Origin of the sequence: Flavobacterium defluvii (assembly GCF_900129555.1) — a bacterium.
GTDB lineage: Bacteria > Bacteroidota > Bacteroidia > Flavobacteriales > Flavobacteriaceae > Flavobacterium > Flavobacterium defluvii.
Genome location: NZ_FQWC01000003.1, coordinates 461,372 through 576,714 on the forward strand (window position 1 = coordinate 461,372; position 115,343 = coordinate 576,714).

The 115,343-nt window shown below is 33.6% G+C and carries 108 protein-coding genes and 2 tRNA genes (2 of these 110 running past the window's edge); 59 read left to right on the forward strand and 51 right to left on the reverse strand.

All coding sequences use genetic code 11. From position 1 onward, the window contains the following. From kbl to BUC29_RS09540, 3 genes are all read left to right on the forward strand, one after another. A protein-coding gene (gene kbl / locus BUC29_RS09530) for a glycine C-acetyltransferase (protein ID WP_073415647.1) crosses the window boundary here: on the forward strand, window positions 1-451 show its 3' end. Its footprint begins 743 nt before the window's first position; only the last 451 of its 1,194 coding nucleotides appear in the window; the start codon falls outside the window, past its left edge; the stop codon is at window positions 449-451. A 113-nt stretch (window positions 452-564) separates the two neighbouring features. Beyond that, window positions 565-2,031, forward strand: a complete 1,467-nt coding sequence (locus tag BUC29_RS09535) for an OmpA family protein (RefSeq protein ID WP_073415649.1) — start codon at window positions 565-567, stop codon at window positions 2,029-2,031. A 65-nt stretch (window positions 2,032-2,096) separates the two neighbouring features. After that, window positions 2,097-4,859: a PD-(D/E)XK nuclease family protein gene (locus BUC29_RS09540; protein ID WP_073415651.1), complete on the forward strand. Its 2,763-nt coding sequence runs from the start codon at window positions 2,097-2,099 to the stop codon at window positions 4,857-4,859. Between the two features lie 416 nt (window positions 4,860-5,275). Here the strand turns inward: BUC29_RS09540 and BUC29_RS21515 are convergent, their stop codons facing one another. Beyond that, window positions 5,276-5,419 carry a hypothetical protein gene (locus tag BUC29_RS21515; RefSeq protein WP_167369530.1) on the reverse strand — a complete coding sequence of 48 codons (144 nt, stop codon included), beginning with the start codon at window positions 5,417-5,419 and terminating at the stop codon, window positions 5,276-5,278. Window positions 5,420-5,702: 283 nt separating this feature from the next. Between BUC29_RS21515 and BUC29_RS09545 the strand changes: the two genes are divergently transcribed. Both BUC29_RS09545 and BUC29_RS09550 read left to right on the forward strand, forming a co-directional pair. Then, window positions 5,703-6,023, forward strand: coding sequence for a roadblock/LC7 domain-containing protein (locus BUC29_RS09545; RefSeq protein ID WP_073415653.1), 321 nt, complete (start codon window positions 5,703-5,705; stop codon window positions 6,021-6,023). Window positions 6,024-6,049: 26 nt separating this feature from the next. Then, window positions 6,050-6,424, forward strand: a complete 375-nt coding sequence (locus tag BUC29_RS09550; RefSeq protein WP_073415656.1) for a hypothetical protein — start codon at window positions 6,050-6,052, stop codon at window positions 6,422-6,424. An 80-nt stretch (window positions 6,425-6,504) separates the two neighbouring features. Here BUC29_RS09550 and BUC29_RS09555 read toward each other — a convergent pair whose 3' ends face one another. Both BUC29_RS09555 and BUC29_RS09560 read right to left on the reverse strand, forming a co-directional pair. Then, window positions 6,505-7,281, reverse strand: a complete 777-nt coding sequence (locus tag BUC29_RS09555) for an alpha/beta fold hydrolase (protein WP_073415658.1) — start codon at window positions 7,279-7,281, stop codon at window positions 6,505-6,507. Between the two features lie 185 nt (window positions 7,282-7,466). Continuing rightward, entirely contained in the window at window positions 7,467-8,759 is a 1,293-nt protein-coding gene (locus tag BUC29_RS09560; RefSeq protein ID WP_073415660.1) for an aminopeptidase P family protein, read from the reverse strand. 219 nt (window positions 8,760-8,978) lie between these two features. Between BUC29_RS09560 and BUC29_RS09565 the strand changes: the two genes are divergently transcribed. Beyond that, complete coding sequence (locus tag BUC29_RS09565; RefSeq protein WP_073415662.1) at window positions 8,979-9,275, forward strand: hypothetical protein; 297 nt, start codon at window positions 8,979-8,981, stop codon at window positions 9,273-9,275. A gap of 114 nt (window positions 9,276-9,389) precedes the next feature. Then, window positions 9,390-9,719 carry a GNAT family N-acetyltransferase gene (locus tag BUC29_RS09570; RefSeq protein WP_244160809.1) on the forward strand — a complete coding sequence of 110 codons (330 nt, stop codon included), beginning with the start codon at window positions 9,390-9,392 and terminating at the stop codon, window positions 9,717-9,719. A gap of 286 nt (window positions 9,720-10,005) precedes the next feature. On the opposite strand, the gene BUC29_RS09575 is transcribed toward BUC29_RS09570, so the two are convergent. Next, a complete protein-coding gene (locus BUC29_RS09575; RefSeq protein WP_073415666.1) occupies window positions 10,006-11,367 on the reverse strand; it encodes a hydroxymethylglutaryl-CoA synthase family protein in 1,362 nt (453 codons plus the stop codon). Between the two features lie 322 nt (window positions 11,368-11,689). On the opposite strand from BUC29_RS09575, the gene BUC29_RS09580 reads away from it, so the two are divergent. From BUC29_RS09580 to BUC29_RS09595, 4 genes are all read left to right on the forward strand, one after another. After that, on the forward strand, window positions 11,690-12,355 hold the full coding sequence (locus tag BUC29_RS09580; RefSeq protein ID WP_073415668.1) for a succinate dehydrogenase cytochrome b subunit: 666 nt from the start codon (window positions 11,690-11,692) through the stop codon (window positions 12,353-12,355). An 11-nt stretch (window positions 12,356-12,366) separates the two neighbouring features. After that, the gene (locus tag BUC29_RS09585; RefSeq protein ID WP_073415670.1) at window positions 12,367-14,367 is read left to right on the forward strand and encodes a fumarate reductase/succinate dehydrogenase flavoprotein subunit; all 2,001 of its coding nucleotides are present in this window, start codon (window positions 12,367-12,369) and stop codon (window positions 14,365-14,367) included. 94 nt (window positions 14,368-14,461) lie between these two features. Next, window positions 14,462-15,208, forward strand: coding sequence for a succinate dehydrogenase/fumarate reductase iron-sulfur subunit (locus BUC29_RS09590; RefSeq protein WP_073415673.1), 747 nt, complete (start codon window positions 14,462-14,464; stop codon window positions 15,206-15,208). Window positions 15,209-15,373: 165 nt separating this feature from the next. After that, the gene (locus tag BUC29_RS09595) at window positions 15,374-15,772 is read left to right on the forward strand and encodes a hypothetical protein (RefSeq protein ID WP_073415675.1); all 399 of its coding nucleotides are present in this window, start codon (window positions 15,374-15,376) and stop codon (window positions 15,770-15,772) included. A 2-nt stretch (window positions 15,773-15,774) separates the two neighbouring features. On the opposite strand, the gene BUC29_RS09600 is transcribed toward BUC29_RS09595, so the two are convergent. Then, window positions 15,775-18,078 (reverse strand): family 20 glycosylhydrolase, encoded by a 2,304-nt coding sequence (locus tag BUC29_RS09600; protein ID WP_073415677.1) that lies wholly within the window; start codon window positions 18,076-18,078, stop codon window positions 15,775-15,777. A gap of 186 nt (window positions 18,079-18,264) precedes the next feature. Between BUC29_RS09600 and BUC29_RS09605 the strand changes: the two genes are divergently transcribed. Beyond that, window positions 18,265-19,041 (forward strand): DeoR/GlpR family DNA-binding transcription regulator, encoded by a 777-nt coding sequence (locus BUC29_RS09605; protein WP_073415679.1) that lies wholly within the window; start codon window positions 18,265-18,267, stop codon window positions 19,039-19,041. On the opposite strand, the gene BUC29_RS09610 is transcribed toward BUC29_RS09605, so the two are convergent. The 8 genes from BUC29_RS09610 to BUC29_RS09645 all read right to left on the reverse strand — a co-directional run bounded on the left by BUC29_RS09610 (window position 19,038) and on the right by BUC29_RS09645 (window position 30,017). Next, window positions 19,038-20,108 carry a dipeptidase gene (locus BUC29_RS09610; protein ID WP_073415681.1) on the reverse strand — a complete coding sequence of 357 codons (1,071 nt, stop codon included), beginning with the start codon at window positions 20,106-20,108 and terminating at the stop codon, window positions 19,038-19,040. The two genes, BUC29_RS09605 and BUC29_RS09610, sit on opposite strands and share 4 nt — an antisense overlap. 18 nt (window positions 20,109-20,126) lie before the next feature. After that, window positions 20,127-21,242 carry a D-TA family PLP-dependent enzyme gene (locus BUC29_RS09615; RefSeq protein WP_073415683.1) on the reverse strand — a complete coding sequence of 372 codons (1,116 nt, stop codon included), beginning with the start codon at window positions 21,240-21,242 and terminating at the stop codon, window positions 20,127-20,129. A 3-nt stretch (window positions 21,243-21,245) separates the two neighbouring features. Continuing rightward, entirely contained in the window at window positions 21,246-21,893 is a 648-nt protein-coding gene (locus BUC29_RS09620; protein WP_073415685.1) for a bifunctional 4-hydroxy-2-oxoglutarate aldolase/2-dehydro-3-deoxy-phosphogluconate aldolase, read from the reverse strand. Between the two features lie 6 nt (window positions 21,894-21,899). After that, the gene (locus BUC29_RS09625; protein WP_073416012.1) at window positions 21,900-22,931 is read right to left on the reverse strand and encodes a sugar kinase; all 1,032 of its coding nucleotides are present in this window, start codon (window positions 22,929-22,931) and stop codon (window positions 21,900-21,902) included. Between the two features lie 168 nt (window positions 22,932-23,099). After that, window positions 23,100-23,567 (reverse strand): RidA family protein, encoded by a 468-nt coding sequence (locus BUC29_RS09630; protein ID WP_073415687.1) that lies wholly within the window; start codon window positions 23,565-23,567, stop codon window positions 23,100-23,102. A 4-nt stretch (window positions 23,568-23,571) separates the two neighbouring features. Further along, window positions 23,572-24,891: a GntP family permease gene (locus tag BUC29_RS09635; protein WP_073415689.1), complete on the reverse strand. Its 1,320-nt coding sequence runs from the start codon at window positions 24,889-24,891 to the stop codon at window positions 23,572-23,574. A gap of 405 nt (window positions 24,892-25,296) precedes the next feature. Next, a complete protein-coding gene (locus BUC29_RS09640) occupies window positions 25,297-26,826 on the reverse strand; it encodes a SusD/RagB family nutrient-binding outer membrane lipoprotein (RefSeq protein ID WP_073415691.1) in 1,530 nt (509 codons plus the stop codon). A gap of 35 nt (window positions 26,827-26,861) precedes the next feature. Next, window positions 26,862-30,017, reverse strand: a complete 3,156-nt coding sequence (locus BUC29_RS09645) for a SusC/RagA family TonB-linked outer membrane protein (RefSeq protein ID WP_073415693.1) — start codon at window positions 30,015-30,017, stop codon at window positions 26,862-26,864. A 236-nt stretch (window positions 30,018-30,253) separates the two neighbouring features. Here BUC29_RS09645 and BUC29_RS09650 point away from each other — a divergent pair, with 236 nt between their 5' ends. Next, window positions 30,254-31,021: a nitrilase family protein gene (locus BUC29_RS09650; protein WP_073415695.1), complete on the forward strand. Its 768-nt coding sequence runs from the start codon at window positions 30,254-30,256 to the stop codon at window positions 31,019-31,021. Here the strand turns inward: BUC29_RS09650 and BUC29_RS09655 are convergent. Beyond that, window positions 31,018-32,706, reverse strand: coding sequence for an Ig-like domain-containing domain (locus BUC29_RS09655; RefSeq protein WP_073415698.1), 1,689 nt, complete (start codon window positions 32,704-32,706; stop codon window positions 31,018-31,020). The two genes, BUC29_RS09650 and BUC29_RS09655, sit on opposite strands and share 4 nt — an antisense overlap. A gap of 188 nt (window positions 32,707-32,894) precedes the next feature. Between BUC29_RS09655 and BUC29_RS09660 the strand changes: the two genes are divergently transcribed. The 5 genes from BUC29_RS09660 (at window position 32,895) to BUC29_RS09680 (ending at window position 37,393) form a co-directional block, all read left to right on the forward strand. Further along, entirely contained in the window at window positions 32,895-33,881 is a 987-nt protein-coding gene (locus tag BUC29_RS09660; protein ID WP_244160811.1) for a hypothetical protein, read from the forward strand. Further along, entirely contained in the window at window positions 33,841-36,198 is a 2,358-nt protein-coding gene (locus BUC29_RS09665) for a hypothetical protein (RefSeq protein WP_073415700.1), read from the forward strand. The genes BUC29_RS09660 and BUC29_RS09665 overlap by 41 nt, the downstream gene beginning before the upstream one ends. Before the next feature lie 10 nt (window positions 36,199-36,208). Further along, window positions 36,209-36,613 (forward strand): methylmalonyl-CoA epimerase, encoded by a 405-nt coding sequence (gene mce, locus BUC29_RS09670; protein ID WP_073415702.1) that lies wholly within the window; start codon window positions 36,209-36,211, stop codon window positions 36,611-36,613. A gap of 147 nt (window positions 36,614-36,760) precedes the next feature. Continuing rightward, window positions 36,761-36,834 (forward strand) — tRNA-Ile (locus BUC29_RS09675). 118 nt (window positions 36,835-36,952) lie between these two features. Beyond that, window positions 36,953-37,393, forward strand: a complete 441-nt coding sequence (locus BUC29_RS09680; RefSeq protein ID WP_073416017.1) for a very short patch repair endonuclease — start codon at window positions 36,953-36,955, stop codon at window positions 37,391-37,393. Here BUC29_RS09680 and dcm read toward each other — a convergent pair. Beyond that, window positions 37,390-38,385 carry a DNA (cytosine-5-)-methyltransferase gene (gene dcm, locus BUC29_RS09685; protein WP_073415704.1) on the reverse strand — a complete coding sequence of 332 codons (996 nt, stop codon included), beginning with the start codon at window positions 38,383-38,385 and terminating at the stop codon, window positions 37,390-37,392. The two genes, BUC29_RS09680 and dcm, sit on opposite strands and share 4 nt — an antisense overlap. 558 nt (window positions 38,386-38,943) lie before the next feature. Between dcm and BUC29_RS21340 the strand changes: the two genes are divergently transcribed. Beyond that, window positions 38,944-39,180 carry a hypothetical protein gene (locus BUC29_RS21340; protein ID WP_139260458.1) on the forward strand — a complete coding sequence of 79 codons (237 nt, stop codon included), beginning with the start codon at window positions 38,944-38,946 and terminating at the stop codon, window positions 39,178-39,180. Window positions 39,181-39,212: 32 nt separating this feature from the next. Here the strand turns inward: BUC29_RS21340 and BUC29_RS09690 are convergent, their stop codons facing one another. Further along, window positions 39,213-39,803: a riboflavin synthase gene (locus BUC29_RS09690; RefSeq protein ID WP_073415706.1), complete on the reverse strand. Its 591-nt coding sequence runs from the start codon at window positions 39,801-39,803 to the stop codon at window positions 39,213-39,215. Window positions 39,804-39,860: 57 nt separating this feature from the next. Between BUC29_RS09690 and pdxA the strand changes: the two genes are divergently transcribed. The 12 genes from pdxA (at window position 39,861) to BUC29_RS09750 (ending at window position 48,423) form a co-directional block, all read left to right on the forward strand. Next, entirely contained in the window at window positions 39,861-40,910 is a 1,050-nt protein-coding gene (pdxA, locus tag BUC29_RS09695; RefSeq protein WP_073415708.1) for a 4-hydroxythreonine-4-phosphate dehydrogenase PdxA, read from the forward strand. A 105-nt stretch (window positions 40,911-41,015) separates the two neighbouring features. Next, complete coding sequence (locus tag BUC29_RS09700) at window positions 41,016-41,558, forward strand: YceD family protein (RefSeq protein WP_073415710.1); 543 nt, start codon at window positions 41,016-41,018, stop codon at window positions 41,556-41,558. Window positions 41,559-41,567: 9 nt separating this feature from the next. After that, on the forward strand, window positions 41,568-41,762 hold the full coding sequence (gene rpmF / locus BUC29_RS09705; RefSeq protein WP_008465217.1) for a 50S ribosomal protein L32: 195 nt from the start codon (window positions 41,568-41,570) through the stop codon (window positions 41,760-41,762). Window positions 41,763-41,934: 172 nt separating this feature from the next. Next, on the forward strand, window positions 41,935-42,933 hold the full coding sequence (locus BUC29_RS09710; RefSeq protein ID WP_073415712.1) for a beta-ketoacyl-ACP synthase III: 999 nt from the start codon (window positions 41,935-41,937) through the stop codon (window positions 42,931-42,933). Between the two features lie 23 nt (window positions 42,934-42,956). Next, window positions 42,957-43,445 carry an acetyl-CoA carboxylase biotin carboxyl carrier protein gene (gene accB, locus BUC29_RS09715; protein WP_073415714.1) on the forward strand — a complete coding sequence of 163 codons (489 nt, stop codon included), beginning with the start codon at window positions 42,957-42,959 and terminating at the stop codon, window positions 43,443-43,445. Between the two features lie 108 nt (window positions 43,446-43,553). Then, a complete protein-coding gene (accC, locus tag BUC29_RS09720; RefSeq protein WP_073415716.1) occupies window positions 43,554-44,903 on the forward strand; it encodes an acetyl-CoA carboxylase biotin carboxylase subunit in 1,350 nt (449 codons plus the stop codon). Window positions 44,904-45,329: 426 nt separating this feature from the next. Continuing rightward, window positions 45,330-45,626: a hypothetical protein gene (locus BUC29_RS09725; protein ID WP_073415718.1), complete on the forward strand. Its 297-nt coding sequence runs from the start codon at window positions 45,330-45,332 to the stop codon at window positions 45,624-45,626. Between the two features lie 70 nt (window positions 45,627-45,696). Beyond that, entirely contained in the window at window positions 45,697-45,996 is a 300-nt protein-coding gene (locus tag BUC29_RS09730; protein ID WP_073415720.1) for a hypothetical protein, read from the forward strand. Between the two features lie 29 nt (window positions 45,997-46,025). Further along, window positions 46,026-46,313, forward strand: coding sequence for a hypothetical protein (locus tag BUC29_RS09735; RefSeq protein WP_073415722.1), 288 nt, complete (start codon window positions 46,026-46,028; stop codon window positions 46,311-46,313). Between the two features lie 19 nt (window positions 46,314-46,332). After that, window positions 46,333-46,629: a hypothetical protein gene (locus tag BUC29_RS09740; RefSeq protein WP_073415724.1), complete on the forward strand. Its 297-nt coding sequence runs from the start codon at window positions 46,333-46,335 to the stop codon at window positions 46,627-46,629. A 15-nt stretch (window positions 46,630-46,644) separates the two neighbouring features. Beyond that, window positions 46,645-46,941 (forward strand): PepSY-like domain-containing protein, encoded by a 297-nt coding sequence (locus BUC29_RS09745; RefSeq protein WP_073415726.1) that lies wholly within the window; start codon window positions 46,645-46,647, stop codon window positions 46,939-46,941. A 129-nt stretch (window positions 46,942-47,070) separates the two neighbouring features. Further along, window positions 47,071-48,423, forward strand: a complete 1,353-nt coding sequence (locus BUC29_RS09750) for a sigma-54-dependent transcriptional regulator (protein WP_073415729.1) — start codon at window positions 47,071-47,073, stop codon at window positions 48,421-48,423. Here the strand turns inward: BUC29_RS09750 and BUC29_RS09755 are convergent. Together BUC29_RS09755 and BUC29_RS09760 are read right to left on the reverse strand one after the other, a co-directional pair. Then, window positions 48,420-50,861 (reverse strand): sensor histidine kinase, encoded by a 2,442-nt coding sequence (locus tag BUC29_RS09755; protein WP_073415731.1) that lies wholly within the window; start codon window positions 50,859-50,861, stop codon window positions 48,420-48,422. The genes BUC29_RS09750 and BUC29_RS09755 overlap by 4 nt on opposite strands. Window positions 50,862-51,041: 180 nt before the next feature. After that, window positions 51,042-52,943: a S9 family peptidase gene (locus tag BUC29_RS09760; protein WP_073415733.1), complete on the reverse strand. Its 1,902-nt coding sequence runs from the start codon at window positions 52,941-52,943 to the stop codon at window positions 51,042-51,044. A gap of 213 nt (window positions 52,944-53,156) precedes the next feature. Between BUC29_RS09760 and BUC29_RS09765 the strand changes: the two genes are divergently transcribed. From BUC29_RS09765 to BUC29_RS09775, 3 genes are read left to right on the forward strand one after another with little or no spacing between them, the layout of a single operon-like run. After that, the gene (locus tag BUC29_RS09765; RefSeq protein ID WP_073415735.1) at window positions 53,157-54,269 is read left to right on the forward strand and encodes an NAD(P)/FAD-dependent oxidoreductase; all 1,113 of its coding nucleotides are present in this window, start codon (window positions 53,157-53,159) and stop codon (window positions 54,267-54,269) included. Beyond that, window positions 54,269-55,048 carry a monofunctional biosynthetic peptidoglycan transglycosylase gene (mtgA, locus tag BUC29_RS09770; RefSeq protein WP_073415737.1) on the forward strand — a complete coding sequence of 260 codons (780 nt, stop codon included), beginning with the start codon at window positions 54,269-54,271 and terminating at the stop codon, window positions 55,046-55,048. The genes BUC29_RS09765 and mtgA overlap by 1 nt, the downstream gene beginning before the upstream one ends. Further along, entirely contained in the window at window positions 55,038-55,994 is a 957-nt protein-coding gene (locus BUC29_RS09775) for a lipid A deacylase LpxR family protein (RefSeq protein ID WP_073415739.1), read from the forward strand. Before mtgA ends, BUC29_RS09775 begins: the two co-directional genes overlap by 11 nt. Window positions 55,995-56,309: 315 nt before the next feature. Here BUC29_RS09775 and BUC29_RS09780 read toward each other — a convergent pair whose 3' ends face one another. Further along, window positions 56,310-57,011 carry a DUF2185 domain-containing protein gene (locus BUC29_RS09780; RefSeq protein ID WP_073415742.1) on the reverse strand — a complete coding sequence of 234 codons (702 nt, stop codon included), beginning with the start codon at window positions 57,009-57,011 and terminating at the stop codon, window positions 56,310-56,312. Between the two features lie 115 nt (window positions 57,012-57,126). After that, on the reverse strand, window positions 57,127-57,696 hold the full coding sequence (locus BUC29_RS09785) for a hypothetical protein (RefSeq protein WP_073415745.1): 570 nt from the start codon (window positions 57,694-57,696) through the stop codon (window positions 57,127-57,129). 98 nt (window positions 57,697-57,794) lie between these two features. Between BUC29_RS09785 and BUC29_RS21520 the strand changes: the two genes are divergently transcribed. After that, the gene (locus BUC29_RS21520) at window positions 57,795-57,971 is read left to right on the forward strand and encodes a hypothetical protein (RefSeq protein WP_167369532.1); all 177 of its coding nucleotides are present in this window, start codon (window positions 57,795-57,797) and stop codon (window positions 57,969-57,971) included. Window positions 57,972-58,054: 83 nt separating this feature from the next. Here BUC29_RS21520 and BUC29_RS09795 read toward each other — a convergent pair whose 3' ends face one another. Beyond that, window positions 58,055-58,471, reverse strand: coding sequence for a hypothetical protein (locus BUC29_RS09795; RefSeq protein ID WP_139260460.1), 417 nt, complete (start codon window positions 58,469-58,471; stop codon window positions 58,055-58,057). A 227-nt stretch (window positions 58,472-58,698) separates the two neighbouring features. Then, window positions 58,699-58,772, reverse strand: a tRNA-Ala gene (locus tag BUC29_RS09800). A gap of 188 nt (window positions 58,773-58,960) precedes the next feature. Between BUC29_RS09800 and BUC29_RS09805 the strand changes: the two genes are divergently transcribed. The 4 genes from BUC29_RS09805 to BUC29_RS09815 all read left to right on the forward strand — a co-directional run bounded on the left by BUC29_RS09805 (window position 58,961) and on the right by BUC29_RS09815 (window position 61,341). Beyond that, entirely contained in the window at window positions 58,961-59,725 is a 765-nt protein-coding gene (locus BUC29_RS09805) for an enoyl-CoA hydratase/isomerase family protein (RefSeq protein WP_073415751.1), read from the forward strand. 101 nt (window positions 59,726-59,826) lie between these two features. Continuing rightward, window positions 59,827-60,003: a hypothetical protein gene (locus tag BUC29_RS21525; RefSeq protein WP_167369533.1), complete on the forward strand. Its 177-nt coding sequence runs from the start codon at window positions 59,827-59,829 to the stop codon at window positions 60,001-60,003. 32 nt (window positions 60,004-60,035) lie between these two features. Next, a complete protein-coding gene (locus tag BUC29_RS09810) occupies window positions 60,036-60,488 on the forward strand; it encodes a 6-pyruvoyl trahydropterin synthase family protein (RefSeq protein WP_073415753.1) in 453 nt (150 codons plus the stop codon). Window positions 60,489-60,597: 109 nt separating this feature from the next. After that, the gene (locus BUC29_RS09815) at window positions 60,598-61,341 is read left to right on the forward strand and encodes a UDP-2,3-diacylglucosamine diphosphatase (protein ID WP_073415755.1); all 744 of its coding nucleotides are present in this window, start codon (window positions 60,598-60,600) and stop codon (window positions 61,339-61,341) included. Here BUC29_RS09815 and BUC29_RS09820 read toward each other — a convergent pair whose 3' ends face one another. The 8 genes from BUC29_RS09820 to BUC29_RS09855 form a co-directional block, all read right to left on the reverse strand. Then, entirely contained in the window at window positions 61,342-62,553 is a 1,212-nt protein-coding gene (locus BUC29_RS09820; protein WP_073415757.1) for a cytochrome c3 family protein, read from the reverse strand. It abuts the gene before it with no gap. Between the two features lie 80 nt (window positions 62,554-62,633). Next, window positions 62,634-62,990 carry a hypothetical protein gene (locus BUC29_RS09825; protein ID WP_073415760.1) on the reverse strand — a complete coding sequence of 119 codons (357 nt, stop codon included), beginning with the start codon at window positions 62,988-62,990 and terminating at the stop codon, window positions 62,634-62,636. A 165-nt stretch (window positions 62,991-63,155) separates the two neighbouring features. Next, window positions 63,156-64,070 (reverse strand): alpha/beta fold hydrolase, encoded by a 915-nt coding sequence (locus tag BUC29_RS09830; RefSeq protein WP_073415762.1) that lies wholly within the window; start codon window positions 64,068-64,070, stop codon window positions 63,156-63,158. Further along, on the reverse strand, window positions 64,070-65,353 hold the full coding sequence (locus BUC29_RS09835; RefSeq protein ID WP_073415765.1) for an MFS transporter: 1,284 nt from the start codon (window positions 65,351-65,353) through the stop codon (window positions 64,070-64,072). Before BUC29_RS09835 ends, BUC29_RS09830 begins: the two co-directional genes overlap by 1 nt. Continuing rightward, complete coding sequence (gene recJ / locus BUC29_RS09840; RefSeq protein ID WP_073415767.1) at window positions 65,340-67,043, reverse strand: single-stranded-DNA-specific exonuclease RecJ; 1,704 nt, start codon at window positions 67,041-67,043, stop codon at window positions 65,340-65,342. The genes BUC29_RS09835 and recJ overlap by 14 nt, the downstream gene beginning before the upstream one ends. Window positions 67,044-67,378: 335 nt before the next feature. Continuing rightward, window positions 67,379-67,723, reverse strand: a complete 345-nt coding sequence (locus BUC29_RS09845) for a HopJ type III effector protein (protein WP_073415769.1) — start codon at window positions 67,721-67,723, stop codon at window positions 67,379-67,381. A 117-nt stretch (window positions 67,724-67,840) separates the two neighbouring features. Continuing rightward, the gene (gene rsmI, locus BUC29_RS09850; protein WP_073415771.1) at window positions 67,841-68,563 is read right to left on the reverse strand and encodes a 16S rRNA (cytidine(1402)-2'-O)-methyltransferase; all 723 of its coding nucleotides are present in this window, start codon (window positions 68,561-68,563) and stop codon (window positions 67,841-67,843) included. A gap of 115 nt (window positions 68,564-68,678) precedes the next feature. Then, complete coding sequence (locus BUC29_RS09855) at window positions 68,679-69,671, reverse strand: hypothetical protein (protein ID WP_073415773.1); 993 nt, start codon at window positions 69,669-69,671, stop codon at window positions 68,679-68,681. Between the two features lie 245 nt (window positions 69,672-69,916). Here BUC29_RS09855 and BUC29_RS09860 point away from each other — a divergent pair, with 245 nt between their 5' ends. Further along, window positions 69,917-70,507, forward strand: coding sequence for a thymidine kinase (locus tag BUC29_RS09860; RefSeq protein WP_073416020.1), 591 nt, complete (start codon window positions 69,917-69,919; stop codon window positions 70,505-70,507). 35 nt (window positions 70,508-70,542) lie between these two features. After that, complete coding sequence (locus BUC29_RS09865) at window positions 70,543-70,962, forward strand: hypothetical protein (RefSeq protein WP_073415775.1); 420 nt, start codon at window positions 70,543-70,545, stop codon at window positions 70,960-70,962. Between the two features lie 276 nt (window positions 70,963-71,238). Here BUC29_RS09865 and rpoN read toward each other — a convergent pair whose 3' ends face one another. The 5 genes from rpoN to BUC29_RS09890 form a co-directional block, all read right to left on the reverse strand. Further along, window positions 71,239-72,699: an RNA polymerase factor sigma-54 gene (rpoN, locus tag BUC29_RS09870; protein WP_073415777.1), complete on the reverse strand. Its 1,461-nt coding sequence runs from the start codon at window positions 72,697-72,699 to the stop codon at window positions 71,239-71,241. Window positions 72,700-72,836: 137 nt separating this feature from the next. Then, window positions 72,837-74,282 (reverse strand): asparagine--tRNA ligase, encoded by a 1,446-nt coding sequence (gene asnS / locus BUC29_RS09875; RefSeq protein ID WP_073416022.1) that lies wholly within the window; start codon window positions 74,280-74,282, stop codon window positions 72,837-72,839. A 126-nt stretch (window positions 74,283-74,408) separates the two neighbouring features. Beyond that, window positions 74,409-74,729, reverse strand: coding sequence for a hypothetical protein (locus BUC29_RS09880; protein ID WP_139260462.1), 321 nt, complete (start codon window positions 74,727-74,729; stop codon window positions 74,409-74,411). Window positions 74,730-74,773: 44 nt separating this feature from the next. Continuing rightward, window positions 74,774-75,295, reverse strand: a complete 522-nt coding sequence (locus BUC29_RS09885) for a hypothetical protein (RefSeq protein ID WP_073415782.1) — start codon at window positions 75,293-75,295, stop codon at window positions 74,774-74,776. 44 nt (window positions 75,296-75,339) lie between these two features. Next, window positions 75,340-77,706, reverse strand: a complete 2,367-nt coding sequence (locus BUC29_RS09890) for an efflux RND transporter permease subunit (protein WP_073415784.1) — start codon at window positions 77,704-77,706, stop codon at window positions 75,340-75,342. 181 nt (window positions 77,707-77,887) lie between these two features. On the opposite strand from BUC29_RS09890, the gene BUC29_RS09895 reads away from it, so the two are divergent. The 4 genes from BUC29_RS09895 (at window position 77,888) to BUC29_RS09910 (ending at window position 82,342) form a co-directional block, all read left to right on the forward strand. Then, window positions 77,888-78,217 (forward strand): DMT family transporter, encoded by a 330-nt coding sequence (locus BUC29_RS09895; protein ID WP_073415786.1) that lies wholly within the window; start codon window positions 77,888-77,890, stop codon window positions 78,215-78,217. 102 nt (window positions 78,218-78,319) lie between these two features. Next, the gene (locus BUC29_RS09900) at window positions 78,320-79,081 is read left to right on the forward strand and encodes a sensor histidine kinase (protein ID WP_073415788.1); all 762 of its coding nucleotides are present in this window, start codon (window positions 78,320-78,322) and stop codon (window positions 79,079-79,081) included. Beyond that, window positions 79,044-79,763, forward strand: coding sequence for a LytR/AlgR family response regulator transcription factor (locus tag BUC29_RS09905; protein ID WP_073415790.1), 720 nt, complete (start codon window positions 79,044-79,046; stop codon window positions 79,761-79,763). The genes BUC29_RS09900 and BUC29_RS09905 overlap by 38 nt, the downstream gene beginning before the upstream one ends. A 308-nt stretch (window positions 79,764-80,071) precedes the next feature. Next, window positions 80,072-82,342, forward strand: a complete 2,271-nt coding sequence (locus BUC29_RS09910) for a cation:proton antiporter (protein ID WP_073415793.1) — start codon at window positions 80,072-80,074, stop codon at window positions 82,340-82,342. A 374-nt stretch (window positions 82,343-82,716) separates the two neighbouring features. Here BUC29_RS09910 and BUC29_RS09915 read toward each other — a convergent pair whose 3' ends face one another. The 3 genes from BUC29_RS09915 to pyrH form a co-directional block, all read right to left on the reverse strand. After that, window positions 82,717-85,212 carry a DUF5686 family protein gene (locus BUC29_RS09915; protein WP_073415795.1) on the reverse strand — a complete coding sequence of 832 codons (2,496 nt, stop codon included), beginning with the start codon at window positions 85,210-85,212 and terminating at the stop codon, window positions 82,717-82,719. 119 nt (window positions 85,213-85,331) lie between these two features. Then, the gene (gene frr, locus BUC29_RS09920; protein WP_073415798.1) at window positions 85,332-85,895 is read right to left on the reverse strand and encodes a ribosome recycling factor; all 564 of its coding nucleotides are present in this window, start codon (window positions 85,893-85,895) and stop codon (window positions 85,332-85,334) included. Window positions 85,896-86,044: 149 nt separating this feature from the next. Then, on the reverse strand, window positions 86,045-86,752 hold the full coding sequence (gene pyrH / locus BUC29_RS09925) for a UMP kinase (protein ID WP_073416024.1): 708 nt from the start codon (window positions 86,750-86,752) through the stop codon (window positions 86,045-86,047). A 191-nt stretch (window positions 86,753-86,943) separates the two neighbouring features. On the opposite strand from pyrH, the gene BUC29_RS09930 reads away from it, so the two are divergent. Further along, window positions 86,944-87,561 carry a thioredoxin family protein gene (locus BUC29_RS09930; protein WP_073415801.1) on the forward strand — a complete coding sequence of 206 codons (618 nt, stop codon included), beginning with the start codon at window positions 86,944-86,946 and terminating at the stop codon, window positions 87,559-87,561. A gap of 368 nt (window positions 87,562-87,929) precedes the next feature. Here the strand turns inward: BUC29_RS09930 and truB are convergent, their stop codons facing one another. The 4 genes from truB to BUC29_RS09950 all read right to left on the reverse strand — a co-directional run bounded on the left by truB (window position 87,930) and on the right by BUC29_RS09950 (window position 90,723). After that, window positions 87,930-88,622, reverse strand: a complete 693-nt coding sequence (gene truB / locus BUC29_RS09935) for a tRNA pseudouridine(55) synthase TruB (RefSeq protein ID WP_073415803.1) — start codon at window positions 88,620-88,622, stop codon at window positions 87,930-87,932. Next, complete coding sequence (locus BUC29_RS09940; protein WP_073415805.1) at window positions 88,622-89,419, reverse strand: undecaprenyl-diphosphate phosphatase; 798 nt, start codon at window positions 89,417-89,419, stop codon at window positions 88,622-88,624. The genes truB and BUC29_RS09940 overlap by 1 nt, the downstream gene beginning before the upstream one ends. An 87-nt stretch (window positions 89,420-89,506) precedes the next feature. Further along, window positions 89,507-89,764, reverse strand: a complete 258-nt coding sequence (locus BUC29_RS09945; protein WP_073415814.1) for a DUF3098 domain-containing protein — start codon at window positions 89,762-89,764, stop codon at window positions 89,507-89,509. A gap of 83 nt (window positions 89,765-89,847) precedes the next feature. Further along, the gene (locus BUC29_RS09950) at window positions 89,848-90,723 is read right to left on the reverse strand and encodes a cell division protein FtsX (protein ID WP_073415815.1); all 876 of its coding nucleotides are present in this window, start codon (window positions 90,721-90,723) and stop codon (window positions 89,848-89,850) included. A 342-nt stretch (window positions 90,724-91,065) separates the two neighbouring features. Here BUC29_RS09950 and BUC29_RS09955 point away from each other — a divergent pair, with 342 nt between their 5' ends. From BUC29_RS09955 to BUC29_RS09970, 4 genes are all read left to right on the forward strand, one after another. Further along, window positions 91,066-94,110, forward strand: coding sequence for a leucine--tRNA ligase (locus BUC29_RS09955; protein ID WP_073415816.1), 3,045 nt, complete (start codon window positions 91,066-91,068; stop codon window positions 94,108-94,110). Window positions 94,111-94,537: 427 nt separating this feature from the next. Next, window positions 94,538-95,386: an alpha/beta fold hydrolase gene (locus BUC29_RS09960; protein ID WP_073415817.1), complete on the forward strand. Its 849-nt coding sequence runs from the start codon at window positions 94,538-94,540 to the stop codon at window positions 95,384-95,386. Window position 95,387: 1 nt separating this feature from the next. Then, on the forward strand, window positions 95,388-95,861 hold the full coding sequence (locus BUC29_RS09965) for an RNA polymerase sigma factor (RefSeq protein ID WP_073415818.1): 474 nt from the start codon (window positions 95,388-95,390) through the stop codon (window positions 95,859-95,861). Next, window positions 95,848-96,444, forward strand: a complete 597-nt coding sequence (locus tag BUC29_RS09970; RefSeq protein ID WP_084538617.1) for a hypothetical protein — start codon at window positions 95,848-95,850, stop codon at window positions 96,442-96,444. Before BUC29_RS09965 ends, BUC29_RS09970 begins: the two co-directional genes overlap by 14 nt. Window positions 96,445-96,526: 82 nt before the next feature. Here BUC29_RS09970 and BUC29_RS09975 read toward each other — a convergent pair whose 3' ends face one another. Continuing rightward, on the reverse strand, window positions 96,527-96,922 hold the full coding sequence (locus BUC29_RS09975; RefSeq protein WP_073415819.1) for a hypothetical protein: 396 nt from the start codon (window positions 96,920-96,922) through the stop codon (window positions 96,527-96,529). A 168-nt stretch (window positions 96,923-97,090) separates the two neighbouring features. Here BUC29_RS09975 and BUC29_RS09980 point away from each other — a divergent pair, with 168 nt between their 5' ends. From BUC29_RS09980 to BUC29_RS09990, 3 genes are all read left to right on the forward strand, one after another. After that, window positions 97,091-99,106: a tetratricopeptide repeat-containing sensor histidine kinase gene (locus BUC29_RS09980; protein WP_073415820.1), complete on the forward strand. Its 2,016-nt coding sequence runs from the start codon at window positions 97,091-97,093 to the stop codon at window positions 99,104-99,106. Next, complete coding sequence (locus BUC29_RS09985) at window positions 99,096-99,731, forward strand: response regulator (protein WP_073415821.1); 636 nt, start codon at window positions 99,096-99,098, stop codon at window positions 99,729-99,731. The genes BUC29_RS09980 and BUC29_RS09985 overlap by 11 nt, the downstream gene beginning before the upstream one ends. Window positions 99,732-99,832: 101 nt before the next feature. Further along, the gene (locus BUC29_RS09990) at window positions 99,833-100,519 is read left to right on the forward strand and encodes a zinc metallopeptidase (RefSeq protein WP_073415822.1); all 687 of its coding nucleotides are present in this window, start codon (window positions 99,833-99,835) and stop codon (window positions 100,517-100,519) included. Window positions 100,520-100,750: 231 nt separating this feature from the next. Here BUC29_RS09990 and BUC29_RS09995 read toward each other — a convergent pair whose 3' ends face one another. The 3 genes from BUC29_RS09995 to BUC29_RS10005 all read right to left on the reverse strand — a co-directional run bounded on the left by BUC29_RS09995 (window position 100,751) and on the right by BUC29_RS10005 (window position 102,884). After that, window positions 100,751-101,221, reverse strand: a complete 471-nt coding sequence (locus BUC29_RS09995; protein WP_012022648.1) for an Lrp/AsnC family transcriptional regulator — start codon at window positions 101,219-101,221, stop codon at window positions 100,751-100,753. 230 nt (window positions 101,222-101,451) lie between these two features. Next, a complete protein-coding gene (locus BUC29_RS10000; protein ID WP_071635369.1) occupies window positions 101,452-102,201 on the reverse strand; it encodes a uroporphyrinogen-III synthase in 750 nt (249 codons plus the stop codon). Window positions 102,202-102,215: 14 nt separating this feature from the next. Next, window positions 102,216-102,884: a DUF4271 domain-containing protein gene (locus BUC29_RS10005; RefSeq protein WP_073415823.1), complete on the reverse strand. Its 669-nt coding sequence runs from the start codon at window positions 102,882-102,884 to the stop codon at window positions 102,216-102,218. A 106-nt stretch (window positions 102,885-102,990) separates the two neighbouring features. Between BUC29_RS10005 and BUC29_RS10010 the strand changes: the two genes are divergently transcribed. The 3 genes from BUC29_RS10010 to BUC29_RS10020 are packed head-to-tail and all read left to right on the forward strand — an operon-like array spanning window position 102,991 to window position 105,538. Beyond that, a complete protein-coding gene (locus tag BUC29_RS10010) occupies window positions 102,991-103,716 on the forward strand; it encodes a polyprenol monophosphomannose synthase (protein WP_073415824.1) in 726 nt (241 codons plus the stop codon). A gap of 10 nt (window positions 103,717-103,726) precedes the next feature. Further along, window positions 103,727-105,067, forward strand: coding sequence for a dihydroorotase (locus BUC29_RS10015; protein ID WP_073415825.1), 1,341 nt, complete (start codon window positions 103,727-103,729; stop codon window positions 105,065-105,067). Between the two features lie 9 nt (window positions 105,068-105,076). Beyond that, window positions 105,077-105,538 (forward strand): DUF4296 domain-containing protein, encoded by a 462-nt coding sequence (locus BUC29_RS10020; protein WP_073415826.1) that lies wholly within the window; start codon window positions 105,077-105,079, stop codon window positions 105,536-105,538. A 3-nt stretch (window positions 105,539-105,541) separates the two neighbouring features. Here the strand turns inward: BUC29_RS10020 and BUC29_RS10025 are convergent, their stop codons facing one another. Next, the gene (locus tag BUC29_RS10025) at window positions 105,542-106,543 is read right to left on the reverse strand and encodes an NAD-dependent epimerase/dehydratase family protein (RefSeq protein ID WP_073415827.1); all 1,002 of its coding nucleotides are present in this window, start codon (window positions 106,541-106,543) and stop codon (window positions 105,542-105,544) included. A gap of 186 nt (window positions 106,544-106,729) precedes the next feature. Here BUC29_RS10025 and tyrS point away from each other — a divergent pair, with 186 nt between their 5' ends. Beyond that, window positions 106,730-108,025 (forward strand): tyrosine--tRNA ligase, encoded by a 1,296-nt coding sequence (gene tyrS, locus BUC29_RS10030; protein WP_073415828.1) that lies wholly within the window; start codon window positions 106,730-106,732, stop codon window positions 108,023-108,025. A gap of 68 nt (window positions 108,026-108,093) precedes the next feature. Here the strand turns inward: tyrS and BUC29_RS10035 are convergent, their stop codons facing one another. From BUC29_RS10035 to BUC29_RS10050, 4 genes are all read right to left on the reverse strand, one after another. Next, a complete protein-coding gene (locus BUC29_RS10035; protein ID WP_073415829.1) occupies window positions 108,094-109,074 on the reverse strand; it encodes a LuxE/PaaK family acyltransferase in 981 nt (326 codons plus the stop codon). Between the two features lie 138 nt (window positions 109,075-109,212). Then, window positions 109,213-109,551 (reverse strand): T9SS type A sorting domain-containing protein, encoded by a 339-nt coding sequence (locus tag BUC29_RS10040; protein WP_073416028.1) that lies wholly within the window; start codon window positions 109,549-109,551, stop codon window positions 109,213-109,215. A gap of 105 nt (window positions 109,552-109,656) precedes the next feature. Further along, entirely contained in the window at window positions 109,657-110,844 is a 1,188-nt protein-coding gene (locus BUC29_RS10045) for a hypothetical protein (protein ID WP_073415830.1), read from the reverse strand. Between the two features lie 201 nt (window positions 110,845-111,045). Beyond that, the gene (locus tag BUC29_RS10050; protein ID WP_084538618.1) at window positions 111,046-113,853 is read right to left on the reverse strand and encodes a TonB-dependent receptor; all 2,808 of its coding nucleotides are present in this window, start codon (window positions 113,851-113,853) and stop codon (window positions 111,046-111,048) included. A gap of 233 nt (window positions 113,854-114,086) precedes the next feature. Between BUC29_RS10050 and BUC29_RS10055 the strand changes: the two genes are divergently transcribed. Both BUC29_RS10055 and BUC29_RS10060 read left to right on the forward strand, forming a co-directional pair. Next, window positions 114,087-114,770, forward strand: a complete 684-nt coding sequence (locus tag BUC29_RS10055; protein ID WP_012022635.1) for a response regulator transcription factor — start codon at window positions 114,087-114,089, stop codon at window positions 114,768-114,770. A 205-nt stretch (window positions 114,771-114,975) separates the two neighbouring features. Then, a protein-coding gene (locus BUC29_RS10060) for a sensor histidine kinase (RefSeq protein ID WP_073415832.1) crosses the window boundary here: on the forward strand, window positions 114,976-115,343 show its start. The gene runs 718 nt beyond the window's last position; only the first 368 of its 1,086 coding nucleotides appear in the window; the start codon lies at window positions 114,976-114,978; the stop codon falls past the right edge of the window.

A 115,343-nucleotide genomic window follows, 5' to 3' on the forward strand; every position in this document is an offset into this window, starting at 1 on the left:
AGCAATGGGTGGTTACACAACAGCTAAAAAAGAAATTATTGAGATTTTACGTCAGCGATCAAGACCATATTTGTTTTCAAATTCATTAGCGCCGTCCATTGTAGGGGCATCTATAAAGGTTTTTGAGTTGTTAGAGAGAGACACAACGCTTAGGGATAAGTTAGAATGGAATACTAATTACTTTAAGGAAGGAATGAAAAAAGCCGGCTTTGATATAATTGACGGTGATTCTGCAATTGTGCCCGTAATGCTTTATGATGCAAAATTATCGCAGACAATGGCAAACGAACTTTTAAAACATGGTATATATGTGATTGGATTTTTCTTTCCTGTAGTCCCAAAAGACAAAGCAAGAATCAGAGTACAGCTTTCCGCTGCACATACTAAGGAACATTTAGACAAAGCTATAGAAGCATTTATATTAACAGGTAAAATGTTAAAAGTTATATAATTACCACATTGGAGTAATTTTTGTAGGTTTTTTTTAACATTTGATTTTGTATTTAAAAAATTTGGTGTTACTTTTGCTTGTAATTAACTAAATTGTAATTAAAAAAATTAAGTATGAAACATCTTAACAAACTTTTAGTTGCTGTGATGATGGCGATGGGTTTAAGTTCTCACGCGCAAGACAGTAACAATCCATGGGCGATCTCTTTTGGGGTTAATGCTGTGGATACAAGGACTAGTGCAAGTCCAGATCATGTTGACTTTTTCCCTGCACACTTTTCTCAGCCATTTGATGTAAAAGGTAACTGGAATATTCTTCCTTCTTTATCTTACATTGGTGTGTCTAGATATGTTGGTAGTGGTTTCTCTGTAGGTTTACAAGGATCTGTGAACAAAATCGACAAATATGTTGTTTTTGATCCAACTAATCCAGCTCACGATGCAAGAGGTCTAGTTGTTTACAATCCTGGTGATTTAATGTACTACGGAATTGATGCTACTATCAAATACAGCTTCCAGGAATTAATCAAATCTAAAGTGATTGATCCTTCGTTATCTGTTGGTGGAGGTTATACTTTCTTCGGAGATAGCAGCTATGGAACTGTTAACCCAGGTGCTGGTTTAACTTTCTGGTTTACTGACGCTATTGGTCTTGAGTTAGCTACAAGATACAAATGGTCTGTGAGCGGAGATAGAGAAGATGCTGCTGGTGTTCCAGACGCTCCATCTCACTTCCAACACACTGCTGGTCTTGTATTCAAATTTGGTGGAAAAGACACTGACGGTGACGGTATCTACGATAAAGATGATGCTTGTCCAGATGTTGCAGGTTTAAAACAATTCAACGGATGTCCTGATACTGACGGTGACGGAATCGTTGACGCTTCTGATGCTTGTCCAAATGAATTTGGTTTAGCTGCATTAAACGGATGTCCAGATAGAGATGGTGACGGTGTTGCTGATAAAGATGACGCTTGTCCTGATACTGCTGGTTTAGCTGCTTTAAAAGGTTGTCCTGATACTGACGGAGACGGAATCGCTGATAAAGATGATAAATGTCCTACAGTTGCAGGTCCAAAAGAAAATGGTGGTTGTCCTTTCTTAGACGCTGATAAAGATGGTGTTTTAGATAAAGATGATGACTGTCCTACAGTTGCTGGTCCAGCTAGTAACAGAGGATGTCCTGAAGTATCTTCTCAAGCTTTAGAAGATCTTAAAGTTCAAGCTAGAGCAATCTACTTCAACTCAGGAAAAGCTACTTTCAAAACTGGTGACAAAGAAACTCCAGCTAGATTAGATGCTATTAAAGAAATCCTTAAAAACTATCCAAACGCGAAATTCAGCATTGAAGGACACACAGATAACACAGGTTCTGCTAAAATCAACCAAAAATTATCTGAGGACAGAGCTAAAGCTGTATTAGATGCATTAGTTCAAAGAGGTGTTAACCCAGAGAACTTAGAAGCTAAAGGATTTGGATCTTCTCAACCAGTTGCTAGTAACAAAACTGCTGCAGGTAAAGCACAAAACAGAAGAACTGAAATTAAACACGTAGGTTCTAAATACCAAGGTAAACTATAATTTACTTTAGTAAATAAATACAGAAAAGCCATTCTTAATTGAATGGCTTTTTTTATTTTTATAAAATGATAAATACTTCTTTTCTAGAAAAAATTGCAGCTGTTGTAATTCAGGAATACTCAGACAAACTTGCTGAAACTACTATTGTTTTACCAAACAAAAGAGCTAAAGTTTTTTTAATCGAAGCGCTTAAAAAACAAACTTCTAAAACGATACTTTCTCCGGAAATTATTAGTATTGAAGATTTTGTTCAGGACGTTGCTTCAATACGATCTGTAGATTCAATTGAGTTGCTGTTTGAGTTTTATGAAGTTTATTTATCGGTTACAGAAAAACAGCATCAGCAGTCTTTTGAGCTTTTTGCTAATTGGGCAAAAACACTTCTGCAGGACTTTAACGAAATTGATCGTTATCTGTTAGATCCTAATCATGTTTTGTCTTATTTAAAAGATATTGAAGATATTAAGAAATGGGGAATAGAAGTCGAAAATAAAACCAAACTTCTGGAAAATTATATCGACTTTTGGAAGCTTCTTCCATTATACTATGATTCGCTTTATAATCATCTCTTAAATAAATCTATCGGTTATCAAGGTTTGATTTACAGAGAAGCAGTAAATAATCTAGATCATTTTTCAAATACTATTTCGAATCGCAAATTTATTTTTGCTGGTTTTAATGCTTTGAATGCTGCAGAAGAAAAGATTGTGCAGCATCTTTTGGCTCTGGATCAGGCAAAGATTTATTGGGATGTCGATCAAACATTTTTAAATGACCCTTTTCACGATGCAGGACTTTTTGTGCGCCGCTTTAAAGAGAGCTGGAAACATTATAAATTTCATCCTTTTGAATGGATTGTAGATGATTTTTCTCAAACCAAAAACATCAAAGTAATTGGAACTCCAAAAACTATAGGACAGGCTAAAATAGCGGGAAGCATTATTGAGGATTTGATAAATGAAAACCCGATGGTTTCTCTTGATAAAACAGCAATAGTTCTGGGTGAAGAAAACTTATTAATTCCGGTTTTATATTCACTTCCTTCGTCGGTTGGAGCTTTGAATATTACCATGGGATATTCGGGAAAAAATAATCCATCACAAATATTGGTGGCCAAATTTTTTAAAATGCATACCAATGCATTATCGCGAACAGGCGGCAGTTATGTTTTTTATTATAAAGATGTCCTGGATATTTTGACACATCCATTGGTTGAACCGTATGCAAAAACAAATCATATTGTTCGGGTGATCAAAGAAAATAATTATACTTTTATTACACTAAATAAGATTTTAGAACTTAATCAAAATCCTTCTGAATTGTTTTCTTTATTATTTCAAAAATGGGAAAATGGTTCAATTGCTGTTCTTGAAAATATTTCAGCAATCTTACTTCTTATAAAACAGAATTTTAATAATGATAATGAAGAAGAAAAAATAGCCAAAACTTTTGTCTATGCCGTTTTTAAAGTGATTAATAAACTCATTAATTATTATTCGCAGCATACGCATATAGATAACATCGATACACTTCATGCAATTTATAAGCAGATAATTGATGTTGCCGAGGTCTCTTTTGAAGGTGAACCGCTGCGTGGACTTCAAATTATGGGAGTCCTGGAAAGCCGTGTTCTCGATTTTGATACCGTGATTGTAACTTCTATGAATGAAGGGAAGTTTCCGGCAGGAAAATCTCAAAATTCATTTATTCCTTATGATGTAAAAAAAGAATTAGGTCTGCCTACTTTTAAAGAAAAAGATGCTATTTATACCTATCATTTTTACCATTTACTGCAAAGAGCAAAAAACATTTATTTGATTTATAATACAGAAAATGACGGATTGGACGCCGGCGAAAGGAGCCGTTTTATAACGCAGCTTGAAGTTGAGAAAAAATCGAAACATAATCTTACTTTTGATATCTATAATCCAGTTTTACCAACAACAGCTTATCAGCCAATGGTTATTCCAAAATCTGAAGCAGTTATGGAACGTTTGAGAGAAATTGCTTCTACGGGTTTTTCTCCTTCGGCTTTAACAAGTTATATTCGAAATCCTATTGAATTTTATTTCCAAAAAATTCTTCGCATTCGTGAAGTAGAAGAAGTCGAGGAAAATATTGCTTTAAATACGCTTGGAACGATTATTCACGAAACATTAAAAGCGTTGTACGAACCTTTTATTGGCAAATTTATTTCAGAATCGGATCTAGAAAATTGTTTCAAATTATTAGATAACGAAGTTTTGAAACAATTTAAACTGGTTTACAAAGAAGGTGAAATTAAAAAGGGTCGTAATCTTCTGGCTTTTGAAGTTGCAAAACGCAATGTTTCAAATTTCTTAAAAATTGAATTAGAATCAATTAGTAATGGAGATGCGATTCAGATTCTAGCTTTAGAACAAACTTTTGAACGAAATCTTGTTCATCCGGGTCTCCCGTTTCCGGTTTTAATTAAAGGAAATGTGGATAGAATTGAACTTCGCAACGGAAAAATAAGAATCATCGATTATAAGACCGGAAAAGTCGAAAAAACAAACGTTATACTTAAATCCTGGGATGGATTAACTCAGGAGCTTAAAAATGATAAAATTATTCAGGTTTTGGCTTATGCTTTTATGTTTGAAGAAAATGCAGGAAATGTTCCAATAGAAGTTGGAATTATTTCTTTTAAAAACTTAAAATCAGGATTTTTGCCTTTTGGATTTAGAGAAGATAAAGATCTGGATATAACGGTTAGCAGAGCAACTTTAAATAATTATTTAGAAGAAATTGTTTTGCTTTTGAAAGAGATTTTTGATAGCAATATTCCTTTTGAGGAAAAAGTTTAGTAGCGTTGAAATTGATTTACCTAATAGTTCTGCCGTTCCTCAGATGATCAAATTTTCTCGCGCTAAACAAAACCAGTACCTTTTTAAAGATTTATAATTTTATTCTGATAATTTTAAATCAGAACCAAAAATGGAGATTTTGAAGAAAGTTCTCTTATTTAAAATTAAAAATTATGTTTAGAGGTTTTTTAAAATTGATTGGGTTTTATGAACAATTTCCAATAGCAATTATCAGCAGACTAAATTGGCAGAAAAAAACCGAATACAAAATATAGAAAGCCAAATTAGTTTTCTATTTATAAAAATGTAATCCTTTTTAAAATTAATAAAAATTTGATGAGAAGCTAAAACTCACTAATAAAGGAAAAAGCTGCGAGTATTATTGAATAATTACCGCAGCTTTTTGTAAGTAGTTTTTAACTAAATATTTTTTTGAAGAAGCCTTTCTTTTCAGATTCTTGTGAGTTCGGATTGTTTACTGGTCCGTTTTCAAAACGAAATCTTCTAAACTTCATCAGTTTTACATTTAAATCAAAGCGTAATTCGTCTACTGTTTTCATCTGAATAATTTTTTCCAAATTTACTAAAAACTTCTATTAAACTGATTATCTGTGCATAGCAAAACTATGTTTTAAATTTTATGGATAAAAATGTTTCTTTTTTGAATAATTCCCATTTTTCTATTAAATATTTTTGAAGATTTTCTTTTAAAAATTGACTTAAATTATACTATAAATAAAAGTGAGTCAGATAGTTGTGTGTCTATGTTTTTTTAACAAGTGTTTATCGAACAATTCTCCTTATTAAAAATAACTTTGAATTTCTTAAATAATTGACAGTATTATGATCGACTTAAATACATTGGTTGAAGAGACAGGAGCAGAGTCTGGAATTAGTTTTAATATAGATGGAATTTTATTAGAATCTGTAAACTTAGAATATGATGGAAATGTGGCCGCAATGATTGGGATGATTTTAAAAATGTGTTTAGAAATGTCCGAAGATGTTAATAATGGCGACTTAAAACAAGTCATGATTAAAAATAATGATGGTATTGTAGTTGCAAATAAAAGCCAGGATGATAATTGTGTAGCATTGCTTTCTAAAGACATTAGTAAAATGGGGCTTTTACTTCGAAAAATGGATACTGTTTTTAGCAACTAATTTTAAACCAAATATTATATATACACATGTCAGATTTTTTACAAAATTTTCAAAATGATTTAAAAGAAAATGTTAGCGGATTTATAGCAGTTTCAGTAACTGAGGTTGAGACAGGAATGTCTTACTGCTCACTTTCTGTTCGACCAGATTTTGATCCGGAATTAGCATCTGCTTATAATTTAGAAGTTGTAAAAGCAAAAATAAACGCCATTAAAGCTTTAGGATTAGATCAAAAAATAAACGATATATTAATTACATTGACGGATCAAATACATATTATAGATGTTTCTGAAGACGGCCAGTATTTTATTTACTTAGCTGTTGATGCTAAAAAAGCAAATCTTGGATTAACAAGAGCTACTTTAGGGAAATTTAAGAAAGATATTATTTCAAAACTATAACTTTTGCCCCCAAAATGAAGAAAAGGCTGTTTCGTATTGTGCGAAATGGCCTTTTCTGCTTTTATAAAGTTATTTGTTTATTAGTTGAAGAAGTCTAATAAAACAGGTTTTAATTCTTCTTTGTTTTCGATGTGACTCATATGTCCGTCTTCAAACGTAACCAATTCTGCTGTTGTATCTTCTATTTGAGTGAGATTTTCTTCGTAATTTAAAACAGGATCTTTTTTTCCAAGAATCAATAACACCGGAAATCTGTTTTCCTGCAAAAGCCATTCACGGTCTTTGCGTATTTTCATTCCTTCCAGCGAAGCAACAATTCCCTGTAAAGGCGTTTTTAGAGCTTCTTCTTTTACTTTTTCAATCTCGTCGACTAAACGTATTCTGTTGTTTTCGCTGAATAAATTTGCAATCGAAAGGCTTACAAAATTCACATAGTTTTGTTTTACAGCTTTTATGGCACGTGTTCTGTTTAGCTTTTTTTCGGCGCTGTCTTCTTTTGAAGTAGAATTTAATAAAACCAATTTTTTGATTTTGGTTGGATATAATTCGGCGAAAGCCAAAGCAACATAACCGCCCATTGAATGTCCGAGAATAATAGCTTTTCCAATTTTTAAATTTTCCAAAACTTCATTTACTGCATTGGCATTATCTTCCATTTCGTGTACATAACCCAAGCAATCAGTTTCTCCGTGGCCTAATAAATCGATTGTAATAACGCGGTATTTTTTTGAAAACAATTCAACATATTCTGCCCACATTTTTTTGTTTTCTAGAAAGCCGTGAAGCAGTACAATTGTGTTTCCTTCTCCAGAATCAGTAAAAGATATTTTGGTATTTTTATATAGGATATTTTTCAAAACATTTTTTTTAAAGTATAAAACGCAAAGATAAAAAAGCTAAAGCCATATAAGAAATATAAGTTCGTTTCAGTTAAAAATAGTAAGCAATTGAGTTCAAATTAGTTAATCTAAACGGTTAAAAAAAAAGACGATTTCTATTCAAAGAAACCGTCTTTTATCTATAATCTTGATTCTAATTTCTGTTAAGAATTCATCAAACTCTCAATTTCGTCAGCTTCAACCGGAATATTGCGCATTAAATTAAAAGGTTCTCCTTTTTCCTGAACCACAACGTTATCTTCTAAACGAATTCCGAATTTTTCTGCCGGAATGTAAATTCCCGGTTCAACCGTGAATACCATATTTGGTTTCATTGGTTCGTGAAGCAATCCGTAATCGTGCGTGTCAAGTCCCATGTGGTGAGAAGTTCCGTGCATGAAATATTTTTTATAAGCTGGCCATTCAGGATTTTCGTTCTGAACATCGGCTTTGTCAATTAAGCCTAAACCAAGCAGCTCAGAAGTCATGATTTTACCCACTTCAACATGATATTGTTTCCAAAGAGTTCCCGGTGTAAGCATTTTTGTAGCTTCATTTTTAACTCTCAAAACAGCATTGTAAACCGCTTTTTGACGATCAGAAAAACGTCCCGAAACTGGAATTGTTCTCGTCATATCACTAGAATAGTTTGCATATTCTGCCGCAACGTCTAATAATAATAAATCTCCGGCTTTACATTGCTGGTTGTTTTCGATATAATGTAAAACATTTGCATTGTTTCCAGAAGCGATAATTGGCGTGTAAGCAAAACCTTTAGAACGGTTACGGATGAATTCATGAGCCAATTCGGCTTCAACTTCATATTCGGTAACATTTGGTTTTACGAATCCTAATAATCTGCGGAAACCTTTTTCTGTTATATCACAAGCGTGCTGAATCAAATCGATTTCTTCGCTTTCTTTTACAGAACGCAATCTTTGTAAAATCGGGTTGCTTTTTGCAACGTTGTGAGCCGGATAACGCTCTTTCCACCATTTTACAAAACGAGCTTCACGAGTTTCTGTTTCTACAGTTGCGCGGTAATGTTCGTTGGTGTTGATATACATTGTATCGGCATACGTCATCATTTCGTTCAAAACTTTATGAAAATCCTGTAACCAATAAACTGTTCTAATTCCCGAAACCTGAAAAGCACGTTCTTTAGTCAGTTTTTCACCTTCCCAAACTGCGATGTGGTCGTTGGTTTCTCTCAAAAAAAGAATTTCTCTTTGACTTTCGTAAGGCGCATCTGGAAACAAAAGCAAAACGCTTTCTTCCTGATCTACACCACTCAGATAAAAAATATCTCTATGTTGTGCAAATGGCAAAGTACTGTCGGCACTAATTGGATAAATGTCATTTGAGTTGAATACTGCAACAGAATTTGGTTTCATTTCAGCCATGAACTTTCTGCGGTTTTTTACAAAAAGAGCGCTGTTTATTTGATGATATTTCATAATTATTTCGTTTTTGAACTTCGAATTTCAAAATTACGTTTTTTCAGTAAACAGCACGAAATTGATTTCTTAAAGTTTTATTATTTGTTTTGGTTCTAATTGTGATGCGTTTGTTTAACCACAATGAACGCAAAGATTGAAAAATCTTAGTATTTCATAATCTCTATAGTATTATTTTAATTCTTATTTTCGATTAGAAAAACATTAAAACAAAAATGAATGTCAAAATATAAATGGACAATTAATCTGAGTATTACAACTCCAATGATTTTAATCGCATCTATAATTATTTCGGGTGGAGGTCACGGATTTGGAGATCAATTGATTGTTTTATTCCCGTGGGCATCAGTTTTTTTACAGTTTGAAATTGAGTTTCTTTTTTATTTTTTCGCTCTAATACAATTCCCTATTTATGGACTTTTGTACGATAAAGCTTTTAATAAAACTAAAACATTATTAATGATCTCAATAATTCATCTTTTAATAGCGGGATTGATTTTGTTTCTAAAACATTGATAAAATTATGAGCTCAAACATCAAAATAAGAAAATCCAAAATCAAGACTTAGACTTTGTTTACAAAGCAATCTGCGAACTGGAAAATGAAGTTTTAAATTTTGAAGTTTTCGAAATGATATTCAATGAAAATATTTCAAACCCCAAAAATCTTTATCTGATTGCCGAAAACGAAACAGAAGGTTTAGGATTTATTAGTTTTCATACTCAAAATCTTCTGCATCATTGCGGATTGGTTGGTGAAATTCAGGAATTTTTTATTCATCAAAAATATCGCGGTCAAGGTGTTGGAAGATTATTAATAAATGAGATTTTAGATTTTGCTGAGAAAAATAATTTAAAAAGCATCGAAATAACCACAAATAAAAAAAGAGTAGAAAATGTGGTGATTTATGAAAATCTTGGTTTTACTTTGAGTCATAATAAGTTTACGATTTATAAATAAGGTACATTCAATAGGCCCCAGTTTCAACTGGGGGTAAATATTTGCAACAGTTAATCGGCTTTAGCCAAAATGAGGATTTATGCTAAAGCCATTTTAGCGAAGATCTTTTTTATACCTCCAGCTAAAGCTGGAGGCAATTCATCTAAGTTGTGATCTTTGCCAAAGGTTTTAAGCAATCTTGTCATTTCGATTAAGAATCTGTATAAAACAAAAAAACCGAAGCAAATCGCTTCGGTTTTTTTAGTTGGAATTTGGTCCCGATAGCTATCGGGAGGAATTTAAAAAATTAGTCCACCCATTTATAATATCTCGCTCCAATTAAAACAGGAATTTCTTTTTCAATTCGATCTAAAACCCATTCATTTTTTGGAGTTCTCACGCTTTGTTTTTGTTCTTTTTTATGAAGACTTTCATAAGTATTAAAATCAATTTCTACGCTTTCTGCTAAATTTTCAAAAAGTTTTACATTTTCTAAAGCCGATTTCCATTCTGGCTGAATTGTTCCTTCAAAAACCTTAGACTTCGATCCGCTTCCGTAAGCTAAGAAACCGAATTTAGTTCCGGCAACTTCTTTGTTTGTATCATAGAACTGAGCCAAAGTCGACAACAATCCCATGAAAATAGAACCTGTATAAAGATTCCCTATTAAAGAAGAAGCCAATTCTGCAGGTTGTAGTTTCTCGGTTACAAAACTTCTGTAATCATCAGATTTTGTAACTTCTTTAATTTTTGTCTGATAATCTGCAGGCGCGATATCATCAGCAATAATTTTTTCGGCACTGTCTAAAGCGTAGATTTCAGACAACATTCTTCTTCCCTGGAAAGAATATGGTAAATGCATTATGATACTATGCCAGGTTTTGTATAAAGTTTCAGTAGTGTTTTTTAATTTTTTGAATGAAAAGTAAGCATTGCGCGTACGGTCCATATAACATTGATTCGAATATTGACCGTCAAAAACTGGTTGGTCTTTGTGTATTTCGATTTCGGCTTCTAAATTGTCAAACCAGGAATCGTTGTTGGTGTTTTTTGTGATTTCTTCTTTAGAGATAGTTCTGTACGGTTTAAAAAAGTCAAAAACGCCTTTTGTGCTGGTTGCCCAATTTTCATCAAAAGCAATAATTTTTGGGTTTGCAGCAATTAACATGGCAACAGCGCCAGCACCCTGCGTATATTCTCCGCCAGAGTTCAAATCATATTTTGCAAAATCTGAAGTAACTACGATTGCTTTTTTGGTTGGGTTCAGTTTTACGAAATCTAAACAGTTCTGCAAAGCGTCAACACCGCCAATACAAGCGAAAGTAAAATCTACAACATCACATTCTGCTAATGCATCTTCGCCAAATTTCTGCTCCATCAAACTAATTAAATAAGAGGCAATTGGTTTCGAGCTATCAATACCGCTTTCAGTACCAACATAAATTCTGCTGATTTCTTTTAAATCAATTTTATTCTCAATGATAAGTTTGGTTAGAGCATTTGCTCCAAAAACAACGGCGTCCTGATGAACATCCGGGAAAGTCATTTTTAGTAATCCAAGACCTTTTTCTAATTTTTCTGGTTCAATATTTCTGGCGATTGCCAAAGTTTTTATGGGTAAATGTATGTTTGCTACATCAAAAGATATAGCATCAATTCCTGTTTTCATTCTGATATTTTTTGAAGCCGATAAAGGTAAAACTATGCTGTTAGAATCAGATTGTTTTTAGTCATTAATATTTGTGTTTTAATCACTTTTGAGGAAAATAAATTAAAAAGCTGAAAAAAATATCAATTTGCTAATTTTAATAAAATGTAATTATCTGTTAAAGCGGTTTTTAAAAAAGATGAATTTTCTTATTTTTTTATATTTTGCAAAATCTGTTAACAATGCTCTTTAAAACCATTATAAATAACGACGAAATCCTTGTAGTTCTTTGTTAATTGCGTTATTTTTGTCTAATTTTTTAAAACAAACTACTTAAACACTTATGGCACAATCTGCACTATTGAATGCTTCCATCTTAAAGAAAGTAGCTATGGCTCTTTCGGGAATATTCTTAATCACGTTTTTAGCGCTGCATGTTTCCTTAAACTTTATTTCTATTTTAAGTGAAGACGTTTTCAACGAGGCTTCTCACTTTATGGGATACAATCCGCTGATACAATATGTAATGCAGCCAATTTTGGCATTCGGGGTAATTTTCCATTTCGTAATGGGATTTGTACTTACTGCCCAAAACAGCGCAGCAAGACCAATTGCATATGCTAAATACAACGGAGCTGCAAACGCTTCCTGGAGTTCTAGAAATATGATTATTTCTGGATTGGTTATTTTGGCTTTCTTAGGATTGCATTTTTATGATTTCTGGTTTCCTGAGGTTAGCTATAAATATATAGCTGGTACAGCACCAGATGCTACAAGGTATTATGGTGAGTTAGTTCACAAATTTCACGACCCAATTCGCACAGCATTATACTGTGTGTCTTTTATCCTTCTAGGATTTCACTTATGGCATGGGTTCGCATCTTCTCTTCAATCAGTGGGGATGTACAACAAATATTCTAGATTTTTAGCGAAAGTAGGTTACTGGTTTGCAGTTGTAGTTCCAGGGCTTTTCGTAATTATCGCATTATTTCATCATTTCAATAATTAATATCAATTATAATGGCATTAGATTCAAAAATTCCAAACGGTCCTATAGCGGACAAATGGACAAATTATAAAGATCATATTAATTTAGTAAACCCTGCTAACAAACGTAATCTTGATATTATCGTAGTTGGTACAGGTTTGGCCGGAGGTTCGGCTGCGGCTACTTTGGCTGAGTTAGGATATAACGTAAAAGCATTTTGTTTTCAGGATTCTCCTCGTCGCGCGCACTCTATTGCTGCGCAGGGAGGTATCAATGCAGCAAAAAATTATAAAGGAGACGGTGACTCAGTTTACAGATTATTCTACGATACTGTAAAAGGAGGTGACTACCGTGCACGTGAAGCAAACGTTCACCGTTTAGCTGAAGTTTCTGCTAATATCATTGACCAGTGTGTGGCTCAAGGAGTGCCATTGGCTCGTGAATACGGAGGACTTTTAGATAACCGTTCTTTTGGAGGAACTTTGGTTTCCCGTACATTCTACGCACAAGGACAAACAGGACAACAATTATTGTTAGGAGCTTATTCTGCAATGAACCGTCAGATTGGTCGTGGAAAAATTAAAATGTACAACCGTCACGAAATGCTTGACATTGTAATCGTTGACGGAAAAGCGAGAGGTATTATTGCTCGTAACTTAATCACCGGAGAAATAGAAAGACATTCTGCTCACGCGGTAGTAATTGGTTCTGGAGGATACGGAAACGTATTTTTCCTTTCAACGAATGCTATGGGGAGTAATGCAACAGCAGCTTGGAAAATTCATAAAAAAGGAGCGTTTTTCGCAAATCCTTGTTATACACAAATTCACCCAACATGTATTCCGGTTTCTGGAGATCACCAGTCAAAATTGACTTTGATGTCTGAATCTTTACGTAATGATGGCCGTATTTGGGTGCCGAAAAAATTAGAAGATGCACAGGCAATTCGTGAAGGAAAGAAAAAAGCAAATGACTTATCCGAAGACGAAAGAGATTACTTCTTAGAGAGAAGATATCCTGCTTTTGGTAACTTAGTTCCTCGTGACGTTGCATCTCGTGCTGCTAAAGAAAGATGTGATGCTGGTTTTGGAGTTAACAAAACGGGTGAAGCAGTTTACTTAGATTTTGCAGCGGCTATTAAACGTTACGGAACCGAAGAAGCTTATGTAAAAGGTTTAGATGCTAATGATACTGCATTAGTAACTAAATTAGGAACAGCAATTGTAAAAAGTAAATACGGAAACTTATTCCAAATGTACTTGAAAATTGTTGACGAAGATCCTTATGTAACCCCAATGATGATTTACCCGGCAGTTCACTACACAATGGGTGGAACTTGGGTTGATTATAACTTGATGACTACAATTCCTGGATGTTTCTCAATTGGAGAATCTAACTTCTCTGACCACGGTGCAAACAGACTTGGAGCTTCTGCTTTGATGCAAGGTTTAGCTGATGGATATTTCGTATTACCATACACTATCGGAGATTATTTAGCTCCGGATATTAAAATGGGACCAATTTCTACAGATTTACCAGAATTCGTTGAAGCTGAGAAAGCAGTTGTAGATCAAATCAATAAATTCATCAACAATAATGGTAAACATTCTGTAGATTATTTCCACAAAAAACTTGGAAAAATCATGTGGAATAAAGTAGGTATGGCGCGTAATGCTAAAGGTTTAACTGAGGCTATCGAGGAAATTGCTGCTTTACGTGAAGAGTTTTATAGAGATGTAAAAGTTCCAGGAGGTGCTTACGAATTTAATCAGGAATTGGAAAAAGCGACTCGTGTTGCCGATTTCTTAGAATTAGGAGAGTTGTTCGCCAAAGATGCTTTACACCGTAATGAATCTTGTGGAGGTCACTTCCGTGAGGAATACCAAACAGAAGAAGGAGAAGCACTTCGTGACGACGAAAACTTTGCATACGTTGCCGCTTGGGAATACAAAGGAAAACCAAGTGATGCAGTGTTACACAAAGAGCCGCTTAATTACGAAAACATTAAATTAGTTCAAAGAAGTTATAAATAGTAATTAGTCAAAAGACAAAAGTCTTAAAGTCAAAAGACAAAATGTGTCAAACGACTTTCGACTTTGAACTTTATGACTTTCAAACTAAAAAGGTATGAAACTTACATTAAAAATATGGCGTCAGAAAAACGCCCAAGATAAAGGAGGGATTGTAGAATATCCTATCGATGGAATCGAACCAGACATGTCTTTCCTTGAAATGTTAGACGTTCTTAACGAAGGTTTAATCAACAAAGGAGAAGAGCCTGTAGCATTTGACCATGATTGTCGTGAAGGAATCTGCGGAATGTGTTCCTTATTCATCAACGGTGAAGCGCACGGACCAGACCGAGGTGTTACAACTTGCCAATTGCACATGCGTATGTTTAAAGATGGTGATACAATTTTTATCGAGCCATTTAGAGCAAAAGCTTTCCCTGTAATTAAAGATTTAGTTGTTGACAGAAGTTCTTTTGACAGAATCCAGCATGCTGGTGGATTTATCTCAGTAAATACTTCAGGAAACACAATTGACGCTAATACTATTCCAATTCCAAAGGAAGATGCTGATAAATCATTTGATGCTGCTGCTTGTATTGGTTGCGGAGCTTGTGTTGCAACTTGTAAAAACTCTTCAGCAATGTTATTCGTTTCTGCAAAAGTTTCTCAATATGCTTTATTACCACAAGGTAAAGTTGAAGCAACGGATCGTGTATTAAACATGGTTCACCAAATGGATTTAGAAGGTTTCGGTAACTGTACCAATACAGGAGCTTGTGAAATCGAATGTCCAAAAGGAATTTCGCTTGAAAATATCGCACGTATGAACCGTGAATATTTAGCAGCAAGCTTGAAAGGTTAATCCAAAAACAATTTAGTATATTTCAAGAAACCGCATTCATTAATTTGGATGCGGTTTTTTTATTATGATCGTGGAGCTGTTTAATTTCATTAGAAATGATGATGCAGACTAAAATCAATCAGGATATATTTGATTCTGATAATAGATTTTAAAAACATAAGCAAAATGTTTACGATAAATATACCTTCTTTTACTAATGATAATTATCTGTATTATCAATTAATGTTTACTTGTATTTTGTTCTTACTATTGTTTTTTATTAGCGGTTTTTCGGAATCATTTGTAATTAAATACGGTTCTTATGTGTTTGCCGCAAATATTATTTTAAGGTTCCTGATCTCCTTTTTTACAAATCAGTATTGGCAGTTTGTATTGCATTGGTTTTTACTGTCAATAGCACAATTTATTTTCTGGGCAGTTTTGATCATTATCTGTGGGAAATATGGAAAACCTCATAACGGAGACGGCTGGATCATACTTTTACTGCCGGGTTATTTTCTTCCATTGTTAATATTCATTTCTGTATTAGTAAAAATTATTAAAATAGCAATCAGTAAATTTTAATGTTATTCATAAAATAACTGCGATTCGCTGATTTCTTGTTTTTCTTTTCCTTCCTGCTGAATAAAACAAGTTAAAGTAGTGCCTCCAATCTGATCAAAATAACTGATGTTGAGTTTATGAAATCCTTTTTCGAGTTTAACAACTCCATAAGCTTCATTAAGCCAATGAATGCCGTCATTATTCATAACAAGTTCATTATCTATAAAAAGCTTCGATCCGTCGTCTGAAAGCGTCGAAATTGTATAATTTGCTGTTTCTGGGATAAAGATGTATCCGTCAAATTTTAAACCGATATAACGCTCTAATTTTGTTTTCCATTTTTCACTGCTTATTTTGCCTTCAAAAATGCCTGAATTAACTGGTTTTGCCAATTCCAAATCCTGAACCTGCTGAAATAATGTTCCTGTATAATAATTGAATTTTAAACCTTTTTTGGTTGGTTTTACTGCTAATGCTGGTTTTAAATCCGGATTTCGAACCAATATTTTACTGATTGAACTTTTTCTACCGCTTGGACTAATTTGAACCGTTTTTATAATTCTGAATTCGCCTTTTGGAATATGTATCGTTACAGGTTTTGTGTAAAGTTCAGCCGTTTCATCTGGATTGTAACCATCAATTGTATAAAAAATCTGCCCATTTTTAATCGTTGGTTTTAAGTCTAAAATATATTTTGAAAAAATTAAAGCTGTTTCTTCTGAACCAAAAGGAATTGGAACTTTATACATTCTTTTTTGCGCTTCCAATTTCTCTAAATGATGCGGAATCTGATTTAAAATAAAACCATTGTAATTTTTATTCTGAGGTTCTGTCCACGCAATTTCTGCCAAAGCAAAAACTCTCGGGTAAATCATGTAATTTAATTTCGCCGGACTTGTCAAATATTCCGACCAAAGATTGGACTGCACGCCCATAATATATTTTTGCTCGTCAACCGTTAAACTGTCAACAGGAGTTGGATTATAATTGTATATTTTTTCAACTGTTGTTAATCGCCCAATTGTTAAAGGTTCCTGAGGAGAATAGCCTTGGTTGTAATCCAGATACAGAACTTGTTCCGGGTTCATGATTACAAAATGCTTTTGTCTTGCCGCGCTGATTCCGCCAGATTCACCTCGCCAAGACATTACCGCTGCATTTGGCGCTAATCCGCCTTCGAGCATTTCATCCCAGCCCAGAATTTGTCTTCCGTTTGCGTTTAGGAATTTTTCGATTCTTGTTGTTAAGTAACTTTGTAATTCATGTTCGTTTTTTAAGCTTAAGTCTTTAATGCGTTTTTGGCAGTTTGGACATTCTTTCCATCTTGCTTTTGGACATTCGTCTCCGCCAATATGAATATATTTACTCGGAAACAATGCCATAACTTCGGTTAGAACATCTTCTAAAAAAGTAAAAGTTTCTTCTTTTCCGGCGCAAAAAATATCTTCAAAAACACCCCAGGATTCTACCACTTTATAATTTCGATCCGGAAAGCAAGATAAATTTGGGTAAGCCGTTACCGCCGCCGTTGCATGACCAGGCATTTCGATTTCGGGAATAATATTTACGTAATGGTCTTCGGCAAATTTTACAACGTCCTTAATTTCTTCCTGAGTATAAAAACCGCCGTATGGATTTCCGTCAAAAAAATACGGGAATCTTTCAAATTTATTACCCACTAAAGTCTGTGCTCTTTTCGAACCAACTTCGGTAAGTTTCGGATACTTTTTTATTTCAATTCTCCAGCCCTGATCGTCGGTTAAATGCCAATGGAAATTATTTAATTTATAATAAGACATTTGTGCAATAAAATCTTTTATAACATCAACCGAGAAAAAATGACGGCAAACATCGAGATGAAGCCCGCGGTAGTTGTATCTGGGCTGATCTTCAATAGTAACACAAGGTAATTTTATTTCCTGATTTTTAGGTTGATTGGGCAAAAGCTGCAATAAACTCTGAACAGCATAAAATAATCCTTCTTCACTTCCGGTAACGGTTATTTTTTTAGAAGAAATATTGATTTTATACCCTTCTTTTTTTGAAGTTGCAGACGGTTTTTCAGCAATAAATAAAACTTCAATATTGCTTTTTTTATTCGATGTATTTGAGTTTACAGCCGACTCAAAAATCTGCGCTGTTTTTAATTCTTTTGCGCTGTATTTATTTTTATCAAATACAACTTTAATTTTTCCGCTTATGCGAATACTGTCTCTGTTTGTTTTATAAAAATTGGGAGCGGGAATAATCGAAATATTACCAGAAGTATTTTGCGCATTTGTAAAAGAGAAACAGAAAATCAAAAAGAAAAATATACTTTTTTGCATGGTTACTTTTTTGTTTTGTTAAACAAATTTAAGATTTGTAAATTAGTTTGCATTTTTTTTGCAAAAGGTATTTAAATGTAAATCGCTTTAAAATAGTGTGATTAACTTTTTAATTACGTTGTGTTATAATTTGTTTCGCAAGAATATTGCATTAATTGTTTACATTTGTTCAAAAAAAGAATTCGCATGAATAATGATAACGAAGTGGTTAACTACACTAAAGAAGAACGTAAAAATCTTATTTTAAAAGAGATCAACCTGCATACCCGTGTAAGTTTTGAAACCCTTTCGGCTAAATTATTTGTTTCTGAAGATACTGTAAGACGTGATATTAACGAACTTGAATCAGAATCTTTATTGATTAAAGTAAAAGGCGGTGCGATGACAAAAGCGTATCACCATACTTCATCTAATCAAACATATGCAGGCGAATCCAAACAAATTATTGCACAAAAAACGTTAGGTCTTCTTCATGACGGAATGGTTTTACTTATTGGCGGTGGAACGACAATTCGTGAATTCATTCGTTTAATTCCTAATGATTTAAATCTGACTATTTTTACGGTTACTGTTTTATCTGCAGTTGAACTTTTGGATAAACCCAACGTAAAAATTATCATGATTGGCGGCAGCATTTCATCCTACAGCCAAATGTGTGTGAGTGGCGATGTTTATAATCAGCTGGCTAATATTAAAGTTGATTTATTAATATTGGGAACCAATGCTTTAGATATCGAAGGCGGATTCTCAGATTCTGACTGGGAAACGGTTCAGGTAAAAAAAGCAATGATTCAGGCTTCAGAAAAAACAGCGATTCTTACGATTTCTGAAAAACTGGATACGGTTCTAAAAATGAAAATTGCCAATTTATCTGAGGTTGATTACGTTGTAACGGAAGTTGATCCGAGCGACGAAAAATTACAAGCATATAAGAAGGCAGTTCCAAGTTTAGTTTTTATTTAATCCCAATTCTTCATTAAAAAGTTGATCCAGTTTTGGTGAAAGATTTTGTCTAAATCTTCATCAGAATAACCATGGTTTTTAAAAATCAGAACCAGTTTTTGTAAATCGGCAATCGTATTTAAATCATACGGAGATTGTTCTGTACCAAAAGCGCCATCCAAATCTGAACCCACACCAATATGATTCGCGTTTCCGGCCAATTGGCAAATGTGGTCCATATGTTTAAAAACCGTTTCTAAATCACAATTCATTTCTAAAGGCATCGAAATACCTCTCTGCCAATTCGGAACCAGCATCCACGCATCTAAAGCGCCTCCGATTACAGCTCCTCTCGAAATTAATGCTTTAATCATTTCATCGCTGTATTGACGATTATGATCAACGAGACTTCTGCAATTGTTATGACTTGCCCAAACGGCTCCGTTAAAATTGTCTAGTGCCTGCCAAAAAGCATCGTCGCACAAATGTGTTGCATCGAGAATGATATTCAAACGTTCCATTTCTTTTAATAAATCAATTCCGTTTTGATTCATTTTTCCAGTTGCGTCTGTTCCGTTTGCGTAACGTCCCGGTCCGTAATGTGCTGGGCCAATCGCTCGCAATCCGTAATTGTATGCTTTTTCCACATACGAAACATCAATTATAGAATCAGCGCCTTCTAAACTTAAAATATAACCAATCGGCTTTTTATCGTTTGGCGTTCCATCGTTCCATAAATCAATTTGTTTTAAAAGCGATTTTTTATCTGTAATCTGCGTTATTTCTCCGGCTTCTTCCATGGCTTTGTACCACGCCAGCTGACCTTGTGTTTGTGCCCAGGCCTGTTCAGGAGAATTCCAACCCGGAATAATGCTGTCTGGTTTTACAAATCTTGCAATTTGCGTTGCCACAACAATTCCGATATTGCCGCGTCGCAAATCAGGAAATGAAACCGTCGCACGTTCACGATCCGGTTTATCGGTCATTCCTTTTTCTAAACTTCGTAAAGTAGGAACATCATTTCTTAAATCACGATTCCATTCCATCGCATTCATGCTCAGGTCTAAATGGGCGTCTATTATAAACATATTTTTTGACTTAAATTTTTATATAGTAATTTCTCTGCTTCGGGCGGCAACTTCCCATTGATCACAAATTTGATGTCCTTTATTCACTACCTGAACAGTATCATAAAGTGCACAAGTAGGGCAGACATGATATGGAAGTGCATAAACGAGATCGCCAATTTTATATTCGTTTTTTCCTCGATTTTCTAAAATCAAATGTTCTTCAGAATGTGCAGTCGGAATTAAATTTTCATCATTTAAAATCACTAATCGTTTATCGATTGGATTTTCAGATGAAACAGCTTTGTAGCCAATATCAATACAAAGTGTTTGATTTGTTGGTTTTGAAATTATAGTTCCAACGATAACTAAAGCAGGTTTAAAATTTTGTTCCGGTAAATGAATTTGATAATTAGAATCCCAAAAAACAAAGGTTCCCGGACTGCATTCTACATTTTCTTGTGCAGCATAAAACGGAAATGTATTAGAACCTCCGGCAACAATTTTTAATTCGTAACCCAGTTTTTGTTCCAACGCTTCGATTTTTTCTTTTATTTCAGAAAATGCGCTAAGAGCCGATGCTTTTCTTTCCTCAACATTTCCTTTTAAATGACCATCATAGATATGAATTCCTTCAAAATGGATGTTTTTTAATTTAATGATTTTATCTACTAAAGCCGCCCAGTTTTCAGAAATCGAAAATCCTGTTCTGTTCATTCCAGTATTTAAATCCAGATAAATATTCAGTTTTAAACTGTTTTCTTTTGCAATTTCATTTAAGGCTTTCGCCGAATCCAGATTGTCAACAATGGTCGAAAAGTAAATATCCTGATATTTTTGAATTAGAGAAATCCATCTTTCCTTTTTAATGCCAATGGTTTGATAAGCCAAAAGAACATCTGGGATTTCATGAATCGCTGCCAGTTCAGCTTCGGCAATTGTTGCGCATTTTATTTTTTTGATATTATAAATTTTGAACAATTCCAGAACCTCGCCAATTTTATGGGTTTTAATATGAGGTCTTAATTTTTGAGTGTCGCCATTTACAGAACCAATAAGACGCTCCAGATTAAACCGGACACGATCTTCGTAAACGGCTAAAAAAGGCGTATCAATTAAGATATCAGATTTAATTTTCCACCAATTTTCTTCCATAACTTAGTTTCTTGTTTTTTCTACCACTTCAATTAAATTTTGAAAAGCCTGCAATGCCTGTTCGTAATTTAAATTCAAAAGCATTTCTTTCGAAAATAAATTAGAACCAATTCCTACGCATACAACTCCCGATTTAAACCATGATTTTAAATTGCTTTCTTCGAGCGTTACGCCTCCTGTTGGCATTATTTTTAAACTTGGAAAAGGCGCTCTGATTGCTTTTACATATCCGGGACCACCGATTTTATCAGCCGGAAAAAGTTTTACAACTTCGGCACCTAATTTATTGGCGTGTAATATTTCGTTTAACGTAGCAGCCCCGGGAATCCAGTAAATATTATTTTTAAGGCAGTAAGCTCCAATTTCGGGATCAGTATGCGGACAAACGATACAATCTGCTCCTAATTGATGATAGGTTTCGGCTTCGGCCAGACTTAAAATGGAACCAACAGCAATTTTTACATCTAAATTATTTTCTTTTCTAAAGCTTATCATTTGTGTGAAAACTTCTTTTGAATCTTCTGCACGAGCTGCAAACTCGATAATTTTTATGCCAGCATCAGCCGCGGATTGCAATACGATTTGGGCTGTTTGGATATTGATTTGGGTTACTAACGGAAGTACCCCCTGCGTTTTTAAAATGCTGTACATATTCTTTTATCTATTAATTCTATTACTTGAGCCGTTTTTTATAAAATGGCTTATTTCGTCGAGACTGCTTATAGCAAAATCTCCATGTATACTTTGTTTGATAACGCCGCAGGCCGTTGCCCATTCGATACATTCCTGACCGGATAATTGGTTGGATAATCCGTATAATAATCCAGCGTTGAAGGCATCTCCTGAACCAATTTGGTCTGTCACAATATGTATTTTGTGTTCGGTCGTTTGGTAAAAATTTCCTTCGTGAATCAATAAACCTTTGTACAAATGCGCCGGACCGTCTGATTTTCTAAAACTCATGGCAAGTGTTTTTAGAAAAGGCATTTTGTTTTTTAATAATTCGAAGGTTTTTTGAAAGCGATTTTCATCAGATTCGTTTTTATTGGTTTTAATTCCGAAATAAATTTCAATCGCATCGAGATCAGCAACAGTAATATTGCTGTATTGTAATAAATCGGGCATAATTTCAGACGGATGTTTTCCGTACTGCCATAATTTGGAACGATAATTAAAATCAGAAGAAATTGGTAGGCCTTTTTTGTGAGCGGTTAGAATCGCTTCTTTACAAGCTAAACCAGCTTCGTTTGAAACTCCGGGACTTATTCCTGACCAGTGAAAGTGTGTAACATCTTTTAAAGCTTCATCCCAGTTAATTTGATCTTTTTGAATAGTTGCAAAAGAAGAATTGCTTCGGTCATAAATAACCTGCGATTGTCTGATTTGATTTCCTGATTCAACAAAATATAAGCCCAAACGTTCTCCGCCATAAACACATTTTGAAGTATTTACTTTGTATTTCTGAAGTTCGTTTAAAGCCAATTGTGCCAAATCATTTTTAGGCAATCGACTGATATAATCGGTTTCAATTCCGAGCTGTGAAAGTAAAACACAAACATTGGCTTCGGCACCGCCCACATGAATTTTTATTTCATTAGCCTGTGTGAATCGGTTTCCATTAGCAACATTCATCCGAAGTAATAATTCTCCAAATGCTGCTATTCTTGTTTGTGAGGTAATTGTATTCATGTTTAATTTTTTTTTAGCCACGAATTCACGAAATAATTTAAGCATAATGCTTTGTAATAATTTGTGAATTCGTGGCAAATAACTTTTTTAACCACAGACTTTGGATTAAATTATTTTCCTTAACCAATTCAGATTGCTCTTTAATCTTTATCGTCTGTGGCCTATTTTTTAGAATAATTCGAAAACAGCTTCAACTTCAACAGGAATATTGTCCGGTAAAGAACCCATTCCTACGGCGCTTCTTACTCCAATTCCGTTTTCCTGTCCCCAAACTTCAGCAAACAATTCGCTGCAGCCGTTTATTACATAAGGATGTCTAAGGAAATCGCCATTGCAATTCACCATTCCAAGAACTTTAATAACTCTTTTTACTTTGTCCAGGCTTCCAAAATTGGTTACAATTGTAGAAAGCATCGTTAAGCCGACTTGTCTCGCCGCTAGTTTTCCTTCTTCGATATCCATGTCATCGCCAATTCGGCCAATGATTAAGGATTTGTCGTCTCGTACAGGACCGTGACCAGAAAGGTATAAATATTTACCATCAACTAAATAAGGTTTATAAATACCAAGAGGCTGAGGCGCCGGAGGTAAAGACAAACCAAGAGTTTCAAATTTTTCTTGAGGTAATAAATTCATGATATTAATGTATTATAGAGTTTAAAATAAAAACGAAAACAATTCCTAAAACAGATACTAAAGATTCCATGACTGTCCATGATTTGAAGGTATCTTTCAGGCTGATATTAAAATATTCTTTGAACATCCAAAAACCTGGATCGTTTACATGTGAGCACATTAAGCTTCCTGCTCCAACAGAAAGAACTAAAAGATTGGCATCGAGTCCGGTAGTTTGTAATAAAGGTAATAAAACGCTGGCTGTCATTAATCCGGCTGCGGTTGCAGAACCCACACAAACACGAATAATCGCTGCCATTATCCAGGCCAATAAATACGGATGAATGTTTATTTGGGTTAAAGCCGCCACAATACTTTCGTTTACGCCGCTTACGATCATTACTTCTTTTAAACTTCCGGCACCGCCCACAATTAAAACAATCAGAGCAACGTCTTTTATGGCAAGAGCATAGTCATCCATTATGGAAGTTATACTTCGGTTCATTCTGATTCCTAAAGTGTAGGTGCAGAATAATAAAGAAATAAGCATAATCATGCTTGGATCTCCTACTGTTTTGCAAATTTCAACCAATGTTTCATTAGTAAAAACTAAAGGCAATAATGAAGTTATGGTTAAACCAAAAACCGGAAATAAAGCCGAAAATATGCTAAGTGAAAAACTCGGAAGTTTACCTTCGTTTACAACTTCTTCGACATTTAAAATTTCATGATCTGATTCGGTTTTGATGTTTTTAAGCAAATTAGAAAATAACAAACCGGCAATAAAAATGGTAGGAATGGCAATTATAATTCCGTATACTAAAACCAATCCAATATCAGCATTTAAAATACTACTTAAAGCCATAGGAGACGGATGTGGGGGCAAAAAACCGTGTGCTACCGAAAGCGACGCCAGCATTGGGATTCCCAGGTATACTTTTGACAGTTTGAACTGATGGGCTACTGAAAAGATCAGAGGTACTAACAAAACAAATCCAACACTATAAAATAGAGGTATCCCAACAATAAATCCGGTAATCATTAATCCTAAACGTACGTATTTTTTGCCCGTCCATCCCATAACAGTTTTGGCAATAACATTGGCGGCTCCTGACGAAACGGTAAGTTTACCAATACAGGTTCCGAAAACAATAATCAGCGTGATAGATCCTAACATTTCGCCCAAACCTTTTTGAACGGTTTGTGACAAAGTGCTTATTGGCAGTCCTAAAAAAAGACCCGCTAATAAAGCTGTTAAGATAAAGGCAATAAACGGATTTATTTTAAGCCAGGCTATCTGAATGATTAAAAACGCAATGCATGCCGTAAGAATTAAAAAGCTCATTTATTTTTTATTATTAATTCCGTTGAGTAATTTTTTTTTAAACACATAGAAACATAGGTTTTTTTACTTGAATCAGGAGTTTAAAAAAGCCAGCTTTTAACACATAGTTACTATGTTTATTAATGCAAGTGAAACGCCTTTTACACATTTTTAAACTATGTTTCTATGTGTTTAAATTAATTATGTCAACGGTTATTATTTTTTATTTATCTCTAAGGATTAAAACTCTTCAATTTGTGCCGCTAGGCATTTAATATCGGTAGAAAAATAATAACCATAATATCCAGCGTGCCGTAGGTACGCAATAGTTTGTGTTTTGTTTCGTACCTACGGCACGCCAACGAATTTGAAACTAATTTTCTACCGATATTAAGTGCCTATGGCACATTTCAGTTCTCGATTCTATTATTTATCCCACCATATTCTTGTTGTAAAAGCGTCTTCGCCCTGGCGTTTAACTGCTTCTGCTAAGTTAGCTGAATTAACTGAATATTCGCTGGTTGGATATTTTAAACGTCTTGGTATTGTGCCGTTTGTAACATTTCCGGGAAAATTTACCGGAACTAAAACCGGATATCCTGTTCTTCTCCAGTTGGCATAAACTTCCTGTTCGTCTACAAATAAAGCAATATAAATCTGGGTATGAATCTGATTCATTTTTTGAGCAAAAGTTCCTGCTGCATTATATGGGTTAAGTGTTAAGTAGGCTGTAGCATCTGTAATTGCGTAAGCTGATCCGTAAATTCCCATGTTTAAGAAAGAAGCCTGAACACCTTTTTCATATAAATCTTTATCAGATGCAGCGTACCAGCCTCTTGCTGCGGCTTCGGCTAAATATAAATTAGTTTCAGCATTGCTGATTAATACAAGTGGAGCATCGTATTTAAAAACGGTACTTTGGTTTGGCTCAGAATAAGTTGCTTGTTCTGCTGGTGTTGGAGCAGTTTTAGTTCCGTTAGGAAAACCTTTTTGAACCGCAAGTGCTGTATTTTGAGTTGTTCCCTGCCAAACTCCTGCGTAAACACTAATTCTCGGATCGGCAGTTGATTGTAATAAATCGATAAATGTTTTGGCTAATTTTCCGCCTTCTACATTTTTTGTGCCATAAGAACCTGCTGTAAAATCTTGCCTTCTGGCATCAAAACCAACCGGATTTCGGTTAAAATCATTTGGCCCATCTGTATATTTCATGATCGCATTATCAGCCGAATTTAAGATTACGCCTCCCGCAATTGCTTTTGTAACCCAGGTTTGAGCCAAAGCAGCATCAACTTTTGTTAATCTTAATCCTAAACGGAGCATCAAAGAATAAGCAAACTTTTTCCATTTGACAGCATCCCCGTCATAAATAAAATCCGATTTCCCAAAGCTTGGTTTTGCCGGATCTAATGCCGTTGCTGCTTCATCCAGTTCCTTCAATAAATCTTTATAAATAAATTCCTGAGTATCGTATTTTGGAAGAAAGATTTGTGTACTGTTTGCTTTTGCTGCTTCAGAATACGGAATATCTCCATACAAATCAGTCAATTTATGGTACAAATAAGCTTTCCAGATTCGGGCAATTTGAAGTTTATTGCTTTCGTTCGGATTATTTTTTACTTCATTTATTACAATTTCAGTTTCATTTAAAGCTGTTGGATAAGCCTGATTGAAATAAGCAGAAAAATAAACTTCATTGCTTAAATATTTATCTCCCACGCCAGAAGCTTCTTTGTATGTTGCATAATGCTGTACCAATCCGCCGCATTCCAGGATATTAGTGAAAAAATAATTATTGTTTAGTCCGTCAAGCTGTGCTTTGCTGAAAATATAATTTGCAGTTGGTTTTTCAACCACATTTGGGTTCGTATTGATTTCTTCAAAACCATCGGTACAAGCTGTCATGCTTCCTAAAAAAAGCGCGCTTGTCATATATAAAAGGGTTATCTTTTTCATGTCTTTTAATTTAAAAAATTAGAAATAATGCGAGCTTAGAACTTTACATTTAAGTTTAAACCGAAACTTCTTGTTTTTGGAACTCCAAATTGTTCTACACCCTGAGCATTTCCGGCGCTAAATACAGATTCCGGATCTACGTTTGGTGTTTTCTTGTAAAGAATGAATAAGTTTCTGGCAACAAACGAAATCGAAGCGCCCTGAAGTTTTGACAATCCTTTTATTTTTTCAATTGGTAAATCGTAACCCAAAATAATTTGTCTCAGTTTGATGAAACTTGCATCATACACAAATTCAGATGAAATATTTCTTAAACCATCATAATACGTTCGAAGATTCTCAGGAGCGATAACCATATCAACCGGATTTCCGTTTGTGTCAACACCTTTAATTGGTAAACCAGTTTCACGACCTTCAAGCGTTAATTTTGTCAATCCCATTCGGGTTCCGTATAAATTTGTTCCAGAATATAAGCTTCCGCCAAATTTACCGTCGATTAAAAAGCTGAATGAAATGTTTTTGTATTTGAATTCGTTGGTAAGTCCCGCTGCCCAAGGATGAACTCCCTGACCTAATTCTTCAAGTGGTCCCTGCGCAATAGATGCAGATCCGCCGCTTACATTGTAAACCGTATTTCCGTTAGCATCTTTACGAGGTCTGTAACCTTTTATAATACTGTACGGACGGCCAACATCACTTGTTATGGTTACATATCCGTTTACAGAAGTTGCCATTGTAATTGAGTTTAACTGATCTGTAAGTGCTTCAACTTTGTTTTCGTTATAAGATCCGTTGAAACTTGCGTCCCAGGTGAATTTATCAGAATTAATGATTTTACCGCTAAGTAAAAACTCAACTCCTTTATTTCTCATTTTTCCTAAATTTAATAACGCAGTATTTGCTCCAGATGCTGTAGAAATTGTAGTTTCAACAATATCATTTGTAGTGGCACGGTTGTACCATGCAAAATCAAGATTTAAGCGATTATTAAAAAATCCTAAATCTGTTCCAACCTCGATTGTTGTAGAAGTCAACGGACTTAGAGTTGCATTTGGAACTCTTGAACTTGTTGGTCCCTGAACCTGCTGACCATTGTGTCCGCCCTGAATCATAGAATACGATTGGTTCAAAGCGTAAGGATCTGGCGTTGCGCCTCCCACTTGTGCCCAAGAACTTCTAAGTTTAGCAAACGAAACAAATTCCGGCATTTTTATAATATCTGAAAGAATTATACTTGTTCCGATTGACGGATAAAAAACCGTATTGTTGTCTTTTGAAAGGGTAGAAAACCAATCCTGACGTCCGGTTAAATTTAAAAACACAATATTTTTATAATCAAAATCAGCAGCGCCGTAAACAGAATTTGTTTTGGTTTTTCCGTAAGGATAACTATAAGTCAAAGTAGATAAATTGCTTAAAGCATAAAAATTATCCAGTACAAAATTTGAACCTTCAACTCTGGTTTCATCTCGTAAAGTGGTACGGGAGTTAACGCCAACCAAAGCATTTAAAGAGAAATCATTGTAGATGTTTTTCTTAGTATAATTTAAAATTGCCTCAGAATTTATGTTTGATAATTTCATTTTTGAACCCTGCGCATATCCAACCGGATTGTTTAAAGTTGTTTTTGGAATATATCCGAAGAAATCATAATCCGTATAATCTTGTCCAATTCTGCCTTGAAGGAATAATTCAGGAGTGAAATTAACTTTCACATTCAACATCCCGATAAAACGATTTTTAGTATCGCTGTTTTTAATTTTATTAACTACAAAATAAGGGTTTGTAGCCACCGCAACTGGGTTCCATGCTTCTTCAACTCCGTTTTCATCATAACCTGGGGCAAGATTTCGAATATCTACGGTATTGGCGATCATGTAAGTTCCCCAGTTTGGGTTGGCTTCAGCATCAGAAACAGTAACTCTATTATGTGATTTTTCTAAATTATACTGCGCCACAACATCAAATTTTAACCAATTTGTCAAGTTGACATTACTCGCAATATTGACACTTTTTCTATTAAAATCAGAATTAGGAACAACACTCTCATTATCCATGTTTGAGAACGAAAGTCGTCCTGTAGCTTTTTCATTTCCTCCTGACAAAGCCAGAGAGTTGATAAAAGTCGTTCCGGTTTCGTAGAAATTTTTAATATTATTTTTTTGAGGAACATAAGGTCTGGCAACTCCGTCAAACTGAATTACATTGCTTCCGTCCATTTTGGCACCCCAAGACCAGCGTCCTGCAGCAATAGCTTCTGCCTGAGTAGTTGGTTTTTTTCCGTTTGAACCAGAACCGTATTCATACTGCCAGTCCGGGATAATCGAAGGTGTTTCAAAAGTAAAAGATGAATTATATTCAACTCCAATTCCTTTTTGAGCGGAACCTCTTTTCGTTTGAATTAAAATAACACCATTTGCAGCATTTGCACCATAAAGTGCCGCCGCCGTTCCGCCCTTTAAAACGGTTATGGTTTTAATATCATCAGCATTAATTACAGATGTTCCGTCACCACGGTCAACATTTATTCTTGTTGATCCGGCACCGTTTCCAATTCCCGGTAAATTAAGCTGTGTATTATCAATTGGTAAATCGTTCACTACATACATTGGCTGGTTATTTCCGTTTAGTGAACCATTTCCACGAATGACAACTCGTGTCGAACCATTTGCTCCCGTTGCAGTACTGCTCACGTTTACACCGGCAATTTTTCCAACAAGAGCATTCGAAATATTGGTTTCTTTTGCTTTTGTAAATTCAGTTCCTTTAAGTTCTGTAACTGCATAAGCTACCGCTTTAGTGCTTTTTTTAACTCCAAGTGCTGTAACTAAAACTTGCTCTAAAACATTTTCAGCAGGTTTTAATCTGATGGTTAAATTTGAAGTATTAATTAAGGCAAAAGATAAAGTTTCGTAACCCATGTAGCTTACAATAATATGAACTTCATGCTCCGGAACATTTAATTTAAATCTTCCGTTCTCGTCAGATATTGTTGCGATTTTATTATTGCTTTCAGCATAAATAGTAGCTCCGGCAATTGGCATTCCGTCATCCTGACCCAATATTTGGCCTGTAATTTCAACCTGATTGCTTTGTTGTTCAAAAAGATGCTTTTTTATTGCAATCTCTTTGGCGTTTGCAGAGAAGATGATTCCTCCAATAAACACTAATGAAATAAGCTTTGTTTTCATAATAGTTTGGTTTTCATGTTTTTTTTGGTTTTTTATTGGCGAATCAAATATAGATATTTATTTTTCACTTTTGCATTTTTTTTGCAATAACTGCATTTTTTTTGCAAAAAAAATTTACAAAGTATTTTTATAATCGTAAAAAAGCTTGATTATTAAAGGTGTTATTGAGAAAAATTTGCAGAATCTGCTATTTTATGGAAAAATGAATTTTGGCTGAAAATTCGTATTTTTGAAAAATGAAAATCGCACTTATTCAATCAAATCTTATTTGGGAAAATGCTTCGGCAAACAGAAAAAATTTTGAATCGAAAATAAATCAGCTCGATTCTAATGTCAATTTGATCGTTTTGCCCGAAATGTTTTCGACGGGTTTTACTATGAATCCATCTGCAGTTGCAGAAACGATGGAAGGTGAAACACTTATATGGATGAAAGCACTCGCAAAAGAGAAAGATAGTGCGGTAACAGGAAGTGTAGTAATTACCGAAAACGGGAATTTTTATAACAGAATGTTTTTTGTTTTTCCTTCTGGAGAAGTTCAATATTACGATAAGCGTCATTTATTTACGCTAGCCGGCGAAGATAAATTTTATACAGCCGGAACAGAAAAAGTAATTGTTGATTATCTGAATTGGAAAATCTGTCTGCAGGTTTGTTATGATCTGCGTTTTCCGGTTTTTGTTCGAAATGTAGAAAATTACGATTTACTTCTGTACGTTGCCAATTGGCCAAAAGTACGCACCAACGCCTGGGACGCTTTGCTGAAAGCGCGCGCCATAGAAAATTTAAGTTATGTTGTGGGCGTAAACAGAACCGGACCTGATGCCAATAATTATGAGCATATTGGACATTCGCAAGTTGTTGATTTTTTAGGAAACTACATTCTTGAACCACAAGAAACAGAAGGTGTTTTTGTGGTTGATTTAGATAAAAATGAAATGCTCGAAACGAGAAAAAAACTGGATTTCCTGAGCGATAAAGATATTTTTGAGATTAAAATCTAGAAAGCTTTTCGCTGTTTTTCTTCTTTCTTTTTCTTTTTTGCATCTTCTTTTTTCTCTATTTCGGGACTAAACGGAATGCTTAAATCTATAGACTGATCGACATCCCAATTGGCCCTAACGTCAACTTCCTGCTGGTAATAGAAAACTTCTTCAGAATATCTTTTGTCTAAGAAACTTCCGGTATCGTACATTTTGTTTTTATTATCATCATAAATAACCCGAACCGTAAACTGAGTTGGAACCAATAAGTTGAATTCTATTTTAGTATTTCCTTCAGAATATTCGCTGGCCAATACTTCGTCGCCTTTTTTGTTTGTTATTTCAACGATGATTGGGAAACGTTTTACATTTTTTAAATTCAAAACTAAATTTCCGTAATCTGCAACTTCTTTTGTAGTCAGTTTATACGATAAAGTATCGTTTGTTTTGTCATAGAAATCAGTCAGAGCGCCCGGGAAAAACGTAAAGTTGTATTTTTCCAAAGGTTCTTTCTTAAAATCAAGATATAGTTTTTGATTAAATTCGTCATATTCTGTAGTAAAATCAACAGCTGCAGAATCTTTATTGACTAATCTAATTTTTGTTTTATCAAATTTAACCAGCGGTGTTTCGGTTTCTAAAGTAAATCTTTCTCTAAAATTAATAATTCCGTTTTGTACAGGTTTTATGCTTAAAGTGTCTTTTTTCTGGTCTTTAATTTTAATGTTAAATTTTTTGCTGTAAGTATCTCTGCTAACTTCTAGTTGCAAAGAATCTACTTTTAAAGGCTTGTACCAAACTTGCAGCGAGTCTTTTTTCGGAAACTGTGTTACAATCGATTCAAGTGTCTGCCCGTTATTTTTTAATACAATTTTTGGCGTGTTAACTTTAAAATTCTGTTTTCCTTCATAAGGAAGAAGCAGTCTGTTTCCAGATGCCTGAACTGGTTTAATTACTTTTAGCGGAAGCGTTTCCTTAAATAAATTCAACTCAAAAAGGGTGTCATTTGGTATGGTAATAAAATGTTTTATAAAACCAATTTTATCATCTTTTGGATTAAATTTGTTGTTGCTTCCTTTATCTTTTAAAGCAACTAAAAGATATTTTCCGGCTTTTAAATTCTCAAATTTAAAAGTTCTCAAACTGTCTAAAGTGTTGGTGACATAACGCGGAAATTCTTTGTAAATAACAGAATCTTTGTATTTGTCATTTGCTTCATACAGCATTACTGATACAAAATTGTCGACATATTTTGCATGTGCATCTTTTATCGATCCGCCCAGAGTCAATGAATCAATGTGAGGACCTGTAGAAAAAACATATTTAAATTGGTTTATCGCATTTCCTTCGTTGTTATCGGCAATGCTTTGTCCGAAATTAAAACTGTATGTTGTGTTTGGCTGTAAAGTATCTTTGATTTGAACTTTTATGAATTTACTAACTCCAGTTGGTGTAATCAACGGCTCATTTTTCATTGGAGGCGAAATAATAAGCTGTTTGTTGAGGTTTTTCAGTTTAATGTATTCATCAAATACAAGAATAAATTCATCTCCTTTAAAATCGGTATTGAAATTTTTAGGAGTGCTCGATACCAAAACCGGTGCCAATGTGTCTTTTAATCCGCCAGTTATGCTGCCTCTTTTGGCGCAGCTCATCATTAATAATACAAGTAAAAATGAAACGTATTTGAGTTTGCTTTTAAACATAGCGGTTTTTAAATTTGATTGCACAAAATAACAATTATATTTGCTTTAATTGAAATTTTTTGGCCATTTATTAGGATTTACAGCTTTTGCACTTTCTTCTTTTTTCCTGATTCAAATAATCAATACGTAATAATTTCTTACTTTTGGGTTCAAATGTAATTTTCCGGGTTTTGATTAAAAGTTTTTTTTTGGTTTTAATAGTTGTTCTCTTTTCTGCCTGCAGTAAAAATGACAAACCTGTAATTGCTTTTTATTATTGGAAAACCAATTTGAGGTTTTCTCAAACAGAAAAAGAAGTTTTAAAAGATAATGATGTTCGTAAACTTTACGTTCGTTATTTTGATATCGGACTTCATCCTGAAACACAATTTCCAATTCCTATAAGCCCCATTCATTTTGAAGAAAACATGCAGCAATTTCAAATTGTTCCTGTGGTTTTTATTCAGAATAAAGTAATGCTGCAGCAAAATGCCGATATCGAAGATCTGGCCAGAAAAACGATTCATTTAATTGACGAAATCAACAAGAAGAATAAAATTCATGTTTCTGAAATTCAAATCGACTGCGACTGGACATTAAATAGTAAAGACAATTATCTTCATTTTATTGAGCAGGTTAAAAAACTTTCGCAGAAAAAACTTTCGGCAACGATACGGCTTCATCAGGTAAAATATTTCAAAAGAACTAAAATTCCTAATGTAGACCATGGCGTTTTGATGTTTTATAACATGGGGACTATTGCACCAGATAGTGCAAACTCAATTTATGACAAGAAAATAGCAGCCAAATATCTTGAAAGTTTAAAAAAATATCCGCTGCATCTTGATTATGCGCTGCCAATTTATTCGTGGGCAATTCATATTAGGAATAATAAAGTTTTAGGACTTCGTTCGAAACTGAATTTTGCGGAACTCAAAAAAGATAAAAACTTCGAACAAATAACCACTATTTATTTTAAAGTAAAACAATCAAATTACAAAAATGGTGTTTATTATGAAGAAAATGATCTGCTGAAAACGGAAACAGTTTCGGCTGAAAATTTAAAAGAAATGGCTCAGGATTTAAGCGAAAATTCGACGAAAGCCCCAAAAGAAATTATATTTTACGATTTAGACGAATTCAATTTAAACAACTATGAAAAGAATATTTTTAAGCAAGTTATTTCTTGTTTCTAGTGTTACTATACTTTCGGTTTACGGAATAATTTATGCATGTGCAGGTGGAGACGACTGGGATTTTTTTGGATATAATTCAAATTTTACACCCGAAACGTTTGCTGATAAATCCTATTCTCCGTTGTTTTTGTCTGGCGATGTTTTTTATGGAATTGGATTTGATACACAGCATAATTCCCGTTTCAACGGAAATTTAAAATCAGATTGGGGAACGTATCTAAAAGGAAAAATAGATACTACAACGGTTAATTATTTTTTAATTGGAGATGAAAGACCAAGATATTATTCTGATGAAAAAAACAAGATCAGAAATAAAGAAGAAATTACAGATCTTCATGTGTATTATAAAAACAAAAAAGAAAATTCGACTTCTTTAAAATGGGGCAAAAAGATTCCGTTGAAAGATGCAAAAGTGAAAAGTTTTGTGGAATTTTTGTATTTGGCACAAAAAATAGAAACAGTTTCAATAGGCGAAGATTATTGGAGTTACGATCCGGTTGTGGCAAAAACTTTCAATGATGCCAAAATGATTCAGTCGATAGAAAACGTTTATAATACTTTATCAGATCCATTTTTGAAAAACAGATACTGGTTTTTAACCATGAAAGCTCGTTTTTATAGTAATGAAAAACAAAAAGCAATTGAGTTTTTTAATAAAACAGAAAGTTCTGTTCCTAAAAATGTATTGTATTACCGCGCGCTTTCATACGTTGCCGGAATCAATTATAAACAGAAAAAATATGCCGTTTCGAATTATTTGTATGCACAGGTTTTTGATAATTGTCCAGAATTACGGGTTGTAACGGCGTATAGTTTCAGGCCCAAAAATGAAGCCGACTGGACTAAAGCTCTTTCAATGGCTAAAAATAATAAGGAAAAAGCAGCGCTTTGGGCGGTTCATGGTTTTTATAAAGATGAAAAACAAGCGATAGAAAAAATTTACGAGTTAGATCCAAAAAGCGAACATTTGAATTATCTGGCGACAAGATTGGTAAACAAACAAGAACAGGCTATTAATAACTCATTTCAACAGAATGCGGGAGAAAACCAGCCAATGAAAAAGCAAACCGTTGCCGAAAATAAAACAGAAAATCAGCCTAAAATTGATAAAACAGCTTTTGATTTGGTGGCAAAAATTTCGGCTGCAGGAAATACAGAACGACCTTATTTATGGGATTTGTCTCTGGGTTATCTGCAGACGTTAAAAGGTGATTATACAAATGCTGATAAAAGTTTTGACAAAGCTGTAAAAACGCTTCCAAAAACTGAACTGGCAGGAATGCAGCTTCGATTGCTTCGCTTTGTAAATAATTTGAGTAAAATTGACAAACTTACAGATAAAAACGAAAAAACAATCCTGGCCGATTTAAACTGGCTCTACAATGAACTTCCAAAAACTTATAAAGGACAGGAGTTTCGCTACCAAAACGCTTCATCATGGAGCAGGAGTTATTTGTCGACTCTTTACAGAGAAAAAGGAAATCCGGTTATGAGCGAGATTTTTGGTGAATCACGATATAGTTATTGGAACGACGGAAATTCGTTTTACGATAATGAAAAGGTATTGCTGGAAATGAAATCATTTTTGGCTAAGCCAAATAAAACCGAGCTTGAGAATATTGGTGCCGGAATTTACAGTTTAAAACTAAAAGATATCAATAATTTTCAGGCGGTTCAGGCAGCTTTTAAAAATAAAATTCCGGAAGCTATTGAATTTATGAAGCAGACCGATTCTGTTCAGTATTATAAGTTTTTAGGAAATCCGTTTAATGGAAGTATAAAAGACTGTCACGACTGCGATCATGCGGCTTATCAAAAAAAGAAATATACTTTTATGGATTTTCTAACGACGATAAAAGATATGCAGGATAAACTTGAGAAAAAAGAAGATGTTTACACGAATAGTTTATTGCTTGGCAATGCCTTTTATAATATCTCGCATTTTGGAAACGGAAGAACTTTTTACGAAATCAGCATCGTAGGTTATGGGTCGAGTCCGTATTCTTTTAGAGATTCTATGAAAAAGATGATTACGGATTGCAGCGTTTCTAAAATGTATTACCAAAAAGCACTGCAGGCCGCGACAACAAAAGAACAAAAAGCAAAATGTATTTATTTGATTTCGAAATGTGAGCGAAACGAATATTACAATAATAAATATAATAACGTTAGGAACTGGTGGAGTATTGAAGATGATAAAATTAATTTTATAGCCTGGAATGGTTTTAAAACACTTCAAAAAGAATATTCAGATACGAAATATTATCAGGATGTAATTGCAGAATGTGGTTATTTTAATACATATGTTAATCAATAAATAAAATAAGATGGTAAATAAAATAGAACATATCGGGATTGCAATAAAAAACATGGATGATGCCAATATTTTGTTCGAAAAAATGCTTGGCATTCCATCTTATAAAATGGAAGCTGTAGAAAGCGAAGGTGTTCTAACTTCTTTTTTTCAGACAGGAAATAACAAGATTGAACTTTTGGCGGCGACAAACCCTGAAAGTCCGATTGCGAAATTTTTAGAGAAAAAAGGAGAAGGAATTCATCACATCGCTTTTGATGTTGAAGATATTCATGCCGAAATTTCACGTTTAAAAAATGAAGGTTTTGTGCTGATAAACGAAGCTCCAAAGAAAGGTGCCGACAATAAATTGGTGGTTTTTCTGCATCCAAAGAACACAAATGGTGTTTTGGTAGAGCTTTGTCAGGAAATAAGATAAAAAAATATTGATTCTTATGTCGAAATAAGGTGTTGAAAATCAATTCTGTTTTGAAATACGGGACATTGAAATAAAATTAAATACAAATCATGTCTTAAAATATTTGGAGTGAACGAAAAATAGTAGTAATATTGCATCCTCTAAACCGGTCCTATAGCTCAGTTGGTTAGAGCACCTGACTCATAATCAGGTGGTCCCTGGTTCGAGCCCAGGTGGGACCACATAAATAAAAGCCTTTGCAGAAATGTAGAGGCTTTTTTTGTTTTATGGTTTTTGTTCATTTTTAAAAAGAAATTAAGATTAACTTTATCTTTTAAAGACAAATTTAATCTTCATAAAATGGATAATTTAACTCCCGAACAACGGAGAAAAAACATGCAGGCTATAAAAAGCACGGCAACTACGCAAGAAGTTCGCTTAGCAAAAGCTTTGTGGGATTTAGGTTATCGCTATCGGAAAAACAATAAAAAGGTATTTGGAAAACCAGATTTGACTTTTGCAAAATATAAAATCGCCATTTTTATCGACAGTGAATTTTTTCACGGAAAAGACTGGGAAACTCAGCAATTGAGAATCAAATCCAATCGGGAATACTGGATTTCGAAAATCGAACGCAACATGAAACGTGATATTGAAGTCAACGAATATCTGATTTCAAAAAAATGGAAAGTTATTCGGTTTTGGAGTAAAGAAGTGCAGAAAGAATTGAATTCTTGCATTGAAAAAATTCAGCAAGAAATTCAGCTTTCAAAAATAAAAATAGAAGAAAAAAAGAACTAAATTTCCATTTTTACTTTCTTCTTTTCTTTTGCTTCGACTTTCTCAATTACCTTAAAAATTTCTTCGGCCAATTTTTGAATTACGGGCATGCTTACCGAATTTCCTGCTTGTTTATATAAGCTTGAATTTGAAATTTTCGGCAATAAATAATCATCTGGAAATCCCTGAAGTCTAAAACATTCTCTCGGAGTTAGTTTTCTAAATCCAAAATCGGTTGTAATGATAGGAACATTGTGTCCGCCTGTTCCCATATTGGCCGTAAGAGTAGGGCATAAGCCTGCTTTGTTTTCTCTAACATATTGTCTTCTAAATTGATAGATTCTGTTTTTGTCTATAACAGCTTCTTTCAATTTGTCGTACATATACTTGTCTTCTCCATAATAAAATTTATCAGAAACTTTTTCTGTGATAATTAAATCTTTAAGAGAGGTGGTTAGTTGTTGTTTTTCTGGAAACTGAAATTTGAATTTTTGATTGTTTATAAAGTTTTTATCAAAAGCAATCATAAAAAGTCTTTCACGATTATGTGGAGTATTTCCAAAATCTTTGGTATTTAAAATAGAACTGTCAAAAGTATAATTTCGTTTTTTTATTTCGCTTTTTATGACTTTCAGCGTATTGCCTTTGTCATGGCTTTTTAAGTTTTTGACATTTTCAAGAAATACAACTTTAGGTCTCATTTCGTCAATGAAATCAAGAATCTTAAAAAAATGATTTCCTCGGCTGTCGTCAAAACCTTTTCTGTATCCGGCAAGAGAAAATGGCTGGCATGGAAATCCTGCGGTTAAAATATCGATTTTTTCGAGAGAAGTTACATCCAGTTCCATAACATTGCCTTCAATAAGGTTGTGTTTGAAATTGTTTCTGTAAGTTACACAGGCTTTTTTATCAAGTTCGTTGGCCCATTTTAATTTAAAACCAGCTTTTTCAAAACCCAAACATATACCGCCTACGCCTGCGTACAAACTTCCAACTGTATATTTATTTTCCATTTAGTAATGCGTTTTTTAACTATAGAAAGGTTTTGATAAATTTTGGATGTAAAATTATTTGATGCAAATATATTAATTAGGTAATTTGATTGTATTTCATATTTGAAAAAGAAAGAATATCTCAAACTTCTCTTTTTTTAATTACAGTTCTTTCTGACTTATTGAATTTTAGTCAGTTTTTTTAAAAAAAATATTTTACTGTCGCTTTTCTTTGGTAAAGATGTTAAACAGTGAAAGCTTAATTAAAACAAAAAAAAATCTTTTTTTAGTAATAAATATCTGGAATACAGGGTTTAATGTGTGTTTTAGAAACTACTGAGATGCAGAAGATAAGTAGATAATTTTGTGTTTTTTACCTAAAATTTGTTATTTTTAGATCTGAATCTCTTTGTGTTTCGTATATTATTTTTGCATCACTTAATTGATTATAAAGTTGTTTTTTTGTAAAAATGGTATACTTTTGCCAAAGAATTTTCGTGTAGATAACATTTTTGTGATGTATCTCTATAAAAATATTTGCCCCTAGTATTATTTATTGAATTTCAGCACGTTTAACCTATGAAAATAATAAGGATTTTATTAGCACTTTTTTTACTTGTATCGAATGTGTCAGGTGTTATGGCCAACACGCCTCCGCCGCCAACAGCAAAAAACGCATCTGCAACTGCAGATGATGACGTACCACCTCCTCCGGGAGTACCAATAAATAATCAGTTACCATATTTAATTGGTGCGGGATTAATTTTAGGAATGACAATTATTTACCGAAATAAAATAAAAAAAGCTTCAATATAAATTGAAGCTTTTTTTATGCAGTAATTCGATAGTTATTTATTAATTGAATAAAGTCTCGAAATATATTTTCCTACAACATCAAATTCTAAATTAATTTTAGTGCCAACTTTAAAATCTTTAAAATTAGTGTTTTCAAAAGTATAAGGTATTATCGAAACACTAAATTCGTTTGTTTTAGAATTTACAACTGTAAGACTTACCCCGTTAACCGTAATCGATCCTTTTTCTATAGTAATATTATTGAGGTTTTTGTCGTATTCAAAAGTATAATTCCAGCTTCCGTTTGCTTCTTCAATTTTTGTGCATATCCCTGTTTGATCAACATGTCCCTGTACAATATGTCCGTCCAGGCGGTCGCCCAGTTTCATTCCTCTTTCAAGATTTACGATGTCATTAACTTTCCAGTCGCCAATATTGGTTTTTAAAATCGTTTCTTCGATAGCAGTAACCGTATAAAAAGAATCTTTTATAGCAACAACCGTAAGGCATATGCCGTTATGAGAAACGCTTTGGTCAATTTTTAATTCATTTGTAATAGATGATTCAACTGTAACGTGTAAGTTGTTTTTATCTTTTTGTATTTCGTGGACCCTTCCAAGGGTTTCAATAATTCCTGTAAACATTGTGGTTTTATTTTACTAAATTTGCACATCAAAATTAGTAATAAATAAGCTGAGCTCATGAATAAAAAAGCAGAAAATATAATTGTTGGAATTTCAGTTGGAGATTTAAACGGTATTGGAAGCGAAGTTATACTAAAAACATTCGAAGATTCAAGAATGTTGGAATTGTGTACACCGGTTATTTTTGCAAATGCTAAAATACTTTCTTTTGTTAAAAAAAGTTTTACTTCTACAGTACAATTTCATGGTGTAGATAAATTGGATCAGATTATTCCGGGAAAATTAAATGTGTACAACCTTTGGAGAGAAGGAGTTGATATTAATCTTGGAAAAAATGATGAAAAAATTGGCGAATATGCTATAAAATCATTTGTGGCAGCAACAAAAGCTTTAAAAGAGGGATCGATTGATGTTTTGGTTACGGCGCCAATTAATAAATATAATATTCAGTCTGAAGAATTTAAATTTCCGGGACATACCGATTATTTAGATCAGGAATTAGAAGGAAATGCTCTAATGATGATGGTTCAGGATAATTTAAGAGTAGGTTTGCTTACTGATCATGTTCCGTTAAATGAAGTTTCGTCTCATTTGACAGAAGAATTGATTACAAGAAAAATCGAAACCATAAAAAAATCTTTGATTCAGGATTTTAGTATTGTGAAACCGAAGATTGCAGTTTTAGGATTAAATCCGCATTGTGGAGACGGCGGCGTGATAGGGAAAGAAGATGATTTGATTTTAAAACCGGTTTTGAAAAAAATATTCGACAACGGAACTTTGGTTTTCGGACCATTTTCTGCCGATGGATTTTTTGGAAGCGGCCAGTATGAAAAATATGATGCTGTTGTAGCAACGTATCACGATCAGGGATTAATTCCGTTTAAGACCTTATCTTTTGGTAAAGGCGTAAATTATACCGCAGGTTTAAATAAGGTAAGAACTTCGCCAGATCATGGTACAGGTTATGATATAGCCGGAAAAGACATGGCAGATTTTAATTCGTTTAAAGAAGCTGTTTACCTTGCACTAGATATTTTTCGTTCGCGTAATCAGTATGAGGAGATTAGCGAAAAGCCTCTTAAAATAAAAGAAAAACAATTATAAACAAAAAAAGGTCAATAAGATTATTGGATTTGTAATAATTTTATATCTTTGCACCCCAATTCGGATATGTAGTTTTGTATTTGGATTGCACAAATTGATGTTGAAATGAGCAAAACAAAAGAATTTTTAATTCCTTTCGTAGGGTTAAAGCTGGGAAAACACCATTTTGAATATCAAATAGATAACACGTTCTTTAAGAACTTTGATTACGATGAGTTTCAAAGTTCAGATATTAAAGTAGATTTGGTTTTCGACAAGAAAAGCAATATGTTAGAGTTGGAATTCAAACACAAAGGAACCGTAAATGTGCCTTGTGATTTAACCGGCGAAGATTTTGATTTACCTATAAAAGGGAAAATGAAATTAATTGTTCGTTTTGGAGAAGAATTCAATGATGATAATGAAGAATTGTTGATTTTGCCGCATGGAGAGCATGAAATAGATGTAGCACAATATGTTTATGAAATGATTGCACTTTCGGTGCCTCAAAAAAGAATTCATCCCGGCGTTAAAGACGGAACATTACAAACTGAAGCTTTGACAAAACTGAATGAATTAAGTGTAAAAGAACAAAAGGAAGAGAGTAAAAAAGAAGAAGATATTGACCCGCGTTGGGAAAAATTAAAGAAACTATTAACGGATAAATAATATAGTAAAATGGCACATCCTAAGAGAAAAACCTCGAAAACAAGAAGAGATAAGAGAAGAACACATTATAAAGCTACTGTAGCTCAAATCGCTACATGTCCTATTACTGGTGAAGCACATTTATACCACAGAGCTTACTGGCACGAAGGTAAAATGTACTACAGAGGGCAAGTTGTTATCGATAAATCTGAAGCGGTTGCTTAATACGTTTTTGTAAATTATACTAGAACTCTCACATAGTGAGAGTTTTTTTTGTTGGTTATAATTTTCGTTTTTTAAGAAAATACAGGCAAATTCGTTTCAATTTTTTTTGTAATTTTCGAGTCTTTTAAAAATTTTTCAAATAATAGTATTTGAAAGGAAATAATAGAATATAATGAATACAATCACAGCCGCAATTACCGCTGTTGGAGGATACGTTCCAGACTTCGTTCTTTCAAACAAAGTGTTGGAAACAATGGTAGATACCAATGACGAATGGATTACCACTCGTACAGGAATTAAAGAAAGAAGAATTCTTAAAGATGCTGATAAAGGAACATCATACCTTGCAATAAAAGCAGCACAAGATTTAATTGCAAAAGCAAATATTGATCCGCTTGAGATCGATATGATTATAATGGCAACTGCAACACCGGATATGATGGTAGCTTCTACAGGAGTTTATGTTGCAACAGAAATTGGAGCCACAAACGCATTCGCATACGATTTGCAGGCAGCTTGTTCGAGTTTCTTATACGGAATGTCTACTGCTGCGGCTTATGTACAATCTGGAAGATACAAAAAAGTTCTTTTAATAGGTGCCGATAAAATGTCATCAATTGTAGATTATACAGACAGAGCAACTTGCATTATTTTTGGTGATGGAGCTGGAGCTGTATTGTTTGAGCCAAACTATGAAGGTTTAGGTCTGCAGGATGAATATTTAAGAAGTGATGGCGTAGGTCGCGACTTTCTTAAAATCCCGGCAGGAGGATCTTTGATCCCGCCAAGCGAAGAAACAGTAAAAAACAGACAGCATAATATTATGCAGGATGGTAAAACCGTTTTCAAATATGCTGTTACAAATATGGCAGATGCCAGCGAATTGATTTTACACAGAAACAATTTGACAAATCAGGATGTAGACTGGTTAGTACCACATCAGGCTAATAGACGTATTATTGATGCTACAGCTGGAAGATTAGAATTAGACGATTCTAAAGTATTGGTAAACATCGAAAGATATGGTAATACTACTTCTGGAACTTTACCATTAGTATTGGCAGATTTTGAAGATAAGCTTAAAAAGGGAGATAATGTTATTTTTGCTGCATTTGGTGGTGGATTCACTTGGGGATCTATCTATTTAAAATGGGCTTACGATAAGAAATAAATTAAAACTAAAAACGAATCATTATGGATTTAAAAGAAATTCAAAACCTAATCAAATTTGTAGCAAATTCGGGAGTTGCAGAAGTGAAGTTAGAAATGGATGATGTAAAAATCACTATCAGAACCACTTTAGAAACAAATGTAACAGAAGCTACTTACGTACAGCAGTTACCTGCTCAGGCTGCATTGCCACAGGCTACACCACAAGTTACAGCTCCTGTAGTTGTAAATGTACCTGCTGAAACTCAAGCTCCTGCTGCTGACAATTCTAAATATGTTACTATAAAATCTCCAATCATTGGAACATTCTATAGAAAACCATCTCCAGACAAACCAGTTTTTACAGAAGTAGGAAGCACAGTATCTAAAGGAGATGTTCTTTGCGTAATTGAAGCAATGAAATTATTCAACGAAATCGAATCAGAAGTTTCAGGTAAAATTGTAAAAATTCTTGTTGACGATATGTCTCCAGTTGAATTTGATCAGCCTTTATTCTTAGTAGATCCATCATAAATAAATTTAGATTTTAGATTTTAGATTTTAGAATGGTTCGAAAGAAAATTTTTTAATCATCTAAAATTATCTAATTATCAAATTGTCTAATTATCTAATTAAAATAAGATGTTTAAAAAAATATTAATTGCGAATAGAGGAGAAATTGCACTACGTGTAATTCGTACATGTAAGGAAATGGGAATTAAAACTGTTGCAGTTTACTCTACAGCCGACGCAGAAAGTTTACACGTTAAATTTGCTGACGAAGCGGTTTGTATTGGCCCTCCTCCAAGTAACTTATCGTATTTGAAAATGTCAAATATTATTGCAGCTGCAGAAATTACAAATGCAGATGCAATTCATCCAGGTTATGGATTTCTTTCTGAGAATGCTAAATTCTCAAAAATCTGCCAGGAGCACGGAATTAAATTTATCGGTGCAGCTCCGGAAATGATCGACCGAATGGGAGATAAAGCTACTGCAAAAGAAACAATGAAAGCTGCAGGAGTTCCTTGTGTACCAGGTTCAGACGGTTTATTAGAATCATACGAACATGCAAAAAAAGTAGCTAAGGAAATTGGCTACCCAGTAATGATGAAAGCTACTGCTGGTGGTGGTGGAAAAGGAATGCGTGCCATCTGGAAAGAAGAAGATCTTTTGAAAGCTTGGGAAAGCGCGCGTCAGGAAGCTGCTGCCGCTTTTGGAAATGACGGAATGTACATGGAAAAACTTATCGAAGAGCCACGTCATATCGAAATTCAGGTTGTTGGAGATTCTTACGGAAAGGCGTGTCACCTTTCTGAAAGAGATTGTTCTGTACAACGTCGTCACCAAAAACTTACTGAAGAAACACCTTCACCTTTCATGACTGACGAATTACGTACAAGAATGGGAGAAGCTGCTGTAAAAGCTGCTGAATTCATTAAATACGAAGGAGCAGGAACTGTAGAATTTCTTGTGGATAAACACAGAAATTTCTATTTCATGGAAATGAATACACGTATTCAGGTTGAGCACCCAATTACGGAACAGGTAATTGATTACGATTTAATTCGTGAGCAAATTATGGTTGCTGCCGGAATTCCAATTTCTGGAAAAAACTATTTACCAGAATTACATGCGATTGAAGTTCGTATTAATGCCGAGGATCCTTATAACGATTTTCGTCCTTCACCAGGAAGAATTACTACGCTTCATATGCCAGGAGGACACGGAGTTCGTTTAGATACTCACGTTTACTCAGGATACAGCATTCCGCCAAATTACGATTCTATGATTGCTAAGTTAATTACAACTGCACAATCTCGTGAAGAAGCTATCAGCAAAATGCGTAGAGCTCTTGACGAATTTGTAATTGAAGGTGTGAAAACTACAATCCCTTTCCACAGACAATTAATGGATGATCCAAAATACATTGCAGGAGATTATACAACTGCATTTATGGATACTTTCAAAATGAAACCTATTGAGGAATAATAAATACTAAAGCTGTCGATTTTTCGACAGCTTTTCTTATATCCAAATTTTAAACCCGACATGTTTTTAAAACCTGTCGGGTTTTTGTTTTATATTAAACCGGATTAATATCCGGCCCTACAATATATAGTTCGAGCCGGCTCTTCAAAGTTGTGAAGGAACATATTATATAAAGTTGGACTTCAGTCCAGTTTAAATGAATATCATTTATCTAAAACAGCTAGTATACACAATAATTGTATACTTTTTACACACTTATTCTACAAAGTATACACTTTTTTACTCTTTTTGATTTTTGGCACATTTTAAGTAATCCCTTTAAAAATAAGGGATTAATGGGTTTGTAGGTTAATATTTGTTTTTCGGCACAATAGTTTCTTTATCTAAAGTGTAAAACAAACTATTAACTATTAATATATACTCATTATGAAAAATTTATTCTTATCAGCCGCAATTGTTTTAGGAGGTTTAACATCATTTGCTTCAACTTCGCCAATAACAAATCCTATTGTAAAAGTTGTTTCTGTAGCAGATGATTACGTTGAAATTAAATTAGAAGAATTACCAGCTCCAATTACTGAGGCTTTAAAAAAAGCTTATCCTGACGCAGTAATTACTAAAGCTTACAAAAATGAAAAGTCAGAATATAAATTAGACGTTACTGTTGGCGACAAAGTAGGAAATCTTTATGCTAACGCTGACGGAACATGGATCAAAAAATAATCTTGAGTTCCCGTGAAAATTCAAATCAAGAATACCAAGATTAAATTACAAATATTAAAAAATAATTATCATGAAAAATTTATTTTTATCAGCCGCAATCGTTTTGGGAGGTTTAACATCATTTGCTTCAACTTCGCCAACAATCTCAAATACAATCGTAAAAGCAGTATCATTTCAAGATGATTATACTGAAATTAATGTGACAGAAGTTCCGGCAGCGGTAACTGATGCACTTAAAAAAGCATATCCAGACGCAGTTTTAAACAAAGCATACAAAAACAGTGCTTCTCAATATAAATTAGAAATCACTGTTGGAGACAAAGTAGGTGCTCTTTATGCTAATGCAGACGGATCCTGGATCAAAAAGTAAATAAAAACTAATCCTAAAGACTATATATTATGAAAAAGCTAATCCTATCGACAGCTATTCTTTTAGGAAGTTTGTCAATACATGCAGAAAATGTGAGCCTAACCAACTCAGTAAATTCAGTAAACTATCAGGACGATTATAAAGAAGTCGATGCCGTTCCGGCCGCGATTAAAAAATCTCTGGATGAAGCTTATCCGGGTGTAAAACTGGATAAAGCGTATGTGAATTCAAAAAAAGAATATAAAATTGAAATCACAGTTAGAGGTGAAAAATCGATTGTTTATACTGATGCTACAGGAAACATTCTAAAAAAATAACTATAAAATCTTAAGCATTATGAAAAAGTTAATCTTATCAGCAGCGATTATTTTGGGCGGACTGTCAATTCAGGCAGCAGTTCCATCACAATCAAATTCAGTAATTAAATCAGTAAACATTCAGGATGAATATACTGAAGTTGCTGTAGATGCCGTACCGGCAGGAGTAAAATCAACAGTTGAAAAATCATTTGTAGGTTCTAAACTGGAAAAAGCATGGAAAAATGCTAAAGACGAGTACAAACTTGAAATTTCAAAAGAAGGTAAAAAATATACTTTTTTTACTGATGCTTCGGGAAATATCATTAAAAAATAATTAAATCAGAGCAATATGAAAAAGTTAGCCATATCAGCAGCTATTCTTTTAGGATGCTTATCAATTCCTGCAATTGCGGAGATAACGCCAAATAAAGTAAATACAACAGTTTCTGCACAGTCAGAATATACTGAAATTAGCACAGATGTTGTTCCGGCAGCTGTAAAGACTGCTCTGCAAACAGCTTATCCAAATGCCAAACTGGTAAAAGCTTATGTTAATGATAAAAAAGAATACAAACTTGATATAGCAGTTGGTGACCAAAAGGCTACTGTGTATTCAGATGTCAATGGCAACTGGTTAAAGATATAATTAGGTGAAATTAGATTTATGTTTTTGGTGAAAAAGAGATTGCGCTATGCAATCTCTTTTTTTTTCGCATAATTTTAAGAAATTATAACTTTAATAGTATTATTTTAGCAAAAAAGTCCCTTAGAGCAAATGCCAAAGATATTAGTTATAGAAGATGATATTTCGTTTTGTAAGTTATTAGAAAAATTTTTAATAAAAAACCAATACGAAGTAAGCGTCGCATTTTCGGCTTCAGAAGCCAGATCTGCAATCAAAAATGAATCTTTCGATTTGATTTTGACAGATCTTCGTCTGCCTGATTCTGACGGAATTGTATTAATGTCTGAAATCAAAAATGCACATCCTGAAATTCCTGTAATTTTAATGACCGGATATTCGGACGTAAATACCGCTGTAAAGGCAATCAAAAACGGTGCGGCCGATTATATATCTAAGCCTTTTAATCCAGATGAGGTTTTATTAGTTATTACAAATGCACTGAAAACTTCGCAAATTGAAGAAGAACACGAAGCTCCAGTCAAACAAAAAAAGTCAGTAAAGAAAACTGCTTCGACAGAAAATGAATTCGTAAAAGGAATTTCTGTTGCTTCAAAAAAACTTTTAGATCACATTCAATTGGTGAGTCCAACCGATATGTCTGTTTTGATTATCGGCGAAAGCGGAACCGGAAAAGAAATTATTGCCAAAAGTATTCATCAGCAAAGTCAGAGAAAAAACAACAACTTTATTGCTGTCGACTGCGGGGCAATCCCAAAAGAATTGGCAGCAAGTGAATTCTTCGGACATTTAAAAGGATCTTTTACCGGAGCAATAAGCGACAAAATGGGTTATTTTGAAGCGGCAAACGGTGGAACACTTTTCCTGGATGAAATTGGAAATCTTTCTTATGAAAACCAAATTCAGCTATTGCGTGCGCTTCAGGAAAGAAAAATAAAACCTGTTGGCAGCAATAAAGAAATAAACGTCGATATACGTATTATTACTGCTACAAACGAAGATTTGCGCGAGGCAGTAAAAAACGGCGATTTTAGAGAAGATTTATACCATAGAATCAACGAATTCTCGATTCTGTCTCCATCTTTAAAAGACCGAGACGAAGATTTAATGGTTTTTGCTGATTATTTCCTCGAAAAAGCCAATCAGCAGTTAAATAAGGATGTAATAGGATTTTCTCCCGAAGTAGTTTCTATTTTTCAGAATTACAGCTGGCCGGGAAATTTACGTGAATTGCAAAACTGCGTAAAACGTGCTACACTTTTAACGCAGGGTGATTTTATTGAAAGTGATGTTTTGCCAATCGAATTTTTTCAATCTCAAAAACAAGCAGGATTCAGCGGAAGCTTTTCATTATCAGACAATGAAAAAGAAGCTATTATTCAGGCTCTAAACAGAACTCAGAATAATAAATCGGAAGCGGCTAAATTGCTTAAAATTACCAGAAAAACGCTTTATAATAAATTAAAGCAATACAATATCGATTAAACGATTTCTTGTTCTAAAGCTGTAAAAAGTTTATTTGTTTTTGCTTTAAGCGCTTCATAAATATCTTTCAAGTCGGTAATTTCAAGATTATTTTGTTCCAGTGTTTTTAATATAGTGCCAATATCCCGCGCTTCAATTTGTCTAAACATAGGAGCAATGCGATGTGCAATAGAATTTATCTCTGGAATATTTTCTTCGTTAATTGCATTTTCCAGCAATTCTAAATTCTCATTGCTGCTTATTATAAAAGCTTTCAATACATCGTTTAAAGCATTTTGATCATTTCCTAAAAACTCTTTTAAAGTTTCTAAAGTATACAATTGAGATGAAGAAACTTCTTCAGTTTCATTCATTTCAATTTGCGGAATTGTATCATTATCCAAAATATGCTGAATGGTTTCCAGTAATATTTTTGGGGAATAAGGTTTGCTTACTACTGTTGTAAAACCAACTTCGGTATAAACAGCTGCATCTAAATCTGTTCTTCCGGTTAAAGCAATAACAGGCTGATTTTTATAAATACCTTTTTTAGAATTTCGAAGATTTTTCAAAAACATAAAACCGTCCATTTCGGGCATTTGAATATCAGTAATTACAAAATCAAAATGAGTATTCTGAATAGCTTCTAATGCTTTTACTGCGCTGGTAAAAGATAAAACCTGATGCTGTTCCTGTCGCAAAACTCCGGTAGTTAAATTCAGCAGATTAATATCATCATCAATAACGATAAAAGTCTGCTTTTTGGTATTTCTTGCAATATTTCGTTTTATTTCTTCAACCGTAATTTCGCTGTGATCAAAAACCAAAGGAATTTTAATTTCGAATGTGCTTCCTTTTCCTAAAGTACTTTCGAGATTAATTCTGCCGCCCATAAACGAAATTATCTTTTGACAAATCGAAAGGCCTAAACCAGTTCCGCCATATTTCTTTTCGATATTTTCATTAGCCTGTGCAAACTCTTCAAATACTAATTTTTGATTTGCTTTTTCAATTCCAATTCCGGTGTCTTCAATCGTAATAATAAAAAAGTTTTCATTTTCAGTAACATACGAACTGATTTTGATGTGCCCTTCTTCGGTAAATTTATAAGCATTACCAATAATGTTTGTCAAAATTTGTTTCAGTCGAAACGGGTCAGCAACGATTCTCGTATTTAGTTTTTCATCAACATTAATAATTAAATTAATGTTTTTTTGTTTATAAACGGTTTGAATATTTTTGGCAGTATCTTCAATAAGTTCCGGAAGATAAAAAGGAACTTTTTCAATTGTAATTTTTCCGGCTTCAATTCGCGAAAAATCAAGTAAATCCTGAACAAGCTGCGTAATATATTCGGATGAATTTTTAATATTTTTTACAAAATAAGACTGCTTTGTATTGATGTCTGAATTTCCTAAAAGTTCAGAATAACCCACAATAGTACTCAATGGCGTTTTTAAATCGTGGCTTACCGTTGAGATTAACTGTTCGCGGCTTTTTAGTAAATTCTTGGTTTTGAAATTCGCGATTTCGAGTTGTTTTTTATACAACTGTGATTTCGAATAATCACTCACAATTAAAATCGAAAAAAAGATCGTCAATATTAAACCCGTAATGGCCGAAGCTGTTACAATTTCGTTGACTTTTTTAAGCGATTTTTCTTTTAATGAATTGTTTTTTATCGAATTGATGATAATTTCCCTTTCGATAATTCGAAGTACTTTTCGAAGCTGTTCCGAAATGGCAATTTCATTTTTCAGCAGTTTATTTTCTTCAAAATTCAGCGTTTCTTTTTTCTTTTCGGCTTTTTCTTTTACGTTGCTAAGCAGTTTTTTAGAATTGGCCAAAATCGAATCAGATGCTTTTTTGCTCAAAGTGTTTGTGCTGTCATCCGGAATGTTTGAATTTAAATAATCAACATATTTCTGCAGTACATTTCGCTGATAACTTCCCAGTTCATTGGGATTTTTGGTAAAATCCTGAAGTTCCAGTTTTCGAAGATTAAATTCCATTTTGGTAATTTCGTCAATAGCGTTATTGACCGAAACTTCGTCTTCGGCTTTATTTTTTATGGTTTTTAATTGTCTGATGTTTTCTGTTTTTTCAGACAATAAATACGTTACACTGTCCAAAAGTGTTTTTTGATATTCAGTCGTAACGATTTGTTTTAAAGTGTCAATTCTGGCTCTAAGAGAATCCGTTTCGATAAGATAGCTTTTAAAATCGCTTTCAGAATTGGTCTGAATTGTTTTTCTTGCCAAACTTTCGGTCTTGTAAACATTCGAAAACAATTTACTTACACGAAGGATTTTTGTTTTTTCCTGAGCAATTTTATCTTCAAGTTTATTATAAACCACATTTTCAGAATATAAAAACCATCCCACAGTAACTACCAAAGCAAGCAATGCAACATAGCTGAATAAAACTTTAAGTGCTGTGTAACTTTTTTTGCTTTCCATAGAGTTTGTTTGGGGTTGAGGAACTTTTCTGAATATTAGAATTTCTGCAATTTATTTAAAATTTCCATTTAACAAAAGTAAATGCAAATCAAATATTTACATCATTCAAAGGTTTTAAAAATAAAATAACCGCAGATTATATAAATAATACTGCGGTTAAGGTTATTTTAATTTTATGATTTACAGCGTTTCGTTTAGCCATTTAAAAAATTCTCCCTGCCAAACCTGAGCGTTTTGTGGTTTTAAAACCCAGTGATTTTCATCTGGAAAATACACAAAACGGCTTTTAATTCCTCTTAATTGCGCCGCCTGGAAAGCTTCTTGTCCTTGTCCGATTGGTACACGAAAATCCTTTCCACCTTGGAAAATCAAAATAGGTCTGTTCCAGTTTTGAACCAAAGTTGCAGGATTGAAAGTCGTATATGCTTTTTGAGCTACAGCGTTATCTTTTTCCCAGTAAGGTCCGCCAAAATCCCAGTTGTTAAAGAAAACTTCTTCGGTAGTTCCCAGCATAGAAACCGTATTGAAAACTCCATCATGAGCGATAAAAGTTTTGAAACGATTTTTGTGAATTCCCGCTAAATAAAATACAGAATATCCTCCGTAACTTGCACCAACGCATCCTAAACGGCTTTTGTCAACATAGCTTTCTTTTGCTACATCATCAATTGCAGAAAGGTAATCGTCCATAACTTGTCCGCCCCAGTCCTTGCTGATTTGTTCATTCCATTCAACACCGTGACCCGGCATTCCGCGACGGTTTGGTGCTACAACCACATAACCTTTTGCGGCCATTAAAGAGAAATTCCAACGGAAAGAATACGATTGTGTCAACGGACTTTGAGGTCCGCCCTGACAGAACAACAAAGTTGGATATTTTTTAGAAGCATCAAAGTTTGGAGGTAAGATTACCCAAACCAGCATCTTTTTACCATCGGTTGTTGTAACGTAACGTTTTTCGGTTTTGCTTAATGCTAAAGTTTTGTACGTTTCGGTATTGATGTTTGAAAGTTGTTTCCAGGTATTTTTCTTCAGATTGAAAGAATAAATTTCTCCAGCATGATTCATATCAGTTCTTGTAACGATGATATCATCTCCGGCAAAACCAACTAAATCATTAACGTCAAAATCTCCGTTTGTCAATTGACGAACGTTGATTGCAATTTTAGTTAATCCTGGAAAATTAACAGAGAAAAGTTGTTTTGTTCCGTCAATTGGAGCCACAAAAAATACAGTTTTTCCGTCTTTACTCCAGATAAAATTATCTACAGTTCCGTCCCAGTTTGCCGTTAAGTTTGTTTTGATTCCTTTAAACTCAACAATAATATCATTTTTATCAGACTCGTAACCGTCGCGTTTCATTTGTAACCAGGATAAATTTCCAGTTGGCGAAAACTGTGGAGCTGTGTCGTAGCCCAGATTATCTTCGGTTTTATTAGTCGTTTTTTGAGTTTCTAAATTGTACTCATAAATATTAGTATTTGTAGAAATTGCATAAGCCGTTCCTGCTTTTTTCTTGCACACATAAAAAATACTTTTGCTGTCTGGCGACCAAATATAATCTTCGTCACCGCCAAAAGGTTTTTGCGGAGAATCAAAAGTTTCACCTTTCATAATGTCGATTCCTTTTGCTCCGTCTTTGTTTTCTTTATAAAAAACGTGATTAAATTTGCCTTCGTTCCACGTATCCCAATGGCGATAGTCTAATCCATCATAAATTTGAGCATCAGATTTTGTTAGAGCCGGATAAAAATCTTTCCCTAAAACTTTATCGATTTTTACTTCTTCATTGTACACAACATATTTTCCGTCTGGCGAAATATTTTTATCTGCTAAAATCTCTTTTGTGTCTTTAATTTCAACTGCATTTCCGCCGTTTACAGGAATCGTGTAAATTTTAGAAGTCGATTTATTTTCTTCTACAGAAGGTGTCGAAACTTTAAAAACCACATTTTTTGCATCTTTAGAAATTCCAAGCGGCGTGACTCTTCCTAATTTCCATAACAATTCCGGAGACATAACATTCTGCCCGATAGCGTTTAAACTCATCATTATTAAGGTTGTTAATACTACTTTTTTCATAATCAAATATTCTATTTTTTTGTGAGCTAAAAATACAACATTTAAATCCCAATCAGTTAAATTTCAAATTCCAATTTATTGTTAAAATTCTAAATATGGTATAAAAGTTTTCCGCCACGAGTTCACGAATTATTTTTTTGATAATCTTTGAAAATAATAATTCGTGAATTCGTGGCGAATAAAAAATCATTATTTTTATAAAAAAGTCTGGAAATGGAATTTAGCTATTGGGAACTAAAAAACTGGTTCACAAATATTGATTATACAATTGTAGGCAGCGGAATCGTAGGTTTGCATACAGCTTTGCGCTTACGCGAAAGATTTCCTGCAGCCAAAATTTTGGTTCTCGAAAGAGGGATGCTGCCACAAGGCGCAAGTACAAAAAATGCCGGTTTTGCCTGTTTCGGGAGCCTTTCTGAAATTATGGATGACTTAAAAACACATTCAGAAGAAGATGTTGTGGCGCTTATCGAAAAACGCTGGAAAGGTTTGCAATTGCTTAGAAAAAGACTTGGAGATCAGGCAATAGATTTTAAACCTCACGGCGGATATGAATTATTTTTGAAAGAAGATGAATTTGGATTTAATGAATGTATTTCGAAAATGCCTTTTATAAACGAAATTCTAAAACCACTTTTTAAAGCCGAAGTTTTTTCTAAAGAAACAGACAGGTTTGGATTTGGAAATATTCAGGATTACTTAATCTTTAATCCTTTTGAAGCACAAATCGATACAGGAAATATGATGCAGGAATTATTGAAACAAGCCGTTTCGGCAGATATTTTAATTCTGAATCAGCAAGCAGTAACATCTTACTCTGATGCTGGAAATCATGTTGAAGTCGTACTAAACGATTTTAGTTTTAGAACTAATAAATTGCTTTTTGCCACAAATGGTTTTGCCAGTTCTTTGACAAATGGAGCGGTCAAACCTGCACGCGCACAAGTTTTAATTACAGAACCTATTAAAAATCTGGATATAAAAGGAACATTTCATTTAGATCGTGGTTATTATTATTTCAGAAATATTGGTGACCGAATTTTATTTGGCGGAGGCCGAAATTTAGATTTTGAAACAGAAACAACGACCGAATTTGGACAAACAGAAATTATTCAAAATAAATTGGAAGATTTACTGAAAAATGTAATTTTACCAAATCAGGATTTCCAGATCGCGCATCGTTGGAGCGGGATTATGGGAGTAGGGAATAGTAAAAATCCTGTTGTCTCTCAATTGTCTGAAAACGTGTTTTGTGGAGTACGTTTAGGCGGAATGGGAGTGGCAATAGGCAGTTTAGTCGGAACAGAATTAGCAGATTTAATATAATGGCAGCAACCAAAAAACCAGCACCAAAGAAACCAGCAGCGGCAAGTAAACCAAAAGCCAAAACGTCTTCAAAGAAATCGAATCGTTCTTTTGGAGAAAAAGTAAAATGGTTTTTAATAAAAGCTATGTTGTGGTTTTTTGGACTTTCGATAGGATCGGTTATATTTTTTAAATATGTTCCCGTGCCATTTACTCCTTTAATGGTCATTCGTGCGATTGAAAATAAAATGGACGGAAAGGAAGTTTATTTTGACCATGATTGGGAACCGATAGATAAAATTTCAATGAATTTACAAAAAGCTGTTATAGCTAGTGAAGACGGAACGTTTTTAACGCATAATGGTTTTGATTTTAAAGCACTTCAAAAAGCGTATAAAAGTAACGAGCGCGGCCGTCGAATTCGCGGTGGAAGCACCATTTCGCAGCAAACGGCAAAAAATGTCTTTTTATGGCAGGGAAAAAGTTATTTCCGTAAAGGACTCGAAGCCTATTTTACAGTTTTAATCGAAATTATCTGGGGTAAAGAACGTATTATGGAAGTTTACCTAAATAGTATCGAAATGGGTGACGGGGTTTATGGTGCTTATGCAGCAACAGAACATTGGTATAGACGTGATGCTTCGAGTTTAACCCCAATGCAGGCAGCGGGAATTGCAGCGATTTTGCCAAATCCGAGAAAATTTAAAGCCACAGGATCATCAAGCTATATTAACAGAAGAAAAGAAAGAATTGTTCGCGAGATGCGTTACGTTGGAAAAATAAATTATGATGGAAAGTAAAAAAGCTCTTTTTGCTTTTCTGATTTTGACTTCGACGTTGACTTTTGGACAAGGAAAAACGAAAGAAATAGGTTTTATAACCGACAATGATTTATATACGTCATCAAAAAATGATATGTATTACACCAACGGTTTGGAAATTTTTTATCGGTTTTTATCTAAAAATGAAAATGAAAAAATCAATAAAAAAATCACCGAATTTAGAGTTGGACAATATATTTATAATCCGAGATTTATTAATGAAGCTGCTGTTGATGTAAACGACCGCCCTTTTACGGCGTATCTTTTTGCCGAAGCCGGACGGAGCTTTTTCTATCAAAGCGAATCGGTTTTAAAGACTGATTTTCAATTGGGTTTTATGGGGCCAAATGCTTTGGGAGAAGAAACGCAGGTTGGGTTTCATAATCTTATTGGTTATAAAAAAGTTTACGGCTGGGAAAATCAGCTTCACAATGCTTTTGCCGTTCAGGCACATGTTATGTATTCGAAGAAATTATTTCCATCGAAACATAACGATTTTATAGATCTTCATTTTCAGTCTGAAGCAAATCTGGGAACTATTTTTACAGGAGTTTCAACAGGATTTTTAACCCGAATTGGTTTTAAAAGACTAACTCCAATTTACGATTCCAATCTTCATGACGCTTCGGTAAGTGCAAATGCACAGCCAAACATTAGAGAGTTTTATTTCTACGCAATGACAAGCGTCAATTATCAGTTTTATGATGCCACAATCGAAGGAAGTATGTTTAATGACACAAGTCCGATAACTTTCGATTTGGTTCCGCTTCGTTTCAATGCCGAGTTTGGTTTGAAATACAGACACAACAACTTCAATATGTCGTATTCTTTTATTTACCGCGGAAAGGAATTAGAAGGCGATGTTAATGATACAAATACTGGGTATTTTTTTGGATCGATTCGTTTGGGTTTTTTGTTGAGGTGATATTTCAAAGTTCAAAAACAATATTATACTCTAGAGAATTTAAAGTCCCTACGGGACAAATGTTGGTGTGTGTAATGTTTTCTACCGATATATAACTCCTAACGGAGTATTTTAAATTGGATATTGATAAACAGAAAACATGTACAAAATTTTACTAATATTTATCTCCCAATTTATTTTCTAAGAATTCTACGAAAAACTCCGTTAGTAGTTATATATCGGTAGAAAACATATCGCTAGAATATATATAAACCACAAAAAAATATCCCGTAGGGATTATAGATTATATTTTTTGGTTTAAGAGTTTAATTGAATTTAAGAATTACGTTTGTAATTTATATTTTTCCATGTATTTATTGCCCAATCAAAATCGGTTTTCTCATCAAAATAGAAAGCTGTTTGAAGTACTTCTTTATCAATTATAGTAAAACCAAAAATCACATTATATATTTTTTCTTCGTCATTTTCTTGTATTAGGTATCCTATTCTTGAAACTCGGTTGTCTGAAAATTCAAATTGATCCAATGTTTTAGAAAGAGTTTCATCCCGATTAGCAATATTGTATTTACATTCCTCGTAAAGTTCTTCTTTACTTTTTTCGGAATTCCATATAATTAATCTAATAGATTTGTCTCCTGTTGTGTAATATAAAGTTTCGTCTTCTTCAATTGTTCTTTCAAAGAGATTATTGATTTCAATTGTCCATTCTTCAGTTAATCGATGAGTTGTCATATAATCATCCTCCAGATCAAAATCAGTTACTTTATACCAATCAGAATCCGGTTCTTTTTTTTCATAAACAGAACCTATTCCTTTCAATAAGATATCTTTTAGAGAAGGGTCAATTTTTAAAATTGTTGAAGGATTATATATCCTGATGTTGTCAGGATTATCCGTGTATTCTTCTGATTCAAATCCTGTAAAAATTCTCCAACCGCTATCTTCAGGGCGAGTTCTTTTCTCACGATACAAAAATTGAGGTTTCATATTTTTGTCTAGAACCATTTTAGAAACCATAAGTCCGCCGATTGGAGGAAAGTCCTCAAAATTATTCTCGTTTTAAATTGATTTCTTTTTGAAAAATTTCATTTGATTATGTTTCAGAAATATATAGCTTAATTTGATAACCACATTAATCCAGATTATCCAAATCCATTTCTTTAGCCAGTTGATCCCATTTTTTATTGAGAAAATCTTTCGTGCTTTCTACGAATTTAGGATCTACATCTTTTAAAGTCTGCGCTTTTGGACTCAATATCGCTTTTCCGTCTTCAAAATAGATATAAGCATGAACGGCATTGTCGCCCCAAAAGAAAGGAAAAACAATCGCCTGGTTTTCTGTACTTTCAATCACATATTTTTCCAGGCTTATAATAAAAGCAAACATAGGAATCATTTCTGTAAAATTCTGGCTGAAAAACATCATTCCCCAATGCCATTCTTCATTCGCTTCATCATAGTCTGAAAAAGCCATTGCTTCAGGATAATCGATCCAGCCTTCTATAACCTCTTCGTTGATATCGTCATTATACGTGCGCAGCAATTCCGGAGTCAGTTCCATTTTTGAATACATTTTGCGGCTGTTCCACCAATCTTGCCAGTTTTTATTTAGTTCTGGTTCTTCAAGCGAACTGTTTAAAAACTTTTCCAGCTGCGGTTTTGTGATTTTTACTTTGCAGTATAATGAACTTAATTCAGACATGGTTTAAATTTTATGTTTTTGATTCAAATTTCTGATTATTAATGTTTTGGTAATATTAAAGATAATCAAAAATGTTATTTTTAATTAAAACTAAAACTATGGAAATAAATTGGATTGTAATAGGAATTGTAGCATTTTTCGTTATTATTTTAGTTGTAATAACTATTAAGAAAAATCAAAAAGAGAAAAAAAAGCTAATAGATTTACTAAATAATGATTTTAAAAAGGCTGAAGAAAATGAAGTTAATCCTGATGATTCGGCTAATGAGAAATAAATAAGGAATAGCCAATAAAAAAAACCGTATTGCAATTAAGTAATGCGGTTTTTTTATTATTATAAAAGTATTAAAGTATGACGTTATTTTTTTGTAAAAATTCCTTTGTATGTGCCTTTGGATTCTATTTCCGTTTCTGATATTTTGATAAAATTAAATGTTCTCCTTTCAGAAGAAGAGATTTTATATTGTAAAAAATAAGAGTTTTCTGTTTGAGTTTGGGTGATCTCAGGATCTTGTTCCTGAATAATGTAATATAATGTTTCTCCTTTAGCAGAAAGCGGATTCCCCGCTGGATCACAAATTATGTCCGATTTTGTAAATACAATTTTTTTTGTTCCAGAATCTACCCATGTTCCCAAAATCCAGGTTGGGGGAGTGATTTTATATTCTTTAGGAATAGGATAATCATTGTCTATTTTCATGCCGCTATCTGTCTCTTCAGATGAACATGAATATGTTAAAATAAGGCTGAACAATACGATTAATTTTTTCATCATTTTTTTTGTAAAAATGAGAATGTAATTTTTAGTTCACCTGCTTTAAAAGATTTAAATTTAATAGTTTAAGACATTTTTCAGAAAAACGTACTACGATTAAGTAATAACGTTTATAGTGAAGAATATCTAATTCGACCTGATGTAGATATAAAATATTGAATATGTGCTAAAAAAAAAGTACCCAAGCAGAATTATAACATCTGTTTGGGTATTTTTTAAGCTATTTGTGGAGAATACCGGATTCGAACCGGTCGCCTCTACGCTGCCAGCGTAGCGCTCTAGCCAAATGAGCTAATCCCCCTCATTTTTGTTGAGAATGCAAAATTCGATCCGTCGCCTTCCCGATTTTCATCGGGACGCTCCAGCCAAATGAGCCAATCCCCCAAAGCGTTAACAAATAAAGTCAAATAATTCTCAAAAAACAAATTTCGGAACCTATCAGATAAAATATTTTTCAAAACCGTAACTTTACAATTAAAAGTATTTTTTATGAATCTAGAAAACACAAACGGGAGTTTAGAAACTTCTTTTCAAGATACGATTGCAACAATACAGTTTGGGCATCCGGCAAGTAATTCTTTTCCGCGTATATTATTAGATCAATTAACAGCTGAAATCAATGAATTAAGCCGAAATGAAAATGTTTCGGTTATTATCTTAAAAAGCCAAGGCGAGAAAGCTTTTTGTTCCGGAGCATCTTTCGATGAACTTTTACAGGTGGAAAATGAGGAACAGGGAACAGCATTTTTCTCAGGTTTTGCACATTTGTTAAATGCAATGCGCAATTGTAATAAACTTATAATTGGCCGCGTTCAGGGAAAAGCAGTTGGAGGCGGAGTTGGTATTATTGCTGCTTGCGATTATATTTTTGCAACACCGCAAAGTGATGTAAAATTATCTGAACTCGCTATCGGAATTGGACCTTTTGTAATTGAACCTGCTGTTTCTCGAAAAATTGGTAAAACTGCAATGGCCGAAATGACTTTGGCAGCTCACGAATGGAAATCGGCAGACTGGGCTTTTCAAAAAGGACTTTTTTCAGTTTTAAGTGATGCTGAAAATTTGGATAATGATGTTCAGAATTTTGCTCAAAAATTGAGTTCATACAATCCCGAAGCTCTTTTTGAAATGAAAAAGATTATTTGGGAAAATACCGAAAACTGGGAATCACTTCTTTTTGAACGTGCTGCAATTACAGGAAAACTGGTTTTGTCTGATTTTAGCAGAAACGCGTTGAGACAATTTAAAAAATGATTTCGTGGTCTCGGTTTCGTATTGCGGACCTTTGTCAAAGTTTTAAACTTTGACAAAGGTTAGACTTTAAACTAAATCATAAGCAATAAACATAATTTAAAATGAAACTTATTTCTCTATTCCAAAAAGTTGATATTGCAGAGAAAATTAAAGAGGCTCCAGACAGCGGTTATCAAATTGGTGTTTTGATAGGATCTTTTATTCCATTTCTATTTTTAGCCGGAGTTGCTTACTGGATGTATATCAAAGCCAAAAAAAGAGATAAAAACGGTTATTAATTTGTAAATTTGCAACCTTAAATTAAAAATCGATGAGTAATATCAGAATTACAAAACAATTTAGTTTCGAAACCGGGCACGCATTGTACGGTTACGACGGAAAATGCAAAAACGTTCACGGGCACAGTTATAAATTGTCGGTAACCGTTATTGGTTCGCCAATCACTGACAGGTCTAATGTGAAATTCGGAATGGTAATTGACTTTTCTGACCTAAAAAAAATTGTAAAAGAAGAAATCGTCGATCAGTTTGATCATGCTACTGTTTTCAATCAAACAACACCGCATGTTGAATTAGCAAACGAATTAAAAAACCGTGGACATCACGTAATCTTGGTAGATTATCAGCCAACAAGTGAAAACATGGTTGTCGATTTTGCAGAAAGAATTATGGCAAGACTTCCAAAAGGAATTTCTCTTTTCTCACTAAAACTTCAGGAAACAGAATCGTCATTTGCTGAATGGTATGCAAGTGATAATTTGTAAAAAAGTTAGAGGTTAAATGTTATAAGTTAGACGTGAATGTCGAAATCAATATCATACAACTTCTAAACCTAACACATAACCCTTAACTCATAACTTTCAACCTTCATCAATGAAAAAAATATATTTTGCTTCAGATCAGCATTTTGGTGCGCCAACTCCGGAATTGAGCCTTCCGCGCGAGCAAAAATTTGTAGCCTGGCTGGATAAGGTAAAAGTAGATGCCGAAGCTATTTTTTTATTAGGTGATTTATTTGATTTTTGGTTCGAATATAAAACAGTTGTTCCGAAAGGGTTTGTGCGCGTTTTAGGAAAACTGGCAGAAATTCGCGACAGCGGAATTCCGATTTATTTCTTCGTTGGAAACCATGATTTATGGATGAATGATTATTTTGAAACCGAGTTAAATATTCCGGTTTATCATGATAATAAAGAATTTACTTTTAATGGAAAAACCTTTTTAATTGGCCACGGCGACGGAAAAGGACCAGGCGACAAAGGTTATAAAAGAATGAAAAAGGTATTTACAAATCCGTTTTCAAAATGGCTTTTTCGTTGGCTTCATCCAGATGTTGGGGTGAGTTTAGCACAATATTTATCAGTTAAAAACAAATTGATTTCCGGCGACGAAGATGTAAAGTTTTTGGGCGAAGAAAACGAATGGCTGGTTTTATACGCCAAACGTAAACTGGAAACCAAACATTATAATTATTTCATTTTCGGACACCGTCATTTACCAATGATAATTCCTGTTGGTGAAGATTCAAACTATGTAAATCTGGGCGACTGGATTGGATATTTTACGTACGGCGTTTTTGACGGCGAAACTTTTGAACTTAAAAAATTCGAATCGTAATTACTTTTTATCCATTGGATAAATACCAATTTTATGCGTTCGCAAAATATATTCTGAAAGTTGTTTACTATTTGAAAGCTGAAATTTAATTGCTCCTGATGCTCTTTTCGGCATGTGGCATTCTACACAATTATTAGCCATCAATTTTTCAGGCATTATTTTTAGTGTTTTCTCATTGTGTTTTAAACCCTGATGACAGCTCATACAGATTTTAGAATACGATGCCATATTTTTTGAAGCATTTTCATGCGGATTATGACACGTAATGCAATCCATTTTTTCGCTGTTTATAAAACATTTGCTTTGCGCCATTAAACGAAACTGATTTCCGTGAACATCAAAATTAGCAGTATCAGTAACACTTCTCGTATTTCTGTAAAAATCAGATAAATTATCTCCGGGTTTAAAATCAAAACGAGATTTCATTTTCATTCCGTCATTTCCGCCGTGGCAGAGCGCACAGGCATCCAGTTTTTGCTGTCTGTTTAGATTTTTAAAACTTGTAATGCTGTTTGCAACTTTTATATTAGGATTTTTTAAATGAAATTCAACATGTTTTTTGGCCGGACCGTGGCAACGCTCACAGTCAATTCCGTAAACAATAGTTTTTTTATCGATAATATCTTCTACTTCCATAGACAGGAAGTTTTTCTCTTCAGAGCTTTGATTTACATTTCTGCTGCTGATATTTGATGCGTGACAGGAATAACAATCCTTCACAACCATTCTGTCAAAATAAGGTTTATCAGCAGGAAATCCCGGACTTGTTGCCCAGTTGTTTATAGAACTGTAATAAGAAACAGGCAATTCGTAAGTATTGTTATCTCGCCAGTAAACAGATGTTTGGGCGTGTTTAACTCCGAAAACAATTTCAAAACGATGTGCTTCGACTTCCTTACCATTTTTATACAAAACCTGATACAAACTGTCATTGCGTTTTTCCATGACTAATTTGGTGTTTTTGTCATATATAAAAGTGTGATTTTTTTCATCAAAATCACCTAAAACATTCCCTGAAATTGCCGGAGCTGTGGCTTTAAAATGAGAACTCTGTAAAGCCATGTTATATTGAACCTGATGACATTGAATACAGCTTTCAGAACCTGCGTAATCTGTACCACGCGGATCAATATATTCATCAGATTTGCTGCTGCAGTTCGTAAAGAAAACCGCTAGAACAGCCATAGTAAAAAGAATGCCGATTTTTTTCATTGTTGTAAATATACTTTATTTTGAATACAATCAAAATATATTTCAATAATGAAAAAATGGTGTTAAAACATTAAATGTTTCTAGTTTAAACCCGATCCAAAGATATATTCATCTAATTCGATTTTAAATAAAGAACCTTCAACTAAATCCTTAATAGATTTTAATTCGGTCATAGAAACGGCTAAATCTATTGATGAACAAGGTGTTTTCAATAAAAATTTATGGCAGGAATATTTCATCTCACAATTTTCACAACACGTGTTTTCGATCATGCTGTCTTCGATTAAATCACAAAAATGATTCAATTCCGGAACAGTAAAGTAAAAACCTGTTTCTTTAAAAACCAGTTGTACCTTGTCTAAAATAATTTGATTATTTTGTTTCCAGTAAAAGGCAATTCCAAAGTTGTTGTGGTATATCTGTTCTATTTCTCTCATCGCAAATCCTTTTATTTCAACAAATATAAATATTATTTATATTAATTCTAAATAAAAAAATCATAAAAAATGAAAAAATATTGAACCATATAAGTGATATAAGATAATTTAGTTTGTCTTCAGTTTTTTATTAAATGAGCTTATATCACTTATGTGGTTAAAAAACTATTTAAGCCATTTTTTTATTTGAGACAGGAATTCAACTTGTTGATCAACAAAAAGATAATGCGAGCAATTGTCTAGGTAAGCAAAATGATCTTTACCTGTTATTTCTTTAAGTGATTTAATTTGTGCTGATGAAAAAATGCCGTCATCTTTTCCGTAAATTCCAAAAATAGGAATTCCTGACGCTTTGATTATCTTTAAAATTGGACGCGTGTCAATGTTGTTTTGTTTTTCGTTTTGATAAAAAAGCAAAGGCGCATTTTTGTTGCGAATATTGTTTTTATAGAATTCACTAGCCTCATAATCGGCATATAATTTTTTTGAAGCTTTGGTTGGTTTTGGCATTTTAAAATAACCTTCATCACTTGCCAAATCAAAACAATGTTTTCTATATCCTGCAGAATGTTTATCCAATTTTTCTACGTAATCGATTTTATTGTGCGTTTTAGAATCATAATAATGGATCTTTTTTATAGAATTTAAGATATGATCGTAAGTTTCTTGTTGAGAAAATAATGCTCCAGCCAAAACCAAAGCACTTACTTTCTCAGGATATTTATTCGTGTATAGTGTCGCAACCAAACCACCAAAACTATGACCAAGTAAAATAGCTTTCTTTAAATGGTATTTTTTATAAATGGAATTCAAATCATGAAAAGCTTCTGCATACGTAAATTTTGCATCAGGATCTGTAGATCTTCCTTCGCCGCGGCGATCGTAAGCAATAACATAAAAACCCTTATCGGCCAGATTTTGAGCTGTTGTTCCTTCGAATAAAGTTGCATTACCGCTTGGACCGCCGTGAATGAAAATTATTGTTTTATTCTTTTCGCTTCCGTAAGTCTTTATATAGAGGTTTTGTCCGTTTACGAAAAAGGAAATTACGAGAAATAAAGAAATAAAAAGTGATTTCATTACTCCTGATTATGATGATCGTCCATATCTTTTTGAAGATCTAAATTTCTAAAAGTAGGAGATATAAATCCAAAACCTAAAACAGTCAAAAGCGTAACACTTCCTCCAAAAATTACAGAAGTTACAGCACCCATTAATTTGGCAGTTGCACCGCTTTCAAAAGCACCTAATTCATTTGAAGATCCAACAAAAATTGAATTTACAGCACCAACGCGTCCGCGCATGTGATCCGGAGTTTTAAGCTGTAAAATCGTTTGGCGGATAACTACAGAAATTCCGTCAGCCAATCCGCTCAGGAATAAAGCGAAAACCGAGAGCCAGAAATAAGTAGAAAAACCAAATAGAATAATCGATAATCCAAAAACGAAAATGGCTGCCAAAAGTTTTTTTCCTGCATTTTTATATAAAGGCACATAAGCAGAAACAAGCATTGTTATAAAGGAACCAACCGCTGGAGCAGCTCTCAATATTCCGAAACCTTCAGAACCTACTTTTAAAATATCCTGAGCAAAAACAGGTAATAATGCTACTGCGCCTCCAAAAAGTACAGCAATCATGTCAAGCGATAAAGCTCCTAGAACAACTTGATTTCTAAATACAAAAGTTAGACCCTCTGTAAGACTGTCTTTTATTGATTCTCCAATCTTCGGATTTATAATAGGTTTCGCGCTGATTTGTGATAAAGCAATTAGGGAAACAATAGAAAAACCGAAAACCAGACACATTGACCAGTGAACGCCGATCCAGTTAATTGAAAATCCGGCCAGAGCAGGTCCCATAACCGCTCCAATCTGCCAGACAGAACTGCTCCAGGTTGCAGCATTTGGATATACTTTTTTTGGAATAATAAGCGATAGAAGAGAGAAAATTGTTGGTCCAAGAAAAGAACGTACCAATCCGCCAAAAAACACTAAGGCGTATATTGAATATAAAATAACATGAGAAGACCAGCCGCCAACAACTTTTGGCCACGTCAATAAAAACAAGCCAAAACTAATTAGTGAAAATCCCAGAATACATTTTACCAATAATCCTTTCTTTTCACTTTGATCTACAATATGTCCTGCAAATAAAGACATACAAACGGCAGGAACAACTTCCATTAGACCAATAATTCCCAGCGAAAGCGGATCTTTTGTTAAGCTGTAAACTTCCCATTCGATTACTATAAACTGCATAGACCATGCAAAAACCATGGCAAAACGCAATAGTAAAAATACGTTGAATTCTCTGTAACGCAACGCCTGATATGGATCAGGTTTGTTTGATTTAATTTCTTCCATTTGTTCTAATGTCTTTCAGCATAAGCTGTGTTGAAATATTTCCGTTCCATTCATTTTCGGCAATTGTATACGCCAGCTGAAACGAATTTTGATTTTGTGCTATATTTAATTTTTTTCCGAGTCCAAAGCCAATTGCGGCAATTCCGTCAGAGTTGTTTTGTTTTACAAAAAGTCTCAGATGTTCTTCGTCTGCACCCAGAGTTTTGGCATAACCAGTATCTTTTACATCCGAAGTCATAAAAACCGGAGTCATATTTTGCGGTCCAAAAGGTTCAAATTGTTTTAAAATCCGAATGAGTTTTGGTGTAATATCAGAGAAATCAATTTCAGCATCGATTTCAATTTCCGGAGTTCGCATTTCGGGCTGAATGGTTTCACGTACACATTTCTCAAAAGCTTCTTTAAAAAGGTGGTAATTCTCGGCTTTTAAAGTCATTCCGGCAGCGTACATATGTCCTCCAAATTGTTCCAAATGTTCTGAACAGGCATCGAGTGCATTATAAACATCAAAACCTTTTACAGATCGGGCAGAAGCTGCATATTTGTCGCCGCTTTTAGTAAAAACCAAAGTTGGGCGGTAATAGGTTTCAATTAATCTCGAAGCTACAATTCCGATAACGCCTTTATGCCAGTCTTCCTGAAAAACTACAGTAGAAAAACGTTCTTCTTCCTGATTTTCTAAAATCTGCTGAAAAGCTTCTTTAGTAATTTTTTTATCTAAATCTTTTCGGTCTGCATTATATTGTTCAATTTCAGATGCAAATTGCTGTGCTTGTTCAAAATCAAATTCAGTTAAAAGTTCGACAGCATGATTTCCGTGTTTGATTCTTCCGGCTGCATTAATTCTTGGAGAAATAATAAAAACAACATCAGAAATATCTAAAACTTTCTTTTTTACCTGATGAACAAGGGCTTTAATTCCCGGTCTGGGGTTGCTGTTAATAACTTTTAAACCGAAATATGCCAGAACACGATTTTCTCCCGTAATCGGAACAATATCGGCTGCAATTGCCGTAGCAACCAAATCCAGATACGGAACTAAATCTTCGATTGTTTCATTTCGATTTTGGCCCAAAGCTTGAATCAGTTTAAAACCAACTCCGCAGCCGCACAATTCGTCATATGGATAATTGCAATCTTCTCTTTTCGGATCGAGAATCGCAATAGCATCTGGAAGAATTTCGCCCGGACGGTGGTGATCGCAAACAATAAAGTCTATGTTTTTGGCTTTCGCGTAAGCGATATGATCAATCGATTTGATTCCGCAGTCAAGAGCAATAATTAAGGAAATTCCATTATCGTCAGCATAATCAATTCCTTTATATGAAATTCCGTAACCTTCGTCATAACGATCAGGAATGTAAGCAGCAATGTGTGGATAATGTGATTTTAAATAAGATGAAACCAAAGAAACCGCCGTTGTTCCGTCGACATCATAATCGCCAAAAACTAGAATATTTTCCTGATTTTCGATGGCGCGTTCAATTCTGGCAACTGCTTTATCCATATCTTTCATCAAATATGGATCATGAAGATGTTCTAATGACGGACGAAAGAAATTTTTAGCGTCTTCAAAAGTTTCAATGCCACGCTGAATCAAAAGCGTTGCTACAAAATCTTCTACATTTAATGCTTTCGCTAAATGTTTGATTTTTTCCTCAGAAGGTTTTGGTTTTAATGTCCAACGCATTTTTTAATTGTAGATTTTAGATTTTAGATTTCAGATTCGTGAAATCATTTAATCTGGTAGGTGAATTTTTTTAAAAACACATAGAATCATAGCTAATTGGAAACTTTAAAAAAGGCGTTTCACTTGCATAAATTCACATAGCTCTATGTGTTAGAAACTAGTTTCTTTCTAATTTCTTTTATTAAAAAACAAAATCTATGTTTCTATGTGTTTATTTTTTTTTCTAATCAGTCTCGATGGTCATCGAAAGTGACAGAACTATTCGGTTTTTTAACTTTGTCAAAGTTTCAAACTTTGAGAAAGTTTTTTAGAATCTAGATTTCAGCAATCTAAAATTATTTAGCTTCTAAAGCTTTTCCTTCAAACTTAATTCCGTCCCAGCCTAAGTTGATGAAATTTCTAATATTTTGGTGATTTGTTCCGTTTGGATCGCCTAAAACTTCTTCAAAATAAAAAGCTCCGAAGCAAGCTAAAGTTTCTTCTTTGCTTAAGTTTTGCAATTTCGCGAAAGAAAATAATTTACAAGAGCCGGAATTTTCTCCGGCAGCATTATGCTGTGTTCCGTTTTGAAAAGCGGTAGGCGTAAAATTGTAATTTTCTTCGATTACGGCAATCGTTTCTGGAAATGTTATTTGTGTTGGAGTTTGTTTTACTTTTTCTAAAAAGGCTTGTATACTCATGATTTATTCTTTAATTATATTTTTTGGTTCATATTGTCAGTTCGAGCGTAGTCGAGAACCAAATGTGCATCTCGACTACGCTCGATGTGACAAATGGAGTTGAACTAACATTATTTTTTATTCTTCTTCTTCGTCCTTAGAATACTTACTTTTCTTAGCTTCTTTTTCTATTGTTTTTCCAGCAACCACAACCACGATTTCGCCGCGTGGCGCTGTTTTTTCAAAATGCGCGAGAACTTCTTTTGCTGTTCCACGTACATTTTCTTCGTGTAATTTTGATAATTCTCTTGAAACGCAGACTTGTCTTTCTTCTCCAAAATACTGAATAAATTCGCTAAGAGTTTTAACGAGTTTATGTGGAGAAACGTATAAAATCATCGTTCGGGTTTCTTCGGCTAAAGCCAAAAAACGAGTCTGACGTCCTTTTTTGTCAGGCAGAAAACCTTCAAAAACAAATTTATCATTTGGAAGTCCGCTGTTTACCAATGCCGGAACAAAAGCCGTGGCACCCGGAAGACATTCTACTTCAATTTTATTTTCGACACAAGCGCGGGTCAACAAAAATCCGGGATCTGAAATTGCAGGAGTTCCCGCATCTGAAATTAAAGCGATAGTTTCGCCGGCTTTCAAACGTGCAATTAAGTTTTCGGTAGTTTTATGTTCATTATGCATATGATGGCTGTGCATGTGCGTGCCAATTTCAAAATGCTTCAATAGTTTTCCGCTTGTGCGGGTGTCTTCTGCCAAAATCAAATCGACTTCTTTCAAAACCCGAATGGCTCTGAAAGTCATGTCTTCAAGATTGCCAATTGGCGTTGGAACGATATATAATTTTGACATATTTTAGTTTAATAATTTAAACACGAATTGCACTAATTAGCACAGATTTTTGATGCTTGTAAAATTGCACGAAGCAAATGAATTAGTGTTAATTCGTGTAATTTGTGTTTGTTTTTTAAGCGAATTTCTTTTCAATAATTCCAAGAAAACGTTCTGCGTAATCGTCTTTTCCTTCCCAATTATTATAGTCCGGTTTTACCATGTTTTCAATAAAATCCTTTGCTTCTGTATAAGAATCAAAAGTCATTAACTGATTTAAAACTCTGCTGTAATCTTCAGTGCTGTTTCCGAAAAGATTTTTTGTAAAGGCAATTCTATCGTTTAAATCAATATGAAAACCTTTTGCTAATTTCTCATTTAATGAAACTGATTTTGTTTCTTTTGGAGTTTCTAAAACAGGAAAATCTAAACTTTTTTTCTCTTTTAAATCATTGTTTAAAGAAGAAACAGGCTCAAAACTATCTACTTTTACAAATTGTGTGTCAGCATAATTGATTCCGAAATCTTCAAATGCAATCGGAATTGGAGTTGCTTTTGATTCTGTTTTAGGCTCTTCTTTAACTTCTGCTTTTATTTCTGTTGTATCCAATTCAAAAGCAGGTTTAAAGTTTGGAATTGGGTTTGACTCATTTATTGTTGTAAATGAAGGTTCTTCGATATTGTTTTTTGAATCTTCAGTTTTTTCAACATTTTCAATAATTTCCGGCTGAGGAATTTCTGCAATAATTGGTTCTTCTGTTTTTTCTTCAAAAGGTATTTCAACAGTTTCCAAAACAGTTTCTTTTGGTGTTTCTGCAATTACTTCTTCAATAACAGGAGTTTCAGGAGATTCTGCAGTTTTAACTTCTTCAACTGCTGGAGTTTCGGCAATTGTTTCAGATGAAACTTCTTCTTCTTTGTTGAAAATAGTTTCGATTTCAGTGCTGATTTCGCTGTGGCTGATTGTTGGTTTTACTTCGTCGAAATTTTCATCAACAAATTTTAAAATCGCTAATTTCTCGTATAATTTCTGAGTTTCAAGATATAATTGATTGATATCGGATTTGTTTTTTAGCTTTAAAATTCGATGTGCAATGCTGATTAAATCGGCTTCCAATTTTTTTTTCATAACTGTTGAAATTATAGTGAATAAGGTATTTTAGTGTATTTGATGCTTGAATGTCTTTATTCTTAAATAAATCTGAAAGATATTTTAAAGATGTTTTTTATTTCTGTTAATAAGCGTTTGCCAATCTCCGATTTGATAAAATTTTTCTACTTTTGAAAAAATGTAAAACAACACATTTTTACGTCGATTTATTACCAGTACAAAGTAATAAAAACTATTCATTTTTAAAGGCAGAAAAATACAAAATGTTTCTCGAAAATACAGTAAATCACAAAGAACAATTTGGTTGGATTGAAGTTATTTGTGGGTCAATGTTTTCGGGTAAAACCGAGGAGTTAATCCGCAGATTAAAACGCGCACAGTTTGCCAAACAAAAAGTTGAAATTTTTAAACCCGCTATTGATACCCGTTATCATGACGAATTGGTTGTGTCTCACGATGCTAATGAAATTCGCTCAACTCCTGTTCCGGCTGCAGCTAATATTGCTATTTTGGCCCAGGGCTGTGATGTTATTGGTATTGATGAAGCTCAGTTTTTTGATGATGAAATTGTTAGTGTTTGTAATGATCTTGCCAATCAGGGAATACGTGTAATAGTTGCAGGACTTGATATGGATTTTAAAGGAAATCCTTTTGGACCAATGCCCGCGCTTATGGCTACTGCCGAATATGTTACAAAAGTTCACGCTGTTTGTACCAGAACAGGAAATCTTGCCAATTACAGTTTCCGTAAAACCGATAATGATAAACTGGTAATGCTTGGTGAAACCGAAGAGTACGAGCCGCTGAGCCGTGCAGCGTATTTTAAAGCAATGAAAAAAAATCAGGGAAAATAAAGTTTAATTAATAACCAATACAAGAAAAGCAAAGTATGAGAAAACAAAATATCTTACTAGTAGTTGTCATTGGGATTGCCATAATTTTAGCTGTTTTTTTTCAATTTTTTCTTTCTGAAAAAGCTGATGAGGTAAATACAGAAATAACAGAATTGGTTGAAAAATATAATAAAAGCTGTCCGTTAAAAATTCAGGAAGGTATTCGTTTAGATAGTGTTAGTCTGCATCCTGAAAGAGTTGTTCAGTATAATTTGACATTGTTGAATGTAGAAAAAGAAACTGCTGAAATTAATATTATACAAGATGAAATCCAGAAGAGTCTTTTAAGTACTGCAAAAGCAAATCCCGGACTTCAGGTTTTTAGAGATAATGATTATACTTTAAATTATAGTTACAGCGACAAAAAGAAAGCATTTTTGTTTGATGTAAAAATATTACCTGATCAGTATAAATAATTTAGCGTTTTTAAGCGTTGCTAAACCCGACAGGTTTTTAACCTGTCGGGTTTGTTTTTATATATGTGGGATATTAAACTGGACTGAAGTCCAGCTCTACAAAATAATTCGTTCCTTCGGAAGGCTAAAGAACCTTCGGCTCGATTCATATTGTAGCGCTGGACTTCAGTCCAGCTTATGTATAAATATAAAAAAAAATAACCCGACGAGACTTAAAAGCCTTATCGGGTTATTTTTTTAAATGAACTTATATCTCTTATATGGTTTAAAAAAAACTTAGATTTTCTTTCTCATTCTCGCTACTGGAATATCCAATTGTTCACGATATTTTGCAATAGTTCTTCTCGCAATCGGATAGCCTTTTTCTTTTAAGATTTCTGCCAATTGATCGTCTGGAAGAGGTTTTCGTTTGTCTTCTTCTTCAATTGTATTCTTAAGAATTTTTTTAATTTCTAAGGTTGAAACATCTTCACCCTGATCATTTTTCATGGCTTCAGAAAAGAACTCTTTAATCAGTTTGGTTCCGTATGGCGTTTCTACATATTTACTGTTTGCCACACGCGAAATCGTAGAAATATCCAAACCAACCATATCCGCAATGTCTTTTAAGATCATTGGTTTCAATTTGGTTTCGTCACCGTCTAAGAAATATTCTTCCTGATAATGCATAATTGCATTCATCGTTACAAAAAGTGTTTCCTGACGCTGTCTGATCGCATCAATAAACCATTTTGCCGAATCCAGTTTTTGTTTGATAAACTGAACAGCATCTTTCTGCGCAGTCGATTTATCTTTAGATTCTTTGTATGTCTGCATCATTTCCTGATAATCTTTAGAAACGTGCAAAGAAGGGGCATTTCTGCCGTTTAAAGTCAATTCCAGTTCACCATCTACAATTCTGATAGCGAAATCCGGAACTACATTTTCAGTAACTTTGTTATTTCCTGCAAAAGAACCGCCCGGTTTTGGGTTTAACCTTTCGATTTCGTGAATCGCTTTTTTAAGCTGTTCGTTAGAAACGCTGTATTTTTGTAAAAGTTTATCGTAATGTTTTTTTGTAAAAGCATCAAACTGATTTTCGATAATATCAATTGCTAAATCAACATATTCAGTTGGAGTTTTATGTTTTAACTGAAGCAGTAAACATTCCTGTAAATCACGCGCGCCAACTCCTGAAGGTTCAAGCTCATGAATTACTGTTAGCATTTTTTCTACCATTGCTTCATCAGTATAAATTCCCTGAGTAAAAGCCATGTCATCTACAATATCCGGAATGCTTCTGCGGATATAACCCATATCATCAATACTTCCTACAAGAAACTCAGCAATTTCGCGTTCTTCATCGTTTAAAATAAAAGTATTAAGCTGATTGATTAGATCCTGATGAAAACTTATCGGAGCTGCAAAAGGCGTTTCGCGTTCTTCATCATCACTGTAATTATTTACCTGAGTTTTGTAATCGGGCGTATCGTCGTCGCTTAAATATTCATCAATGTTAATGTCGTCTGCTTCGATTCTGTCTGATTCTGCATCATCATAATCATCGTAGTCATCATTAGCATATTCATCAGCTTCGTATTCGTCTTCTTTACCCGCTTCAAGAGCCGGATTTTCGTTCATTTCTTCTAATAAACGCTGTTCAAAAGCTTGCGTAGGCAATTGAATTAACTTCATCAGCTGAATTTGCTGTGGAGATAATTTTTGGGATAATTTTAAATTTAAAAATTGCTTTAGCATTTGTTTTTGTTAAAAGTTTCAAGTTTCAAGTTTCAGGTTGCAGAACGTGCCACAACTTGAAACTTGAAACCTGAAACAAATATTATTATTTAGTTCAAGTTCCAACAACTTGAAACCTGAAACTTTTTAAACCTTTTTTAGAACTCAGCACTTCCAGGAGTTCTTGGGAAAGGAATTACGTCTCTAATGTTTGTCATTCCAGTTACAAACAATACCAGACGCTCAAAACCTAAACCGAAACCTGCGTGAGTTGCCGATCCAAATCTTCTGGTGTCTAAATACCAGTATAATTCTTCTTTATCAATTCCAAGTTTTTCCATTTTCTCAACAAGAACATCGTAACGCTCTTCTCTTTCAGAACCACCAACGATTTCACCAATTCCAGGGAAAAGGATATCCATTGCACGAACTGTTTCTCTTCCTGGCTCTGTGTTGTCGTTCAAACGCATGTAAAACGCTTTAATGTTTGCTGGGTAATCGTATAAAATTACTGGGCATTTAAAGTGTTTTTCTACTAAATAACGCTCGTGCTCTGATTGCAAATCAGCTCCCCATTCGTTGATTAAATATTGGAATTTCTTCTTTTTATTTGGAGTTGAATCTCTTAAAATATCAATTGCTTCAGTATAAGAAACACGTTTGAAGTTGTTTTCTAAAACAAAGTTCAGTTTCTCTAACAAACTCATTTCGCTTCTTTCCGCCTGTGGTTTAGATTTTTCTTCTTCTAAAAGTCTTCCTTCCAAGAATTTCAAATCATCCTGACAATTATCTAAAGCATATTTAATAACGTACTGAATAAAATCTTCAGCCAAATCCATGTTATCGTCAAGATCGTTGAAAGCCACTTCTGGCTCGATCATCCAGAATTCTGCCAAGTGGCGAGAAGTGTTTGAATTTTCAGCTCTAAACGTTGGTCCAAAAGTATAAATCTGACCCAAAGCCATTGCAAAAGTTTCTCCTTCTAATTGTCCAGAAACGGTTAAGTTGGTATGTTTTCCGAAGAAATCTTTTTTGAAATCAATGTTTCCTTCTTCGTTTTTAGGAAGGTTATCCAATGGCAAAGAAGTTACTTGGAACATTTCTCCAGCACCTTCAGCATCAGCTCCAGTAATAATTGGTGTGTTTACGTAAACGAAACCTTTATCCTGAAAATATTTGTGAACTGCATAAGACAATACCGAACGCACACGCATAATCGCACCAAAAGCATTTGTACGTACGCGCAAGTGAGCGTTTTCACGTAAAAATTCTAAAGAGTGTTTTTTAGGCTGCATTGGGAATTTCTCAGCATCAGAATCTCCAAGAATTTCAAGTTTGTTCACCTGAATTTCATATTTCTGACCCGCACCTTTACTTTCAACCAAAGTTCCAATTACAGAAACCGCCGCTCCAGTTGTGATTCTTTTTAAAGTCTCTTCTGGTGTATTTTCAAAATCAACAACACATTGAATATTATTAATGGTAGAACCGTCATTAAGCGCGATGAACTGATTATTTCTAAAAGTTCTCACCCATCCTTTTGCATTCACTTCCTGTAACGTCGTCGTACTGTTTAATAAGTCTTTAACCTTTGTGTGTCTCATTTTAATTTTAGATTTATAGATTGCTGGTTTTAAATTAAAATAAAACCAGTGTTTTTTTATATCGAATTGCAAATATAAACGATAATAATTAATTTTTGAAGCTGTTTTGCCTCCTTGTAAAATATCTTAAGGTTTAAGAAAATCATCAATAAATTCGTTTATTCCAGACGAACTTTCTCTTACTGCATCATATAAATCATTTAATGAATATTCATATGGAAATTCAAATGTGCAGTTGCCATCATTATCTATCAATTCAAATCTAATTCGTTCACTCCAATAATATTCATATTCATCAGTAAAATGTTTAGTATTGTATTTATATAATCTAAATGATTTTTCTTTTATGGTCGTACTATAGGCTAAATCGACTAATCTCTCAATTCCGTCAGGAAGTATTGGAGTATGAAAAGATTCTTGCCATGAAATTTGACCCTTTTTAGTCATTTTGATTAATTCAAGGATAAATAAAGATATTTTGTTTTTAGGCATCATGATATAAGTGATTTAGCGTAATCTTTTTTTAATTCTTCTAAAGAGGTTATTAGTCCAGATAGTTTTACATAATAATCATTCATTGTGTCTTCATTAAATTCTGATATATCAATGATATAATTAAGTAGCTTTTGTGTGGTATTTAAATTTGCCAGATTTTCGGGCAATTTTTCAATTTTTACAGCTTCTTTTATTAAAGATTTTGTGTTTTTTATGTCTTTTTTTGGTAATTTTTTCTTTATACTTTTTGCAACTTCTTCTGATTTTTTTACCTCTATTTTTAATTCTGTTTTTTTATTATCAAAATCAGAAATTAAATCAGAAATATTCTTTGAAATTTTTTTTAAGTCAGAAATATGTCCTTGAGATCTAGTCTGAAAAAGATGTTTTTTATTAAAATCAGATATCCTTTTATCAAGAAAAAAAACTTTAATAGCTGTAAAAATTGTTATTATAAAGCCGATTGATTCTAGCCAATTTGCTGCGCTATCTACAAAAGTTTTAATTGTTTGATACATTATAATTTAAATTTTAATAATATTTACACGGCTAGTTTTAAAGCCTACTTTTCCAAATTCTCCAATTCCTCTTTCTTAGTTTTCTTCTTCTCAAAAGTCAAAACCAGTGAAGGCAAAACAACCAAATTCGCAAACATAGCAAAAGCCAAAGTACAAGAAATTAATCCTCCCAAAGCAATTGTTCCGCTGAAGCTTGACAACGTGAAAGTCGCAAAACCTAAAATCAAAACTACAGAAGTATAAAAAGTACTAATTCCGGTTTCTCTTAAAGCACTGAAAACAGATTTCTTCACTTTTCCGCCGCTTTGAAGCAAGTCATGTCGATACTTCGCCATAAACTGAATCGCATTATCAACCGAGATTCCGAAAGCGATACTAAATACTAAAATTGTAGACGGTTTCAACGGAATTCCAAAATAGCCCATTAATCCTGATGTAATACAAAGTGGTAAAACGTTTGTAATTACCGATGCCATCACCATTTTGAAGGAACGGAATAAATACAACATTAAAACGGCAATTACTAAAATTGCAAAAATCAAGGATTCAATCAAATTGTCTACTAAGTATGAAGTTCCTTTTTGAAAAACCAATGCTTTTCCGGTAACGGTAACTTCAAAACGGTCTTTCGGGAAAATTTCATCAATTTTGGCATGTAATTTTTTTTCTACTTTTGCCATTTCATCGGTTCCAATATCTTTCATGAAAGTGGTGATTCGGGCATATTGTCCAGTCGAGTCAACGTAAGCTTTCATTAAATTTTCTTTGCTGTTTTTCGTCGCATTTTTAGCATAACTTAAAATGAAAGTCTGCTCCTGCGAAGTTGGCAGTTGATAATATTCAGGATTTCCGTTGTAGAAAGCCTGTTTAGAATATTTAACCAAATTCACGATTGAAACCGGTTTTGCCAATTCCGGGATTTCAGCAATTGTGTTTTGAAGTTCATCCATTTTACGAATTGTAGAAGCCTTCATAACACCTTTTTTCTTTTTGGTATCAATCATGATTTCCAGCGGCATAACCCCATTAAATTCTTTTTCGTAAAATAAAATGTCTTTAAAGAAAGAAGCACTTTTTGGCATTTCACCAATTAAACTTCCGGAAACTTTCATTTGCGAAACGCCAATTATGCTGAAAACCAAAAGTAAACCATAAACGATGTAAACGTATCTGCGTTTTGATTTTACCAGATTTTCAACAACATTTAATAAAGTCGAAATGTATGTTTTAGTCAAATGATATAAATGCTTTTCTTTTGGCAAAGGCATAAAGCTGTATACAATTGGCACTATAAAAAGCGTCAACAAATAAACAGAAATAACATTGATAGAAGTTACCAGACCAAACTCAAAAAGTAAATCATTTCCGGTAATCATAAATGTAGCAAAACCAATTGCAGTAGTTAAGTTTGTCATTAAAGTCGAGACTCCAATTTTTGAAATAACACGCTGTAATGCTTTTGCCTGATTGTTATGTAATTTAATTTCCTGCTGGTATTTATTAATAAGGAAAATACAGTTTGTAATTCCGATAACGATAATCAGCGGTGGAATAATTGCTGTTAAAATCGTGATTTTATAACCAAATAATCCAAGTGTTCCAAACGACCAGATTACACCAACAATTAAAATACAAATCGAAATAAATGTGGCACGGAAGGAACGGAAAAAGAAAAAGAAAATTAATGAAACGGTCAATAAAGCAGCACCAATAAAAAGGCCAATTTCGCCTTTCATATCGGCCGCATTAATCGTTCTGATGTATGGCATTCCCGAAACTTTAAGATCAATCCCCGTAGTTTTTTCGAATTTATCGATTTTCGGAACCAGATTTTCAAGAATAAATGTTTTTCTTTCGGCAGTATTTACCAGTTTTTTATTGATATAAATGGCAGAACGTACGCTTCCGCTTTCTTTATTAAACAATAAGCCTTCGTAAAAAGGGAGATTATTGAACAAGTCATGTTGAACGCTTTTTAAATAAGCCGGATCTAAAACTTTACTTTGATCGATAAAAGGGGTTAAAACAAATTTTTCATTAACGGTATCTTTTTCCAGTTTTTTTAAATCATTTAAGGAAACAACCAGATCAACTTCTTTAGATTTTTTTAAACCCGTCATTAACTCATTCCAGGCCGCATAATTTTTTGGAGTGAAAAAGTTTTTATCCTGAAAACCAATAACAACCAGATTTCCTTCTTCGCCAAATTTGTCTAAGAATTTTTGATATTCTTTGTTTGCAATATGATCTTTAGGAAGCAGGTTTGCTTCTGTATAAGTCATAGAAAGGTTTTTCCATTGGTAACCAAGGAAAATAGTTAATGCAGAAAGAATAACCAGAATTGTAATTCTGTTTTTAAGTATAATTCGGGCTAATTTCTCCCAAAATCCAACTTGAATAGCGTTTTTCATAAAATCTTTAAAAATGGTTGCAAATGTAGTGAAAACTGCTCAAAATCATAAATAATAGATTGTATTTTACTTAATGTTAACATAATTCTGAAGGTTTATTTTCTGTGATATTTTTCTTGCTTTTTGCTGTTTAATCGTTAGGTTTTCTCATATTTGCACTTAATTTAAAAATGAAAAGAAAATGAACTGGATTTTATTGATTATTGCCGGACTATTTGAAGTTGGATTTGCGTCGTGTCTAGGAAAAGCAAAGGAAACAACAGGAATCGTATCAACTTACTGGATGATTGGTTTTTTTGTTTGTCTCTCTATCAGTATGATTTTATTGTATAAAGCAACACAAATTTTGCCAATCGGAACCGCTTATGCTGTTTGGACAGGAATTGGCGCAGTTGGGACTGTTTTGGTTGGGATTTTTATTTTTAAAGAACCGGCAGCTTTTTGGAGAATATTTTTTCTTACTACATTAATTGCATCAATTATTGGATTGAAATTCGTTTCAAGTCATTAATAAAATATATGCCACAGATTACACAGATCTAAGGATTTTTTCATTAAATAATTATTTTTAATCTGTGTAATCTGTGGCAAAAAAACTTAACCATTCTAAACAATGCAGGAAAACAATACCACAACTTTTATATTTCTAGCGATTCTTTTACTATTGATTGTCATAATTTGTTTTATGATTTATCAATTAATGCAGGCCAAAAAATCAAAAGAAGATGCTGAAAAAAGCTTTTATGCACTTGAGGCAAAAGTGAATGATTTACAGTTAGAAAATTTAGAGTCAAAACTGAACCCGCATTTGTTTAAGAATATTTTAAATTCTATTCAGTCGCATGCCTACCAGACTTATTTTGCTTTAGATAAACTGGCCAATGTTCTGGATTATATTTTATACGAAAGCAAAAAGAAATTTGTCACGGCAAAAGAAGAAATCAATTTTGCACTGAATTTAATAGAAATCAATAAAATCAAGGTTAGTCCGCTTTTTGAACTCAAGATAAAGACTAATATCAATGAAGATGACAAACTGTACGAACAGCCTTTACTTGCGCCGCTGATTTCTATAGATTTAATCGAAAATGCTTTTAAACATGCCAATCTTCAAAGTGCTGATGCCTTCATTTCGGTTGTTTTTGAGTTTAAGGATAATGCTTTTTTTATGACAGTTTCGAATAAAATATCAGACAAAAAAGTGCTGAAAAAGGAACGAAGCGGTTTTGGCCATGCAACTCTCGAACATCGTTTACGTATTATTTACAAAAATAATTTTAAACTTGATAAATTTATAGAAAACGACATTTATATTGCTCATCTAAAAATAGATTTACTTGAATACAAAACTGAAATGCTTGCTACTGGACGATGAGCTTCCGGGATTAACTTATTTGAAAATGCTTTGCGAACAAATTCCCGAACTGGAAATCGTAAAGACATTTAATAATCCGCAGAAACTTTTATCGGATATACCCGAACTCGAATTTGATTTGTTAATTTCTGATATCGAAATGCCGGGAATGGACGGCTTGCATCTAGCCGAAATGCTGAGCGATAAATTAGTAATTTTCTGTACGGCATATAAAGATTATGCAGCAGATGCTTTTAATATCGATGCCGTAGATTATATTACAAAACCTGTAAAACTGGAACGTTTGCAAAAGGCTGTTTCAAAAGCTTTTGAACGTTTTGAGAAACCTGCTTCTTCTAAAAAATTTATTCAGCTAAATACAGATAAAGGAAAAACATTATTGTATTTCAATCAGATTCAATATATAAAAACAGCACCAAGCGACAGCCGCGACAAAACCGTTTTGCTTGCTGATGGAAGTTTCCTGAATTTGAAAAATGTAAAATTCGAAACCCTTTTAAATGAGTTGCCTGAAACTGATTTCTGCCGAATCAACAAAAAAGAAATCATTGCCGTTAAAGCGATAAAATTCTTTAATCATAACGAAATTGTGCTGCATCATCTTGAAGAAAACAATAAAAACACAACCTTAATTTTAAGTGAAACCTATCGTTCTGATTTTTTGAAAAAGGTGAAATTATAATATTCCTGTATCAGAGTCAAAATGCCGTTAGGCACTTAATATCGGTAGATAATACATTTAGAAATTCATTGGCGTGCCGTAGGTACGCAATAACACGACATAGCATACCTACGGCGCGCTGACTTAATTTCTGATTTTATATTATCTACCGATATTAAGTGCCTAACGGCACATATTATCTTATGATTTACTAACTTATTACAAAGTTTTTCCGACTTGTTACATAGATTGAAAATTAGCTCTGAATTTGCTTTTCTACGTAAAACCCACTTCTGATATTTGCTGCAAATAAATCAAAAGAACGAGTTATGAATAACATTAAAAACTCTTTATTCTACGTTACCATTATTGGAGGTTTTACCGCTCTTATTTACTGGGTAATTTCAAAAGGTGCTTCTCTGGAAATTGGGCGTGGTATCGTTAAGAAAAGTGTTGAAAGCAATCATTGGAATGATTTCCTTCATTCTATGGTCGAAAATTTGCAGCATCCGTTGGCTATTTTACTGGCACAAATCGTAACTATTATTTTAGTAGCCCGTTTGTTTGGATGGTTTTTTAGAAAAATCGGACAGCCATCTGTAATCGGAGAAATGATTGCAGGAATTGTTTTAGGACCATCTTTGGTAGGAATGTATTTTCCGGAATTCTCTGCTGCTTTATTTCCAAAAGAATCTTTAGGAAACTTACAATTTTTAAGTCAGATTGGTTTAATCCTTTTTATGTTTGTTATTGGGATGGAACTGGATTTAAAAGTCCTGAAAAATAAAGCGCACGATGCTGTTGTTATCAGCCACGCGAGTATTGTTATTCCGTTTGCACTGGGATTAACTTTAGCTTATTTTATTTATCAGACCTATGCCCCAACAGGAGTTGAATTTTCTTCTTTTGGATTATTTATGGGAATTGCCATGAGTATTACTGCCTTTCCTGTTTTGGCAAGAATCGTCCAGGAGCGCGGTATGCAGAAAACAAAACTCGGAACCATTGCCATAACTTGTGCCGCGGCCGATGATATTACGGCTTGGTGTATTCTTGCAGTTGTAATTGCAATTGTAAAAGCAGGATCTCTTTCAAGTTCGTTATATGTAATCGGAATGGCTATTTTGTATGTAATTATCATGCTAAAAATTGTTCGTCCGTTCTTAAAAAGAGTAGGAGATCTAAATTCTACAAGAGAAAGTCTGAATAAACCAGTCGTTGCAATTTTCTTTATAACATTATTAATCTCGGCATACGCATCAGAGTTAATAGGTATTCATGCATTATTCGGAGCTTTCCTGGCTGGAGCAATAATGCCGGAAAACAATAAATTCAGAAATATATTTATTGAAAAAGTAGAAGATGTTTCTATCATTGTTTTACTCCCATTGTTTTTTGTGTTTACAGGTCTGCGTACACAAATAGGCTTGCTAAATGATCCTCAATTATGGAAAATTACAGGTCTTATTATTTTGGTTGCCGTAATTGGTAAATTTTTTGGAAGTGCTTTGGCAGCTAAATTTATGGGGCAAAACTGGAAAGATAGTTTAGCCATAGGAGCCTTAATGAACACAAGGGGTTTAATGGAACTTGTGGTTTTAAATATTGGTTACGATCTTGGAGTTTTGTCTACAGAAATTTTTACCATGATGGTCATTATGGCTTTAGTTACTACCTTTATGACCGGTCCGGCTTTAGACTTCATTGGTTATATTTTTAAAGATAAAATAACCGCGATTCCTCAGGAAATTGGAAATAAAAGCAAGTATAAAATCCTGCTTTCGTTTGCCACTCCGGAAAGAGGCAAAAAACTTTTGAAAATTGCCAATAGTTTGGTTAAAAAACAACAGGACAATTCGATCGTAACAGCAATGCATTTATCTTTAAGTACAGAGATACATTCGTTTGATGTAAAAGAACACGAACGTAAAATGCTGGTTCCGGTTATCGAAGAATCAAATAAGCTGAACCAAAATATGGTAAGTTTGTTTAAAGTTTCAAATGATATTGATACCGATATTATCGACTCGGCAAATCAGGGTGAATATGATTTATTATTGGTAGGTTTAGGACAATCGATTTTTGATGGAACATTACTTGGAAAAATTCTTGGTTTTACAACCAGAATTGTAAATCCTGATCGTTTGATTGATAAGTTTACCGGAAAAGAAGGTTTGTTTGAAAATAATCCTTTTGACGAAAGAACGCGTCATATTATTACAAAAGCCAAAATGCCGGTGGGTATTTTTATCGATAAAGATTTTGAAGATGTAGATCAGGTTTTTATGCCGGTTTTTAGTAAAGAAGATGCTTTTTTAATTGATTATGCTAAAAAATTAATTAATAATAATGGTTCGCAGATTACAGTTCTTGATGCGAGTGGTGAAGTGAAAAATACACGCGAGATTCAGGAAACTATCCGATCTATCGAGCAAATTGCTCCAAATCATATTATGATTATGCATGACAGAACAATCAAAAAAGAGTTTTTAGAAACCCAAAACTTAATGATTATTAGTTTAGACAGTTGGAAAAAACTAATCGAATCTCAGAGTACATGGTTGAATAATACGCCTTCAGTTTTGATTTTGAAGCCATAAAGGTTTTTGAAAATTACAATTTATTAAATTCCAAATTCCAATTTATGATTGGGGTTTGGGATTTTTTATTTGAGTTTTGTTCGCATTTTTGTCATTCCGAGGAACGAGGAATCTCCGCAAGTAACTCCGCAACGTAAATCCAAACTTTGTAGAGCTTCTCGTGGAGATTCCTCGTTCCTCGGAATGACAAACAGAACGTTTTTATTATTATGGATTATGTTTGTAGAATATAGGACTGTCCTTCGACTTCGCTCAGGAAGGCAAAAAATCCGGAAAGCACTTTGCGCTCTCATTAAAATTTATTTCTTAAAAAACCTTAGCGACCTTTGCGAAAAAACCTTTGCGAACTTTGCGGTTAAATTCTCAATCAAAATCTAAAGCCCCAAATCAAGGACATAAGAAATTTTAACGGCAATATTATCCTCAAACTTCATTAACTGGTTTGGTCCGTAACGATAGAATCCGCCAAGGCCAAAACCTTTGTAGATTTTATTTAATTCAATTCCCGATTCGAAGAAACCTTTATCCAGAGTTTTATAAGTTGGACCAACGTGCTGTTCAGGTTTTTCCATATTTCCCCAAGCCATTCTGGTAACTAATACTAACGAAGGGCGTACTTTTTTCATGATTTTAATTCTGTCGAAGCCATGTTTTACCTGAAAAAATACATATTCACTTGAGAAAAATTCATTAAAAAACATGGTTTCAAAACTGTTTCTTCCGGCAAAAGTAATACGCTGAATAATAGTTTCTTTGGTAAGGTTATTCGGCATTGTGTTATATAAATGCGTAATCGGAACATCGCCCATTGCATAACCACCCTGCAAAAGCAGACTTGTTTTTTGTCCGTTTAAATATTTTTTTTCATATTCGGTTTTGAAATCTATTTTTCCAAAATTAAAATCATTATCCAGAACATTTGGCAGCGACTGTGTATACTGAAAAGTAAATCTAGGAAATCTTTTATCAGATTCTGTTCTTCCGGTTGGAGTTTGCATAAAATCGCTAAATGGCGCCCACACAATAGAAACCATTGCAGTTGTCATAATGTAATTTGAGTACAATTGGTCTTTGTAATAAAAAAGATAATCGAACTTTGGTTCAACATACGTTCTGGCTAATTCTACAACAGCTTCTGTTTTTGGGATAATTTTGGTCTGCAAATTAGCTTTCCAGCTGTTATAATGATAAAATGTACTAATATTGATTGGCCTCGGATCATAAATTTTAAATACACGTTTGTCAACTGCAAAAACAGTACTAGCAATTTCCCGAAGATCATCTGTATACGATCCGTTAATCCATGTGTTTGTGTTTCTGTCTAATAGAAAACCTACGCCTAAATTGTATTTAACAACACCGTCTTTTGTTCCGTAAGCCGTATATCCTTCAATTCTAAAATTTTTAGAAAATTTATCATTTGTTATACCTCCAAGGCCTAATCGAAAACCTTCATAATTATTATAACTGATGATTTTCTTTAAATCGAGATCAACCGGACCAATCGGAATATAGCCATTAATAATTTTTCGGCCAAGTCCTAAACGCTTTTCAATTCTTCGGCTTATTGAAAGACTGTCTAATAGTTGATATGTTTTCTGGCTTTTTTGGTCTAAAGCTTCTTTTCGGTACTGATTCCAGAATTCTTGCGGTTTTTTGCCTGCATCATCTTTAATTTCAATATAAAGCGATGGATTTTTTATTGGAGTTTCGGTATTATAATGAATATCAAAATTGTTGCTTTCAGAAAGTAAATACGTAAAATCTGAAGCGGCTTTTTTCCTTGGTTCAAAATTATCTTCGACATCTCCGTCAAACTGAATCGTTCCGCCGAGAATCTTGATATCGTCGTCATTTTTACCTTTTACAATTTTAAATGTCGTATTGCTCTGAAACCAGACTTTCTCACTCGGTACATAATCAAATTCATGAATTCCGCTAATATCCAAAACGCCTTTTATGCGCATTACAGCTTTTGCAATAGCGAAATTTTGTGAATCAATATATAAAACACCTTCAAGTCCTGATGTTTTTCTTTTATGTTTATTTTTAAAATAAATCATAAAAGTTTCGCGGCCTTTTATGTTTACAGTGTCTAAAAGTTTGTAGTTATAAGTTCCCGGAGCTGTATTCGAAATTGGGTTTTCGTATTTGGTTTCAAAAAGCTCATATTTGTTATCATAAATCGAGATTGACTGCAAATTGAAAGCAATAACTTCATAAATAGGATTTTTAAAACCGGCTATTTTTGTACCCAGAACCGTTTCTTTAAGCTTATTGTTTCCAAACTGGTACTGCGAAACTTTTTCAGTTTGAAACAAATGCTGTTTGCTTATAATTTCTTTGAATTTATAATCAGAAGAATCAATGTTGATTTTCTTTTTATTAAAATCCTTATAAACGGCAGAAGAATCAATTCTTCCATCAATTGAATCCGGATTTGCCGTTACGATTAATTTATTATAGGTTTTGTATTCAAAACTCCTTAATTTTTTCTGCGGATTGTTGTTGTTCTTATTTGCAATAACTTTTTTAATAATCGTTAAAGCAGGATTTTCATTGGAAACAATAACTTCCTTTAAATCGTCTGTTTTTTCAGATAATGAAACGGTGTAAAACTTTTTATTTTCGACTAAAGCAATAATTTTTGTTTGAAAACCAATATACGAAACGGTAAAATTTCCTGATTTTGTTAGAGTTTTAAAAATGAATTTTCCGTCAACATCCGTTATTGTATTGCTATTGTCCGAAGTTGTAATAGTAGCAAAGGGAAGAGGTTTGTTGTTTGAATCGGTTACAATTCCGCTTATTTGAAATTGCGCCTGAATGTTAAGCGTAAAAAATAAAGTCAATAAACAAAATAGCCTCATAGAGAATTATATAGATTCAAAAACGGAAAGAATTTGATTTTGGTATGCAAAAATAAGAATAAAAAAAATCCGTCGGATAATTTTACCAGACGGAATTTTAGAATTTTAGCATCAAGTACTTAAACTTTCATGATTTCAGCTTCTTTAGCAGCTAATAATTCATCAATTTTTTTGATATAAGTATTGGTTAAGTTCTGAACTTCTTCTTCTGCAGATTTACAGATGTCTTCTGAAGTTCCTTCTTTTTCTAATTTTTTAATATCGGTATTTGCATCTTTACGGGAATTACGAACACCAATTTTTGCATCTTCAGCTTCAGCTTTTGCCTGTTTTGCCAAATCGCGACGACGCTCTTCTGTTAAAGGCGGTACGCTGATGATGATAACGTCTCCGTTATTCATTGGGTTAAAACCAATATTAGCAACCAGAATTGCTTTTTCAATGGCTTGTAACATGTTTTTTTCAAAAGGCTGCAAAGTAATAGTTCTTGCATCAGGAACACTGATTTTAGACACTTGAGAAAGTGGTGTAGCCGATCCGTAATAATCAACAAAAACACCTCCAAGCATTGCCGGAGAAGCTTTTCCTGCACGAATGTTTAGAAATTCTTTTTCTAAGTGTGCAATAGAACCGTTCATAGATTCTTCAGTACTTTCTAATATAAAATCGATTTCTTCAGTCATTTTTTTTAGATTTTTAGATTTTTAGAAGGTTAGATTTTTAGACTTAAAATATATTCTTCTAATTTGCTAACGATGTTATTTTGTTTTTTGAAATTGCTTTGAAAATTATCAGAATTTAGAAAATCTAATCTTCTAACAATCTAAGCAGTCTAAATATTTACTACAGTTCCGATGTTTTCTCCTTCGCAGATTTTCAAAAGGTTTCCAATTTTGTTCATATCAAAAACAACGATTGGTAATTTGTTTTCCTGGCTTAAAGTAAAAGCAGTTGTGTCCATTACATTTAATCCTTTTTTGATTACATCATCAAATGAAATAAAATCAAATTTTACAGCCGAAGCATTTTTTTCAGGATCAGAATCGTAAACACCATCAACACGAGTTCCTTTTAAGATCACATCAGCATTGATTTCGATACCTCTTAAAACCGCTGCGGTATCAGTTGTAAAATATGGATTTCCGGTACCGGCACCAAAAATTACAATTCTTCCTTTTTCTAAGTGACGATCTGCTCTTCTTTTAATATAAGGTTCTGCAATAGACTCCATTTTTAAAGCAGTCTGCAGACGTGTTTTCATTCCTTTGTCTTCAAGTGCTCCTTGTAATGCCATTCCGTTAATAACAGTAGCAAGCATTCCCATATAATCACCCTGAACTCTGTCCATTCCTGCGCTTGCACCTGCAACGCCTCTAAAAATATTTCCTCCTCCAATAACAATTGCAATTTCTACTCCCTTGTCGTGAATCTGCTTAATTTCATCTGCATATTCGCCTAATCTTTTCGGGTCAATTCCGTATTGTAAATCACCCATTAAGGCCTCGCCGCTAAGTTTTAGAAGAATTCTTTTATATTTCATATTTCCTGTTGCGTTAATTTGTGCAAATATAGACATATTCTGATTTTTAAAAATAATGTTTATAAAAAATTAATTTTAGCTGAGATTTAATTTTATAACGACTTTTTTGATTTTTTCGTTTCAAATGTGACAAAAGTCATTCGGGGATCTTCTTAAAATCCGTAATTTTATAGTAAGCAAAATAAACCTCTATGAAAAGTACTGTAGCAAAAGCATTATTCAACAGCTATTCTTATGCTGAATATCGAAAATTAGTTACTGATTTATTATCTGAAGGAAAATCAACCGGAAGCGAGCAGTCTGAAAGTTTGACAAACTATTCGAAGTTGAACGAAGCCAGAATGAACCGACTGGAAAAAACAATTAAAATTTCTGAAGATGTTATTGCAAAACTCCAGCATTTAGACAATCATTATATCTGGCTTGTTATTTCAGAAGGCTGGTGCGGAGATGCGGCGCAGATTCTTCCCATTTTGGATAAAATGGCGCATGCATCCAATAAAAAGATCGATCTAAGGATTGTACTTCGTGATGAAAACGACGAATTGATGAATCAATACTTAACAAACAATGGAAGAGCAATCCCCAAAGTAATTGTGATTTGTAAAGAAGCCGGAATTGTTCGCACACATTGGGGACCAAGACCAAAAGGCGCCACGGAATTAATGGCAAAACATAAACGGGAAGTTGGTGCCATTGATGAAAAAATTAAAACCGATTTGCAGTTATGGTACTTAGCCGATAAAGGCATCTCTGTACAGGAAGAACTGGTCGAAATCATGGAAAATATTAAATATAACAGACTTTAAGACTGATTATTTTTGTAATAAATGTCTGAATCTCTATGGTGATAAAGTGTTGATAGTAAATGTTATAATATTTTTAAATTTTTTAAAAAATAGTATTTATAATACAAAATTTTGTATCTTGCTGTCATAATCCCACTTCTATTATATATTTTTTGATTTACTCTTTTTATTGGTGTCTATTTTCTACTAACAATTAAAAATGCACTATTATGAAAAAGTTATTCGAAAGGTTTTACGATTTTTTCTCCAGGTACTTATTCGGAGCACAAAGAAATGTTCCTCACTATTGATTAGGTACAAATATGGGGTAACACTATTTTAGAAGTTGGCACATTACAGAAGTTTTTATGTAATGTGCTTCTTGTTTTTTATGAAGAAAGACTTTCTTCAAATAAAGTAATATCAATGGCATTTTTTACGTCGTAATCGCCAATTTTAGTTCGGCGTAAAACGGTTAAATGCGAACCTGAATTCATCGCTTTTCCAAAATCATAAGCAAGTGAACGAATATAAGTTCCTTTACTGCATACAACTCTAAAATCAATTTCGGGCAATGCAATTCTTGTAATTTCAAATTCGTGGATAGTAGTTTTTCTGCTTTCAATTTCTATAGATTCGCCGGCGCGTGCATGCTCGTACAAACGAACACCATCTTTTTTAATAGCCGAAAAAATTGGCGGTTTCTGATCAATTTCGCCTAAAAATTGTTTTACCGTTTCATAAATTAAAGTCTCGTCGATATGTTCAGTTGTAAAAGTCTGATCGATTTCGGTTTCTAAATCATACGATGGGGTAGTGGCTCCAATATAAAATGTTCCTGTATATTCTTTTGCCTGCCCCTGAAGTTCAGAAATTTTTTTGGTGAATTTTCCGGTACAGATTAATAAAAGTCCTGATGCAAGCGGATCTAAAGTTCCGGCGTGACCAATTTTGAACTTTTTAGGAAGTCCGACTTTATTAATTAAAAGGTATTTTAATTTGTTGACAGCTTGAAACGAACTCCATTTTAAAGGTTTGTCAATCAATAAAACTTGTCCGTTTAAATATTCTTCAGGTGTCATTATATAATGGTAAGCGGGTGAATGAAAAAATGAATCAATAGTAAAATGATTCCGGCAAGAATTCGGTAATAACCAAAAACCTTAAATCCGTTTTTAGTCAAAAATCCAATAAAGGTTTTAATGGCCAAAAGCGCCACAATAAAAGCAACAATATTTCCGATGATTAAAATATTTATCTGATCGTGAGATAATTCAAATCCGGCTTTATAATAATCATAGCATTTTTTTACAGTTGCGCCCAGCATAGTTGGGACAGCAAGGAAAAATGAAAATTCTGCAGCTGTTGTTCGTGATAATTTTTGTGACATTCCACCCACAATACTCGCACCGCTTCGGGATACTCCAGGAATCATGGCAATACATTGAAATAATCCAATTTTTACGGCCTGTAAATAGGTAATATCTTGTGTAGTTTCAGCAGCATTTGGGTAATTAAACCATTCGTCAACTTTCAATAAAATTATTCCTCCAATTAAAAGAGAAATAGCAACGGTAACGGGATTTTCTAACAAACCGTCAATAAAATCACTAAGTAATAATCCTAAAACTACTGCTGGAATAAAAGCAACTAAAAGTTTAAAATAGAAATCAAAAGTCTGAAAGAAACGTTTGAAGTATAAAACAACAACAGAAAGTATAGCACCAAGCTGAATAACAATGGTAAAAAGTTTAGTGAAATCTTCGTGTGCGATTCCAAAAAAAGAAGATGCAATAATCATGTGTCCAGTTGAAGAAACAGGTAAAAATTCTGTAATTCCTTCAATAATGGCAAGAACGATAGCTTGTAATGTATTCATTATGAATTTTAGATTTTAGATTTTAGATTTCAAACTTGTCACCGAGAGCGAAGTCAAAAGGCTTTCTAATTAGAATCTACAATCTATTTATTTAGATTTTTTGAAAATAGAATAAATCGTGATTCCAAAACCAATTAAAACTGTTGTTGGGGCCAAACGAATACGTCTAAAACTAAAAACATCTTCATTAAAAACATTTGGATTATCACTTCCTCCTCCAGACATTAAAATAAATCCTAATGTAATCACTGCAATACCAATTAATAAGATTTTATAATTGATTCCGTCAAAAAGAAATTCCTGTTTTTGAACTTGTTGTTCTTCTTTATTATTGTTGTTTTTCATTTTTATGTGTTTGTCAGCCTGAGCGAAGTCGAAGGCATTTTTTTTTAATCTAAAATCTGCAATCTAAAATCTACAATCTAAAATTAATAAAGATCGTCGGTTCTTAAATTAAGGAATCTTTGTGTTGCAAAATGTGTACTTACCCAAGTGATTAAAACACCTAATCCGAAAACGGCCAATAACACCAATCCTATTAAGGCTTTATCTTCTAAAATTCCTAAACCAGGGAAATTCGTTTCTACATAGAATAAAAGTCCAATCAAAGCAATAATAGCCAAAGCTGCACCAAGCATTCCTAATTTTACGCTGCGCGCCACAAAAGGTCTACGAATAAATGATTTTGTTGCACCCACCATCTGCATAGTTTTAATGATAAAACGATTGGAGTGAATCGACAAACGCAGTGAACTGTTAATTAATAAAACAGCAATTACAGTAAGGAAACCGCTTATAATCAAAATCCACATACTTACTTTTTTAATATTGTCGTTTACCAGATTTACCAATTGTTTGTCATAAACAATATCTTCAATCATAGTGTTTTGACGTAATGCACTTTCTATTTTCGAAATACTGTCTCTTTCAACATATTCAGCTTTTAGATGAATATCGTATGAATTCAATAATGGATTTTCTCCTAAAAATGTCAGGAAATCTTCTCCAATAATATCAGTATGTTCTTTAGCTGCTTTTTCTTTAGAAACATAAGCATACGATTTTGCAAAAGGAGCTCTTTTCAATTGTGTGTTGAATGCTTTGATAACGCTGTCATTTGCTTCATTTTTGAAGAAAACAGTCATCGCGATTTTTTCTTTAAAATCGTTTGCCAGTTTTTTAGAATTAATAATAAATAATCCCAGAACTCCCAAAAGGAACAAAACCAAGAATACACTTAATACTACCGAAAAATAAGAGGAAATTAACCTGCGTTTTTGAAATTTATCAAAGTTAGAACTCATAGATGCTTAAATTATGTGGTAAAAATAATAAAGAATTTCTTTATTTAAAGTTAATAACAAACTTTTATACTATAAATGTACGATTTGATATTGAATAAAGTTTTTATTTCTACAAAAGCTTTGCATGTAAATTTTAACCGTAAAGTTGGCAAACAATCAATATATACGTATTTATAATGAAAAAATAAGTGTTTTTACCTAATCGAAAATAAGTATTTGTTTATTTTATTTGTTTGTCAATGAAATAGCTTTGCTACAATCCGCAATAAATGTAAATTTGCGGCTTAATTAATTAGTGAAAAGCTTAGAACCTTAGTCACTTAGAATCTTAGTCACTTAGAAATGAAATACAATCCAAACGAAATTGAAGCCAAATGGCAAAAATATTGGGCAGAAAATCAAACTTTTGCAGCAAAAAATAACTCTGAAAAGCCGAAACATTATGTTCTCGACATGTTTCCTTATCCGTCTGGAGCAGGATTACACGTTGGGCACCCACTGGGCTATATTGCTTCAGATGTGTATTCTCGTTTCAAAAGACATCAGGGGTTCAATGTTTTGCATCCAATGGGATATGATAGTTTCGGATTACCGGCTGAGCAGTATGCAATTCAGACAGGTCAGCGTCCTGAAGATACAACACGAGTAAATATTGACGGTGGAGTAGACAAAGAAGGAAAACAAATTGCGGGCTACAGAAAACAATTAGATAAAATCGGATTTTCTTTTGACTGGTCTCGTGAGGTTCGTACGTCTAATCCTGATTATTATAAACATACACAATGGATTTTTATCCAATTATTTAATTCCTGGTATTGTAGAAAACAAGGAAAAGCATTTGATATTTCAGAATTAGTAACTGTTTTTGAAGAAGAAGGAAACAAACTTGTCGAGGCAGTTTGTGATGATAACGTTGCTATTTTCACAGCCGACGAATGGAATTCTTATTCTGAAGATCAAAAAGAAAAAATCCTTTTACAATACAGATTAACGTATTTGGCAGAAACCGAAGTAAACTGGTGTCCAGGCTTAGGAACTGTTTTGGCCAATGACGAAATCGTAAATGGAGTTTCGGAACGAGGAGGCTTTCCTGTTATAAGAAAAAAAATGACACAATGGAGTATGCGAATTTCTGCTTATGCCGAACGCTTGCTTGAAGGTCTAAACGATATTGATTGGAGTGATTCTATCAAAGAATCTCAAAGAAACTGGATTGGGAAATCGGTTGGTGCTTTGGTAACTTTTAATGTGAAAAATCATAATGAAGTAATCGAAGTATTTACTACTCGTCCTGATACTATTTTTGGTGTAACTTTTATGACTTTAGCTCCAGAACATGATTTGGTTGCTAAAATTACAACGCCAGAGCAAAAAGCAGAAGTTGAAGCTTATATTGAAAAAACAGCAAAACGTTCGGAACGTGAGCGTATGGCCGATGTAAAAACCATTTCAGGTGTATTTACAGGAGCGTATGCTGAACATCCTTTTACAAAAGAGCCGATTCCGGTTTGGATTGGTGATTATGTTTTGGCTGGTTACGGAACAGGTGCTGTAATGGCGGTTCCTTGCGGAGACGAAAGAGATTACGCTTTTGCTAATTTCTTTAAAGGCCAAAACGGAATGCAGGAAATCAAAAATATCTTCGCAAATGTTGATATTTCTGAAGCAGCTTACGGATCAAAAGATAACGTTGAAATCGCAGGTTCTGATTTCTTAAACGGATTAAATTATAAAGAAGCAACTGCAAAAGCGATTTTTAAATTAGAAGAAATCGGTCAAGGAAAAGGAAAAACAAATTACCGTTTGCGTGATGCAGTTTTCTCTCGTCAGCGTTATTGGGGTGAACCTTTCCCAGTTTATTACGTGAATGGATTGCCAAAAATGATTGATACACAGCATTTGCCAATTATTTTACCAGAAGTAGAGAAATATTTACCAACAGAAGACGGATTGCCGCCATTGGGAAATGCGGCAGTTTGGGCTTGGGATACAAAACAAAATAAAGTTGTTAATACAGATTTAGTTGACAATGTTTCGGTTTTTCCTTTAGAATTAAACACAATGCCAGGTTGGGCAGGAAGTTCATGGTACTGGATGCGTTATATGGATGCACACAACGAAAATGAATTTGCAAGCAGAGAAGCTTTGGCTTACTGGGAAAATGTAGATTTATACATCGGTGGAAGTGAACACGCAACAGGTCACTTATTATATTCTCGTTTCTGGAACAAATTCTTAAAAGATAAAGGTTTTGCTCCAACCGAAGAGCCATTCAAAAAACTGATTAATCAGGGAATGATTTTGGGGACTAGTGCTTTTGTTTATAGAGTAGAATATGATATAGATTTATCATGGGAAACTGATTTTCCTGCTGGCGAAGGGCAAACAATATCTTTGAAAAAGGTTTTAGTTTCTAAAGGAATCTTTGAGAAAATTGGTTTAGATGGCATTAAGCAATTAATGATTTCTAAGTTAGAAAAGGAAATTTTTGAACCAGTTAAAAATATTTTACAAAATGCTGAAATTAAGATTTTGACTAAAGCAATTAATATTTCAAGTATTACGCCAATTCACGCAGATGTTTCAATGGTGAATTCTTCTGATGAATTAAATGTAGAAAAATTCAAAGCTTGGAGAGAGGATTATGCTGATGCAGAATTCATTCTAGATGAAAACGGAAAATACATTGTAGGACGTGAAGTTGAAAAAATGTCGAAATCGAAATACAATGTTGTAACACCAGATGATATTTGTGATGAATATGGAGCAGATACATTGCGTTTATACGAAATGTTCTTAGGTCCGTTAGAGCAGGCAAAACCTTGGAATACTGCTGGAATTTCTGGTGTGTTTGGTTTCTTAAAAAAATTATGGAGATTGTATTTTGATGACAATGGTTTAATCGTAAACAACGACGAACCAACAAAAGACAACTTAAAATCATTACATAAAACAATCAAAAAAGTGGCGGAAGATATCGAGAATTTCTCTTTCAATACTTCGGTTTCTCAGTTTATGATTTGTGTAAACGAATTGTCTTCTCAAAATTGTCATTCAAGAGCGATTTTAGAGCCGTTAGCGATTTTGGTTTCGCCTTATGCGCCGCACATTGCTGAGGAATTATGGTCGCAATTAGGACACACAACTTCTATTTCTGATGTTGCGTTCCCAATTTTTGAAGAAAAACATTTGGTTGAAACCAATAAAGAATATCCAGTTTCTTTCAATGGAAAAATGCGTTTCACAATCGAATTGCCTTTGGATTTAACCGCAGCACAAATCGAAGAAATCGTTATGAAAGACGAAAGAACGCAAAAACAATTAGACGGAAGAACTCCAAATAAAGTGATTATTGTTCCTGGAAGAATCATCAATTTGGTAGGATAACCAAATTAAATTTCAATATAAAAATTCCAAATTCCAATTTTACGATTGGGGTTTGGGATTTTTTTTATTTTTCTCCGCCACGAATTCACGAATTTTTATTCTCAAAGATTGTAAAAAATAATTCGTGAATTTGTAGCGGAAAATCTTTGCGTGGTCTTCGACTCCACTCAGACTGACAATGTGTGTAGTTTCTCATTGCAAACCTTTGTGACTTAGCGCCTTTGCGAGCAAAAATCTAGCGCTCTTTGCGTAAAATCTTTGCGTTCCTTTCGGTTAAAAACCCTCATAAAAATTGGGATTTGTAATTTTTTTATTAAATTTTTCATTTCCGTTGTAACATTTTAATAGTTGCCGTATCAAAAGCATGGATCCGATTTAATTAACAATTTATTGCTATTAGAATTTTAACAACTTAAAACTATTAAAAATGAAAAAGTATATCATCTTAATTATCGCATTCTTATTCTCAGCATTATGTTTAAATGTTTTCGGGCAAACAAAATCATATCCTTTCGAAGTTCTTAAAACCGGAAAAGGAAAACAATCTATAATCTTCATTCCGGGATTTGCTTCTTCTGGCGAAGTTTGGAAAGACACTAAAATCGCATTCGAAAAAGACTTCACTTGTTATACACTTACAATGTCGGGTTTCGCTGGAATACAACCACAGCCGAATCCATCATTTGAAAATTGGAAAAACGGAATTGCGGCTTATATAAAAGATAATAAAATTGAAAAACCACTCATAATTGGTCACAGTATGGGCGGCGGACTGGCACTTGCTATTGCAGCGGATTATCCGGATTTGATTGGAAAAATTGTTGTGGTTGATGCGCTTCCATGTCTGGCTGCTTTGAGTGATCCTTCTTTTAAATCAAAAGAAAATAATGATTGTTCGGCGACTGTAAATCAAATGACGGATATGAATGAAACTCAGTTTTACGATATGCAGAAACAAATGATGCCAAGACTTTTGCAAGATTCGTCAAAACTGGAAATAGTTGTAAGCTGGAGCGTAAAATCAGACCGAACTACTTTTGGACAAATGTATTGTGATTTCTTTAATACAGATTTGAGAGATAAAATATCCACTATAAAATGTCCGTCGTTAATTTTATTAGAATCTTATTTTATAAATTTAAAACCAGCAATTGAAACACAATATGCAAATTTGAAAACAGCCGATTTTAAATATGCTAATAAAGGTCTTCATTTTATTATGTATGATGACAAAGACTGGTATTTGGCTCAATTAAACACTTTTTTAAAATCTTAAAATGGAATTCGAAGAAATCTACAAAACATATTGGGATAGAATTTTCAGACTTTGTATGGGATTTGTGAATGATTATGATGCGGCTCAGGATTTAGCTCAGGAAACATTTATAATTGTGTGGCAAAAACTGGAAACCTTTAGAAACGAATCTTCTATAGGAACATGGATTTTCAGAATCGCTTCAAATAATTGTTTAAGACAGATTGAAAAACAAAAACGGTTCCCAAAATCAGAACTTCCCGTTCATCTTTCAGAAGAAAAACAAACCTCATTAGAACCTCAGATTCAATTCTTGTACAAATGTATTGCTGAGCTTCCAGAAACAGATCGTATTATTATTTCATTAGAGTTAGAAGATATTAAACAAATTGAAATTGCTAAAATCGTCGGTCTTTCTGAAGCAAATGTGAGAGTGAAAATTCACAGAATTAAAGAAAAACTGACTCAAAAATTTAAAGAAAATGGACATCGATAACAATATAGATTTTAAAGATTTATGGAAAAAACAATCCGTAAGTCAGCCAGATATTCAGGATTTGCTGGCAAGATTAAATAAATTTAAAAAAGCAGCCATGAGAAGTTTATGGATTACAAATATGCTTCTTTTTGCTACAAGTGCTTTTATAATTTTTATCTGGATATATTATCAGCCGCAGTTTGTTTCGACTAAAATTGGAATTGTATTTACGATTCTTGCCATGGTAATTTATTTATTTGTTTACAATAAATTATTAGCAAAATATAAAAACATAGAAGCCGCACAAAGCAATCAGGAATATTTGCAAAACCTGATTTTAATTAAAAAGAAACAACAATTTCTGCAGACTAAAATGATGAGTTTTTACTTTATAGTACTTACTGTTGGAATATGTTTGTATATGTATGAATACGCAAGCAGAATGACATTTTTAGGTGCAGGCTTAACATACGGAATTACGTTGCTTTGGATGGCGTTTAACTGGTTTTACATCCGTCCCAAACAAATTAAAAAACAGCAGGAAAAAATAAACGTTTTAATAGAAAAATTTGAAGAAGTTAATAATCAGTTAGAATTATAAACAAAGAAAGCTTCGTATTACTACGAAGCTTCTTTATCCAAAAACAAAAAAAATTAAACTCTAACCTTTAAAATTTTTTACGTTATAGAGGAAATACATAAGGGGTAAGTACCGCCACAATAATTCCGTCGTTGTTTGCAGTTGCAGTTAATTCTTTAACAACATTTCCGCCAGCATAAATTTTCACAGTAATAGTTTGTCCTGCCGTTCCGCCAGTGCCTCCTACGTTAAGTGTTACACCATTTGTGCCTGCGTCTGCTGTAAATTCTTTAGTCCACGGAAGTGCGTTAATGTTTTCATTAAGTGCATTTCCGCCTTTTTCGATATAAGTTGCATCAAGCTGTCCGGCATAATTTCCCGTTACTTCGTATTTGATGTCTCTTGATGCAGCGCTCGAATCATCGTTGTCGCTGCTGCAAGAAACCGCTGTAAAAGCAAGGGTTAATACAACTGCTAAAGTTTTTAAAATAGACTTCATAAATAAGTTCTTTAATAATTAAATTTCCTTTATAACAAAACTACGGGCTTATTAAAGAGAGGGCAATACCTGATAAAAGGCATTTTGCATTACCTGATTTCAGGTAAAAGCGAAGTGATTTTTTTTTTAAAGTGTTTTAATTTAATAAATTTGGCCAAATACCACTTTATGAAGAAAATCTGCTTTTTAATCCTGTTTCTATTTTTATCCGCCGTTTCGCATTCACAGGTTATTCTTTCATTAGACGACGATTCTGTTTACATAGACAGTATTGCCAAGGTTACAAAAAGCACAAAATCAGATAGTTTAAAATCACTTTACAGTTTTCGGTTATCCAAACTGTATTTAATGGTTCAGGACGTTAAAAAATCAAAAGAATATTTAGCACAGGCAAATCGGCTCAAATCCAAATTTCCTTTTTTAAACGATATTGCAGTCTATTACAATTCTTCTTCTTTTTTAGAAAAAGGCGACGTAGAAGGTTTTGAACAAGAACTTCTTAAAGCAAACGAAAGACTCAAAAAGTATTATAATACAGATGCATACAGGCTTCGCGCCGTCATTTTGCAAAATTACGGCATTATGCAGCAGCGTAGGAATAATGAAAAAGCCTATATGAAACTTTTAATTAATGAAGCGATTCCGGTTGCCAAAAGAAGCCGTGATTACGAACTAATAAGCGGTTTGTACAAAGCGGTTGCCATTATTTTTATGAATACAGGAGAGCGCGAAAAAGCAGGAGAATATTTAAACGAAGCTCAAAAGTATATCGAAAGAGCAATTAAAAAAACACCAACGCTTGCCGAGTCCAGAATAGAAACTTATATTATTAATGCAGAAAACCTGGTCGAGTTAAAACATTATTATGATGCGGGAAAAACATTGGATAAAGCATTTTCTGTTTTAAAAGATTTTCCCGAATCGAACTTAAACGATTCTTATTTTTATTCAGAGGGATTGTATTATGCCAATTTAAATAAAAGTTCAGAAGCATTAGAAAGTTATAAAAAAGGTATACAATCTGCACAAAAACATCATAATACAATTGCTTTAAACCGATTAAAGTTTGCCGAATATGAAGTGCTTTTTAAGCTGAGAAATTATAAAAAAGCAAAAGCCAATCTGGATTATCTTTTAGAAAATACTGATATCATTGGCGATAAAAAGAATTATTATAACGAAATGGCAAAGGTTTATAATGCTACAAAAGAGTATGATAAAGCTTATTACTATTCGCATAAATACAATATTATAAACGACAGTTTAAACAATACCAAGTTTAAAACCGAAATCGTAGAGCTTGAAGCAAAATATAAAAAGGCCGAAAGCGAGAAAAAAATTACTTTGCTGCAGTCGCAAAATGAAAAAGCCGCTTTGATGGTCAACAACAACTGGCTCAATTCTGTGCTTTTTGCTGTATTGTCTTTCCTTTTATTTCTTACCGTTTTGTTTTTGTGGATTTTCAATAAAAATCAAAAAAAGCTTAGCATTCAGAAAGAAATAAATCATGAACAAGAATTAAAAGCATTTGAAAATAAACACAAATTATCGGTTTCTAAAGCGTTGATCCAGGGTGAAGAAATAGAGAGAAAAAGAATTGCCCGAGATCTTCACGACGGATTGGGAAGTATGCTTTCGAGTTTGAAAATTCATTTAAATCTTTCCAAAAAAGAAAATATTGAAACGATAAATAATGTAGATACTCTGCTGGATAAATCGATTAAGGAACTTCGGAATATTTCGCAGAATTTAATGCCCGAAACTTTATTAGAATTGAGTTTGGAACATGCTTTAAGAGATTTATGCGCTGCAAATTCTAATTCTGTTACTAAAATTGAATTCCAATATTTAATTAAAAAATCAAAATTGTCGAAAAATGACGAAATAATGATTTACAGAATTATTCAGGAACTTTTAAATAACGCTTTAAAGTATGCCAAAGCTTCGCAGGTTTTGGTTTCGTGCTCTCAAAATAAAGATGTGTTTTTTATTACGGTAGAAGATAACGGCGTTGGTTTTGATGTTGCTGAAGCAGAAAAGAAAAACGGAATGGGTCTGAAAAATATTAAAAACCGTGTAGAATTTTTGAACGGAAAATTAGAAATCGACAGTGAGATAAATCAGGGAACTTCTGCTTATATTGAATTAACTGTTATCAAAGAAAATCAGGAAAATGAGGGATAAATATAAAATGATTGTGGTTGATGATCATCCAATCGTGATTTCGGGAATTGCCGGATTGCTTTCGGATTTAGAAAATGTTCAGATTGTAGAAAAAATGCAATCGGGAGTTTCGCTTTTGGATTACATCGAAAACAACGAAGTAGATTTGATTTTGATGGATATTTTTCTGCCTGTAATTACGGGAATTGATTTGTGTAAAGCAGTGAAACAAAAATATCCGCAGGTTATTATTATCGGAATGAGCAGCCAGTCTGAACGAAGTCTTGTCATGCAGTTTATTCAAAATGGCGGAAATGGTTATATTTTAAAAAGTGCCTCTTTTGATGAATTTAAAAATTGTATCAATAAGGCAATTGATGGCGAAATTGTATTTAGCGATGATGTTAAAGCAATAGTAAGCCAGCCAATGTCAGAAGATTTAGATACAATTCCGAGTTTAAGCAGAAGAGAAAAAGATATCGCCATTTTGCTTTCAAAAGGAAAACAAACACAGGAAATTGCTGATGAACTTTTCCTGAGTTTTTTAACCGTACAAACGCACCGCAGAAATATTCTTCAAAAATATAAAACCAAAAATGTAGCCGAATTAATTACACTACTGCTCAAAAATAATCTGTTAGATTGAAAATTTGTCTCATAAAATGCCAAAATGACATTTTGTTAAAATGGTTCATAATTTGATGTTTGTTTTGTAAATTTAAAATTCAATCAAAAAAAGAGAAAATTATGGGACCTGGATATTTAATACTTGCCGGAGCTATAATGTTGTTTAGCTGGATGGTAAGTGCAAAACTTAAAAGTAAATTCGAATTATACTCTAAATTACAGTTACGAAACGGAATGAGCGGTAGAGAAATCGCTGAAAAAATGCTGGCTGATAACGGGATTACAGATGTTCGCGTTATTTCGACTCCGGGTCAGTTAACAGATCACTACAATCCATCGGACAAAACAGTTAATTTGAGTGAAGCAGTTTACAATCATCGAAATGCTGCTGCGGCCGCGGTTGCAGCGCACGAATGCGGTCACGCGGTTCAACATGCAATTGGTTACCAATGGCTGGCGATGCGATCTGCATTAGTACCGGTTGTAAGTATCGCTTCAAATTTTGTACAATGGATTTTATTAGCAGGAATCCTAATGATTAAAGTTTTTCCGGGATTATTATTAATAGGAATAGTGGTTTTTGCAGCTACAACATTATTTTCAATCATTACACTACCTGTAGAATACGATGCAAGTAACAGGGCTTTGGCGTGGCTTGAAAACAAACACATGCTTACGCAGGAAGAACAAGCCGGAGCAAAAGATGCTTTAAAATGGGCAGCAAGAACTTATCTTGTGGCAGCTTTAGGTTCTATCGCAACGCTGCTGTACTATATCTCGATTTATGCGGGAAACAGAAGGAACTAATTTTTTAATTGAGATAATTAGTCAATTAGATAATTTATGGCAAACCCGACAGGTTTTTAAAACCTGTCGGGTTTTTTTGCATATCTGTATAAATTAAACTGGACTGAAGTCCAGCTCTACAATATGGATCGAGCCAAGGCTCTTTAATTGTTCCAAAGGAACATATTATCTTGTAGGGCTGGACTTCAGTCCAGTTTAGGATAATAAATCAAATTGATACATTCTCTAATTTTACAATTGAATCTGTCTGTCAATCTGCTGATCCAGAGAAATAAAAGTTTCTGTTCTTGAAACACCTTCAATTGCCTGAATTTTGGTATTTAATAGCTGCATTAAATGTTCGTTATCACGACAGATAATTTTAATCAAAACCGACCAGTTTCCGGTTGTATAATGACATTCCAGAACTTCCGGAATTTTTCTTAATTCTTTTACGGCTTCAGAATTTCGGGAGGCTTTGTCCAGATAAACTCCAATAAAAGCCATGGTGTTGTAACCCAGAACTTTGGGATTTACAGTAAACTTGGATCCTGAAATTACACCGGATTGTTCGAGTTTTTTTAAGCGTTGATGAATCGCAGCTCCTGAAATGCCTATTTTGTTGGCGATTTGTAAAATAGGTTTTCGGGCATCGTCCATAAGATACCGAAGGATTTCTTTGTCGATTCCGTCAATTTCGATTAAAAGGGAGTTGATTTTCATAACTTATAATTTGAAACTATTTCTAGTGATTTGGTTTTGAATAGAAATCAAATGTAATTAAAATGCGCTGAAAAACTTAATATTAAAACTCAAAATTCTAATTCAAAATTAAAATAACCCAGTGGTTTCAGTCACTGAAAAAAGATAAAAAACTGAGTAAAAACAAAAAATTCCAAATCCCAGTAAATAGCTGGAATTTGGAATTTTAAAGATTTTAATATTTTGAAAGGTTATTTTCCTTTGTTTGCTTCTGCAATATATTTTTCTAGAGCCATTGTCATCGAAGGTGTTTCTGGAGTTGGAGCAAGAATATCAATTCTTAAACCGTGATCCAGAGCTTCTTTTTGAGTTGTGCTTCCAAATACAGCGATTCTGGTATTGTTTTGTTGAAAATCCGGGAAATTTTTAAATAAAGATTTAATTCCTGTTGGACTAAAAAATGCTAAAACATCATAATAAACATCTGCAAGATCAGACAAGTCACTCATTACAGTTCTGTAAAAAATAGCTTGTGCCCAGTCAACTTTTAAGCTGTTTAATGTAATAGGAGCATCGGCATTTAATTGGTCAGATGCAGGAAGTAAGAACTTCTCGTCTTTGTACTTTTTAATAAGAGGAGATAAATCTGCAAAATCTTTTGCTCCAACGTAAATTTTACGTTTTCTGTACACAACATACTTTTGAAGATAAAAAGCTACTGCTTCAGATTGACAAAAATATTTCAATCCTTCAGGAACTTTGTAACGCATTTCATCAGCCACTCTAAAAAAATGATCTACAGCATTTCGACTTGTTAAAATGATCGCAGTGTAATGATTAAGATCGATTTTTTGTAATCGAATCTCTTTTGCGCTAACCCCTTCCACATGAATAAATGGTCTGAAATCAATTTTTATTTTGTGTTTTTGTTGGAGCTCAAAGTAAGGAGAATTCTCCACTTTAGGTTCAGGCTGTGACACCAAAATTGTTTTCACTTTCATATTATAAACATTTTCTAAGCACTCCCTTTTGTTATCCAATAATAAAGAAAATAATAAGGCGCTATTTCAAGAGCGCAAAGATATAAAATAAAATAAAATAACTTACCGATTATTACGTTTTGATATGTTTTAATTGAAATAAAATAAGAGTACAGGCTGATACACAGTGAAATGCCTATCGTTACTAGCGGTACAATCGCCGGAATATTGTCATAATAGAATAAAATAGCGTTAATTGGAAGGATAAAAACGCCAATATAAGTTCTGTAAGTAACTTTTTGCAAATTAAAAAGCTCCATAAAGTCGTCGATGTTGAATGCAGCAGCGACAATTTTCTCAATTAAATATTTTGCCAGAATAAAATAAAGCAGGAAAGTTGCGATTTGAATGAACAAAATATAATCGGTTTTTGATGCCTTGTTGTAGATGTTCATTGTAAGCAAAATAAAAAATGCAAACGAAATAACCTGCACAAAAAACAAACCAACTGTAAAGCTGCTTTTCATGTGGCTGTTGTCACGATAAATTTTGGCATACTTATCTGAAAAAATAAGTTTACTAAATTCTGAAAAACGAGTTTCATAAGCCGATTTTGTCATAGCGACAACCGCAAAGGTAAGGACAAATAAAGCAGTTGCCCAGTCTTTGTTTTCAATAATTCGTGGATGAAGGTGTTCAATCATAGCGTCACAAAATTAGTAATTTTTTGCATCAATAGTTTTATTATATATTTATTATGAACCAAATGCTATAAAAAGTTTACTTTTGCGGTGAAATTACCGAGAAATAATGAGTGATAGTATTGTCATAATTCCCACATATAACGAAATTGAGAACGTAGAAAGTATAGTAAGAGCAGTACTTTCACAGCATAAATCTTTTCATCTGTTAATAATCGATGATAATTCTCCGGATCACACCGCCGATAAAGTGATTGCTTTACAGGAAGAATATCCGGGAAGATTATTCCTGGAAAAAAGAGCAAAAAAAGCAGGTTTAGGAACCGCTTATGTTCATGGTTTTAAATGGGCATTAGAACATAAATATGATTTCATTTTTGAAATGGATGCCGACTTTTCGCATAACCCAAATGATCTTGAAAAACTATACGATGCCTGCCATTTTGGTGGGGCAGATTTAGCCATCGGTTCGCGTTATGTAAAAGGTGTAAATGTAGTAAACTGGCCCTTGAGCCGTGTTTTGATGTCGTACTTTGCATCGGTTTATGTCAAATTTATCACCGGAATGAAAATTCACGATGCAACCGCAGGTTTTGTTTGTTATAAAAGAGAGGTTTTGGAGAAAATTAATCTCAATAAAATAAAATTTGTTGGATATGCGTTTCAAATCGAAATGAAGTACAGAACTTATTGTGCTAAATTTGAAATAAAAGAAGTCCCGATTATTTTTACAGACAGAACAAAAGGCGTTTCAAAAATGAGTAATGCTATTATTAAAGAAGCTATTCTGGGTGTAATTTCCCTTCGATTAAAAAAATTAGTCAATACATTATAAAAGTAGAAACATGAACAGGATTTTAATAAAAAATGCCAAAATTGTAAACGAAGGATCTATTTTTGACGGAGATGTTTTGATCGAAAATGATTTAATAGTTGAAGTTGCAGACAGTATCAGCTTAAAAACATCTGACTGTATTGTTATTGATGCCGAAGGAAATTATTTAATACCGGGTGCAATTGACGATCAGGTACATTTTAGAGAACCGGGATTAACACACAAAGGCGATATCGAATCTGAATCGAGAGCGGCAGTTGCCGGTGGAATCACTTCTTTTATCGAACAGCCAAACACAGTTCCAAATGCTGTTACTCAGGAAATATTAGAAGATAAATATCAAATAGCGTCTCAAAAATCATTTGCGAATTATTCGTTTATGATGGGCGCAACCAATGATAATCTGGAAGAAGTTTTAAAAACAAATCCAAAGAATGTTGCCGGAATCAAAATTTTCTTAGGTTCTTCAACCGGAAATATGCTGGTTGACAGAGAAGAGACTTTAGAAAAAATTTTCTCAAGCACTCCAATGTTAATTGCAGTACACTGCGAGGATGAAACTACAATTCAGAATAACTTAGCAGAATTCAAAGAAAAATATGGCGATGATGTTCCGGTAACGGCTCATAATTTAATTAGAAGTGCCGAAGCGTGTTATCTTTCGTCTTCAAAAGCGGTGGCTTTGGCAAAGAGAACAGGAGCAAGACTTCATATTTTTCATCTTTCTACTGCAAAAGAAATGGAATTGTTTACCAATAAAATTCCGTTAGAAGATAAAAAAATTACAGCTGAAGTTTGTATTCACCACCTTTGGTTTACGGATGAAGATTATAAAACAAAAGGAAATTTCATCAAATGGAATCCTGCTGTAAAAACTGCCGAAGATCGCGCTGAACTTTGGAAGGCTTTAAATGACGGACGAATCGATGTTATTGCAACAGATCACGCACCGCATACAAAAGAAGAAAAATTACAATCGTATTTAAAAGCGCCATCCGGTGGACCGCTTGTACAGCATGCAGTTGTAGCAATGTTTGAAGCGCACCACCAAGGAAAAATCAGTGTGGAAAAAATCGTAGAGAAAATGTGCCATAATCCGGCTAAGATTTTCAAAATCGAAAAAAGAGGATTTATCAAAGAAGGTTATTTTGCCGATTTAGTAATCGTAAATCCAAGTCTGCCTTGGAGTGTAAATCATGATAATATTTTATACAAATGCGGCTGGTCTCCTTTTGAAGGAACAACTTTTAAATCGAGAATTACCCATACTTTTGTAAACGGAGAATTGGTTTACAATAATTTCAAAGTAAAAGATATCCGCGCCGGGAAACGATTATTGTTTGACAGATAAAAAGCTAAAATGAAGAATTATTTACTAATACTATTGGTTTTGTTTCTTTCTGTAAGTTGTAAAAAACAGGTTGTAAAACAGCCCGCAAAACTTATTGAGAAAGATAAAATGATTGATATTATGTATGATTTGTCTCTTTTGGAAGCAATGAAATATCAGCATACAGAATTAATAGATTCTACAGAAACAGATCCAACAAAGTTTATTCTAAAAAAATATAAAGTTGACAGCCTGCAGTTTGCACAAAACAATATGTATTATGCATCTGATTATGAAAGCTACAAAGATATGTTTGATGAAGTTGATAAACGCTTGAAAAAAGTAGAAAGAGCAACAGATTCTATCGTAAAAATTGAAGAGAAAAAAGCGGCCAAAAACAAACCGAAAACGCCAAAAGATTCTATAAATAGACCTGTAAGTAAAATAAATATCGATTCGATAAGAAGACAAATGAGAACACCTGGAAAATAGGTTTTATAATTTTGAAATGTCTTTTATATATTGATGTACATCTAAAAAAACCGTTCCCAGAGCGGTTTTTATTTTTTCATTAGAATACAAATTTTTCGAATAAGAAGCTTTTGCAGTTGCTTTTGTAAGGCGTCTTTTTTGGAAAAACAAAGTCGAAAATATTCCATCGGCAATCCAAAGGAAATTCATTAAAAGCGGTTTAGCATGAAGATGCGGTCTTTTTACTTTCAAAGCATCGGCAATTGTATCCAGGATATCTTTAAAAACAATATTATCGGCAATTAAAGTAAAACGTTCGTTTTTTATATCGCTTTTCATTAATTCAAAAGCCGTTTTTACAACATCATCCACAGTAATAAAACCAGTATTTCCGAGTGTGTAAAACGAAAGTCCGTTGGCAACTCTGGTATACAGTTCATCACTGCCTTGTTTGTTGCTTTTAGTTTTTGGTATTGGGCCAAGAATTACGCCGGGATTTACAATAATAACATCTAAGCCTTCCTGATGTGCGCGCCAGACTTCCATTTCGGCACCATATTTAGAAATGGCATAATCACTGTGCGGTTTTTCCGGATTCCAGTCGGTTTCTTCGGTAATATAAGTTTCGTGTGCAGCTAAATCTCCGAGAGCGGCTATTGAACTCACAAAACAGAATTTTTTGATTTCTCTTGCAATAGAAAAATTGACCATATTGGCCGTTCCTTCGATATTAGTTTTTCGAAGTGCTTCTTCATCTTTTGGATCAAATGAAATAAAAGCGGCGCAGTGATAAACATAATCAATATCTGCAAAAGCAATTTCGAGAGAAGGGATGTCTAAAATATCGGCTTCAAGCCATTCTATTTTTTCAAACAAATCAGCTTTTTTGTACAATTTAAAAACCGATTTTGTTTTTTGAATATTGCTTTCGTTTCGGTAAATAGCCCGAACAGTTTCTCCATTTTCTATTAAATGAAGTAATAAATGTGAGCCCACTAAACCTGTTCCGCCAGTTACTAATACCATTTTGTAAAGATAAGTTTTTTGGCTTTAAGGTGCAAAGTTTCAAAGGCGCAGAGGTTCAAAGTTTTTATTGATTTTTAAATTGATATTGCTATTTGTTTTTTGCAATTGTCCTTTGACATTTACATTAATATTGTTTTTTTGACATTGCCATTGTCATTGACTATATTTGCGCAAAATATTTTAAAAATGAAGAATCTAGTTGAAGAATTAAAGTGGCGCGGTTTATACCATGATAGCATGCCAGGAACGGAAGAACAATTGCTAAAAGAGGTAACGTCGGCATATATTGGTTTCGATCCAACGGCAGATTCGCTGCATATAGGCAGTATGGTTCAGATTATTTTATTGGTTCATTTAAAGAATTTTGGTCATCAGCCAATTGCTCTTGTAGGAGGCGCGACCGGAATGATTGGTGATCCTTCCGGAAAATCTGATGAAAGAAATTTGCTGAACGAAGAAACTTTAGCTAAAAATGTTGCCGGAATCAAAAGTGTTCTGTCTCGTTTCTTAGACTTTAATTCAAAAGAACCAAATGCTCCAATTATGGTAAATAACTATGATTGGATGAAAGAATTCTCGTTTATAGATTTTGCCCGTGAAGTTGGAAAACGTATTACGGTAAATTATATGATGGCGAAGGATTCTGTTAAAAAGAGAATTAACGGAGAAGGTGAAGGAATGTCTTTCACAGAATTTACATATCAATTAATTCAGGGATACGATTTTTATCATTTATATAAAAACAATAACTGCCTTTTGCAAATGGGAGGTTCTGATCAATGGGGAAATATTACCACTGGTACAGAATTAGTGCGTAGAATGGGTGGAGAAAGTGCAAAAGCTTTTGCATTAACTACGCCATTAATTACAAAAGCAGACGGATCTAAATTCGGAAAATCTGAAGGTGGAAATGTTTGGCTTGATGCTGATAAAACTTCTGTTTACAAATTTTACCAGTTTTGGGTAAACGCTACAGATGCTGATGCTGAAAAATACATCAAAATCTTTACTTTCTTAGATAAAGAAACTATTGATGGTTTAATTGCTGAACATCAGGCTGCTCCGCATTTGAGAGTTTTACAAAAGAAACTGGCTGAAGAAATTACAATTTTTGTTCATAGTAAAGAAGAGTTGGAAAAAGCAATTCAGGCTTCGAATATTTTATTTGGAAACTCTACTGCTGAAGATTTGAAGAAATTGGATGAAAAGACTTTCTTGGAAGTTTTTGACGGTGTTCCGCAAGCTGAAATCGCAAAAGCTGATTTAGAAAACGGATTGGATATTATCTCGGTTTTAAATGAAAAAACCGGTTTCTTTAAATCAAACGGAGAAGCGAGAAGAGCTTTAACAGCAAATTCTATTTCTGTAAACAGAGAAAAAATAAAAGAAGATTTTGTTTTGACTACAAATGATTTGATTAATAATCAGTTTGTTTTATTACAAAGCGGAAAGAAAAATTACTTTGTGATTAGAGTTGTTTAACTGTTTAATCGGTTAATTGTTTAATCGAGTTTGAAGCCGATTTAACGAATAAAAAATCAACGATTAAACTATAAAACCATCAAATTACACCCACGAATATCAGAATTATCAAAACGTCCCAATACTTCAAAAGAGTTGTTGGGATTTTTTTTGCCTAAATCCTGCGTTGCGATAAATGAGCACGAATTTATGTTAGCCAAATCAATAACATTTATTCCGCCGGTTTTTCCATCTTTCACGTAAGTGAGAGCATCTTCTGGATCGCGAACTAAAATATGCATCCATGAAGGGCATTCAAAAACACCTTCACCAAGAGAATAGGCCTGCGCTAAAAGCTCCGTCATTCCGTATTCTGAATGAATAGAAGAAACGCCAAAACCTTTGCAAAGTATTTCATGCAGTTCTTCACGAATCATTTCTTTGCGTTTTCCTTTCATTCCTCCTGTTTCCATAATAATGGTATTTTGAAGGTTGAATTGATGCTTTTCGATCAAACCTAATAAAGCATACGTAACGCCAATTAAAATTACATTTTGACCCGATTCATCAAGTTCGGTTAGTTTTTTAATTAGATCATCATGATTATGCAAATAAAACCCGCTTTCGGGCTGATTGGACAGTTTTATCAAATCTTCGACCATATAAATAAGTGAAGATCCCTCGCGCTCTAAATAAGACGGCAAAAGCGCTAAAACAACATAATCTTCGATGTTGCCATAAAATTGAGAAAACCCTTTGCGGTAACTTTCCTCATATAGGGAAACATCGGTCACTAAATGTCGGCTGGTTACCATTCCTGTGGTACCGCTGCTGGTAAAAGTTACCTGAGCAGGGTTATCGTTAGAAACCACATTGTGGCTTTTAAAAAACTGAATGGGTAAAAATGGAATTTGCTGTAATGACTTTACCTGCTGTACATCAGTTTTTAAAAAATCACAGAAATCGCGATATACGGCATTATTCGCATATTGGTAACGAAACACTTTTAATGCTGTTTTTTCAAATTGTTTTTGGCTTGAAATCGTAAATATATCGCTGGCTGTAATCAAAACTTATTTTTTGTACAAAGATATTTAATTTTTAGTTTTCAGTCTCGGTTTTCAGTGGTCAGTTTTGCCGTATTGTAGAAACTGAAAATCGCAGTAGGACTAAAAACTAAAAAGCTCCTGAAAAGGAGCTTTTTAGTTTTATCTGATAATAAGTTTTCTTGTTGAAGAAGCATTTTGTTCGCTTATTTTGATGATATAAACACCTGGTACTAAATCTGAAACATTCAGTTCTCGTGAAGCTAAATGCGTTTGGAGAACTCTTTTTCCCAGAATATCAAAAACCACAACTTCTTTTTCTAAATCATTTTTAGAAGAAATATATACTCTTCCGCTGGTAACTGGGTTAGGGTACAAGCTTAGTCCCTCAATACCTGCAGCGTCCTGAGTTTTTGGTAATTGCTTACTGTCTTGTGCCGAGACACTTACAGTAAAGAAAAAAGCCAATAAGAATGTAATATAAAAGTAGTTTTTTGCCATCGCATTTATTTGTGTAAGTAAATATACAAAAAAAATTACAAAAACTACGCCAAAAAAAAACATCCTAATAATTTAGGATGTTTTTAACAATTTTATTGAGGATGCTTATTTGATTAAGCTTGCTCCATCAACTGTAGCCCAAGCTCCAGTAGTTAATGAAGCTCCAGTAGCTGTAGTACTTGTTGTGAAAGTTCCAGTTGGGAAAGAAACTGTAAATGTATCATTAGCAGCAACAGGAATTACATTTGTAGTGTTGCTAATTTTAACATTTAAAATTTTGATTTTTCCAGTGTTAACCTGGTGAGTATTTGTTGCAGCATCTAAGATACTAACTACACTACCTTTGTAAGTAGTAGTTCCAGTTGTGAAGTTTCCGTAGCCATCAACAATGATATTGCTGTATTCTCCGTTACCTTCTCTTTTGAATTGGAAAGCATCAACTTGGTTGTCTCCAACTTCAGGAACGTTTCCAGCTTCTCTTTTTAAAGTGATGTTAGTTACTTTTGGTCCGAAAGCGTTATCATTTGCAGAAGCTTCGATTTCCATTCCGTAGTTACCTTTTCCAGTTTGGTAAGCGTACCAGTTTGTGTTTGCAGTACCTTGCCATCCATCTTGCCAGTCAAATGCATCATCATAGTTACCATAAGAAATAGCGTTTGTCATACTTACAGTTCCTCCGAAGAATTCGAATCCGTCGTCAGCACCTTTGTAAGCTACTAAGTGATCTAAAGTTGTTCCAGAACCTACAGAGTAGAATGTGAAAGCATTGTTTTCTTTTTGTCCGTCAGCTAATTTAGCCCCAGCGTATTCAACTCTTACATAGTTTAATGAACCACCATTATGAGTTGCATTAGTTCCTCCGTAAGAAATATTGTTTCCATCCTCAGAAGTTGAAGAAGTTCCTCCACCAGCAACTTTTGCAGGTGCATCACCGTACATGATGATTCCTCCCCAAGAACCTGGAAGTTTAGATTTTTCTGTAAATACAACTGGTTTATCAGCAGTTCCGTTGATGATTAATTTTCCTCCGTTTAAAACAACTAAAGCATTATCTCCAGTAGCTTTGTCTATAGTAATTGTCGATCCTGCATCAAAAGTTACCGTTACACCAGAGTTGATTTTTACAATTCCTTTTAAAGTGTAGTTTCCGTAAGCATAAGTTTTGTTAGCAGTAATTGGTCCAGTAATTTCTCCAGATGCAGGTGTTGGTGCAGGTGTTGGATCATCACTACTAGAGCAAGAATTTAAAAATAAACTCGCAGCAAGTGCTAAAGCAAAAAATTTAGTTTTCATAATTTGTGTGTTGTATTATTTCGTTTTTATAGTGCCAAAATTAGGCGGTTAATCTTTTTAAGGTGTTATCTGAATATTACATTACAGTTATCAAAATTGAATTAAAATGTGAAGGGAATGTTAAGCTAATTTTAGTTTTTTGGTATAAAAAAAGCTCCGGAAATCCGGAGCCTTATTTATCAAGATATTTGGTATAAAATATTAAAATGTATATCCTAATTTTACAGAGAAACCTACACCTTTTTTATAGCTGTTAGCTAATAAAGATGGTTCGTCAACTTTTACAGTTCCGTTGTTTCCGAATTCTAATTTTCTTACTGGGTTTAATAAGTTATCTGCTGTGAACTTTACATCAAAATGTTCTGAGATTTTACTTCCCCAAACAAAGTCTAACTGTGATACAGGTAATTCATAAGTATTATCCTGACCGTTTGTACCTACTGCGTAAATTCTTTTTCCAAATACACCATAAACAAGTGACATTGTATTTGTCCAGTCTTTAGCTAAATTGAATTCATATTTTAAATCAGAATTAACTAACCAGTCTGATGCACCTTGTAATGATCTTGTCTGGTGTGTTTCGATCGAATTTTTAACCGTAACCAAACCGTCTTCGTCCTGAGATTCGTATGTTTTTGCAACATTTACTTTTGTAGACATAACAGAAGCGTTTAATCCAAAAGAGAAATGTTCTAAACTTTCGCTTATTCTGTTTAACCCTAATAAAAATTCAACTTCAGCTCCGTATAAAGTTGCGTTATCTGAATTTAAAAATGTAGTTACAGTTCCAGATGTTGCATTAGCAATAAAAGTTCTTTCGATAGGATTGTCAATATATTTTCCAAATACCCCAAAAGTCAACATTTCTTTTGCAGTTGGGAAAATTTCATATTTTAAATCAACATTGTAGTTATCACTGTTTTTCAATAATGAATTTCCTTGTGTTGAAGTATTATCTGCATTGATGTATGAAATTGGGAAAGATTCCATTACAACAGGTTTTGTATATGTCTTACTTGCTGCAAAACGAATATTAGATGTGTCGTTTAAAAGATATTTTACGTTTAACGATGGCAGAACATAAAGATTGTTGTATTTTTTTAATTTAAAAGGATCATCAAAAGAACCTAAAGTTCTGTAGTATGTTTCTTTAATAGTGCTTTCAACTCTAACACCTCCATTGATTTCAAATTTCTCTGCAAATTTCAAGAATAAGTTTGCGTATCCGGCATTTGCACTTTCATTCAATTTTACTTTGTAAGTTGTGTTTGAACTTTCATTAAAGAAAACAGCATTACTGTTAATGTCATTTGTAATTTTCGTATCAATATTGTTTATATCAGTTGATGAAAAAGTCCCGCCATTACTAGCAACAAATCGGTAAGAAGATTCCATTTTAGAAGCATTTCCGTTATAACCAACTGTCAACTTGTTTTGTTTTCCATCTTTTCCAAATTTCAAGTTGTATTCTAATAATCCAGAAACAAATACATTTCCATCTACATCTAAATACTGACGCAAGAAGTTGTTACCTCCATAAGAAGTGTTAATTTGGTTTTCACTTTCCTGAGTTCCTGAGAAAAATTTTCTATCTGGTTGTCCGTATTTTGTATTTGCATAAGATACACCACCTTTTAAAGTTTGGTTTTTATCTTCAGTCAAATTGTATTCTCCTAATAATTGAGCATTCAAATAATCTGTTTTGTCCAATTGGTTAGTACGAATAAAGTTATTTTGAACTCCGTTATTACTTAAAACTCCGTATTGATCTAAAATTGAGTTCAAAGTTGTTTTTAAATACAAAGTATTAAAAGCTAATTTAAATCTTTCTGCAGTATAATTTACTCCAACTAATGCAGAGGTACTAGTTTTTAAACGATATTCAGTATTAACAAAATCATTGTTGTATTTATCACCAAGCGTTTGAAGCGTTCTGCTCACACCTTCTCTCACAGCATAGCTATTGTCGAAATTAAGTGACAATAAGTATGAAATATTACGAGCATTACTTAAGTCAAATTTTTCTGCATGAAGGAAATTAAAACTAGAATTTAATGGGCTTTTTGTTTTACTAACATTAAAACCTTTATCACCGCTTACAGAATTCAATGCCTGATCTTGTGTAAAAGTTGTTCTGCCGGCAGTTGAACCTAAAAAGCTTGGTAATTCTCTGTCTTTTCCATTAAATCCAAAAAATCCCGCAGCAGAATCTGCATCGCCAGAAAGTAAGAAATCTTTAAAACTGTTTCCGGTAGTATATCCTGCACCAATATTTATTTTGGTAACGCTCTTAGAAACTTTTGAAGTTTGAATGTTAAAAGTTCCACCGGCAAAATCTCCATAAATGTTTGGATTGAATGTTTTGTAAACATCAATTACACCTACAATATTGGTTGGGAACAAATCTAGAGGAACAATTTTTGAGAAAGGGCTGTTTGAAGGAACAGCAAGATCGTTGATTAATAAGTTGTTGTATCTGTCTTCAAGACCACGTACAAATATACCTCTTGAACCTACTTTTGTGATTCCGGTTACTTTAGTTAAACCTTCTTCAACATCGCTTACACCTTTTCTCGACATTTCCTGTGCACCAATACTTTGTTTGATAACAACAGCATTTTTTTGGTCTAATAAAAGAGCAGTTTCTTTTTCTCTGTTTGCTGTCGATTTTACGACAACATCTTTAAGAGTATAACTTCCAGAAGAAAGTACCTGATTTATAACTACAGTTTCGCCTGCTTTTACAGTAACTGGAGCTTCTTTAGTCTCATATCCTACAAAACTAAAAATAATAGTATAGTTTCCAGGATTTACATTAAACGAATATTTTCCGTCAATGTCCGTGTTTACGCTAATATTCGTACCTTTAATTAAAACATTAGCAAAAGGTAACGCTGCATTGTTCGATTCTTTGTCAGTCAGAACTCCAGAAATCGTACCTTTGTTTTGCGCGATCGAAATCGTACAGATAAATAATGCAATAAATAGAAATCTTAAATTGAATTTCATTAGTGTGTTGTGTTTAATTTATTTTTGTGCAAAGAAAGAACCGCCCTGTAAAGTCCATGTTATGCACTTGTTATGTTTTTGTGTTGTTAAGATTATCAAATTGTTACCAGATTAAATTACCGTTAACACTAATTTTTAACCGTTCATTTGTTAGTATATTTACCCTGTGAAATAAAAAACATCGGATAAATAATTAAGAATATTTGATGTAAAAATCTCAATTTTTGCTATTTATGAAAAAAACACAAACTAAGATTTTATTAGTTGACGACGAGCCGGATATCTTAGAAATCGTTGGCTATAACCTTGCTCAGGAAGGCTACCAGATTGTTACAGCTTCTAATGGAAAAGATGCTATAGCAAAAGCTCAGAAAGAATTGCCGGAATTAATTATCATGGACGTGATGATGGCAGAGATGGACGGAATGGAAGCTTGCGAGCACATCAGAAAAATTCCTGAGTTAAATAATGTTATCATAACATTTTTAACAGCAAGAAGCGAAGATTATTCGCAAGTTGCTGGTTTTGACGCAGGTGCTGATGACTATATTACAAAGCCAATTAAACCAAAATTATTAGTGTCGAAAGTAAAGGCTTTGTTAAGAAGGTTAAAAGAACAAGAAGTCGTTACAGATACTATAAACGTTGGCGGAATAGAGATTAACCGCGAAGAATATAAAATCATAAAAGGCAATGTAGAAATTGCTTTACCAAGAAAAGAATTCGAGCTATTTTATTTATTAGCTTCAAAACCAGGAAAAGTTTTTAAAAGAGATGAAATCCTTGATAAAGTTTGGGGTAACGAAGTTGTAGTAGGAGGAAGAACAATTGATGTTCACATTCGAAAGCTGCGTGAGAAAATAGGCGAAGATCTTTTTAAAACCATAAAAGGGGTAGGCTACAAATTTGAAGTCTAAAAGTACTGCAAAAAAAAATGAACCATATAAGTGATATAAGTTCATTTAAATTATAGTATACATACTTTTGTATCAAAGTTTATCTTTGTCAAAGTTTGAAACTTTGACAAAGATTTCTTTTTTAAACAATTAGGTTATCGATAGAAATAAGTTTTACTTTTAAATGAACTTATATCACTTATATGGTAAAAAATAATAGTTGCCAATGAAAATCAATTTTAAAAAAACATACAAATTTGCCATAAAATCGGCATTATATATAAGTCTGTTTTCGACAGGTTTTGTGCTGATGCTGATGTCTTTATTTTATAAAAACCAATTAGAACATCAAATTGCGTTTGGAATAATTTTTATTATATCAATTTACATATTCTCATTTCTGGTTTTACAATATCGCGTAGAACGATTCATTTATAGGAGAGTAAAGAAAATTTACGATGAGGTTTCGTTATTAGAATCGACAACATTAATTAATCAGCCTATAACTACCGATATGGAAACGCTTTCGCGTGAAGTAAAAAAGTTCGCAACTGATAAAAAACTCGAAATCGAAATGCTCGAAATTCGTGAACA

Excerpts from the sequence above, each read along its gene's own strand:
- BUC29_RS09950 (WP_073415815.1), bottom strand. The coding sequence starts at position 90,723 with ATGAGTTCTAACTTTGATAAATTTCAAAAACGCAGGTTAATTTCCTCT.
- BUC29_RS09750 (WP_073415729.1), top strand. The coding sequence starts at position 47,071 with ATGCCAAAGATATTAGTTATAGAAGATGATATTTCGTTTTGTAAGTTA.
- BUC29_RS10055 (WP_012022635.1), top strand. The coding sequence starts at position 114,087 with ATGAAAAAAACACAAACTAAGATTTTATTAGTTGACGACGAGCCGGAT.
- BUC29_RS09765 (WP_073415735.1), top strand. The coding sequence starts at position 53,157 with ATGGAATTTAGCTATTGGGAACTAAAAAACTGGTTCACAAATATTGAT.
- BUC29_RS09540 (WP_073415651.1), top strand. The coding sequence starts at position 2,097 with ATGATAAATACTTCTTTTCTAGAAAAAATTGCAGCTGTTGTAATTCAG.
- BUC29_RS09690 (WP_073415706.1), bottom strand. The coding sequence starts at position 39,803 with ATGTTTACAGGAATTATTGAAACCCTTGGAAGGGTCCACGAAATACAA.
- pdxA (WP_073415708.1), top strand. The coding sequence starts at position 39,861 with ATGAATAAAAAAGCAGAAAATATAATTGTTGGAATTTCAGTTGGAGAT.
- BUC29_RS09780 (WP_073415742.1), bottom strand. The coding sequence starts at position 57,011 with ATGGTTTCTAAAATGGTTCTAGACAAAAATATGAAACCTCAATTTTTG.
- BUC29_RS09940 (WP_073415805.1), bottom strand. The coding sequence starts at position 89,419 with ATGAATACATTACAAGCTATCGTTCTTGCCATTATTGAAGGAATTACA.
- frr (WP_073415798.1), bottom strand. The coding sequence starts at position 85,895 with ATGACTGAAGAAATCGATTTTATATTAGAAAGTACTGAAGAATCTATG.
- BUC29_RS09585 (WP_073415670.1), top strand. The coding sequence starts at position 12,367 with ATGGCATTAGATTCAAAAATTCCAAACGGTCCTATAGCGGACAAATGG.
- BUC29_RS09855 (WP_073415773.1), bottom strand. The coding sequence starts at position 69,671 with ATGAAAAAAAAATTGGAAGCCGATTTAATCAGCATTGCACATCGAATT.
- BUC29_RS09620 (WP_073415685.1), bottom strand. The coding sequence starts at position 21,893 with ATGTACAGCATTTTAAAAACGCAGGGGGTACTTCCGTTAGTAACCCAA.
- BUC29_RS09680 (WP_073416017.1), top strand. The coding sequence starts at position 36,953 with ATGGATAATTTAACTCCCGAACAACGGAGAAAAAACATGCAGGCTATA.
- truB (WP_073415803.1), bottom strand. The coding sequence starts at position 88,622 with ATGACACCTGAAGAATATTTAAACGGACAAGTTTTATTGATTGACAAA.
- BUC29_RS09735 (WP_073415722.1), top strand. The coding sequence starts at position 46,026 with ATGAAAAAGCTAATCCTATCGACAGCTATTCTTTTAGGAAGTTTGTCA.
- BUC29_RS09640 (WP_073415691.1), bottom strand. The coding sequence starts at position 26,826 with ATGAAAAAGATAACCCTTTTATATATGACAAGCGCGCTTTTTTTAGGA.
- BUC29_RS09650 (WP_073415695.1), top strand. The coding sequence starts at position 30,254 with ATGAAAATCGCACTTATTCAATCAAATCTTATTTGGGAAAATGCTTCG.
- BUC29_RS09605 (WP_073415679.1), top strand. The coding sequence starts at position 18,265 with ATGAATAATGATAACGAAGTGGTTAACTACACTAAAGAAGAACGTAAA.
- BUC29_RS09960 (WP_073415817.1), top strand. The coding sequence starts at position 94,538 with ATGAAAAAGTATATCATCTTAATTATCGCATTCTTATTCTCAGCATTA.
- BUC29_RS09550 (WP_073415656.1), top strand. The coding sequence starts at position 6,050 with ATGTCAGATTTTTTACAAAATTTTCAAAATGATTTAAAAGAAAATGTT.
- BUC29_RS09815 (WP_073415755.1), top strand. The coding sequence starts at position 60,598 with ATGAAAAAAATATATTTTGCTTCAGATCAGCATTTTGGTGCGCCAACT.
- BUC29_RS09965 (WP_073415818.1), top strand. The coding sequence starts at position 95,388 with ATGGAATTCGAAGAAATCTACAAAACATATTGGGATAGAATTTTCAGA.
- BUC29_RS10020 (WP_073415826.1), top strand. The coding sequence starts at position 105,077 with ATGAAGAATTATTTACTAATACTATTGGTTTTGTTTCTTTCTGTAAGT.
- BUC29_RS09565 (WP_073415662.1), top strand. The coding sequence starts at position 8,979 with ATGTCAAAATATAAATGGACAATTAATCTGAGTATTACAACTCCAATG.
- BUC29_RS09885 (WP_073415782.1), bottom strand. The coding sequence starts at position 75,295 with ATGTATCAAACAATTAAAACTTTTGTAGATAGCGCAGCAAATTGGCTA.
- BUC29_RS09760 (WP_073415733.1), bottom strand. The coding sequence starts at position 52,943 with ATGAAAAAAGTAGTATTAACAACCTTAATAATGATGAGTTTAAACGCT.
- BUC29_RS09755 (WP_073415731.1), bottom strand. The coding sequence starts at position 50,861 with ATGGAAAGCAAAAAAAGTTACACAGCACTTAAAGTTTTATTCAGCTAT.
- BUC29_RS10000 (WP_071635369.1), bottom strand. The coding sequence starts at position 102,201 with ATGAAAGTGAAAACAATTTTGGTGTCACAGCCTGAACCTAAAGTGGAG.
- BUC29_RS09820 (WP_073415757.1), bottom strand. The coding sequence starts at position 62,553 with ATGAAAAAAATCGGCATTCTTTTTACTATGGCTGTTCTAGCGGTTTTC.
- BUC29_RS09725 (WP_073415718.1), top strand. The coding sequence starts at position 45,330 with ATGAAAAATTTATTCTTATCAGCCGCAATTGTTTTAGGAGGTTTAACA.
- BUC29_RS09590 (WP_073415673.1), top strand. The coding sequence starts at position 14,462 with ATGAAACTTACATTAAAAATATGGCGTCAGAAAAACGCCCAAGATAAA.
- BUC29_RS09970 (WP_084538617.1), top strand. The coding sequence starts at position 95,848 with ATGGACATCGATAACAATATAGATTTTAAAGATTTATGGAAAAAACAA.
- BUC29_RS09880 (WP_139260462.1), bottom strand. The coding sequence starts at position 74,729 with ATGACTAAAAAGGGTCAAATTTCATGGCAAGAATCTTTTCATACTCCA.
- mce (WP_073415702.1), top strand. The coding sequence starts at position 36,209 with ATGGTAAATAAAATAGAACATATCGGGATTGCAATAAAAAACATGGAT.
- accB (WP_073415714.1), top strand. The coding sequence starts at position 42,957 with ATGGATTTAAAAGAAATTCAAAACCTAATCAAATTTGTAGCAAATTCG.
- BUC29_RS09645 (WP_073415693.1), bottom strand. The coding sequence starts at position 30,017 with ATGAAAACAAAGCTTATTTCATTAGTGTTTATTGGAGGAATCATCTTC.
- BUC29_RS09810 (WP_073415753.1), top strand. The coding sequence starts at position 60,036 with ATGAGTAATATCAGAATTACAAAACAATTTAGTTTCGAAACCGGGCAC.
- BUC29_RS09985 (WP_073415821.1), top strand. The coding sequence starts at position 99,096 with ATGAGGGATAAATATAAAATGATTGTGGTTGATGATCATCCAATCGTG.
- pyrH (WP_073416024.1), bottom strand. The coding sequence starts at position 86,752 with ATGAAATATAAAAGAATTCTTCTAAAACTTAGCGGCGAGGCCTTAATG.
- BUC29_RS09930 (WP_073415801.1), top strand. The coding sequence starts at position 86,944 with ATGAAAAGTACTGTAGCAAAAGCATTATTCAACAGCTATTCTTATGCT.
- mtgA (WP_073415737.1), top strand. The coding sequence starts at position 54,269 with ATGGCAGCAACCAAAAAACCAGCACCAAAGAAACCAGCAGCGGCAAGT.
- BUC29_RS09635 (WP_073415689.1), bottom strand. The coding sequence starts at position 24,891 with ATGAGCTTTTTAATTCTTACGGCATGCATTGCGTTTTTAATCATTCAG.
- BUC29_RS09570 (WP_244160809.1), top strand. The coding sequence starts at position 9,390 with ATGATATTCAATGAAAATATTTCAAACCCCAAAAATCTTTATCTGATT.
- BUC29_RS09740 (WP_073415724.1), top strand. The coding sequence starts at position 46,333 with ATGAAAAAGTTAATCTTATCAGCAGCGATTATTTTGGGCGGACTGTCA.
- BUC29_RS10040 (WP_073416028.1), bottom strand. The coding sequence starts at position 109,551 with ATGGCAAAAAACTACTTTTATATTACATTCTTATTGGCTTTTTTCTTT.
- BUC29_RS09975 (WP_073415819.1), bottom strand. The coding sequence starts at position 96,922 with ATGAAGTCTATTTTAAAAACTTTAGCAGTTGTATTAACCCTTGCTTTT.
- BUC29_RS09895 (WP_073415786.1), top strand. The coding sequence starts at position 77,888 with ATGAACTGGATTTTATTGATTATTGCCGGACTATTTGAAGTTGGATTT.
- BUC29_RS09625 (WP_073416012.1), bottom strand. The coding sequence starts at position 22,931 with ATGAATACAATTACCTCACAAACAAGAATAGCAGCATTTGGAGAATTA.
- BUC29_RS09545 (WP_073415653.1), top strand. The coding sequence starts at position 5,703 with ATGATCGACTTAAATACATTGGTTGAAGAGACAGGAGCAGAGTCTGGA.
- BUC29_RS10015 (WP_073415825.1), top strand. The coding sequence starts at position 103,727 with ATGAACAGGATTTTAATAAAAAATGCCAAAATTGTAAACGAAGGATCT.
- BUC29_RS10010 (WP_073415824.1), top strand. The coding sequence starts at position 102,991 with ATGAGTGATAGTATTGTCATAATTCCCACATATAACGAAATTGAGAAC.
- BUC29_RS09915 (WP_073415795.1), bottom strand. The coding sequence starts at position 85,212 with ATGAGGCTATTTTGTTTATTGACTTTATTTTTTACGCTTAACATTCAG.
- BUC29_RS09580 (WP_073415668.1), top strand. The coding sequence starts at position 11,690 with ATGGCACAATCTGCACTATTGAATGCTTCCATCTTAAAGAAAGTAGCT.
- BUC29_RS09860 (WP_073416020.1), top strand. The coding sequence starts at position 69,917 with ATGTTTCTCGAAAATACAGTAAATCACAAAGAACAATTTGGTTGGATT.
- BUC29_RS09665 (WP_073415700.1), top strand. The coding sequence starts at position 33,841 with ATGAAAAGAATATTTTTAAGCAAGTTATTTCTTGTTTCTAGTGTTACT.
- BUC29_RS09795 (WP_139260460.1), bottom strand. The coding sequence starts at position 58,471 with ATGATGAAAAAATTAATCGTATTGTTCAGCCTTATTTTAACATATTCA.
- BUC29_RS09600 (WP_073415677.1), bottom strand. The coding sequence starts at position 18,078 with ATGCAAAAAAGTATATTTTTCTTTTTGATTTTCTGTTTCTCTTTTACA.
- BUC29_RS09865 (WP_073415775.1), top strand. The coding sequence starts at position 70,543 with ATGAGAAAACAAAATATCTTACTAGTAGTTGTCATTGGGATTGCCATA.
- BUC29_RS09615 (WP_073415683.1), bottom strand. The coding sequence starts at position 21,242 with ATGGAAGAAAATTGGTGGAAAATTAAATCTGATATCTTAATTGATACG.
- BUC29_RS09630 (WP_073415687.1), bottom strand. The coding sequence starts at position 23,567 with ATGAATTTATTACCTCAAGAAAAATTTGAAACTCTTGGTTTGTCTTTA.
- BUC29_RS09990 (WP_073415822.1), top strand. The coding sequence starts at position 99,833 with ATGGGACCTGGATATTTAATACTTGCCGGAGCTATAATGTTGTTTAGC.
- BUC29_RS09945 (WP_073415814.1), bottom strand. The coding sequence starts at position 89,764 with ATGAAAAACAACAATAATAAAGAAGAACAACAAGTTCAAAAACAGGAA.
- BUC29_RS21515 (WP_167369530.1), bottom strand. The coding sequence starts at position 5,419 with ATGAAAACAGTAGACGAATTACGCTTTGATTTAAATGTAAAACTGATG.
- BUC29_RS09830 (WP_073415762.1), bottom strand. The coding sequence starts at position 64,070 with ATGAAATCACTTTTTATTTCTTTATTTCTCGTAATTTCCTTTTTCGTA.
- dcm (WP_073415704.1), bottom strand. The coding sequence starts at position 38,385 with ATGGAAAATAAATATACAGTTGGAAGTTTGTACGCAGGCGTAGGCGGT.
- BUC29_RS09595 (WP_073415675.1), top strand. The coding sequence starts at position 15,374 with ATGTTTACGATAAATATACCTTCTTTTACTAATGATAATTATCTGTAT.
- BUC29_RS09610 (WP_073415681.1), bottom strand. The coding sequence starts at position 20,108 with ATGTTTATAATAGACGCCCATTTAGACCTGAGCATGAATGCGATGGAA.
- BUC29_RS09700 (WP_073415710.1), top strand. The coding sequence starts at position 41,016 with ATGAGCAAAACAAAAGAATTTTTAATTCCTTTCGTAGGGTTAAAGCTG.
- BUC29_RS09955 (WP_073415816.1), top strand. The coding sequence starts at position 91,066 with ATGAAATACAATCCAAACGAAATTGAAGCCAAATGGCAAAAATATTGG.
- BUC29_RS10045 (WP_073415830.1), bottom strand. The coding sequence starts at position 110,844 with ATGAAAACTAAATTTTTTGCTTTAGCACTTGCTGCGAGTTTATTTTTA.
- BUC29_RS09775 (WP_073415739.1), top strand. The coding sequence starts at position 55,038 with ATGGAAAGTAAAAAAGCTCTTTTTGCTTTTCTGATTTTGACTTCGACG.
- rsmI (WP_073415771.1), bottom strand. The coding sequence starts at position 68,563 with ATGTCAAAATTATATATCGTTCCAACGCCAATTGGCAATCTTGAAGAC.
- rpoN (WP_073415777.1), bottom strand. The coding sequence starts at position 72,699 with ATGCTAAAGCAATTTTTAAATTTAAAATTATCCCAAAAATTATCTCCA.
- BUC29_RS09890 (WP_073415784.1), bottom strand. The coding sequence starts at position 77,706 with ATGAAAAACGCTATTCAAGTTGGATTTTGGGAGAAATTAGCCCGAATT.
- BUC29_RS09535 (WP_073415649.1), top strand. The coding sequence starts at position 565 with ATGAAACATCTTAACAAACTTTTAGTTGCTGTGATGATGGCGATGGGT.
- BUC29_RS09845 (WP_073415769.1), bottom strand. The coding sequence starts at position 67,723 with ATGAGTATACAAGCCTTTTTAGAAAAAGTAAAACAAACTCCAACACAA.
- BUC29_RS10005 (WP_073415823.1), bottom strand. The coding sequence starts at position 102,884 with ATGATTGAACACCTTCATCCACGAATTATTGAAAACAAAGACTGGGCA.
- BUC29_RS09710 (WP_073415712.1), top strand. The coding sequence starts at position 41,935 with ATGAATACAATCACAGCCGCAATTACCGCTGTTGGAGGATACGTTCCA.
- rpmF (WP_008465217.1), top strand. The coding sequence starts at position 41,568 with ATGGCACATCCTAAGAGAAAAACCTCGAAAACAAGAAGAGATAAGAGA.
- BUC29_RS21340 (WP_139260458.1), top strand. The coding sequence starts at position 38,944 with ATGAAAATAATAAGGATTTTATTAGCACTTTTTTTACTTGTATCGAAT.
- BUC29_RS21525 (WP_167369533.1), top strand. The coding sequence starts at position 59,827 with ATGAAACTTATTTCTCTATTCCAAAAAGTTGATATTGCAGAGAAAATT.
- BUC29_RS09900 (WP_073415788.1), top strand. The coding sequence starts at position 78,320 with ATGCAGGAAAACAATACCACAACTTTTATATTTCTAGCGATTCTTTTA.
- BUC29_RS10025 (WP_073415827.1), bottom strand. The coding sequence starts at position 106,543 with ATGGTATTAGTAACTGGCGGAACAGGTTTAGTGGGCTCACATTTATTA.
- BUC29_RS09995 (WP_012022648.1), bottom strand. The coding sequence starts at position 101,221 with ATGAAAATCAACTCCCTTTTAATCGAAATTGACGGAATCGACAAAGAA.
- accC (WP_073415716.1), top strand. The coding sequence starts at position 43,554 with ATGTTTAAAAAAATATTAATTGCGAATAGAGGAGAAATTGCACTACGT.
- BUC29_RS09785 (WP_073415745.1), bottom strand. The coding sequence starts at position 57,696 with ATGTCTGAATTAAGTTCATTATACTGCAAAGTAAAAATCACAAAACCG.
- tyrS (WP_073415828.1), top strand. The coding sequence starts at position 106,730 with ATGAAGAATCTAGTTGAAGAATTAAAGTGGCGCGGTTTATACCATGAT.
- BUC29_RS09910 (WP_073415793.1), top strand. The coding sequence starts at position 80,072 with ATGAATAACATTAAAAACTCTTTATTCTACGTTACCATTATTGGAGGT.
- BUC29_RS09655 (WP_073415698.1), bottom strand. The coding sequence starts at position 32,706 with ATGTTTAAAAGCAAACTCAAATACGTTTCATTTTTACTTGTATTATTA.
- BUC29_RS09745 (WP_073415726.1), top strand. The coding sequence starts at position 46,645 with ATGAAAAAGTTAGCCATATCAGCAGCTATTCTTTTAGGATGCTTATCA.
- BUC29_RS21520 (WP_167369532.1), top strand. The coding sequence starts at position 57,795 with ATGGAAATAAATTGGATTGTAATAGGAATTGTAGCATTTTTCGTTATT.
- BUC29_RS09575 (WP_073415666.1), bottom strand. The coding sequence starts at position 11,367 with ATGAAAACAGGAATTGATGCTATATCTTTTGATGTAGCAAACATACAT.
- BUC29_RS09835 (WP_073415765.1), bottom strand. The coding sequence starts at position 65,353 with ATGGAAGAAATTAAATCAAACAAACCTGATCCATATCAGGCGTTGCGT.
- recJ (WP_073415767.1), bottom strand. The coding sequence starts at position 67,043 with ATGCGTTGGACATTAAAACCAAAACCTTCTGAGGAAAAAATCAAACAT.
- BUC29_RS10050 (WP_084538618.1), bottom strand. The coding sequence starts at position 113,853 with ATGAAATTCAATTTAAGATTTCTATTTATTGCATTATTTATCTGTACG.
- BUC29_RS09730 (WP_073415720.1), top strand. The coding sequence starts at position 45,697 with ATGAAAAATTTATTTTTATCAGCCGCAATCGTTTTGGGAGGTTTAACA.
- asnS (WP_073416022.1), bottom strand. The coding sequence starts at position 74,282 with ATGAGACACACAAAGGTTAAAGACTTATTAAACAGTACGACGACGTTA.
- BUC29_RS09805 (WP_073415751.1), top strand. The coding sequence starts at position 58,961 with ATGAATCTAGAAAACACAAACGGGAGTTTAGAAACTTCTTTTCAAGAT.
- BUC29_RS09980 (WP_073415820.1), top strand. The coding sequence starts at position 97,091 with ATGAAGAAAATCTGCTTTTTAATCCTGTTTCTATTTTTATCCGCCGTT.
- BUC29_RS09560 (WP_073415660.1), bottom strand. The coding sequence starts at position 8,759 with ATGAAATATCATCAAATAAACAGCGCTCTTTTTGTAAAAAACCGCAGA.
- BUC29_RS09825 (WP_073415760.1), bottom strand. The coding sequence starts at position 62,990 with ATGAGAGAAATAGAACAGATATACCACAACAACTTTGGAATTGCCTTT.